This is a genomic window from Bacillus sp. AFS055030, from assembly GCF_002574545.1.
Taxonomy (GTDB): Bacteria; Bacillota; Bacilli; order Bacillales; family Bacillaceae_G; genus Gottfriedia.
This window is the reverse complement of record NZ_NUGT01000018.1, coordinates 1-84,102: the sequence shown is the minus strand read 5'-3', so window position 1 is coordinate 84,102 and position 84,102 is coordinate 1. Positions and strand designations below refer to the sequence as shown.

General features: G+C 32.9%; 81 protein-coding genes. 60 read left to right on the top strand and 21 right to left on the bottom strand.

The annotated features are described in order from the left end of the window. The first annotated feature begins 156 nt into the window (after window positions 1-156). On the top strand, window positions 157-915 hold the full coding sequence (locus CN925_RS08270) for a 2-phosphosulfolactate phosphatase (protein ID WP_098845780.1): 759 nt from the start codon (window positions 157-159) through the stop codon (window positions 913-915). Window positions 916-944: 29 nt separating this feature from the next. Here CN925_RS08270 and CN925_RS08265 read toward each other — a convergent pair whose 3' ends face one another. Then, complete coding sequence (locus CN925_RS08265) at window positions 945-2,207, bottom strand: TolB-like translocation protein (RefSeq protein WP_098845779.1); 1,263 nt, start codon at window positions 2,205-2,207, stop codon at window positions 945-947. A gap of 138 nt (window positions 2,208-2,345) precedes the next feature. On the opposite strand from CN925_RS08265, the gene CN925_RS08260 reads away from it, so the two are divergent. Continuing rightward, window positions 2,346-2,762, top strand: a complete 417-nt coding sequence (locus CN925_RS08260; protein ID WP_098845778.1) for an NUDIX hydrolase — start codon at window positions 2,346-2,348, stop codon at window positions 2,760-2,762. Between the two features lie 44 nt (window positions 2,763-2,806). Here CN925_RS08260 and hpt read toward each other — a convergent pair whose 3' ends face one another. Next, complete coding sequence (hpt, locus tag CN925_RS08255; protein ID WP_098845777.1) at window positions 2,807-3,334, bottom strand: hypoxanthine phosphoribosyltransferase; 528 nt, start codon at window positions 3,332-3,334, stop codon at window positions 2,807-2,809. A 173-nt stretch (window positions 3,335-3,507) separates the two neighbouring features. On the opposite strand from hpt, the gene CN925_RS08250 reads away from it, so the two are divergent. Beyond that, the gene (locus CN925_RS08250) at window positions 3,508-5,046 is read left to right on the top strand and encodes an FAD-dependent oxidoreductase (RefSeq protein WP_098845785.1); all 1,539 of its coding nucleotides are present in this window, start codon (window positions 3,508-3,510) and stop codon (window positions 5,044-5,046) included. A 106-nt stretch (window positions 5,047-5,152) separates the two neighbouring features. Here CN925_RS08250 and CN925_RS08245 read toward each other — a convergent pair whose 3' ends face one another. After that, window positions 5,153-6,031 (bottom strand): LysR family transcriptional regulator, encoded by an 879-nt coding sequence (locus tag CN925_RS08245; RefSeq protein ID WP_098845776.1) that lies wholly within the window; start codon window positions 6,029-6,031, stop codon window positions 5,153-5,155. 139 nt (window positions 6,032-6,170) lie between these two features. Between CN925_RS08245 and CN925_RS08240 the strand changes: the two genes are divergently transcribed. After that, window positions 6,171-6,920 carry an SDR family NAD(P)-dependent oxidoreductase gene (locus CN925_RS08240; protein ID WP_098845775.1) on the top strand — a complete coding sequence of 250 codons (750 nt, stop codon included), beginning with the start codon at window positions 6,171-6,173 and terminating at the stop codon, window positions 6,918-6,920. A 44-nt stretch (window positions 6,921-6,964) separates the two neighbouring features. On the opposite strand, the gene CN925_RS08235 is transcribed toward CN925_RS08240, so the two are convergent. Next, window positions 6,965-7,504 carry a GNAT family N-acetyltransferase gene (locus CN925_RS08235; protein ID WP_098845774.1) on the bottom strand — a complete coding sequence of 180 codons (540 nt, stop codon included), beginning with the start codon at window positions 7,502-7,504 and terminating at the stop codon, window positions 6,965-6,967. A gap of 165 nt (window positions 7,505-7,669) precedes the next feature. Here CN925_RS08235 and CN925_RS08230 point away from each other — a divergent pair, with 165 nt between their 5' ends. The 9 genes from CN925_RS08230 (at window position 7,670) to CN925_RS08190 (ending at window position 18,650) form a co-directional block, all read left to right on the top strand. Beyond that, window positions 7,670-8,122: a VOC family protein gene (locus CN925_RS08230; RefSeq protein ID WP_098845773.1), complete on the top strand. Its 453-nt coding sequence runs from the start codon at window positions 7,670-7,672 to the stop codon at window positions 8,120-8,122. A 235-nt stretch (window positions 8,123-8,357) separates the two neighbouring features. Next, complete coding sequence (locus tag CN925_RS08225) at window positions 8,358-8,702, top strand: SHOCT domain-containing protein (protein ID WP_098845772.1); 345 nt, start codon at window positions 8,358-8,360, stop codon at window positions 8,700-8,702. Window positions 8,703-8,744: 42 nt separating this feature from the next. Next, window positions 8,745-9,656, top strand: coding sequence for an AEC family transporter (locus CN925_RS08220; protein WP_098845771.1), 912 nt, complete (start codon window positions 8,745-8,747; stop codon window positions 9,654-9,656). Between the two features lie 124 nt (window positions 9,657-9,780). Next, window positions 9,781-10,284: a Gmad2 immunoglobulin-like domain-containing protein gene (locus tag CN925_RS08215; RefSeq protein WP_180232898.1), complete on the top strand. Its 504-nt coding sequence runs from the start codon at window positions 9,781-9,783 to the stop codon at window positions 10,282-10,284. Between the two features lie 331 nt (window positions 10,285-10,615). Next, entirely contained in the window at window positions 10,616-11,284 is a 669-nt protein-coding gene (locus CN925_RS08210) for a response regulator transcription factor (RefSeq protein ID WP_098845769.1), read from the top strand. Between the two features lie 17 nt (window positions 11,285-11,301). Further along, window positions 11,302-12,687 (top strand): HAMP domain-containing sensor histidine kinase, encoded by a 1,386-nt coding sequence (locus CN925_RS08205; protein ID WP_098845768.1) that lies wholly within the window; start codon window positions 11,302-11,304, stop codon window positions 12,685-12,687. Between the two features lie 176 nt (window positions 12,688-12,863). Beyond that, window positions 12,864-13,325, top strand: a complete 462-nt coding sequence (locus CN925_RS08200; protein ID WP_098845767.1) for a hypothetical protein — start codon at window positions 12,864-12,866, stop codon at window positions 13,323-13,325. Window positions 13,326-13,588: 263 nt separating this feature from the next. Continuing rightward, a complete protein-coding gene (locus CN925_RS08195; RefSeq protein ID WP_098845766.1) occupies window positions 13,589-14,230 on the top strand; it encodes an alanyl-tRNA editing protein in 642 nt (213 codons plus the stop codon). 328 nt (window positions 14,231-14,558) lie between these two features. Then, complete coding sequence (locus CN925_RS08190; protein WP_098845765.1) at window positions 14,559-18,650, top strand: S8 family serine peptidase; 4,092 nt, start codon at window positions 14,559-14,561, stop codon at window positions 18,648-18,650. A 65-nt stretch (window positions 18,651-18,715) separates the two neighbouring features. Here CN925_RS08190 and CN925_RS08185 read toward each other — a convergent pair whose 3' ends face one another. Next, window positions 18,716-19,540 carry an aldo/keto reductase gene (locus tag CN925_RS08185; RefSeq protein ID WP_098845764.1) on the bottom strand — a complete coding sequence of 275 codons (825 nt, stop codon included), beginning with the start codon at window positions 19,538-19,540 and terminating at the stop codon, window positions 18,716-18,718. Between the two features lie 262 nt (window positions 19,541-19,802). On the opposite strand from CN925_RS08185, the gene CN925_RS08180 reads away from it, so the two are divergent. Further along, a complete protein-coding gene (locus tag CN925_RS08180; RefSeq protein ID WP_098845763.1) occupies window positions 19,803-20,366 on the top strand; it encodes a beta-class carbonic anhydrase in 564 nt (187 codons plus the stop codon). Between the two features lie 94 nt (window positions 20,367-20,460). Here CN925_RS08180 and CN925_RS08175 read toward each other — a convergent pair whose 3' ends face one another. Continuing rightward, window positions 20,461-21,246, bottom strand: coding sequence for a carbonic anhydrase (locus CN925_RS08175; protein WP_180232897.1), 786 nt, complete (start codon window positions 21,244-21,246; stop codon window positions 20,461-20,463). A gap of 89 nt (window positions 21,247-21,335) precedes the next feature. On the opposite strand from CN925_RS08175, the gene CN925_RS08170 reads away from it, so the two are divergent. From CN925_RS08170 to CN925_RS08150, 5 genes are all read left to right on the top strand, one after another. Then, window positions 21,336-22,043, top strand: a complete 708-nt coding sequence (locus tag CN925_RS08170; RefSeq protein ID WP_098845761.1) for a DNA alkylation repair protein — start codon at window positions 21,336-21,338, stop codon at window positions 22,041-22,043. Window positions 22,044-22,240: 197 nt separating this feature from the next. Further along, the gene (locus CN925_RS08165; RefSeq protein ID WP_098845760.1) at window positions 22,241-22,618 is read left to right on the top strand and encodes a hypothetical protein; all 378 of its coding nucleotides are present in this window, start codon (window positions 22,241-22,243) and stop codon (window positions 22,616-22,618) included. A 119-nt stretch (window positions 22,619-22,737) separates the two neighbouring features. After that, window positions 22,738-23,211, top strand: a complete 474-nt coding sequence (locus CN925_RS08160; RefSeq protein ID WP_483295178.1) for a PCYCGC motif-containing (lipo)protein — start codon at window positions 22,738-22,740, stop codon at window positions 23,209-23,211. Window positions 23,212-23,436: 225 nt separating this feature from the next. Further along, a complete protein-coding gene (locus CN925_RS08155; protein ID WP_056471958.1) occupies window positions 23,437-23,820 on the top strand; it encodes an ArsR/SmtB family transcription factor in 384 nt (127 codons plus the stop codon). A gap of 100 nt (window positions 23,821-23,920) precedes the next feature. Beyond that, entirely contained in the window at window positions 23,921-25,975 is a 2,055-nt protein-coding gene (locus CN925_RS08150; protein ID WP_483295177.1) for a heavy metal translocating P-type ATPase, read from the top strand. Window positions 25,976-26,020: 45 nt separating this feature from the next. Here CN925_RS08150 and CN925_RS08145 read toward each other — a convergent pair whose 3' ends face one another. Further along, window positions 26,021-26,632, bottom strand: coding sequence for a DedA family protein (locus CN925_RS08145; RefSeq protein WP_098845757.1), 612 nt, complete (start codon window positions 26,630-26,632; stop codon window positions 26,021-26,023). Window positions 26,633-26,945: 313 nt separating this feature from the next. Between CN925_RS08145 and CN925_RS08140 the strand changes: the two genes are divergently transcribed. The 4 genes from CN925_RS08140 to CN925_RS08125 all read left to right on the top strand — a co-directional run bounded on the left by CN925_RS08140 (window position 26,946) and on the right by CN925_RS08125 (window position 30,507). After that, on the top strand, window positions 26,946-27,491 hold the full coding sequence (locus tag CN925_RS08140; RefSeq protein ID WP_180232896.1) for a GNAT family N-acetyltransferase: 546 nt from the start codon (window positions 26,946-26,948) through the stop codon (window positions 27,489-27,491). 72 nt (window positions 27,492-27,563) lie between these two features. Beyond that, window positions 27,564-28,232 carry an HAD family hydrolase gene (locus CN925_RS08135; protein WP_098845755.1) on the top strand — a complete coding sequence of 223 codons (669 nt, stop codon included), beginning with the start codon at window positions 27,564-27,566 and terminating at the stop codon, window positions 28,230-28,232. Between the two features lie 19 nt (window positions 28,233-28,251). Then, window positions 28,252-29,514: an MFS transporter gene (locus CN925_RS08130; RefSeq protein WP_353616066.1), complete on the top strand. Its 1,263-nt coding sequence runs from the start codon at window positions 28,252-28,254 to the stop codon at window positions 29,512-29,514. 45 nt (window positions 29,515-29,559) lie between these two features. Next, window positions 29,560-30,507, top strand: a complete 948-nt coding sequence (locus CN925_RS08125) for an aminoglycoside phosphotransferase family protein (RefSeq protein WP_098845754.1) — start codon at window positions 29,560-29,562, stop codon at window positions 30,505-30,507. A 62-nt stretch (window positions 30,508-30,569) separates the two neighbouring features. Here CN925_RS08125 and CN925_RS08120 read toward each other — a convergent pair whose 3' ends face one another. Then, window positions 30,570-30,854, bottom strand: a complete 285-nt coding sequence (locus CN925_RS08120) for a YciI family protein (protein ID WP_098845753.1) — start codon at window positions 30,852-30,854, stop codon at window positions 30,570-30,572. A gap of 70 nt (window positions 30,855-30,924) precedes the next feature. On the opposite strand from CN925_RS08120, the gene CN925_RS08115 reads away from it, so the two are divergent. The 6 genes from CN925_RS08115 to CN925_RS08090 all read left to right on the top strand — a co-directional run bounded on the left by CN925_RS08115 (window position 30,925) and on the right by CN925_RS08090 (window position 37,302). After that, window positions 30,925-31,698 carry a nucleotidyltransferase domain-containing protein gene (locus CN925_RS08115; RefSeq protein WP_098845752.1) on the top strand — a complete coding sequence of 258 codons (774 nt, stop codon included), beginning with the start codon at window positions 30,925-30,927 and terminating at the stop codon, window positions 31,696-31,698. A gap of 62 nt (window positions 31,699-31,760) precedes the next feature. Beyond that, entirely contained in the window at window positions 31,761-32,204 is a 444-nt protein-coding gene (locus CN925_RS08110; RefSeq protein ID WP_098845751.1) for a Dps family protein, read from the top strand. Between the two features lie 254 nt (window positions 32,205-32,458). Next, on the top strand, window positions 32,459-33,496 hold the full coding sequence (gene argF, locus CN925_RS08105; protein ID WP_098845750.1) for an ornithine carbamoyltransferase: 1,038 nt from the start codon (window positions 32,459-32,461) through the stop codon (window positions 33,494-33,496). 48 nt (window positions 33,497-33,544) lie between these two features. Then, the gene (locus CN925_RS08100; protein ID WP_098845749.1) at window positions 33,545-34,759 is read left to right on the top strand and encodes an argininosuccinate synthase; all 1,215 of its coding nucleotides are present in this window, start codon (window positions 33,545-33,547) and stop codon (window positions 34,757-34,759) included. Between the two features lie 27 nt (window positions 34,760-34,786). Beyond that, entirely contained in the window at window positions 34,787-36,178 is a 1,392-nt protein-coding gene (gene argH / locus CN925_RS08095; RefSeq protein WP_098845748.1) for an argininosuccinate lyase, read from the top strand. Between the two features lie 116 nt (window positions 36,179-36,294). Next, complete coding sequence (locus CN925_RS08090; RefSeq protein WP_098845747.1) at window positions 36,295-37,302, top strand: PTS sugar transporter subunit IIC; 1,008 nt, start codon at window positions 36,295-36,297, stop codon at window positions 37,300-37,302. Window positions 37,303-37,412: 110 nt separating this feature from the next. On the opposite strand, the gene CN925_RS08085 is transcribed toward CN925_RS08090, so the two are convergent. Beyond that, complete coding sequence (locus CN925_RS08085; protein WP_098845746.1) at window positions 37,413-38,036, bottom strand: LysE family translocator; 624 nt, start codon at window positions 38,034-38,036, stop codon at window positions 37,413-37,415. Between the two features lie 126 nt (window positions 38,037-38,162). Here CN925_RS08085 and CN925_RS08080 point away from each other — a divergent pair, with 126 nt between their 5' ends. The 10 genes from CN925_RS08080 (at window position 38,163) to CN925_RS08035 (ending at window position 52,836) form a co-directional block, all read left to right on the top strand. Then, complete coding sequence (locus tag CN925_RS08080) at window positions 38,163-38,702, top strand: maltose acetyltransferase domain-containing protein (RefSeq protein ID WP_098845783.1); 540 nt, start codon at window positions 38,163-38,165, stop codon at window positions 38,700-38,702. Window positions 38,703-38,749: 47 nt separating this feature from the next. Further along, window positions 38,750-39,511, top strand: coding sequence for a metallophosphoesterase (locus tag CN925_RS08075; protein ID WP_098845745.1), 762 nt, complete (start codon window positions 38,750-38,752; stop codon window positions 39,509-39,511). Between the two features lie 360 nt (window positions 39,512-39,871). Continuing rightward, window positions 39,872-45,034, top strand: coding sequence for a S8 family serine peptidase (locus CN925_RS08070; protein WP_180232895.1), 5,163 nt, complete (start codon window positions 39,872-39,874; stop codon window positions 45,032-45,034). Between the two features lie 160 nt (window positions 45,035-45,194). After that, the gene (locus tag CN925_RS08065; RefSeq protein WP_098845743.1) at window positions 45,195-46,070 is read left to right on the top strand and encodes an NAD-dependent epimerase/dehydratase family protein; all 876 of its coding nucleotides are present in this window, start codon (window positions 45,195-45,197) and stop codon (window positions 46,068-46,070) included. Window positions 46,071-46,439: 369 nt separating this feature from the next. Further along, window positions 46,440-47,870, top strand: coding sequence for a GntP family permease (locus CN925_RS08060; protein ID WP_098845742.1), 1,431 nt, complete (start codon window positions 46,440-46,442; stop codon window positions 47,868-47,870). A gap of 42 nt (window positions 47,871-47,912) precedes the next feature. Further along, window positions 47,913-48,614, top strand: a complete 702-nt coding sequence (locus CN925_RS08055; protein ID WP_025568519.1) for a CoA transferase subunit A — start codon at window positions 47,913-47,915, stop codon at window positions 48,612-48,614. A 12-nt stretch (window positions 48,615-48,626) separates the two neighbouring features. After that, on the top strand, window positions 48,627-49,283 hold the full coding sequence (locus CN925_RS08050; RefSeq protein ID WP_098845741.1) for a 3-oxoacid CoA-transferase subunit B: 657 nt from the start codon (window positions 48,627-48,629) through the stop codon (window positions 49,281-49,283). Between the two features lie 30 nt (window positions 49,284-49,313). Beyond that, complete coding sequence (locus CN925_RS08045) at window positions 49,314-50,090, top strand: 3-hydroxybutyrate dehydrogenase (RefSeq protein ID WP_098845782.1); 777 nt, start codon at window positions 49,314-49,316, stop codon at window positions 50,088-50,090. Window positions 50,091-50,175: 85 nt separating this feature from the next. Further along, window positions 50,176-51,594, top strand: a complete 1,419-nt coding sequence (locus tag CN925_RS08040; RefSeq protein ID WP_098845740.1) for a sigma-54 interaction domain-containing protein — start codon at window positions 50,176-50,178, stop codon at window positions 51,592-51,594. Between the two features lie 51 nt (window positions 51,595-51,645). After that, window positions 51,646-52,836, top strand: coding sequence for an acetyl-CoA C-acetyltransferase (locus CN925_RS08035; protein ID WP_098845739.1), 1,191 nt, complete (start codon window positions 51,646-51,648; stop codon window positions 52,834-52,836). A gap of 51 nt (window positions 52,837-52,887) precedes the next feature. On the opposite strand, the gene CN925_RS08030 is transcribed toward CN925_RS08035, so the two are convergent. Both CN925_RS08030 and serC read right to left on the bottom strand, forming a co-directional pair. Next, window positions 52,888-54,048: a phosphoglycerate dehydrogenase gene (locus CN925_RS08030; RefSeq protein WP_098845738.1), complete on the bottom strand. Its 1,161-nt coding sequence runs from the start codon at window positions 54,046-54,048 to the stop codon at window positions 52,888-52,890. Next, the gene (serC, locus tag CN925_RS08025) at window positions 54,045-55,139 is read right to left on the bottom strand and encodes a 3-phosphoserine/phosphohydroxythreonine transaminase (RefSeq protein WP_098845737.1); all 1,095 of its coding nucleotides are present in this window, start codon (window positions 55,137-55,139) and stop codon (window positions 54,045-54,047) included. Before serC ends, CN925_RS08030 begins: the two co-directional genes overlap by 4 nt. 267 nt (window positions 55,140-55,406) lie before the next feature. On the opposite strand from serC, the gene CN925_RS08020 reads away from it, so the two are divergent. The 9 genes from CN925_RS08020 (at window position 55,407) to CN925_RS07980 (ending at window position 62,916) form a co-directional block, all read left to right on the top strand. Further along, entirely contained in the window at window positions 55,407-56,285 is an 879-nt protein-coding gene (locus CN925_RS08020) for an HD-GYP domain-containing protein (protein ID WP_098845736.1), read from the top strand. Window positions 56,286-56,476: 191 nt separating this feature from the next. Beyond that, entirely contained in the window at window positions 56,477-56,893 is a 417-nt protein-coding gene (locus tag CN925_RS08015; RefSeq protein ID WP_098845735.1) for a MerR family transcriptional regulator, read from the top strand. A gap of 149 nt (window positions 56,894-57,042) precedes the next feature. Next, a complete protein-coding gene (locus tag CN925_RS08010) occupies window positions 57,043-58,359 on the top strand; it encodes a hemolysin family protein (RefSeq protein ID WP_098845734.1) in 1,317 nt (438 codons plus the stop codon). A gap of 464 nt (window positions 58,360-58,823) precedes the next feature. Next, window positions 58,824-59,624, top strand: coding sequence for a hemolysin family protein (locus CN925_RS08005; protein ID WP_180232894.1), 801 nt, complete (start codon window positions 58,824-58,826; stop codon window positions 59,622-59,624). 339 nt (window positions 59,625-59,963) lie between these two features. Then, complete coding sequence (locus tag CN925_RS08000; protein ID WP_483295176.1) at window positions 59,964-60,761, top strand: amino acid ABC transporter substrate-binding protein; 798 nt, start codon at window positions 59,964-59,966, stop codon at window positions 60,759-60,761. Next, window positions 60,748-61,443, top strand: a complete 696-nt coding sequence (locus CN925_RS07995) for an amino acid ABC transporter permease (RefSeq protein ID WP_098845731.1) — start codon at window positions 60,748-60,750, stop codon at window positions 61,441-61,443. The genes CN925_RS08000 and CN925_RS07995 overlap by 14 nt, the downstream gene beginning before the upstream one ends. Before the next feature lie 14 nt (window positions 61,444-61,457). Continuing rightward, entirely contained in the window at window positions 61,458-62,192 is a 735-nt protein-coding gene (locus CN925_RS07990; RefSeq protein WP_098845730.1) for an amino acid ABC transporter ATP-binding protein, read from the top strand. Between the two features lie 191 nt (window positions 62,193-62,383). Continuing rightward, entirely contained in the window at window positions 62,384-62,587 is a 204-nt protein-coding gene (locus CN925_RS07985; protein WP_098845729.1) for an alpha/beta-type small acid-soluble spore protein, read from the top strand. A 77-nt stretch (window positions 62,588-62,664) separates the two neighbouring features. Further along, on the top strand, window positions 62,665-62,916 hold the full coding sequence (locus CN925_RS07980; protein ID WP_098845728.1) for a hypothetical protein: 252 nt from the start codon (window positions 62,665-62,667) through the stop codon (window positions 62,914-62,916). 53 nt (window positions 62,917-62,969) lie between these two features. On the opposite strand, the gene CN925_RS07975 is transcribed toward CN925_RS07980, so the two are convergent. The 6 genes from CN925_RS07975 to CN925_RS07950 all read right to left on the bottom strand — a co-directional run bounded on the left by CN925_RS07975 (window position 62,970) and on the right by CN925_RS07950 (window position 69,926). Beyond that, window positions 62,970-64,067 carry an ABC transporter ATP-binding protein gene (locus CN925_RS07975; RefSeq protein WP_098845727.1) on the bottom strand — a complete coding sequence of 366 codons (1,098 nt, stop codon included), beginning with the start codon at window positions 64,065-64,067 and terminating at the stop codon, window positions 62,970-62,972. Window positions 64,068-64,195: 128 nt separating this feature from the next. Further along, window positions 64,196-65,122, bottom strand: coding sequence for a PucR family transcriptional regulator (locus CN925_RS07970; protein ID WP_180232893.1), 927 nt, complete (start codon window positions 65,120-65,122; stop codon window positions 64,196-64,198). 84 nt (window positions 65,123-65,206) lie between these two features. Next, window positions 65,207-66,376, bottom strand: coding sequence for a YheC/YheD family protein (locus CN925_RS07965; protein ID WP_098845725.1), 1,170 nt, complete (start codon window positions 66,374-66,376; stop codon window positions 65,207-65,209). Beyond that, window positions 66,373-67,728: a YheC/YheD family endospore coat-associated protein gene (locus tag CN925_RS07960; RefSeq protein WP_286138295.1), complete on the bottom strand. Its 1,356-nt coding sequence runs from the start codon at window positions 67,726-67,728 to the stop codon at window positions 66,373-66,375. Before CN925_RS07960 ends, CN925_RS07965 begins: the two co-directional genes overlap by 4 nt. Next, entirely contained in the window at window positions 67,728-68,813 is a 1,086-nt protein-coding gene (locus CN925_RS07955) for a YheC/YheD family endospore coat-associated protein (RefSeq protein ID WP_098845724.1), read from the bottom strand. The genes CN925_RS07960 and CN925_RS07955 overlap by 1 nt, the downstream gene beginning before the upstream one ends. A gap of 18 nt (window positions 68,814-68,831) precedes the next feature. Beyond that, window positions 68,832-69,926 (bottom strand): YheC/YheD family endospore coat-associated protein, encoded by a 1,095-nt coding sequence (locus CN925_RS07950; protein WP_180232892.1) that lies wholly within the window; start codon window positions 69,924-69,926, stop codon window positions 68,832-68,834. Between the two features lie 175 nt (window positions 69,927-70,101). Between CN925_RS07950 and CN925_RS07945 the strand changes: the two genes are divergently transcribed. The 5 genes from CN925_RS07945 to CN925_RS07925 all read left to right on the top strand — a co-directional run bounded on the left by CN925_RS07945 (window position 70,102) and on the right by CN925_RS07925 (window position 74,901). Next, window positions 70,102-70,458, top strand: coding sequence for a YlbF/YmcA family competence regulator (locus CN925_RS07945; RefSeq protein ID WP_098845722.1), 357 nt, complete (start codon window positions 70,102-70,104; stop codon window positions 70,456-70,458). 174 nt (window positions 70,459-70,632) lie between these two features. Then, the gene (locus CN925_RS07940) at window positions 70,633-71,502 is read left to right on the top strand and encodes a Cof-type HAD-IIB family hydrolase (RefSeq protein ID WP_098845721.1); all 870 of its coding nucleotides are present in this window, start codon (window positions 70,633-70,635) and stop codon (window positions 71,500-71,502) included. 124 nt (window positions 71,503-71,626) lie between these two features. Further along, window positions 71,627-73,102 (top strand): coproporphyrinogen III oxidase, encoded by a 1,476-nt coding sequence (locus CN925_RS07935; protein WP_098845720.1) that lies wholly within the window; start codon window positions 71,627-71,629, stop codon window positions 73,100-73,102. 85 nt (window positions 73,103-73,187) lie between these two features. After that, a complete protein-coding gene (locus CN925_RS07930) occupies window positions 73,188-73,976 on the top strand; it encodes an enoyl-CoA hydratase (protein WP_098845719.1) in 789 nt (262 codons plus the stop codon). 376 nt (window positions 73,977-74,352) lie between these two features. Then, entirely contained in the window at window positions 74,353-74,901 is a 549-nt protein-coding gene (locus CN925_RS07925) for a DUF1510 family protein (protein ID WP_180232891.1), read from the top strand. Window positions 74,902-74,970: 69 nt separating this feature from the next. Here CN925_RS07925 and CN925_RS07920 read toward each other — a convergent pair whose 3' ends face one another. Further along, window positions 74,971-75,156: a YhzD family protein gene (locus tag CN925_RS07920; protein WP_098845717.1), complete on the bottom strand. Its 186-nt coding sequence runs from the start codon at window positions 75,154-75,156 to the stop codon at window positions 74,971-74,973. Window positions 75,157-75,489: 333 nt separating this feature from the next. Between CN925_RS07920 and yhaM the strand changes: the two genes are divergently transcribed. Next, entirely contained in the window at window positions 75,490-76,428 is a 939-nt protein-coding gene (yhaM, locus tag CN925_RS07915; protein ID WP_098845716.1) for a 3'-5' exoribonuclease YhaM, read from the top strand. Window positions 76,429-76,498: 70 nt separating this feature from the next. After that, complete coding sequence (locus CN925_RS07910; RefSeq protein ID WP_098845715.1) at window positions 76,499-76,702, top strand: sporulation YhaL family protein; 204 nt, start codon at window positions 76,499-76,501, stop codon at window positions 76,700-76,702. Between the two features lie 28 nt (window positions 76,703-76,730). On the opposite strand, the gene CN925_RS07905 is transcribed toward CN925_RS07910, so the two are convergent. Further along, window positions 76,731-77,552, bottom strand: coding sequence for a peptidylprolyl isomerase (locus CN925_RS07905; RefSeq protein ID WP_098845714.1), 822 nt, complete (start codon window positions 77,550-77,552; stop codon window positions 76,731-76,733). 441 nt (window positions 77,553-77,993) lie between these two features. Between CN925_RS07905 and CN925_RS07900 the strand changes: the two genes are divergently transcribed. Continuing rightward, entirely contained in the window at window positions 77,994-78,077 is an 84-nt protein-coding gene (locus CN925_RS07900; protein ID WP_082459494.1) for a YjcZ family sporulation protein, read from the top strand. 98 nt (window positions 78,078-78,175) lie between these two features. Then, window positions 78,176-78,265: a YjcZ family sporulation protein gene (locus tag CN925_RS07895; RefSeq protein ID WP_097973758.1), complete on the top strand. Its 90-nt coding sequence runs from the start codon at window positions 78,176-78,178 to the stop codon at window positions 78,263-78,265. A gap of 278 nt (window positions 78,266-78,543) precedes the next feature. On the opposite strand, the gene CN925_RS07890 is transcribed toward CN925_RS07895, so the two are convergent. Next, window positions 78,544-79,104, bottom strand: coding sequence for an HTH-type transcriptional regulator Hpr (locus tag CN925_RS07890; protein ID WP_069033846.1), 561 nt, complete (start codon window positions 79,102-79,104; stop codon window positions 78,544-78,546). A 353-nt stretch (window positions 79,105-79,457) separates the two neighbouring features. Beyond that, window positions 79,458-79,895: an HIT family protein gene (locus CN925_RS07885; protein WP_098845713.1), complete on the bottom strand. Its 438-nt coding sequence runs from the start codon at window positions 79,893-79,895 to the stop codon at window positions 79,458-79,460. 1,255 nt (window positions 79,896-81,150) lie between these two features. On the opposite strand from CN925_RS07885, the gene CN925_RS07880 reads away from it, so the two are divergent. The 3 genes from CN925_RS07880 to CN925_RS07870 are packed head-to-tail and all read left to right on the top strand — an operon-like array spanning window position 81,151 to window position 83,843. Then, the gene (locus CN925_RS07880; RefSeq protein WP_098845712.1) at window positions 81,151-81,888 is read left to right on the top strand and encodes an ABC transporter ATP-binding protein; all 738 of its coding nucleotides are present in this window, start codon (window positions 81,151-81,153) and stop codon (window positions 81,886-81,888) included. Beyond that, the gene (locus CN925_RS07875) at window positions 81,885-83,105 is read left to right on the top strand and encodes an ABC transporter permease (RefSeq protein WP_098845711.1); all 1,221 of its coding nucleotides are present in this window, start codon (window positions 81,885-81,887) and stop codon (window positions 83,103-83,105) included. Before CN925_RS07880 ends, CN925_RS07875 begins: the two co-directional genes overlap by 4 nt. Window positions 83,106-83,117: 12 nt before the next feature. After that, the gene (locus tag CN925_RS07870; protein ID WP_098845710.1) at window positions 83,118-83,843 is read left to right on the top strand and encodes an EcsC family protein; all 726 of its coding nucleotides are present in this window, start codon (window positions 83,118-83,120) and stop codon (window positions 83,841-83,843) included. Window positions 83,844-84,102: the final 259 nt, after the last annotated feature.

Here is an 84,102-nt window from a genome sequence, read left to right as displayed (position 1 = left end):
TCATAACAGGTTCATGAGGAAGTAAACCAGCGGTATGTTCTTTTCCAGAATAAACTACACTGCAATCAGTCTGAAAAATTTACTTACATATTGATGCAATACTTTAAAAAGAGTCTTGCTTTTTCCATGTATAAGATTATCAAGGGGGCAAAAAAAATGTTTGATCAATCTAATTATGAATGCCGTGTAGAATGGGGAAAAAGGGGGGCAAGAGAAGCAGCTAAGCGCGGGGATATTACAATTATTGTTGATGTTCTTAGTTTTTCTTCGACTGTTGTTTCAGCAGTATTTCAAAACGCAATCGTCTATCCATATCCACCAAATTTAGATGGAAAAGCTTATGCTAAAAAGATAGGAGCGGAGTATATATTAGGAAGAAATGAAGCGGCCGTTTTAGGGAAGGCAACACTTTCACCGGTCTCATTTAATGAACGTCATGCCAATAATAAATATGTTTTATGTTCGCTAAATGGGGCATTTTGTTCATGGATTGCTTCAAAGGTGCCAGCGTTATTGATTGGTTCTTTATTAAATGCGTCTTCGGTAGCGAGATTTGCTAACCGTCTAAAAAACGAAAAAAGTGTTAATATTACAGTCATTCCGTGTGGTGAGGTTTGGAATGATTTACATGAAAATGAGGATGCACTACGACCTTCTATTGAAGATTATTTAGGAGCAGGAGCAATATTAGCAGAGTTAGAAGGAACAAAATCACCTGAAGCGGAAGTCTGTATTGGTGCATTTCTTCACTCGAAACATAAAATAAAAGAATTGATTTGGGAATGTGGAAGTGGAAGAGAGCTGAGAATGAAGGGCTTTGAAGATGATGTTATGCATTGTAGCCAATTAAATCATTTTAACGTAGTACCGGTTTTACACAATGATTGCTTCGTTAATAGCCTTGAAATGGAATAAGGATGAAACTAAATTCATCCTCATCTTTTTTACCGCTCAAAAATAGCGTATGAACTAACATTTTTTAATAAAATTTTAGGTTTACTACCATCTAGATTGGCGATCCATACGTTACCGACAACATCTAATTCCCCTTTTCTTGTCCACATTATTTTATTAGTGGTCTTAGAGTAGACTGGGTTATAATCCCCCTTTCCAACTGGTGGATTAGTTATTTTCAGTTGTTTATGAGTAGAAAGATTGATCACGTTTAATGACGGTTTTGGGCGTTTCTTTTCATCATTTGACCACTCACTTTCTTTTACTCTTAATACTACAATTGATGTGTCATCACACCATGTAAATCCTAATTCAGCATAGTGTGGTGGTGTTAAATTTGTAGATGTAAATGCTGGCATTTCAGTAATATTCATCTTTTTATTTTTGTATCCGAAAACTAATCTTCCTCCACCTGCAATGTATCCTAATATATTTTTATTTTGGGCCCATTTTGGATTATCTAAATGTAAAATAATTTCATCTTGAACTTCAAAAACCTTTCCATCTGAAGAAATGATACATAGCACGTCGCTATCCATAGACCAAGAAGCTGTTGGATTAACGATAAAAGAGATCCATTTTTGATCAGGTGAAAATTGAAATGTTGACGCATTTATAGACGGAATGGAGGTATTTCCTTTTGTTAATGTTTTCGGAACAACAAAAAATTGTTTTACATTGTTTGTTACACTAGTAATATTTTTTAAATCATTTGGTAAGTTGATTTTATATAAAACTGGATTTGTCCAACCGTCTGGATTTAGCGCTGCTGCTGATGAAGCTATAAAACCTTTACCGTTTGGAGTCCAATTATAATCATCCACACCTAGTGCAATATTGTAAAAATTATTAAAATCAGAAACATTTAATACACCGCTATCTAAAAAAGCAAAAATATTTTTAGTAGGAGACCATTTTGGATTCTCACCATCTGAAATGATTCTTTGTTCTTTTTTTGTTTTCATATTATAAATCCATATTTCTGACCGAGTAGGATAAGATGCGGTAGGACCAGTAGGTATTTCTTTTTGGTACATTAAATAATTTCCATCAAATGACCATTTTGGTTGATTCGTATAAACCCCTTTTGCTTTTGTTATTTTTTCCTCTTTATTATTTATTTTTATCCATACGAATCCATCGCGAACAAACGCAATTTTTAATGGGTTAGCACTTGTAGTATCGGCGTAACTAAAGTTCGGAAAAATCAAGCAAACAACGATCAAGAAAATAAGTAGTAATTTGCGATTCATAAATTCACCCCGTTTTACTAAATTTGCTTTATTTTTCCCAAGAAATTATCTAAATATCAAAAGGTGAATGTTCAACAGCCTAAAACATTAATGCTCGAGTAGATAAGGTATAAAAAGTAAAAAAAGAGGTGGCTTTTCATGGAGAAATGGATTGGAGCAGCTGGAATTTGTATCAATCTTAAAGGGCAAATCTTAATGGTTCTTCAAGGGAGGCCAGATGAAAAAAAGCGTTGGACTGTTCCATCAGGCGGTTTAGAAAAAAATGAATCGATTGAAGAGTGTTGTAAAAGAGAGGTACTCGAAGAAACAGGATATGAAGTTGAAGTAATTAAGCAATTGCTTATAAAAGAAGGTATCTCATATGGCTTTCAAGTAGAAGTACATTATTTTGAGGTTGAAATTATTGGTGGTGATGCCAAAATTCAGGATCCGGATCAACTAATATATGAAATTGCTTGGAAATCAGTTGATGAAATTTTTGAATTAGAACTTAGTTTTCCTGAGGATCGAAACTTATTAATCGACTTGATTAACAAAAAAGTTAATAAGCAATAAAAAAGCCGTTTGATAAAAATATCAACGGCATGTTTTTGATTAGTTTAATATTCTTCTACAGTTGCGATATACGGTAGGTTTCGATATTGCTGTGCATAATCAATTCCATAACCTACGATAAATTCATCTGGAATGACAAAACCTACATAATCAACTGGTAAATCGATTTTTCTTCTTTCGGGTTTATCTAATAAAGTACAAATCTTAATTGATTTTGGCTTGTGCATTTGAAGATGGTCACGTAAAAAGTGCAATGTTAAACCACTATCAATGATATCTTCAATTACAACAACGTTTTTATCAGTAATATTTTCATCTAAATCTTTTAATAGTCTTACTTTTCCAGTTGATTCCGTTTGGTTACTATAGCTGGAAACAGAAATAAAGTCTACGTTAATATTACTCTTCATTTCACGAACTAGATCAGCTGCAAATACAAATGATCCCTTTAAAACAACTACAAGGATTAGTGGTTCGTTATTAAAGTCTTGTTCAATTTGTTCTGCAAGTTCTTTTACCCTATTTTTTAAATCAGTTTCAGAAATTAAAGTGTCTTTAATTCGATAAGCCATGTATATTACCCTCTTTACTAATTATTAACTACTTTTTTACTTTGTTAGGTGAGCATTCATCATTATCTCCATTTTAACAATATTTACTAATTTGTAGTATTTAAAAGTTAGTTTAATGAACATTCATCAATTTGGTAATAATAACCACATAACATAAATGGAGGTATCCAATGATGAATGAAAAGATTGATTATAATGGCTTGCCGAAGCACTCAAAGCCAATATGGAGAAGTGGACTAAATATTCCTACTTTTGAACCATATAATGATGACGCAGAGTTTGATGCCGTAATCGTTGGTGCCGGAATAACGGGTATTTCAACCGCTTATTTTTTAACGCAAGCGGGTATGAAGGTGGCTTTACTTGAAGCGAATAAAATTATAAATGGAACAACTGGTCATACAACAGCAAAAGTAACGGCACAGCATGATTTAATATACGACGAGCTAATTCAACATTTTGGGTTGGAAAAAACAAAAATCTTTTATCATTCTACTAAAAATGCGATGGACTTTATTAGGAAATATACGAATGATAACCAAATAGATTGTAATTATGAGGTCCAAGATGCAACAATTTATACGACTTCAGATGATTATGTAAGAAATTTAGAAAATGAATTGAAAGCCTATCAAAAGATAGGAATTGACTCATTTGGAGCAGTAAAAACATTATTACCTTTTGATACAAAATATTCAATTACAATGAGGGATCAGGCTCAGTTTCACCCACTAAAATATTTGATTCATTTATTAAAAGCTTCCATTGAAAACGGATTAAAGGTTTATGAAGAAACTGTAGTCATTGATGTTGAAACAGGCAATAGTCCAGTTGTAGTCACTCAAAGTGGTAGAAAAATTAAATGTAAGCATGTTGTTAGTGCATCCCATTTTCCTTTCTACGATGGTAATCAATTGTTTTTTACGAAATTACATGCTGATCGTTCATATGCCCTAGCTGCAAAAGTAAAAACAGCATATCCAGGGGGCATGTACATAAGTGCGGAAAATCCAAAAAGGTCTCTAAGATCATTTAAATATAATAATGAAGAATTAGTACTAATAGGTGGGGAAAGTCATAAAACTGGTATAGAAACTCGTACAATGAGTTTTTATGAAAATTTAAAGCTATTTGGTGAAGAAACTTTCGGAATTGAAGATGTAAAATTTAGATGGTCTGCCCAAGATTTAATCACTTTAGATAAAATGCCTTATATCGGCAGACTATCATCAAAACATCATAATATTTACGTTGCAACAGGTTTCCGTAAATGGGGCATGACAAGTGGGACTGTCTCTGCCCAGTTAATTAGTAATTTAATTTTAGAAAAAGAAGAAGTTGATGCTGATGTGTTCACTCCTTCGAGATTTCAAGCAGATCCTAGTATCAAACATTTCTTAATGCAAAACCTAGATGTAGCAAAACATTTAATTGAAGGAAAATTAGAACCCGTTTCTAGAAAAATAGAAGAGTTATACAATGATGAGGGCTCAGTAGTAACACTAGATGGGAAAAGAGTTGGAGCATATAAAGATGTAAATGGGAAAGTTCATTGTGTAGACACAACATGTACTCATTTAGGTTGTGAGGTCGAATGGAATAATGGTGAAAAATCATGGGATTGTCCTTGCCACGGTTCAAGATTTTCAATTTATGGTGACGTTTTAGAAGGGCCAGCCGATCAACCTTTAAAACAAGTATTTGTTCAATAGCTTTAATCTTTAAGATGATGAGGGATTTCTCAGGTGAGTGAGAGATCCCTTTGCATTGTTTCGTATTCATCCCATGCAGTTTTAACCCAATAAAAAATTCAAACTTTTAAATTTCTAAAGCCAATCTATTCAAAAATGTCTTAGCAATTTGTGATGAAAACTTTCCATCGTGTCGAACCCAAACATAATGAATAGGTAAATAATTAGGCAATTTAATTTCAATCGGAACAAGGCCTTTATTTTTTAAAAATGAAAAGTCTAAACCGATTGTTATGCCTAAACCGCTCACTACCGCATTTTCAATAGCGAGCGTATTATTCGTTGTAAATAAAATATTTGTCTTTCCAAATATAGAAATATATTCTTCTACGAAATTTTTGATAATTGGATTGTCATAAAGAATTAGCGTTTCTTGTTGCAGTTTTTCAGGAGAGAGCGATTTTAAAGAAGATAAGGGAGAACTTGAGCTAACTCCAACAACCATTTTACCTTCTAGTAATCTTTCGTATAGTAATCCACTGTTTTTAGGAATGATCTCCTCGGACACAATTAAGCCTATATCAATTTTGTGGGACTGTAAATTTTCGATAATTTCATTAGGGCCCCTTTCAAAAATTTCTATTTTTACATTCGGAAAGTCTTGTTTAAAACGAGATACAGTATTAACAAGTAGGTGAGTTGGGCCAGGTATCGTTGCAATTCTAAGTTCACCAGATAAAGTATTTTTAAAATCATTTGCTTCTTCTTTTAACTCATTTACTTTCATTAAAATTTCAGTTGCTTTTGCAATAATTACTTTTCCTTCTCTAGTAGGTATAGCACTTTGCCCCCTTGAGCGCGTGAAAAGTGATACACCTAATTCGTTTTCTAACATTGAGATTGATTGGCTAATTGCAGATAAAGTGATGTGTGATTTTTGGGCTGCCAAAGTTAATGATCCCGATTTTGAAACCTCTATAATATATTGTAATTGTTCAAGATTCATTTTTTTCTCCTAATTAAGTTTTAGTAAATTATTAGTAAGTATAACTAAATTTTATTTAATATGAAAGGTTGTTAAAATGAAGTTGTAATAAAGATCTATGCTTAAAAAATCATTTATTAGATCTTAAGGGGGAAAAATAATGAAAACAAAAAGAGTAGCAGTAATTACAGGTGGAGCTAGTGGGATTGGGAAAGAAACCGCTTTAAAGTTTGCAAGAAAAGGTGATCAAGTTGTAGTTGCAGACTTTAATGAAGAACTAGGAAAAGAAGTAGTTGATTTAATTAAAGCTGAAGGTGGAGAAGCATTATTCGTAAAAACGGATGTTTCTAAATTTGAGGATATTGAGAGTTTAGTTGAAAAAACAGTTGAAACATTTGGCCGTATCGATGTGATGTTTAATAATGCAGGGATTGGTGCGAATTCACCATTAATTGATATGAATTTAGAAGTTTATAACAAAACAATTGGCGTTAATCAACACGGAGTTGCATATGGCATTATGGCTGCTTCACGTAAAATGAAAGAGTTAGGGATAAAAGGTGTCATTATAAACACAGCATCTGTATTCGGATTTTTAGCATCACATGGTACTTTTGCTTATCATGCAACGAAGGGGGCTGTCATTATGATGACGAAATCAGCAGCTCTTGAATTAGCTGGATATGGTATACGAGTTGTTGCAGTTGCACCTGGAGCAGTTGATACGCCAATCATCCAAGGATATAAAGACAGAGGGATTATTGATATGATGAAAGCAAAAGTAATGGGCAATAAATTGACTCAACCAGAGCAAATTGCAGACACAGTTTACTTGCTTTCTTTAGAAGAAGCAAGTGCTATTAACGGTAGTGTCGTAATGGCAGACGAAGGGTATGCATCATTCAAATAAATAAAATTAAGGCTGTCTAACAATAAAATTAGGCAGCCTTTTAGTTAAATTTGCTTATATTCCATCACATAACAATCTCTATATTCGCCTTCATGTAACTCATGTTTCGGAAGTAATCGAACTTTTTTAAATCCACATTTTTCATAGCATCTAATGGCACGTGCATTCCATGTTTGTGGATCTACTACCACTTTCATTGCGTTTTGATTATTTACTAAGAAATTCACCATTGATGAGACAAGTAAACTTCCAATCCCACGATTCCAAAAATTAATTTCGCCAATAAATTGATCCATTCCGTAAATAACCTCACTTGTATTATCATAACCATATTCAATTTTGGATTCATCGTCTAGTTTATAAAATTGTAAGTAGCCTATTTCAATATTTTCATAAACTACAATACACATTTGAATAGAAGGATCTTTAGTAAAAAAAATACGTTTAACTTTTGCAGCGTTGAATGGATTATCACGGCCTTCATAATATTGTAAAACTTTTGGGTTCGAAAGCCATTTTGCAAGAAGGGGAATATCACTTTCTTGTAATTGACTAATAGTAAGTTTATTTGATTGGAATATCATGTACAAACAAACCTCCTTACATGTTAAATGATTGTCATTAAATCATATCATCTTAGAGAAAATCTTGATAAGTTTAAAAGTCAGAATTTTTTTAAAAAATAAATAACTTAATGCTAAAATATAATTAATTATAAATTACATTAATCTGGTAGGAGGAGAAAAGCGGTGATTAAAAGTATATATGAAACTCATTTAGAAGTGAGAAATTTAGAAGAATCCATTAGGTTTTACGAAAAACTAGGTATTAAGCTTGCTCACAAAATTGAGAAAAGAAGAGTAGCTTTCTTTTTTATTGGTGAGGACAAACAAATGCTCGGAATATGGGAAGTAGAGAAAGGAAAGGAATTTCACAAAGGTCACTTCGCTTTTGGGGTAAGTCTACATGAACTAGAGAATAGTATTGAATGGTTAAAAGAGAGAGGTATTCAACCAACTGAAAACTTTTTTGGACTAGATCCAATTGAACCTGTTGTACATACTTGGATGCCAGCAGCAAGTGTATATTTCCAGGATCCTGATGGAAATAGTTTAGAATTTATTACGCTGCTTGATGGTGAATCTGTAAAAACAAGTGAAGTTCTCTATTTAAGTGAATGGAAAGAAAAATATTCAAAATAACTCTATTGATATTTTTTTCTTTAAATGGTGTGAAATCAATCTATACACCTGCCAGATAATAAGTGTAAATAAAAATCACTTAATTTGCTCGTTTTTTATTTTTACAATTGGTATTTAAACATAATTTGTCGAATATAGTTATTCCGAAAGCAAAATAATATTTTATCAAATTTACCGTCAAAGCTTCTATTTCATTCAGTCATTCATTAATTTTCAAATGAAAAGAGGGGGAAATTTGAGAAAGGTTCGAGTTAAACCAAGTAAAGGGCAGTCTTTTTTAGGTTTTTTGATTGGGGTAGTTTTTATTGTCCTCGGTTTTACCATTGTAATACCAAAAGCTGGATTGTTCGGATTGATATGGACCGGAGTTGCTCTAATGATTACGATTATTAATGGATATAACGTGTTTAGTGATCGTGGTATATCAAATGATAAAGTTAATGTTGAAGAGTATATCATGAGTGAGAAATTGGACTTTGAAGTGAAACTTCGTAAATTAAATAAATTAAAAAATGACGGGGTAATCACTGATATTGAATTTCAGAAACAAAAGGAAAAAATTTTTAACCGGGATATGTAGAGCAAATTATAAGCGGTTGATCATCTGAAAGAAGGAAAAGAGATGGTAATAAAATTACTACTAGAAGTTATGCTACCTCTATTTTTTTATGTTTTATTAGGTTATTTCTTTAATCGATTTTTTAAACTTAACTTGCGTACTTTAACAACCCTCTTAGTTTATTTATTTCTTCCAGTAGCAGTATTTATGAAAATATATGATAGTCCGTTATCTGGTAAAGTTGCAGGGATTGTTTTATTTTACTTAGTTATTCAATTTGTCCTCATGTCCATAATTTCGACATTAATATGTAGATGGAGAGGAATTGAAAAATCTATGCAAGGTAACTTTACTAATAGCATCGCATTAAATAATTCAGGAAATCTTGGATTACCAGTAAATGCGTTAGTATTTAAAAATGATCCTTTTGCATTGAGTATTGGCGTTTTAATCGTTTTGTTTCAAAATATCATGACATTTACTGTTGGGGTATATAATGCAGAGGCTTCAGTTAAAATGAAAGAAGCAATTATAAAAATGCTTAAGCTACCAATCATATATAGTGTAGCAATTGGCTTTATCCTGCAACTCTCTCATGTGAAATTAAATCATGAAGTGGTTACCATTTTAAATCCGATTACTGAATCATTCGCCCCATTTGCGCTACTTACACTTGGAGCTCAATTAGCTGAATCGGGGAAAGAAATTAGCTGGAACAATTTAGCGATTAGTAACTTCTTAAGATTAATTGGTGGTCCGATTATTGCATTTGCTCTCATAAAAATTTTCGGTTTTGAAGGCGTAGTTGCAAAAGCCCTCTTTATAGGTAGTGCTTTTCCAAGTTCAAGAAACAGTGCATTACTATCATTCAAAGGTCCGTACGCAAGTTTTGCAGCACAAACGGTTATTACTTCAACGATATTAAGTAGTCTAACTTTACCAATTGTAATCCAACTTGCTAATACGTTTTATTAATGTGTTTAAAAATTCATTCCAATTGCTAGAAGCACCTCGGTTTTCCTTAAATTAAAAATAAATGTTTGATTCAAAAATAATATTTACACTGCATCAATAAATTAATTTAGGGGTGATGAATAGAATGAAAAGATTATTATTTATTGGACTCATAATTTTAAGCATATTCTGTTTTACAAGCTGTCAGTCAAGTGACTACGGTAAAAAAGATGATCAGTCATCACATGTTGATACGGGAAAAACACCAGATAAAGGTAATCAAAATCCGCCTAAAAAGGATGAAACAAAGCCACCCGTTAAAGTTTTTACACCAGTTGAAAACGATGCATTTAAAGTAACTTCAGTCGCAAATGACTCAACTAGCGAAAATGTATTAATTGTTGAAGGGAAAGCTCGTGTTTTTGAAGCAACATTTTTATATCGAATAGAAGATGGTCATAATGTGTTAGCGGAAGGTCATACAATAGCTGACATGGGAGCTCCTGAATGGGGGAACTTTAAATTAGTCATTCATTACGATCAACCAACTAGTCCAAATGGAGTGCTTACACTATATGTAGCAAGTGCAAAAGACGGCCAATCAGAAAATATACTAAACATTCCGATTCAGTTTCCTAATTATAAATAAGTAAGGAAGATGAGGTAGTGAGAATCAAATTGCTTTTTAGTATGAAAATGACTTTAGCAAATGCTAAAGTCATTTTTTTTGAATTAATAAAAAGCTTTTACCAAATATATTCTTAAATAAATTTTAATCGTTTTCAAGTGGAATTATTAGAAAATGTACACAATAGGTAGTATTATCAAGATAATTAAGTTAAAGTATTAAAAAATTCTAATAAAACTCTAATTGAATTTTAAAATATTCATAAAGCCATTTTCATCTTAAACAGATATCCTTATACAATACAAATAATAATTTTATAGATGTTATTATAAAAAAAAGAGGGATAAAATATATGAAAAAAATATTAATTATAGAAGATGAGAAAGAATTAGCAAATTTTATACGATTAGAATTAGAATATGAAGGAAATGAAGTTCATATTTCAAATGATGGTAGAGACGGATTAAACCAAGCGATTGACCAAGAATTTGACTTAATCTTGCTTGATTTGATGCTTCCTAATTTAAGCGGAATTGAAGTTTGTAGACGAATTAGAGCGCATAAAGACACACCAATTATTATGATTACAGCAAGAGATAGTGTTTTTGATCGAATTTCTGGATTAGATAGTGGTGCAGATGATTATATCTCAAAACCATTTGTTATTGAAGAACTTTTAGCTCATATGCGAGCAATTTTTAGACGAATCGACCGTTCAACAAATTTACACTGCTTAAAATTCAAAGATTTGTCTCTAGATTCTGCAGCTCGAGTTGTGAAAAAAGATGAAACGATCATCGATTTAACTAAAAAAGAATTCGATTTATTGTATTTATTAATGAGTAATGTAAATCGTGTATTAACTAGAGAAATATTATTAGAAACTGTATGGGGCTATGGCTCTACAATTGAAACAAACGTAGTAGATGTTTATATTAGCTACTTAAGAACAAAACTAGATGATAAGAATAATACCTATATTCATACTGTAAGGGGTACAGGGTATGTAATGAGGATGTAGAGGTGAATTTTACCTTGATGAATAAGCTTTCGATTAGATGGAAAATAACAATTACAATCGCTGTGCTTATGTTTGTCATATTTACAGTATGTAATCTTATTCAATCTGCTTTAATTCAAATGTCTGTAATGAAACAGCAACAACTTCGAATTGAAAAAAGATTAAATGAAGCGTCAGCTTATTTAGATGAAGAGTACAAAACAAAGAAAGTAAATGCTAACTCATTAGTAGAAAACAAAGTGTATTTTGAAAAAATTATACAAAATAATGAAATGATTCGATTATTAGATAAAGATGGAAAAGTAATTTTTACAGTTTCTAGAAAAATGCCTAAAATTCATATTAATAAAAATGACTTCGGAGAAATCCAAAAATATAGGTTGCACAATCAAGAAATATTAATTAATAGTAAGTCGTTACATTATAAGAATTTTGACGGTGTTATAGAAGTTGCGATGAATGTAGAAATCTTTTCGAAATTAATTAAAGAAGCTTTCATGATTTTTATTCTGGGAACAACGATTTCGTTAATTTTAAGTATATTAAGTGGTTATTTCTTATCTAAAAAAATATTAAATCCTATTAAAAATTTAAACCAAACAATGATTAAAATAAAAAATAATCAATTAAAAGAGCGAGTTTTTGTAGGAGAAACAAAAGATGAGCTGGCTGAACTCGGTCTACTCTTTAACGAAATGATGGACGAGTTAGAGACATCAATAACAAGGCAAAAGCGATTTGTTGAAGATGCTTCTCATGAATTAAGAACACCACTAGCAATCATTCATGGTCATTTATCACTCGTTAATCGCTGGGGGAAAAAAGACGAATCTGTTTTAGAAAACTCATTAAATACTTGTATTAATGAAACAAACAGAATGATTATCTTAACGAATGAACTGCTACAGTTGACGAAGCTTGAGAAATATAGTGAAAAACTCGAACAATATGCGCCAACCAATATTAATGAAGTATTAAACGAAATCATAAGCAATTATCAGCTATTACATGAAGATTTGGAAATTCGCTTCCATACTCCTAATCAAATTGTCGATAAAGCCAATATCGCAAGAGAACATTTAATGCAAATATTAATTATATTGTTTGATAATGCAGTTAAATATAGTAAAGAACACACCATTATCGACATAGCTACAGCACAAGTTGCAAACAAAATTGAAATTCAAGTGAAAGACAACGGAATTGGTATTAAAGAAGAAGATATCAATCATATATTTGACCGATTTTATCGAGCAGATAAAGCAAGAAGTAGAGCGAATGGCGGTAATGGTTTAGGTTTATCAATTGCAAAAAACCTAATTGAAAATTATAGTGGAAATCTACAAATTACAAGTGAAATTGATGAAGGCACAACTGCCATTATTACAATAAATACGATTTAAATAAGATGGTGTATTTAAAAGAAGTAAAACCACAAGATTGCTACAGGATCTTGTGGTTTTTTATTTAGTAATTAGTGAAAGCATTCTCTATTCTCATCAATATAATAGTGAAGCAAGGTATTTTATGATAAAGTTGAATTAAAAGAAAATTCTTTTAATTTGGAGGGAGTACAAAGATGAGCTTTGTTAGTATTGCGATAAATAATGCAATTATGATTGAAAGTCTACGTAGTGCTGGTGTAGAAAACATTCAGTTAATAAACGCAATGAAAGAAGAGAATTTCGAGTTTTTAAATCAATATGGTAAAGGTTTTCCTGATTGGCAAACATTAATAAATCTGTACAAAAACAGTGAAGAAAATTTTAATAAAATAGTTAATGATGGCTATCAAATAAAATTTCTAACAAAAGGATCCTTAATGACTTTATTAAGATATAAATTTGGAATTGAAGTTGAAAAAGATTATGAAGATATTGGAACTGCCATACAAGGAGTTTATTTATCTGAAGAAGCAATTGATTTAATTAAGCATACGCTTTCTGCAAATTGGAAATTAAGTACATATGTTGATGGAAAAGATGGGCTTAAAAAAGTGCGTATTGAATTAGTCAAAGGTAGTGAAGTTATTACAAAGTAAGTTTAGAAGAGGAACAATCTGTATTGTTCCTTCAGACTGCCCGAAAACGCTCGCTTTCTTCGTTGCTTCGCCTGTCTGCGGTGCTNNGCTCCTCACCAGGCTTCGCGCCTCGAAAGACAAGCGCTTGCAATCAGTCTGAAAATCAGATTTTTTGTACTTTGTCGACACACTGGTGGGGCAATTTATATTGTTTCTTTTTTTACTCACTGGAAACCGTTTAATGGAAATGACATTCACAACAAAAAAGAATAAGGGGTAAAACGATGTGCGTAAAAAAACTTTTTTGGGAAGATCCTTATCTTGCTAAAACTTCTGCAATTGTTACGGAAGTGGAGGGTAGTGAAGTTACTTTAAATCAAACTATTATTTATGCTTTTTCGGGTGGCCAACAATCAGACGCTGGGAGAATTGGAAATTATGAGGTGATTGAAGCTAGGAAGAACGGATTAGATATTATCTACACTTTACCTGAAATTCATGATCTTCAAAAAGGACAAGAAGTAGTGGTTGAAATCGATTGGGAGAAACGATATCGAATAATGAAGCTACATTTTGCGGCAGAAATCATCTTGGAGCTAATGTATCAAAACTATAATAATCCAGAAAAAATTGGAGCAAATATTACTAGTGATAAAGCTAGAATTGATTTTTATTGGGATGGAAAAATCTCTGATACATTCCCATTTTTAGAGAAAAAAGCAAAGGAGCTCATTGATGCGGATTTGGAAATAATTAGTGAGTTTGATGATTTAAAAAATCAGAGAAGATATTGGGAAATCAAAGGCTTTGGTAAAGTTTCGTGCGGTGGGACACATATTAAAAGAACAGGAGAAATTAAAGATATAAAGCTAAAACGAAACAATATAGGTGGCGGGAAAGAACGGATCGAAATTTATTTAATTTGATTATATTAATATATTATTTAGAAAGACGATTTAAAAGGTTGAGGTAATGACTTTTTGAATCGTCTTTTTTATGTAATTTTTTATTAAATCTAGAACTTTATCAAATTGACACAATTTTACGGTGGAAATATGTCGAAAAAAAGTAAAAAATAGACAATTCCTTACTAAATATGGATAAAAATGTCCCAATTGACTGAAAAATATAAAAAAATATAATTGAATTTAATGAATCAGAGAAATAGAAAGTGATATTCTGTATTCCTTTAGTTTGCAAATGTGTTTTAGTAGTGTTCTTAAAATAATCATATCAATAGAAAAGAGGGATTAAGTGAGGAAATCAAAAAATAAAAAATTAAGTAGAGTAGTAAAGGGCTCTGCGGTGGCAGCCATTTTTTTATCGATGTTATTCCCAGCTAACCAAAAAGATTATGCTTCTGCAACAATTGTAAATAGTAAAACGTCTGAAAAAATCTTAGCTTCGTTGACCAAAGAACAAAGAGATGCTTTAACGAAGCTAAAATCGTTGGAGAGTGATGGACTACAAGGTTTTGATAAAAAGGACTTAAAGAGTAGTACTGACATATCTGTTATTGTCGAATTCAAATCTAAGCCAGAAAAGATTGCTATTTTAGAGTCTGCATTAGAAGGGAAATCTTTAACTCCTACTGAGGCGAAGAGGAGAGTAAAACACGATCACACTGCTTTTGAAGAGGATTTAACAAAAATTTTACCAACTTCTAAGGAGAAAAATGGCGGAAATAAATATAATATTACTCGTTCATTTGATACTGTCTACAATGGGGTTTCTATGAAACTACCAGCAAATGAAGTTGAATTTCTATTAAAGTCTGATTCAGTTAAAGCTGTTTATAAAAGTGTAGAATTTACAATCGATCCACCATCTGAAAGGGGTAATCCAGAGAACCAAGATTCAATTAAGAGAATAGAGAGTTTACCATTTTTAGGTGTAGATAAGCTCCATAAAGAAGGGATTACAGGCAAAGGGGTAAAAGTCGGTGTAATCGATACAGGAGTTGATTATCATCACCCTGATTTGAAGGATGCATTTAAAGGTGGATACGACTTAGTAGATAATGATCCAGATCCGATGGAAACTACATATGACGATTGGAAAAAATCTGGTCGTCCTGAGTTTGATCAAAATCTATCAACTTACTATACAAATCATGGGACACATGTATCGGGAACGATTGCAGGAAGAGCAAAAAATACTGGTGGTGTAGCTGTTAAGGGAATTGCACCTGATGCTGACCTGTATGTCTACCGTGTTTTAGGTCCATATGGAACTGGTGATATGGACGATATTTTAGCTGGTATTGAAAAAGCTGTTGAAGATAAAATGGATGTGATTAACCTTTCTCTTGGAGCTAACATAAATGATCCGATGTATCCGACAAGCACAGCTGTAAATTACGCTGTACTAAATGGTGTGACAGCATCAGTATCGGCGGGAAATAGTGGGCCGAATTCTTATACGCTAGGTTCACCTGGGGCAGCTGCACTTGCATTAACGGTAGGGGCAAGTAGTGCACCTATTTCAGTAACTAAATATTCTGGTGTTCTTAATGGAATCGAAACACCATTTCAGTTAAGTACGCTCTATAATGATTTTGTTTCAGATTTAAAAGTATTTAATGATCAAACGATAGATGTAGTAGATTTAGGTGTCGGTAATGACTCAGATTACTTAAATAAGGACGTTACTGGAAAAGTTGTTTTTGTAAGTACTGGTGTTATTGGGACACAGTCAAAAACTGTTTATGCAAAAAATCACGGTGCAAGAGCAATCATTGCATATAGTAATATTCCAAATGCAGGTCCAACACAATTCGTAAAAGAAGATCAAAACTTTATTCCTGCATTTTCGATGAGTTATGAACAAGGTTTAGATTTTAAAGCACAATTAGCAGCGGGCCATACTAAACTGACTTTTAAAGATTTGAAAGAAGTTAACACTGATGCAGACAAACTTGCTAGCTTCAGTTCACGTGGACCATCCAGAAGTAATTACGACATAAAGCCAGAAATTACAGCACCTGGCGTAAGTGTATTATCAAGCGTGCCTGCTTACTCTATTTACAATAATGATCAAACTAATTATCAATACGCATATTCCCGTATGTCAGGTACTTCTATGGCAGCACCACATGTTACAGGGATTTCAGCTTTATTACTTCAAGCAAATCCAATGCTTGAACCTAGTGATATAAAAACGATATTAATGAATACAGCAAAGCCTTTAACAGACAACTATAGTGTATTTCATGTGGGCGCTGGTCGTGTCGATCCTTATCGAGCAATACATACTGGGATGAAAATACAAGTTCAAGATGAAACAGCCTTCCCATTAAATGGGGAGAATGTAAAAGTAAAAGAATTAACAGGTGGACTTAGCTTTGGTAATCACTATGCAAATGAGGATATTTTAGTAGAAAAGAAATTGAACTTTGCAAATTTAGAATCTAAACTGAAGAAATTTAATGTAGATGTTAACTTTCAAACAAATGTGAATGGTTCGCTAAATGCTAGCAAAAACGGTGTAAGTGTAAATATTCCTTCAGAAATTAAAGTACAATCGTTAGATGCTAAGAAAATACCTGTTTCTATTAATGTTCCAGCGAGCGCTAAAGCAGGTATTTACGAAGGATATATTATTGCGACAAATAAAGATGACAAGAATGAACAATATCGAATTCCATTTAGTGTCCGAACAACAGAGGAAGGGTTTAATTCAACAACATTATCTAATCAATCAATGTCACCTTCATTTTTACATGTGAAACGTAGCTTTAGTGCGTATCAATTTATAGACTTAATTTTTAATTTTAAATCACCGATGAAACGAATGGATATCGTTTTACAAGATGGAAAAACAGGAAATGATTTAGGTGTAATTGGAACGATCGATCTAAGTTCGGCATACGATGGGACAAATTATTTACTAAATACTTTCTTTAATGGTACATACCATGCTTATACTGGTGATACAACACAGCCAATTTCACCGATATTAAGTTATGTAAAACCTGGACCATATCGAATTAAACTAATTGGTACGAGCACTAGAGATAAAGTGTTCGTAAACTACAATGATTTATATATCGATAATAATATCCCTACTATGACAACATCATTTGATGGAAATGAGTCTCCTGTAATGGAATATCAACCTGGTCAGAAAACAATTCCTGTTCAAGTAAGTGTAACTGATCAAGAAGTTGCAAATATGAATGATTTTGGAATGAAAGTCGATCAATCAATAAACAAAGTAAATTATTCAGTTAATGGTAACTTCAATCCTGTACTACCTGTCGGGGTAGATGGGAAAATTGATTTAAGTGTACCAATAAACGAAACAAGCACATTCATGACCTATACTTTGAATGGATTAGATGGTGCGAATAACACGACACAAAAGAAAAGTTACTACTTTGTTAAAGTTGGTACACCTTATGGATATATAAAAACAGATAATGTAAATGTGAAAATGGGCGATTCAGTTAACGCTACGTTTGTTTTAAATAACGTACAAAACATGAAATCAGCAGAATGGACACTTAATAATATAGGTCAAAACTTCGATATTATTGAGGCAAAGGCAAATGAAGCACTAAAGGATTTTGGTGCATCAGTAACTGTTGAAACGACTGGAAATAATTCAAAAGTAAAACTAGCTTTAGATGAAACAAAATCGTTTAGTGGAAAAATTCCTGCGATTAATTTGAAATTAAAGGTGAAGAGTACAACGTTTGCGGTAAATGCTCTTGTAAATCCAACAATTGCTTATACGAATGATCAAGGTAATCAAATTACGCTTTCTTCAGCTGGAATGGAGTGGTTAATCCAACCAATATTCTCTGAAGTATTTGGAACAGTAGGTGCTGAAGCTTCAGGATACAATCGAAATTGGAATTGGACGACTTCTGGTGCTACAATTCGAGTGATTGATCTAAATGGCAAAGTATATGATGGCTCATCATCTCTTGTAAGTTATGGAGATTACAAAATTTCTAATCTACCTTTAACGACTAAACCGTTTATTTGGGAATTAAAAGTGCCGGGTCATTTTACAGTGAAACGTGAAATTCCTATCGGATTAGATAAGAATGGTACAATTTGGGGACAAACATTACAATATTTTAGCGACAAAGCAACTGCAGGAGACGTTAATGGAGATGACGTAATCGATGTCTATGATGCGTTATATATTCAAACATATTGGGAAACGAATAAACGAAGTGCGGATATTAATAATGATGGAATCGTCAACATAACAGATTTCCAATTCGTAGAAAAAAATTACTTAAAACAAAATCCATCAAACCAAAATGCGCCTATTCCGAAAACGAAATACAAAAAGCAAACAATAGATACAATTAAAGCACAAATAGGAATCTAGTGGGATAAGAAAAAATGGCTACCTTTCAAAAGATTGGTAGCCATTTCTATTAAAAAACCGACCTCTTAAAAATCAAAATTATCAGGGTCTGGACCTACACGTTTATTTGCATCAAGTGTAGCGATTTGTTGCATATCATTTGATGAAAGCTCGAAGTTGAATACTTCAAAGTTTTCTTGAATTCGTGAAGGTGTTATTGATTTAGGAATAACGATTACATTGCGTTGTAAGTGCCAACGGATGATGACTTGGGCAGTTGTTTTACCATACTGATCGGCAATCTCTTTTATAACAGGATTTGTTAAAGCCTCGCCACCTTGCATTAATGGGCTCCATGCTTCTAATGCAATGCCGTTTTTATGACAATATTCATGTAATTCGTTTTGTTGGAACATTGGGTGCAATTCGACTTGATCGACCATTGGTTTAATATTTCGATTAGCTGCAATATCCTCTAAGTGATGGATATGAAAATTTGAAACACCAATTGCTGGCACAAGTTTTTCGTCGTAAAGTCTTTCTAATGCTTTATATGTATCTAAATATTTCTCTTTTACTGGCCAGTGAATTAAATAAAGATCAACATAATCCAGGCCTAACTTTTTAAGACTTTCTTCGTAAGCTTTTAAGGTTGAATCATACCCTTGATCAGCATTCCAAACTTTTGTTGTAATAAAAAGTTCATCTCGGGCAACACCAGATTGACGAATTGCTTCACCTACTTGTTCTTCATTTTGATAGACAGCTGCAGTATCAATGTGACGATAACCTACTTCAATTGCTGTTTTGACTGCATCTACACCATCTTCTGGTGACACACGCCACACACCTAAACCTAATTGAGGCATTTTAACTCCATTATGTAATGCAATCGAATGTTCAAACTTCATTTTAATTCCCTCCTTATCAAAGACTATATTTAGTGTACAATATAAACACAAAAAATAAAAAAAATTTGAAAGATATTAATAATAAAGTATTTCGTTTAATTGTGTATTAACAATCAAAAAAAATAAAAAAAAACGGTATAAATGAACTCATAATTTTAGAATAATACTATAAATGAATGCAAAATGTTTGTAAATTTTGAGCTTTTCATTCAATATAAGTGTAGGGAAATGCTCTTTATTTTTTGTTTGGAGGGGAAATTATATGTTAGATCAGATTTTAGATTTTAATAAGAAGTTTGTGGAGAATAAGGAATATGAGCAATACATAGCTTCAAAGTTCCCGAATAAAGAGGTTGTAGTTGTTACTTGTATGGACACACGTCTTGTTGAACTTTTACCAAAGGCTCTTGATATAAGAAACGGTGACGTGAAAATGATTAAAACAGCTGGTGCTGTTATTGCGCATCCGTTTGGTTCTGTTATGAGAAGTATTCTAGTTTCAATCTATGAACTTGGAGCGAAAGAAGTATTAGTAATCGGTCACCATGAGTGTGGTATGGGTAATACAAATCCTACACGAATGAAAGAAAGTATGGTTGAACGAGGAATAAAAGAAGAAAACTTAGAAATTTTAGGTTTTTCAGGTTTAGATTTAGATAAATGGTTAACTGGATTTACAAATGTATACGATAGTGTTAACCATAGTGTATCAATTATAAAAAACCACCCACTTGTTCCAAAAGAGGTTGAAGTTCATGGTTTAGTAATTGACCCACATACTGGAAAATTAGAATTAGTTAATCGAGATGAAAAAACTGTCAAATAACGATTTTTTTAAAAAAAGTTATCCGTTTATGAAGGATAACTTTTTTTATGGTGTTGAAATGAACATTTATTGTCCCTCGACCAACTAGTTACGTTTACCAAGATTCAAACAAATCTCTACCATTTAATGGCTGAACAGGGCGGCTATTTGGATTGAAATAATTTTGATAAGTTTGGATTTGTTCTTCGGAAAATTGTATCGGTTTATTATAGATGATCCATTTAATTCCTTCAGTACATGGAGGTGTTGTAAAAGAGCCAGTGTACGAAAATTTTTTACTAGTATACGGAATAAAGGATTGCAAATTTAGTTTAACAACTTTCCCCACGAAATCGTCATCTATAGGATTTGTATGAAGGATTTTTTGAAATTCTTTATTTAATCTACCACTTTCAACAAGTACTCCGATCGTAATTATCGATTTTTGTTTACTTTCATTTATAAAATGAATCTCTAAATCACTCCGTTTTCCATTTATCGTATGTTCACTTGGAGTATGGAAATGAAATTGTTGTAATGTATAGTTTATTCCATTTAAATTAATTGAGTTGGAGTGATTAATTGGAATAAAATTTAGCGTGTATTGTGATTTTTCTATTTTAAAAAGATCATTATGATAGTTTATTCCTAAAGGTAGTGATTTTTTCTTTGTTTGATCAATATTAACTGGAGATTGTTGCTTACCATTTGAACATAGTGCATATTCTTTATTGATTGAACCCCAATAATTAGGTCCAGTTTTACCTGTGTAAGACCAGTCTTCATTTCTTGCAGCTGTAACCGCTGATTTATTTAGGTGAAACTCATGTATAATCTGGTTTTTTGAACAAGCTGAGAGTGTAAAACTAAATAGTATAACGAACAGAAAAAAATAGTTCATTCTATACTTTCCTTCCTTAATATGTATGATACGATACATTTTAGACAACGATGTTAAGGAACAAACCTTTTATAAAGGGGGAGAAGATGATGACATTAGAAGAAGTTATGAAATCATTAGAGGAAATGGGTACGGAACAAACAAAAAAAACATTTATGCGTCATGGTGCCAAGGAACCTTTTTTTGGGGTCAGAATTGGTGATATGAAAAAGCTTGTTAAATATGTAAAAAAAGATCAAGATTTAGCTTTGGCACTTTATAGTACTGGAAATTCAGATGCGATGTATTTAGCCGGTTTATCAATTAATCCAAAATTAATGACAAAAGAACAGCTTCAAAATTGGGCAAAAGAAGCTCAGTGGTTTATGATTGCTGAAAGCATTGTAAGTGCAGTTGCCGCAGAGAGCCAGTATGCAATCGAGTTAGCTAAAGAGTGGATGAATTCAGATGAAGAATTAATTGAAACTTGTGGATGGAGTACTTATAGTCATTATTTATCAATTGCACCAGATGAAGAGATTGATAAAGAAGAAGTTCGTAAATTACTTAATTATATTGAAATGAATATACATACTTCAAAAAATAGAGTTCGCTATACGATGAATGGGTTTGTAATTGCTGTAGGAAGTTTTGTCCCAAGTCTAACTGTTGAGGCCACGATGGTCGCTCAAAAAGTCGGAAAGGTCCAAGTAAACGTTGGCAATACAGCATGTAAAGTACCTCTTGCTACAGATTATATTGAAAAGGTTGAAGCAAAAGGTAAACTTGGCGTTAAGAAAAAAACATGTATTTGTTAATTTGATAGATCACCTATTTGTAATAGGTGACTTTTTTATTGAGAAAAAAAACATCTATTCAGTAAAAATCCTCGAGAATATAGGATTCTATTTAATTTTAGATGCAATTGATGATGAAAATAGTAAATTAACCAAATATTATCGTTAAGACTGGCATAAATATTAGAAACCATTCAATGATCTAAAAGGAGAATCAAATGGACGTTAATATCCAATTTAACGAATTTCACTATGTTTCTGCTATTATTATTACGCTAGTAAATTATATTACTCTTGGAATTTTACTATTTTGGATCTATCGGACAAATGAATTGAAACCAGAAGTATGGAAGGCTATTCTTGCAATGCTTATCGGTTTATTTGTTTTTAGTATAAATCTAAACTTTAATCAATACCGAATTGAAATACCAATTTTACCACTTGGGGCCTGGATTTTAATGTGGATTTGCAAACGTAATGATAACCAAGAACGTTGGGGAAAATATAGACGTTTTGTGTGGGCTGGTTTTTTGATTAGATTTTTCTTTTTATTTACAAGCTTGCTACAAATGTTAATTGATTCAGTATTTAGTTGATGGTGTTATGCGTTGTTTTCCACTCCAATAATGATTAAAATAAGATTAACGTGTATATATTGGAGGAAATGATGAAACGAAAAACAATTTATAATGTCCTTTCAGCTTTAACAATTTCCATGTTATTTACAGGATGTAGTCATCAACAAGCTGAAAAGAATACTACTACGAATAACCACGAAAATCATGCTGAACATATTCAAACAAGTGATATTAGAGAACAAACAATTAATAATGAAACTTTGCCGAAGTTTTTAGGTGAAAAAGAACAACAAATTCAACAAATATATATGGTGGCAGCACGACATGCTGATCTACTTAAAAATATTCCATGTTATTGTGGATGCGGTGAAAGTGTAGGTCATAAAAGTAATTTAGACTGCTTTATTCATGAGGAAAGAGAAGACGGTTCAATCGTGTGGGATAGTCATGCAACTACATGTGTGAACTGTATGGAGATTGCAGTTGAATCAGCGAAATTACAGCAAGAAGGAAAAACGCCGTTAGAAATTCGAAAATACATTGATAATAAATATAAAGATGGATATGCCAAGCCAACAAATACTCCGTTGCCAAAAGGACAGGGTGTATAGGTTAATCAGGGGATATCAAATAAAAAGTCAGACAGTTACTTAAGAATTTCTAGTAACTGTCTGACTTTTTTAGTCTTCGATCATTCTTAAATAATTTATGTATTACTAATTCTTTCTTAATTAAATTTTACAAATATTATTTTGACACATATGAACATTCACTCATATAATAGATGTATAGAAAACGTATGAATGATTGTTCATGTATTCATAGGAGGACATTTAATGATCGAAGAAAAAAAGAAGGTCGATGAAGTTTGTGATGAAGCTTGTCAACAAACAGTTATGCATGAGGATATAATTCTTTCTGTAAAGGAAAGTATGTTAAATATTGAAACACTGACAGGAGTAGCAGAACTTTTTAAAGTTCTTGGAGATAAAACTAGAACGAGAATATTGCATGCACTCAGTCAATCTGAGATGTGTGTATGTGATTTAGCTTATTTATTAGAAATGACTCAATCATCTATATCACATCAGTTACGTGTATTAAAACAAGCGCATTTAGTAAAAAATCGTAAAGAAGGTAAAGTAGTTTATTATTCGTTAGCAGATGACCATGTTACGCAAATTTTCAATCAAGCATTAGAACATATTTTAGAGGATTAAATTAAGTGTTTCTTGAGAGGAGTTGAGTTTGTTGGGTAGGGGGCAGAGGCAAGTAAATAGTGAATTAAAATTAGAAGGTCTTGATTGTGCTAATTGTGCAATGAAGATTGAAAAAGGAGTTTCCACACTTGAAGGCGTTGATGCATGTTCAGTAAATTTTGCAACTTTAACAATGACAATTACGACGAGTGAGGAACAAAAAGAATCAGTTATCGAGAACGCTAAAGATAAAATTCGTGTATTAGAACCGCATATTAAACCTGTTTCAAAAATGGATACAAAACATGAACAAGAGAAACAGGGTATGAGTAATGAAACGAAGAAACTTATTGTCAAATTAGGGATCGGTACTGCTTTATTAATTTTAGCTCAATTTCTTAATGTACCGCCGTTCTATCAATTGCTTATTTTTATAGCTGCCTATTTAATAGCTGGTGCTGATGTTGTTATAAAAGCGATTCGAAATATTTTTAGAGGGCAAGTATTTGATGAGAATTTTCTAATGGGAGTAGCTACAATAGGTGCGTTTATTATTGGAGAGTACCCCGAAGCTGTTGCAGTCATGCTTTTTTATCAGCTAGGTGAATTGTTCCAAAGTATTGCAGTAAATCGATCACGGAATTCGATTTCGAAATTAATGGATATACGACCTGATTTTGCTAATTTAAAAAAGGGTGACAAAATAAAGCAAGTATCTCCTGAAAAGATTCAAATTGGTGATCTAATTATCGTGAAACCTGGGGAAAGGGTTCCGTTGGATGGGATTGTAAAAAGTGGATTTTCAAGTGTTGATACGTCTGCATTAACGGGTGAGTCATTACCAAGAGAAATCGTTGAAGGTGACGAAGTATTAAGTGGATTTATTAATGTTCAAGGTTTACTCGAAATTGAAGTCACAAAAGAATTTAACGAATCGACAGTCTCAAAAATATTAGAGCTTGTTCAAAATGCAACAAATAAAAAGGCACCTACTGAAAATTTTATCACAAAGTTTGCAAAGGTTTATACACCTATTGTTGTCATTACAGCAGCGATTATTGCGATCATCCCACCAATGATTATTCCAGGTGAGACATTATATGATTGGGTATATCGAGCATTAATTTTCCTAGTTATTTCTTGTCCATGTGCTCTAGTTGTTTCAATTCCTTTAGGATTTTTTGGAGGAATCGGAGCAGCATCAAAATCGGGAGTATTAGTAAAAGGAAGTAACTATTTAGAAGCATTAAATGATTTGAAATATATTGTGTTTGATAAAACTGGAACGTTGACGAAAGGGCAATTCCAAGTTAGCTCAATTATACCTACAAATGGTCATTCGAAAGAGGAGCTACTAGAATTAGCTGCGTACGGAGAGTTTTATTCTAACCACCCAATCGCATTATCAATTCGTCAAAAGTATGGTAAAGAAATTGTCGAAGCAAAACTATCTAACTATACGGAAATCGCAGGGCATGGTATTAGTGTTACGATTAATGGAGAAGTACTGTTAGTAGGCAATTCAAGATTAATGGAAAGTCAGTCTATTTTATATGAACCAACGAAAGAAGTGGGCACAACGGTTTATTTAGCAAAAAATAAGCAATTTATCGGATCAATTGTCATTGCAGATCAACTAAAAGATGATGCAAAAAAAGCTATACTTGAGCTTAAAAAAGTTGGAATTAAAAAGACGATTATGTTAACCGGTGATTCGAACTTAGTTGCGAAATCGATTGGTAAAGAATTAGGAATAGATAATATTTATTCAGAGCTTCTTCCACATCAGAAAGTAGAAAAGCTTGAATTGATCGAAAAAATAAAATCATCGAAGGAAAAAATTGCATTTGTTGGGGACGGTATGAATGATGCACCAGTTTTAGCACGAGCTGATATAGGGATTGCAATGGGAGGAATTGGTTCCGATGCAGCGATCGAAGCTGCTGATGTTGTATTAATGTCGGATGAACCTTCAAAAATTGTTGATGCAATTAAAATCGCTAAACGTACAAGACAAATTGTATGGCAAAACATCTTTTTTGCTTTAGCGGTGAAAGGATTTTTCCTATTACTAGGTGTAATCGGAATCGCTACAATGTGGGAAGCAGTAATTTCAGATGTTGGTGTTACTGTATTAGCAGTATTGAATTCGATGAGGGTACTAAGACTGAAATAAAGCTAAAAACTCAGACTAAACGTAATTAGTCTGAGTTTTTTTTGTTTAAGCAGAGCGTTTTCTTTTTTTGATAAAAAGGAAAATAAAAACGATCAATCCAATCGCTAAAATTCCATAAATAATACTTGAATACACATCCATATACTCAACGATCGTTTCCCATGATGAACCGACTGATGCACCTATTAAAACTAAAATTGTATTCCATATTAATGAGCCTAAAGTTGTAAATAACAAAAAGATCCAAAAATTCATTCGGGCCATTCCAGCTGGTATAGAAATTAAACTACGTATTAACGGAATTAGTCTACAGAAAAAGACTGTCCAAACACCGTATTTTGAAAACCATTCGTCCGCTTTATGGACATCCTTTTTAGTTAACCGTAAAAAATGCCCCCAGCGGTCTACGATTTTTTCTAACGTTTTAATATCTAGTAAAGTACCTATCCAAAAAAGTATGATTGCCCCAATTACTGATCCTGAAGTTGAAAAGAAAATAACGCCCATTTTAGATAGTGAAGTTTCTGTCGTCATGAACCCACCAAACGTCAAAATTACTTCGGAAGGAATTGGAGGAAATATGTTTTCTAATGCAATTAATAAAAAGATACCTAAATAACCATATGTATCCATTGTTTCAATAATCCAGTTTTGCATGAAATTACCTCAAGTTTGTTTTTTATTTTAAGAAGTTTTTACGTTTCCTTGTGAAAAAATATACTATGTAACTAGTGAATTAGGCAAGTAATTGGAAAACTTCTTCCCATAAAAAACAACTAATAAACAATGGATCAACATTGTAGGAGGAAATTTTTTTTAGAAAGTCAGAGGATTTAGTACAGTCGATAGAGAAATAAAGTAGATTAATATAAAAGCAGAAATTAGTACTGGTTACAATACTTCTCCTAAATCTGAAGAAATGTAATTAGCTATTTATGATTAATGTCTATGTAAAAAAAGGAGGATGGCTATGTTTAAGGTTCAATTAAGTGAGGATTTATCAATCAATTTATTAACACCGAACTATGCCCAAGCATTAGTAGAGGTGCTGAAGGAAAATCAAAACTCATTAAAAGAATGGTTGGTTTGGGCTGAAAATATTCCATTGATTGAGGATTATCAAAAATCAATTATACCTATGTGGTTACAAAAATTTGCAGATAATAATGGTTTTGAAACGGGCATTTTTTATAAAAATGAACTTGTAGGTATGTTAGGATTACATTATATAGACTGGTCGAATCAAACAACTGAAATAGGCTATTGGTTGAGTGAACACCAGCAAGGTAAAGGAATAATGACGCGTGCCGTAGAAGGGTTAGTATCATATTGTTATGATGAACTTAATCTTAATCGAATTGTGATTAGAGCAGCTGTTGAAAATCAGAAGAGTAGGGCAATTCCAGAACGTTTACATTTTAAACAAGAAGGTGTCCAAAGAGAGGCACAGCAAATTAGGGAAAAATTTTATGATATAGCTGTTTATAGTATGTTGAAAAAAGAATGGAAAAAGTAAATGAATCAATTTGCGTTAGCAAAAAAATGCTAACGCTTTTTTGTGGAGTCAGAATGATGGAGGGGTAAAATAATGACTTATCATACAATTTTGTTCGATTTAGATGGTACATTGACAGACCCAAAAGTAGGGATATTGAATTCGGTGAAGTATGCATTACAGAAAATGAATCTAGCTATTCCATTAGAAGCAGAGCTTTTAAAATTTATTGGGCCACCGATTCAGCAATCATTTTCTGAAATTTGCCAACTTAATGAAAAAGAAGTATTAAACGCAGTTCGTTTTTATCGCGAATACTTTTCGCAGGGTGGTATGATTGAAAATAATGTATATGTTGGGATACGTGAACTTCTAATCGATTTACAAAAAGGGAAAAAAAGATTATATGTAGCAACTTCTAAACCAACGAAATTCGCAATGGAAATATTGAGTCACTTCCAACTGGATGAGTTTTTTATTCAAATTGTTGGAAGTGAACTAAACGGTACAAGAATTAATAAAGGCGAGATCATCGAGTATATTTTTGAACTGAATAAGGATCTTTCTAAGGAAGATTCGGTAATGGTTGGGGATCGATTTCATGATGTAATTGGTGCAAAGGCCGCTAAAATTGACTCGATTGGAGTAACTTACGGTTATGGAAGTGAATTGGAATTAACTGATGCAGGAGTGAATGCAATTGTAAATAGTGTAGATCAGCTTAAAAAGATGTTAATAAATGAGAGAATAATAATGGTCTAATAATGAAGGAGGAGATTGATTGAAAAGTGGAAAAATGCACTATGCTTGGATTATTTTAATTGTTACGTTCTTATCCGTCATAATTGCTGCTGTAACAAATACGATGTCTGGAGTGATGATGATTCCTTTTGAAAAGGAATTCGGTTGGAGTAGGGCATCAATCTCTGGTGCGTTTGCGATTTGTATAACGCTTGTTGGATTCTCTGGTCCATTTATTGCAGGTCTATATCAAAAGTTTAGTGTTCGAAAAGTATTGCTAGTAGGTATGGGAACCTTATTAACAGCTATCTTACTAACAACAATCATGTCGCAAATTTGGCATTTATTTATCATTTGGGGAATTATTATTGGATTTAGTGCGGGGGCATTTTTGACGGTGTTAAATGCGTACGTAGCAACAACATGGTTTGAAAAAAAGCGTGGTTTAGCACTAGGCCTTTTAACTTCTAGTTCAGCAGCAGGTCAACTTGTTTTCTTGCCACTTATGGCATATATCGTTGATCATTATTCATGGAGAAATGCCGTTTTAACTATATTTTCTTTTGGTGTTTTCATTTATGTATTACTATGGATTTTCATGAAAAATGATCCAGCAGACGTTGGCGTTTTACCATTAGGAGCAGAAAAAAGTAATAAGAAGCACGCGAATAATGTTAATCCAGTGAAGGCGGCTTTTGATGGGTTAAAATTAGGTGCTAAATCGAAAGTTTTTTGGTTATTAGCTGGGAGTTTCTTCGTTTGCGGGTTTTCAACTAGTGGTTTAATCGGTACCCATTTTATTTCACTTTGTATCGATTATGGATATAAAGAGGTGACGGCTGCTAGTATTTTAGCGTTCATGGGAATATTTAATATGATTGGAACGACTTTATCCGGATATATTTCCGATCGCTTTGATAATCGTTGGTTATTATTTTGGTATTATGGTTTAAGAGGTTTATCATTACTTATTCTTCCTTTTGCTCTATCGACTAATTCACTAATTTATTTAAGTGCTTTTGCCATTTTCTATGGAATGGATTGGATTGCTACAGTTCCTCCAACTATTAAACTAGCAACAGATCATTTTGGAAAAGAGAAGGTAGGCGTAATTTATGGATGGATTTATACTGCCCATCAATTAGGTGCTGGCGCAGCAGCATATGGTGGCGGTTTAGTTTATTCTTTGTTAAATGCCTACCAATCAATATTTATTGCAGCAGGTATCTTTTGTATAGTCGCAACTTTATTTGTACTAAATATTAAAAGAAGAGTGGTATTAAATCAAAATCTTTCTGCGTAGAAGGAAAAATAATACAAAAAAAATGTAATAATTGAGGTAGAATGGATGACTTATCTTTATAAAATAACAAAAGAAAAATATAAAATAATGCGCGAGAAAAACTGTTTTTGGGAAGGTAAGATTCGTAAAATTTGTGAGTTAGAAAAGATCGATTATGAGAAGCTTACTCGATTTTCGTACGGTGGAAATATTGTTTTTAGTATAGATGGTGAAATTGTCATTAAATTATATCCTTCTTATGTGAATGAAGAGTTTATAAAGGAGAAGCAAGTTCTTGAGTTTTTAAATGGCAGAACTTATTCCGTTGATGTCCCTAAATTAATTTCAACTGGTCAATTTGAAGGCTGGAGCTATTTAATAATGAGTGAACTAAAGGGGACTCTTTTAATTGATCTATTTGATGAGCTGTCTTTTGAGGAAAAAAAGCAAATTGCGTTTGATTTAGGAAAATTAATAAGAGAAATCCATGACGCAACGATCTCAACGAAACAAACTGATTATGATCAATGGAATCAATTTATTACGAATCAATTCATGCAAGTAGAAAATCATCATAAAAACAACGGAATGAATGATGAAATATTTACCCAATTAACAAGCTATGTAGATGATGAAATATTGCAACGAAAAGAACAAATCGTGTTATTAACAGGAGAATATACACCATTTAATTTAATCATGAATAAAGTTGATGGCATGTGGAGGTTTACTGGTTTAATTGATTTTGCTGATTGCTTTGTAGGAAACGCAAAATATGATTTACTTGGGCCAATAGCGTTTATGTTTTATCCAATTGAAGGACTAAATAAAATTTTTCTAGAGAGCTATGGCTATACGAATAACGAATTAAATCAGGACTTACAAAAAGAATTAATGGCCTATTTATTACTACATCGTTTTAGTAATATTCGTTTCTATCAAGAAAAGTCTGAAGTAGCTAAGAAAGCTACTTCGTTAAAGGAATTAGAAAAGATATTTTTTAATTTCAAGTAAATAATAATAAAAAGTGCATCGAGAATGGATTGAATCAGTTAATTTCGATGCACTTTTTGTATTCAATCTAGTGCAATTAAAAATGGATATAATTCAGCCGTCATGACATTCTTTTTAACAGCTGGATCATTTTCCATGATTTCCTTTGCATGTTGTAAGCTCTCTGTTTTTAAGATGACAATACCAAATTCAGCTTGTTCGGTTCTTCCTGCTAAAGATACTTTCTTTTCTTTATTTAAGTTCTGTAAATAATGAAAATGCTCCGATACAATATTTCTTTCTTCTTGTGTTGAATCATGTAAAAAGGTTGATCGAACTGGTTTTAAAACATAAATAAAGTTTTCCAATTAAGCCACATCCTATCGAATAATATAATTATACTATAGCACGTGATCACTAATTGTAAGGGGGATTATTATGCAAGACGTCATTAAAGAAAAACTAAAGCAAATCGAAAATGAACATGACGTAAAAATACTATTTGCAGTTGAGTCCGGTAGTAGAGCATGGGGATTTCCATCTAAAGACAGCGATTATGATGTGCGTTTTGTCTATGTTCATCGCAAAGATTGGTATTTAAGCATTGACCAAAAACGTGATGTAATTGAATATCCAATCAATGATTTACTCGACTTAAGTGGGTGGGACTTAAAAAAGGCTCTTAATCTTTTTGCAAAATCAAACCCGGCCTTATTAGAATGGTTAAGATCTCCAATTGTTTATTATGATGATTTAACGATTTCAGTCGTTTTAAGAAAAATCGGTAATGAAATTCTTTCTAAAAAGGCGTGTATTTACCATTATCTCCATATGGCCAAAGGGAATTACCGTGATTATTTACAAGGGGAAGAAGTTAAGATTAAAAAGTATTTTTATGTATTAAGGCCAATTTTAGCTTGTATGTGGATCCAAAAATATAATGAAATCCCACCGGTTTTGTTTGATGAACTCTTAAAGATGGAAGGGTTAGAACAAGATTTTTTAGAAGAAGTAGAGAAGTTATTAATCCGAAAAAAACAAGGTGAAGAATTAGATTTAGAGCCTAGAAAAAAAGCATTAAATCAATTTATTGAAAATAATATTCAGATTTTCGAAGAGTATGTGAAGGGGATTAAAGAATCAAACAAGGTGAATATTGAGTACTTAAGCGAACTTTTTCGAACTACTATTGAACAATCATGGGAAAAATAGAATAGACCACACACTTTTTGGGAAAAATTTCTTTGTATGTTAACAAAGAAATTGGAGTGTGAATGAAGTTGGCAAATTTAGAAAGTCTATTAAATCAACAACTGGCAAATTGGAATGTGTTGTATGTAAAATTACATAATTATCACTGGTATGTAAAAGGACCTAATTTCTTTACTTTACATGAAAAATTTGAATTGTATTATGATGATGCAAAAGTAATGGTAGACGAATTAGGAGAACGTATTTTAACAATTGGTGCAAAACCAATTGCAACAATTCGTGAATACTTAGAAACGGCTACGATCAAAGAAGGTAATCATACGTTTTCTGCAGAAGAAATGGTATCTGATCTGATTAAAGATTATGAAAAAATTGTACAAGAATCGCGTGATGTAATCTCGGTAGCAGAAGAAAGTGATGACCAAGAAACAGCTGACTTATTTCTAGGTAAAATTGCTGAAATCGAAAAGATGCTTTGGATGTTAAAGTCATTTCTTGGTAAATGAATAAATATTAATACAGGTGTATTAACCAATCATTGGATAGGATTGGTTAGTTCACCTGTTTTTTATTGTACTTTATTTTTTTGTCTTGTTTTCTAGCGTGAATCAAGTGTTTGTAAGGGTTTTGATAACCCGTTAAAATTTTTTATAAAAATCTAACGAAAAAAACTAAAAAACCAATTGTATAATTATTTATATATGTGTATAATCATTCATTATATAAGAATCTGATGCTTCTAAAAAAAGGGGATGGATTTATGAGTAAAGTATTGAAAGAAAACCATGTAAAGAAAAATGGTTATATTCAAAAGACAAAAGGGAATGTTACAAAAGGAAATTTTAGCTCTGTAAAATGGTCAGATTTTAAAGGGAAAAATTTTCTTTCTATAAGTGAATTTTCATCAAGTGAATTATTATTTTTACTTGAAAAATCATTAGAGATGAAAAATATGCAAAAAGCGAATGAGGCACATCCTTATTTAAAAGACAAAGTATTAGGGATGATTTTTGAAAAGAATTCTACGAGAACGAGACTATCATTTGAAATTGCGATGATGCAATTAGGTGGTCATGCAATCTTTATGAGCAGTAAAGATTTACAGCTTGGTAGAGGTGAAACTGTTCATGATACATCGAAAGTATTTTCTCGTTATGTAGATGGGGTGATGATTCGAGCAAATACTCATGAGATGGTGACCGAGTTTGCTGAACACTCGTCAATTCCAGTTATTAATGGGCTAACAGATCTGCACCATCCTGCACAAATCATGGCTGATTTCTTAACAATCCTTGAACATAAAGGTAGATTAAAAGGTTTAAAGATTGCTTATGTAGGAGATGGAAATAATAACATCTGTCATTCTTTAATTGAAGGTGCAGCTAAACTAGGCGTTTATTTAACGATTGCATGTCCCGTTGGGTATGAGCCAAATAAAGTTGTACTTCAATCGATGAAGCATGTTGCAAAAACAACTGGTAGTGTTATTGAGGTAGTGAATAATCCTGTAGATGGTGTAAGTAGAGCTGATGTTGTAATAACGGATGTTTGGACCAGTATGGGGCAAGAGAAAGAAACTGAAATTCGTTTAAAAGATTTCAGCCCGTATCAAGTAAATGATCACTTATTAGAAAATGCAAAAGAAGATTATTTATTCTTGCACTGTTTACCTGCACATAGAGGGGAAGAAGTAACGGCTTCAGTTATTGATGGTAAGCATTCGGTAGTATTTGATGAAGCAGAAAATCGACTTCATGCTCAAAAAGCGATTCTAGTTGCATTAATGGGTAATTTATAATTCTAAAAATCTACTATTTTTTTTAATAATTTAATCGGGGGTAATGACATGGGAAATGAGAAAATTGTTTTAGCATATTCAGGTGGTTTAGATACATCCGTTTGTATTAAATGGTTACAGGAGAAATATAACTACGATGTGATTGCACTTTGTCTTGATCTAGGTGAAGGAAAAGATGTTGAAGCTGTTCGTCAAAAGGCGTTAAATTTAGGAGCAATTAAGTCATATATGATTAATGTAAAGGACTTATTTGCAAATGAATATATTGTTCCAGCACTAAAAGCAAATGCACTATATGAAGGAAAGTACCCACTATCATCTGCTTTATCAAGACCTTTAATCGCAAAATTATTAGTCGATGTAGCAAAACAAGAAGGTGCGGTTGCAGTTGCACATGGTTGTACTGGAAAAGGAAATGATCAAGTTCGTTTTGAAGTTTCAGTCATGGCCTTGAATCCAAATCTTAAAGTAGTTGCGCCTGTTCGTGAATGGGGCATGACTCGTGATGAGGAAATACAGTACGCAAATGATAATGGAGTTCCAATTCCGGTCGATCTAGATAATCCGTTTTCAATTGATGCAAATATTTGGGGAAGAGCTTGTGAAGCAGGTGTATTAGAGAATCCTTGGAATGAAGCACCTGAAGAAGCTTTTGATTGGACGAATGCAATTGAAAATACTCCAGATGTTCCTGAGTATATTGAAATAGAATTTTCAAAAGGTGTACCGATTAGCTTAAGCGGTCAGCCTATTGATCTAGTTCAACTAATTGAACAATTAAATGTTCTTGGTGGAAAGCACGGAGTTGGAAGAATTGATCATATTGAAAATAGATTAGTAGGTATCAAATCACGTGAAGTATATGAAAATCCGGCAGCGTTAATCTTAATTAATGCGCATAAAGAATTAGAGTTCCTTACATTACCTCGTGAGGTGACAAATTTTAAAGTAAGTATTGAACAACAATTTTCAAAAATGCTTTACGATGGATTGTGGTATTCACCTTTAATGAGTGCTTTAGATGCATTTGTAAATACAACACAAGAAACAGTAAGTGGGATTGTTCGTGTGAAATTATTCAAAGGCACTCATACAGTAGTAGGTAGAAAATCTGAAACTAGTCTATATAATGAAGAGCTTGCAACTTATTCAAAAGGTGATTTATTTGATCATAATGCAGCTGTAGGTTTTATTAAACTATGGGGATTACCAACAAAGGTATATAGCGAAGTTACACAGAAAAATGAAGTTTTAAGTAAATAAAATATAAGGTGGATTAAGGAGGCAACTATGTCAAAACTTTGGGGCGGACGTTTTACGAAGGAGACTAACCAATTAGTGGAAGAATTTACAGCATCTATTGAATTTGATCAAATAATGGCTAAGGAAGATATAGCTGGTAGTATTGCACATGCAACGATGCTTGGAGAATGTGGCATAATTGCAATCAATGAAGCTGAACTAATAATAGAAGGTTTAAATAAAATATTAAAAAAAGTCGAGAAAAATGAGGTTCAATTTAGTGTTGAAAATGAAGATATTCATATGAATATCGAAAGCTTGTTAATTGAAGAAATCGGTCCTGTAGGAGGAAAGCTACATACAGGGCGAAGTCGAAATGATCAAGTAGCAACGGATATGCACCTTTTCTTAAAAAATAATACGTCATCCATTATTGATTTAATTGAAGAAGTTCAAAATAAAATCGTTACGCAAGCAAAAAAGCATGTTGATACAATTATGCCAGGGTACACGCATTTACAAAGAGCGCAGCCTGTTTCTTTTGCACATCATTTACTTGCGTATTTTTGGATGCTTGAGCGTGACAAAAGCCGATTCAAAGATAGTTTAAAACGAGTGGATATTTCACCATTAGGTGCAGGTGCATTAGCTGGTACTACCTTTCCAATTAACCGTTACCGTACCGCTGAATTACTTGGTTTTAGCGATATTTATCATAATAGTTTAGATGCAGTAAGCGATCGTGATTTTATCGTAGAGTTCCTTGCTGATTCGTCATTACTGATGACACATATTTCTAGACTATCCGAGGAATTTGTCATTTGGTCTAGTCAAGAATTTCAGTTTATTGAATTAGACGATGCTTTTTGTACCGGCTCTAGTATTATGCCACAGAAAAAAAATCCAGATGTTCCAGAACTACTTCGAGGTAAAACAGGGAGAGTTTATGGCAGCTTAATCGGGTTATTAACAGTTTTAAAAGGGCTACCTTTAGCGTATAACAAGGACATGCAAGAAGATAAAGAAGGTATGTTTGATACTGTTTATACTGTTGTAGGTGCACTACAGTTACTTTCAGGAATAATCGATACAATGAAAGTAAACGAAAAACGTATGTATGAAGCTGTTAAAAATGATTATTCAAACGCTACTGACCTTGCAGATTACTTAGTTCGAAAAAATATCCCATTCCGACAAGCACATGAAATCGTTGGAAAAACGGTTCTATATGCTATAGAGAATCATAAATTTCTTGGGGAATTAAGCCTAGAAGAATTTAAGGGAATTAATGATGTGTTTGAAGAAGATATTTATCATACATTAAATCCAAAAACAGTTATGGAAGCAAGAATTAGTGAAGGTGGAACTTCCACAAATGAGGTTTGGAAACAAATTACAAAAGCAGAAGAGTGTTTAAGCTTTTCAATAAATATGGTATAATTTTCTAGTTGAAAACGTCCAATTCTTTGGACGTTTTTTTGTGCTTCTATTTATTAATAATTTTCTATTCATTATGCAAATACTAGAAGTAGTTACTAAAAAAAGGTAGGTATGATATGAGCACGCAAGAAAAAAGCAAAGTATTTAGAGCATCAGAAGGTATAGCACATGCTGTTTTCGTCATGATCGGTATCGGTTCTTTACTTGAGAGTATTGGGAAAATATTTCATTTTGAATCTTTAATAACGATCGGATTTTCAACTAAATTATTAATGACACCAGCAATTGGCGCAGGGATAGCTGTATTATTAGGTTCAAGTACGTTAATCATTTTTTCTGCAATGTCCGCTGCAATAATCGGTTCTGGTGCATTATTGATGGTAGATACGGTAATGACCATTAAAATGGGGGAACCAGTAGGAGCATTATTAGCAGCACTGGTTGCCATCCTGATTGGAAAAGCTGTTCAAGGTAAAACGAAACTAGATTTAATGCTTGTGCCTTTATGTGCCATTTTAATTTCAGGTTTAGTTGGATTGTATTTATCAAAATGGATTTCTCCAATCTTAATAGCGGTTGGGAATTTTATTAAAGGCTCGACGGAAGGTTCGCCTATTATTGCTTCTATTGTATTAGCAGTCGTTTGGGGAATTTTAATTGTTTCTCCAGCTTCTTCTGCTGCCTTAGCAATTGCTTTGAATTTAGATGGAATAGCGGGAGGAGCTGCATTAGCGGGATGTGCAGCGCAATTTGTTGGATTAGCTGTAATCTCTGCACGCGAGAATGATCCAGGAAGTATCCTTGGTTTATTAATTATCACACCAAAACTACAGCTACCAAATGTAACTAGGAATATTAGAATACTAATACCAACCATAGTTGCAAGTGCCGTGGCAGGGCCGGTATCAGCTTTCTTATTTCATATTCAAGCACCAAAAGAAATTGCAGGCTTAGGGTTATGCGCATTAGTTGCACCAATGAATTTATTAGCTACATACAAAAGTGCAGTTATTATACCGATGATTGTTACATATGTATTAGTACCTGGAATCGTTTCATATATCGTGTACATATTCTTAAAACAAGCGGGTATGATTAAATCAGGAGAGTTGAAAATCTTATAAAAACATTGGGTGCTGAAGAAACAGGAGTTTGATGGGGTACAAATAAAAAAATTCTAAAATGAGTACTAGTCACAGTACTCATTTTTCTGTTCAAGACCACTAAAAAAACTTTATCGATCCATAAAAAATAATTTTAATCCAATACCTGTAAAAATTACCCCTTGTGCTAGATTGATAATTTTAGAAGATTTCTTATTTTGTAACAATTTTTCACCCAAGCTGCCTGCAAAAATCGCTATAATTGAAAATACAATGAGCGTTAATACCATAAAAGTTAAACCTAAAACAATCATTTGTATGGGAACTGCTATACCGCCTTTGTCTATAAATTGAGGTAAAAATGCTAGGAAGAATAAAGACACCTTTGGATTTAATACATTCATTAAAAATCCGCGACGATATAAAGCGGGTAAAGTTTGTTTTTTAGGCCTTGTGAATGAACCTACTTCATTACTCGAACGAAATGCTTGGTAAGCTAAGTATAATAAATAAAAAGCACCTAAGTATTTTAAAATTGAAAAAGCAACATCTGATTTATATAGGATGGCAGATAATCCAATTGAAGCAGCAAGAGTATGAATTGTAACACCTGAACAAAGGCCACATGCGGTTGCAATGCCTTCTTTTTTACCATATGAAATACTTTGTGCCATAACAAAAATATTATCAGGTCCAGGTGCTATTATTAGTAATAAAGATACACCTATAAACGACAAGTAAATCGTTAAATCCAATGAAATACCTCCTATCAATTTTTTGTTTGTTTTTTAAATACTTTAACATGAAAAAGGCAGGAAAAGCCGGAAAAGATTAGGTAAATGAATTTTTAAAGGAGAGCTAATGTGAGCGAGAAGGAAAAAATGATAAATGGTGAGATGTATTTGGCAGGGGATGATCAATTAGTTGAGGAGAGAATGAATGCTCGACGTTTGACGCGTGAATTTAATTTAACGCTTGAAACTGAAAATAGTAAAAGAGTAAGTCTATTAAAACAATTATTTGGTTCGACGGGTGAAGTTTTGTATATAGAACCGACATTTCGTTGTGATTATGGATACAATATTCATGTTGGTGAAAATTTTTATGCTAATTTTGATTGTGTCATCTTGGATGTTTGTCCGGTTTATATTGGGGTAAATTGTTTTATGGCGCCCGGTGTACATATTTATACCGCTACACATCCACTTGATCCAATTGAGAGGGCAAGTGGAGCTGAATTCGGTAAACCAGTTACAATTGGAGATAATGTCTGGATTGGTGGAAGAGCGATTATAAATCCAGGAGTAAAGATTGGACATAATGTTGTGATCGCTTCTGGTGCTGTTGTAACAAAAGATGTTCCTGACAATGTAGTCGTTGGAGGTAATCCTGCGAGAATTATTAAGGACATTCTTTTATAGAAAAGCTAAGCAGCATTGCATTCCAAAGCTGGAAATGGGAGGGCAATATGGTTACTATTTTTTTCATTTTTATATTACTAGGTTTACTATTGTTGGTTTATATGTTTAGAGAGGCTCATTTAAATATAGTAAGAAAACATGAATTTTCTTTTTCAAATACGCCACTTGAAAAGCCAATTAGACTATTTTTTATTTCAGATATTCATAGAAGAAAAATACATTCTTCTATTATAAGTAGAATGACTAATCAAGTTGATCTTGTCATCATTGGCGGTGATTTATTAGAAAAGGGAGTGCCTCTTGAAAGAATCGAACAAAATATTCGTAAGCTAAGTTCTCTTGGCCCGGTCTACTTTGTGTGGGGAAATAATGATAATGAAATTGAAAAGAAGGATATTGAGGCTATTTTTACTAAATGGAATGTAGTTGTATTGAAAAACTCATCTGTAATGGTTAATCATTTACAAAAAGAATGGGCATTAATTGGAGTAGATGATTTGAAAACTGGAGAGGTAGACCTTGACCTTGCCTTTCAAGATGTAAAACAGAATGCATTTAAGTTGTTAGTTAGTCATAATCCGAGGATTTTGAAGTTATTAGAGATGGAACATGGGGTATCTCTTGTTTTAAGCGGTCATACGCATGGTGGACAGATTAGGATTTTCGGATATGGTCCTTATGAGAAAGGGAAAACGCATGTATATGAGGGGATTACTCAATTAATCAGTAATGGATATGGTACGACGTCTTTACCGCTTAGATTGAGTGCTAGGCCGGAAACACATTTTATTGAGATTAAGAGTATATAAGTTCATTAAAAAAGGAGATGCATTCGTATCTCTTTTTTTTATTACAAAAAGGTTTTTAATGTTTTTATTTGGTAAATATATATGAAAATTTAGTTAAATTAGAAGATTATAACAATTAATCAACGAGTATGTCATTCTCTAATTTTTATATAAAAAATTAAAAATTCCCCCAAATTAAAATTGTCTGAAAATAAAGTTTTATAAAGCTTCAAAGTAAAAAGTGCTATAAATATGACCTATTATCTGATTTTTTTTTAATTAATTTGGTGAAATTCCCCCAATTTACGATGTCATTTACTAACGTTAAAATAAAAAAAGAAAGAAAATTGTCAAAAAATTATAAAAATGGGGGAAAAAAGTGTGAGTAAAAAAAGCTTTAAAGCGAGTTTAGCTAAAACAACGATCAGTGCTCTGGTCGTGAGCTCGATGATTCCTTTTAACGTACTAGCAGCTACACCAAATGCGAGCACAAAAAACACGGTAATAGGTTCACTGGTACAAAACACAAGTACACCAGACTTAACAGCTGAGCAAATCGAGGCGTTAAAGAAAGTGTCTAAAGAAAGTGATGTAAAGATTTCGCCAAAAATTGACACAACAACAAGTAAGCCGGTTCGTGTCATTGTTGAATTTAAACAAGCACCAGCAAAAATCAGTGTGCTACAAAAATCAGTGGAAGGCGAAAAAACAACACTAATCGCTGAAAAGAGCGCCGTGAAGGAATCTCATGAAGAGTTTAAAACGTTTGTAAACGGGTTAAAAACTGGTGCGAAACCAAATGGTGTATCAGCGTTAAGCGTGACTCCTTCAGACGAAAAAGCTTCATCAGACGCAACTATTACAATTACGCGCGAATACACACATGCGTTAAACGGTGTGGCGATGACGTTACCAGGTAACATTGTCGAAAAACTACTTGACTCGGGTGTCGTAAACCGTGTGTTACATGATGATATCGTCAAAATCGATCCAGCTGAAGCGAAGATTTCAGCGAATGAAGCAACGGCTAATGATTACCCAGAGAACTACATTCCTTTACCAGGGATCGACGGGTTACGAACAGATGGTATCACAGGTCAAGGCGTGAACGTTGGGGTTATTGATACAGGGGTTGATTACAACCACCCGGATTTAACAACAGTCTATAAAGGCTACCGTGCAACACAAGGAGAAGATGCAAGCAAAGTGGACCCAACGAGTGTCAAAGGATGGGACTTTGTAGATAACGATGCTGATCCGATGGAAACAACGATTTCCGATTGGGAAAAAGCTGGTAAACCAGATGGAACGTATGAGCATTATATCACTTACCACGGAACACATGTTTCTGGAACAATCGCGGCACAAAGTAAAGCGAACGTGGAATTCCCGGCTCAAGGGGTTGCACCTGGTGTGAATTTATATGATTACCGCGTACTAGGACCTTATGGTTCAGGATACTCGGATGCAATTATAGGTGGGATTGACAAAGCGGTGGCTGATGGCATGAAAGTCATAAATTTATCACTTGGCGCAGCAAGTAACGATCCTTTATCAGCAGAAGCGATTGCGATCAACAATGCAACGCTTGCAGGTGTAACGTGCGTCATTTCAGCTGGTAATTCAGGTCCAAATGAAGGCACACTTGGAACACCAGGTGCATCAGCGTTTGCGATAACGGTTGGGGCAAGTGACTTCGCGATGAGTATTCCAACGGCATCAGCAAAAGTAGGAAACGAAACATTTACGAACTTTAAGTTACTTGGAAAAGGATATAACGACCATGTTGCTGATTTAGCAGGCAAAACATATGATTTTGTTGACGTAGGCTTAGCGCAAGCAGCGGATTTCAAAGATTCAAGTGGTAATCCGATTGATTTAACAGGTAAAGTGGCACTGATTGCACGTGGGACAAACGGATTAGCGGAAAAGATTACAAACGCAGCAAAAGCTGGTGCGGTGGCAGCGGTCATGACGAACAATATTGACGGTGATATCGATAATTACCTAGCAAGTGATGTGGGCTTTATTCCAACGTTCCGTATGACAAAAGCAGACGGTGAACGCTTACGTGCAACAGGAAGTCACTCTATTACGTTTACGAGTACGGGTTCAACAGTTTCAGAAGGAAATCACTTAGCAAGCTTTAGCTCAAGGGGACCGGTTGCGGCTACTTATGATATCAAACCAGATATCGTGGCACCAGGGGTGTCTGTGTACTCTACGTACCCATACTTTGTACATTCACCAGGAAAAGTCGATTACAGTAACGCGTATGCACGTATTTCAGGTACATCGATGGCATCACCACATATCACTGGGGTTGCAGCGCTGATTCTTCAAGCGCACCCGAATTATACACCAGCTGATGTAAAAGCAGCGATTACTAATAGTGCAGGCAAATTAAACGGTAACTACTCTGTGTATGAGCAAGGAGCAGGTCTTGTTGACGTTGCAAAAGCTGTGAAAAACGATGTTTCGTTTAAAGCACAAGATAAAACTGAACAGATTAATGCTTCAGGTAGTAGCGTGACACTAGATTACGAAAAAGGTTCGTTAACATTTGGTGCTGTGTACAAAAAAGACGGCGCTACCAACACGAGCAATCGTACGGTAAAAGTAACAAATCGCGGCAACAAAGACAAAACGTTTGATATCTCATCTGAGTTCATCAAACCAAGTGCAGCGGTGAATGATGCAAGTAAAAATGGCGTGACGTTCTCCGCAAGTTTATCATCTGTAACGGTAAAAGCTGGCGAAACAACGAATTTCACAGCGACGATCAACGTACCAGACACGGCTGCATATGGTCGTTACGAAGGATATGTGAATATCGTGAACCATGATGATCCAAGTGAAACGTATCGTATGCCACTGGCAGTTCGTATGGTAGAAAAAGGAGTTGGGAATTTACAAATGGATGTTCCAGCTGCTCCGACTCGAAAACCGTTAATTTTTTCGGACTTCAACGGAAATCCAGGGCGTTATCTAAGGTTCCGTTTCAACAGTCCAATGAAGTATTTCTGGATTGTGATTTATGACAAAGACGGCAATCCAATTGGTGCAGCAACTGATTCTCCATTACCTGTGAGCACAGTTCCGACTGATACCGATTTGACTGTGAGCTTTGATCCGAGTACGTACTATCCTTTTATTGGGGATCCAAAAGACGAAAAAACAAATATGTTCACGAAGGCAACACTAACAGAAGGCCAATATACGTTGAAAATTCGAACAACTGATACGACTGACATGAAAGCAAAAACGTATGAACAATCACAATTGTTTGTGGTGGACAACACGTTACCGACTTTAACGTATAAAGACCATGCACCAGGTGTGTACGAGTTAGAAGACAAAGATTTTACCGATGAAAAACAAGACGGCAACACGTACAACGCATTCTGGGTTCACGCTAATTTATCGGATGAAGGGACAGCAAAATTGGCTCCCCTTGGCATGACGCAATCAGATAATACGCTTTGGTACTATCACAATAGCATTTGGTACCCAGAAGGAGATTTCCCAGTTGATGCGAACGGTGATACAAAATTCGGTGTTGAAAAATCAGATATCGAAAATGGTCCAACAACGATTACCTTAATGCCAAGTGATACAGCACGTAACGTGGAGCTTATCAATGATTTCCATGAGTACGCGTTTATTAAAAAAGGGTCATCGTATATGGTACCTTCATATAACAAAGAAAAAGTTTCATTAAACGATACGATCACGATGACGTTAAACCTAAACAATGTGAAAGACATGATGTCAGGAACATATACTGGGATGTATTACCATGGTAACTTCGACCTACAAGGTGTAACGGTCAACCCAGCATTCCAAAAGTGGGCAGACCAAAATGGTGTCAAAGTAAATGTGGATACACCAGTAGCAACACCAAGTATTGATTACCCAGAAAACGCGAAAGACTTAAAGATTGGGGCTCATTTAACTGGTGGAGCAGACTTTAAAGGATTCAATGGTGATAGTCCATTCTTAGATGTGACATTTAAAGTGACAGATGACATGTGGGATATTATGGCAGCGAAATTGACACAAGATGATGACACAACAACGTTTAATATGACACAGTACGGTAGTGATGAAGAGAAAAAGATTCCAGCTTTTGGCCGATTAAATAAATTCCAAATCGTTCCGAAGCATTCACTAGTACAATCGTACGTGAAATTAGAAGGGTTAAAAAATAATTATTCACTGCAAATGGATAGTATTGGTGCTAAAGGGTACGCACAACTAAAGGACGGAACGAAAATACCAGGTACAATTGATAGTAAAGGCTACATCAATATCAAAGGCATTCCACTTTCAAAAGATCCAATCAATTTCATTGTGGAAGGACCAGGACACTTAAAGAGTATACAAACTGTTACACTTGGTAATAAATCACCATGGGGTGAGGATATTGCAGAGCGCAGATTCATCGCAGGAACTCAACCATACGGTTCAGCTGGAGATGTAACAGGCGACGGTGTAATTGACGTTCTTGATGCAAAGCAAGTATCTGATAAAATGGGTCAACAAAATAGTGTAAACTATCCAGTAGAAGATTTAAATAAAGACGGTATTGTTGATAGTAAGGATATGCAGTTTGTGGCAACTAATTTCGGCAAAACAAACCCAGATGCTACCATTACACCAAAAGTAGTCACAAAAGTTGATGGTAAAGATGTGTATGCAACAGATATCTTTAATAAGGCGAAAGTTTATAGTAATGTAAATACGTTTAAAGTTGATTCGAAACATGCAAACTCAGTTACACTGAATTGGTTAGCTGTAGATCCAGCTGGAGTATGGGGAGGATTGAAAATTCAGCAGCAATCAAGCAATGATGGTATCACGTGGCCAACTACTTGGACAGATGCAAACCTTGATACACCAATCACAGTTAGCTCAACTAGTGCGAAAGTTACAGGTTTAAGTGATAGTACTTTCTATCGTTTTAGATTAGTTGTTAATGGCGGTTTAAACGGTACACTTAACGGTGGAAATTCAAACGTAATTGAGATGAAGACATTACTGTTAACACCAACAATTGACGTAATAGATGATAATGATACAAAGATTACAGGTAAAGCAAATTCTAACGTTAATATTGTTGTAAAAAATAATAGTACTGTAATAGGTTCAGGAAAAACTGATGCAAATGGTAACTATAGTATTCAAATTAAACCCCAAGTTGCAGACAGTGTATTAACAGTTAGTGCTACTGATGCGTCTGAAAATCAAAGTGAACCAGCTTCGATTGTTGTATTAGATCGTACTGCACCAGACGCACCAATCGTTAATAAAGTAACAAAAAAAGATCAAACGATCACTGGAAAAACCGAAGCAAATGCAACAGTTGCTATTAAATTCAACGATGTAGTGACAGAAGTACAAGCAGACAAAAATGGGAATTTCAGTTTAGACATACCTCATAAATCATATGGAGAATACATTGGAAAGGTCATTTCTGTAACTGCCAAGGATGCTGCAGGAAATGTGAGTGTTGCAACTGAAACTGTTATTGTAAACAAATAGTAATAAAAATGGAGAGCCACTGACTTTTGGCTCTCTTTTTAATTAAGGGCATAACCAGTAATCTAGAATACGAACTTAGAAGTTTCCTATATAAAAAAGGTGATTTGTAGTTTTATGGCGAATTAGTAATATGGGTATTTTTTTGTTTGGAGGTTAAAAAATGAAAAAGGTTTTAGTATTAGGTGGAACAAGATTTTTTGGAAAACGACTTGTTCATAAACTAATCGATAGAGGCTATGATGTATCAATTGCAACAAGAGGATTAACAGAAGATCACTTCGGAGATCGGGTTAGTCGTTTTGTAATCGACCGTCGAAACCCTGAGACAATGGAAAAGTTAAGTAAACATAATTGGGACATTGTCTATGATAATATTTGTTATACTCCAAATGAAGCGAAGGAAATTATTAAACTAATAACGAATCATGTTGGAAGATATATTTTCACTTCATCTTTAGCGGTTTATGATACGGGATTAAATCATGTAGAAACTGACTTTGATCCTTACCATTATCCTATTAAGTATAACAATGATCATAAATATTCTTATGCGGAAGGGAAGCGTCTTTGTGAGGCTGTTTTGTATCAAGAAGCAGACTTTCCAGTGTTTGCGGCAAGATTTCCAATCGTATTAGGACCGGATGATTATACGAAGAGATTATTCTTCCATGTTGATAAAATTTCAAAAAATGAAGAAATCATTATATCTGATTTAAACAAAGAGATGACCTTTATCGATTCTGATGAAACCGCGGAGTTTTTACTTTGGTTAGGTGAAAATGAATCGATTAAAAGTGGTCCTTTTAATGCGTGCTCTAATGGTGAGATCACTTTTCAGGAAATAATAAACATTTGTGAAAAGGAAACTGGAAAAAAGGCTATGATTAACTCTCATGGAGCAGTCGAACATCAATCACCATTTGATGCTTATAGCGATCAATCATTGAGTAATGAGAAAGCTAAAATAGAAGGGTTCCAATTTTTAGAAGTACATGATTGGATGAAAAAATTAATTCATCATTATTCTTCATTATAAAAAGTTCATAAAATGTTCAAAAAATAAAATTCCGAATTTCTGGAATTTCCAGGTTTTCGGAATTTTGTTGAAGAGAAATTCCGAAATTTCGGAAAAACCTCGTTAAAAAATAATTGAAAATTATAAATTAACTTAATATTATTAGAATTATAAAATAAATATACAGTGTGAGGGCACAGTCTTAAAAATTTATCCAACAGTCTATGCACGTTCTATAATAACTTGGCACACTATTTGCTAGTTTAATTAGCAGAAGGACAATCCGTTGAAAGGAGCTAAAAACAGTAAATAGTGGAATTCAAATCGAAAAAAAGTATTTGAAAGCGTTATCAATAAGTGCCAATACGTAAAGATAACAAGGAGGTTATTATGGAAATCTTAATTATTTTATTAGCATTAGGACTTTTAATGTTTGTTGCTTATCGAGGGTTTTCTGTTATTTTATTTGCACCCATTTGTGCATTATTTGCAGTACTTTTAACTGAACCAAGTTATATTCTTCCATTCTTTAGTAATATTTTTATGGAAAAAATGGTTGGTTTCATCAAGCTATATTTTCCAGTATTTTTACTTGGTGCAATTTTTGGTAAAGTCGTCGAAATGTCTGGAATTGCTGAATCGATTGCAAAAACGATTATTCAATTAGTTGGAGCAAAAAGAGCGATTTTAGCGATTGTATTAATGGGAGCAGTTTTAACATATAGTGGAGTAAGCTTGTTTGTTGTCGTATTTGCTATTTATCCATTTGCTGCAAACTTATTCCGTGAAGGTAATATTCCAAAACGTTTGATTCCTGGAACAATTGCACTTGGTGCGTTTACATTTACGATGGATGCATTGCCAGGAACACCGCAAATTCAAAATGTTATCCCAACTACATTTTTCAAAACAGATATTTATGCGGCACCATTTTTAGGTATTTTAGCTGCTGTTTTTGTACTTGCTGTTGGTCTTTGGTACTTAGAATCAAGACGTAAAAAAGCAGAAAAAGCAGGTGAAGGTTATTTAGGATTTAATGGAGAACTAGCTGCTGCAAATGAAACTCAAACAGAAGTTCCTTCATTAACGACCAATACTCCTACACCAGTTTTAAAACAGATTTTAGCATTTGTTCCACTATTATTAGTTGGATTTTCAAATAAATTTTTTGTTGTTTCATTCCCAAAATGGTATCCAAATGGGTTCGACTTTAAATCAATCGGGCTAGAAGCTTTTGGGGTTGTTCAAATTCCTGCAGTTGTTGGTATTTGGTCAGTTGAATGTGCGCTAATTATTGGGATTCTTTCAGCGATGATTTATGGCTATAAGAATATCCGCACAAATCTAAAGACAGGTATGAATGCAAGCATTGGTGGAGCACTACTTGCTTCGATGAATACTGGTGCTGAATATGGTTTTGGTGGAGTAATCGCTGCTTTACCTGGCTTTGGAATGGTAAGTAAAGGGATCTCTCATACATTTACCGATCCTTTAGTAAATGGAGCTGTGACAACGACAACATTAGCAGGTATTACGGGATCTGCATCGGGTGGTATGGGGATTGCACTTAGTGCAATGTCTGATAAATATATCGAGGCAATTAATAAATACAATATCCCACCAGAAGTAATGCATCGTGTCATTTCAATGGCATCAGGTGGTATGGATACTTTGCCTCATAATGGTGCAGTCATCACATTATTAGCTGTAACTGGTTTAACACATCGCCAGTCATATAAAGATATTTTTGCAATAACAATCATTAAAACAGTTGCAGTATTCTTAATCATTGCAGTATTTAAACTTACAGGACTTGTTTAAGAATGTTAAACTACTAATCTTACTTTTGAAGGGAGCAAAATAATGGGCAAGAATAAGGTAATTACTTCAGTTGAAGAGGTTGTTTCACAAATTCATGATGGAGCTACGATTATTGTCGGTGGCTTTGGTCTTTGCGGTATTCCTGAAAAAATGATTTTAGCATTACGAGATAAAGGGACAAAGGATTTAACAATTGTAAGTAATAACTGTGGAGTAGACGATTGGGGTCTTGGTCTTCTACTTGCAAATAAACAAATTAAAAAGATGGTTTCTTCATATGTTGGAGAAAATAAAATTTTTGAAAAGCAGTTCTTAAGTGGAGAACTTGAAGTAGAGCTTGTTCCTCAAGGAACTCTAGCTGAACGTATTCGTGCAGGCGGTGCTGGAATCCCAGGATTCTATACAGCAACAGGTGTAGGTACACCAATTGCAGAAGGAAAAGAACATAAAGTATTCAATGGAAGAACTTATTTATTAGAAGAGGGAATCGTAGGGGACTTTGCATTTGTTAAAGCGTGGAAAGCTGATAAGCAAGGGAATCTAATTTTTAGAAAAACTGCTCGTAACTTTAATCCACTTGCAGCGATGGCTGGAAAAATCACAATTGCAGAAGTTGAAGAAGTAGTAGAAGTTGGAGAACTTGACGCTGATGCAATTCATACACCGAGCATTTATGTACAACACGTATTCCACGGTGAAACATACGAAAAACGAATTGAACGTAGAATGACTACAGGAGTATAGGAGGCAAATAACATGAAAGATATTCGTCAATTAATTATTCAAACTGCGGTTAAAGAAATTCAAGATGGTATGTATGTAAACCTAGGAATTGGACTACCTACTTTATTAGCAAACTATCTTCCAGAAGGCATTGAAGTAATGCTTCAATCTGAAAATGGTTTACTAGGCATCGGGCCATACCCAACAGAAGCTGAACTAGACGCTGACTTAATCAACGCGGGGAAAGAAACAGTAACTGCAGCTAAGGGAGCTTCTTATTTTGATAGTGCTGAATCTTTTGCAATGATTAGAGGAGGTCATATCGATTTAGCTATTTTAGGTGGTATGGAAGTCTCTGAAACTGGTGATCTTGCTAACTGGATGATCCCAGGGAAAATGGTAAAAGGTATGGGTGGTGCGATGGACTTAGTAAATGGAGCTAAGAAAATTGTCGTTGTGATGGAACATGTCAATAAATATGGTGAAAGTAAAGTTAAAAAGGCATGTACTTTACCTTTAACTGGAAAAGGCGTAGTTCATAGACTGATTACTGAATTAGCTGTATTTGATTTTACAGAAAAAGGTATGGTTCTAGTAGAATGCGTTGGAGAAGCAACAATTCAGGAAATTACTGAAAAGACAGAAGCTACATTTACAATTAGTCCGAAGTTATTAAATAATGTGAACTAATCTCTAAAAGGAGGCATACAAATGCAGCAAATGCTTTCTGAGAAGGTTGCACTGATCACTGGTGCTGGTAGTGGAATTGGTTTTGAAATAGCCAAAACCTTTGCAGAGCAAGGAGCAACAGTTATCTTAACCGACTTAAATGAGGAAAATGTTCAAAAGTCAGCTACTTCATTACAAGAGCTAGGGTTTAATGCAATCGGTTATGCATGTGATGTAACAAATGAAGAACAAGTAGTAGACACGTTTCATAAAGTAATCGATCAATTTGGTGAATTACATATTTTAATAAACAATGCTGGTTTACAATACGTTTCATCAATCGAAGATTTTCCTACTGAAAAATTTGAATTACTAATTAAGGTCATGTTAACTGCACCTTTTATTAGTATTAAACATGCATTTCCTATTATGAAAAAGCAAAAATATGGTCGCATTATTAATATGGCCTCAATCAATGGATTAATAGGATTCGCTGGTAAAGCAGCTTATAATTCTGCGAAGCATGGCGTTATTGGTTTAACAAAGGTTGCTGCATTAGAAGGGGCAAGTGACGGTATTACAGTCAATGCAATTTGCCCAGGCTATGTTGATACACCTCTAGTTCAAAATCAGTTGGCTGACTTAGCAAAAACAAGAAATGTACCAATTGAAAGTGTAATTGAAGAAGTAATTTATCCATTAGTACCTCAAAAAAGATTACTAACAGTAAAAGAAATTGCAAATTATACAGTATTTCTTGCTAGTGAATATACTGGCGGGATTACAGGTCAAGCGAATGTGATAGATGCAGGATATACAGTCCAGTAGGGCAGGATAAGATTGAAAGGCTAGAGCAGGGGATATTCCTGCTCTTATCCTTTCTAGTTCCTTACTACTTTAAGTGAGGTATAGTATGAATAGTATGTTAGAGAGCCTTCCTTCTGATTGGATTTCCGAGATTATTAATCTTGCAACTGAGTGGATTGTTGTTGTGAACCGTGAAGGAAAAATTTTGTATATGAATGAATCATATTGTGAGTTTGTTGGGCGTACTTCTGATGAAGTGATTGGTATGCCTGTAGAAGATGTAATTGAAAATTCAAGAATGCATATCGTCGCTAAAACAGGTCAGGCTGAGGTGGCAGAGATCCATCCAATAAAAAATACTGAAATGCTAGCAAATCGTTATCCGCTATATGTAGGTGATGAATTAGTAGGCGCTGTCGGGACCGTAATGTTCCGAAATGCCCAAGAGTGGCTTGAGTATTCTAAAAAAGTGGAACCTTTAGTAGAAGAATTAAACTATTATAAAAGAAAATATGAGAAAGAATTGAGTAGTAAATATAACTTCAATCAAATAATTGGTGATACCCCAGTCTTTAATGCTGCAAAAAATTTGGCAGAGCAAGTATCTGCAAGTTCATCTGCAATCTTACTATTTGGGGAATCTGGTACTGGTAAGGAATTATTTGCACATGCCATTCATGATGCTAGTCCAAGAAGAAACTTTCCGTTTGTACGAGTAAATTGTGCTTCGATTCCAGAACATTTACTAGAATCAGAACTTTTTGGTTATGAAGAAGGTGCTTTTACAGGTGCAAAAAGAGGCGGGAAAAAAGGAAAATTCGAGATTGCGAACCGAGGAACAATTTTCCTAGACGAAATTGGTGATATGTCTTTGCATATGCAAAGTAAATTACTGCGTGTACTTCAAGAAAGAGAGATTGAAAGAGTTGGTGGAAGTTCTCCTATTTCAATTGATGTAAGAGTCATTGCCGCTACACATCGAAATCTTGAAAAGATGGTCGTATTAAAAGAATTCCGCCAAGATTTGTATTACCGCTTAAATGTAATTAAAATAGACATTCCTCCACTTAGATCAAGGATAAATGATTTACCTCTCATAGCAGATTCGTTAATAAAAAAACTCGAAAGGAAATTTCATCGAAACGGAATTCAAATTTCAAATGAAGTTTTTCAAATTCTTAAGTCACATCATTGGCCAGGAAATATTCGAGAACTAGAAAACGTACTTGAGAGATGCATAAATGTCCTAAATGGTAAAGTGATTACACCGAAGCAATTGCCTCTTTATTTATATGAAAATCCAACCAATCCAAAAAACACAGTCGAATTCGAAAAAAATGCATCTCAATTAACTAATCAAAACTCATTAAAATCGTTAAAAGAAATGATTGAAGAGACCGAAATGGAAGCAATTAAGAGAGCTTTAATTGAATCCAAAGGAAATAAAATTGAAGCTGCAAAATTATTAGAAATAAGCAAGTCAACTTTTTATGAAAAATGTAAAGCTTATAACATAAAAAGTTAAAAGATTGCATGTTGTTTGGTTAATACGGATGAAAAAAAAGGAGGAAATTAAATGAGTGAGAACGTTGTCATTGTTAGTGCCGTTAGAACTGCGATCGGAAGTTTCAGTGGTACTTTGAAAGATGTAAGTGCAGTTGAATTAGGTGCTAAAGTTATTAAAGAAGCGATTAATAGAGCCGGTATTCAAGAAAGCCAGGTTGATGAAGTCATAATGGGGAATGTACTTCAAGCAGGTTTAGGTCAAAATCCAGCTAGACAATCAGCATTAAAGGCAGGCCTTCCAAATACGATCTCTGCAATGACAATAAATAAAGTTTGTGGCTCTGGATTAAAATCAATCCATTTGGCCACTCAAGCAATATTAACAGGAGATGCAGATATAATCGTTGCTGGCGGTATGGAAAATATGAGTCAAGCTCCTTATTTACTTAAAGGTGCAAGAGATGGGTATAGAATGGGCGATCAAAAGATTGTTGATAGTATGATTGCAGACGGACTATGGTGTGCGTTTAATGATTATCATATGGGAAACACAGCTGAAAACTTAGCAGTTCGTTATGAAGTTTCTAGAGAAAAACAAGATGAGTTTGCGGTAAATAGCCAACAAAAAGCTGAAAGTGCAATTAAGGCTGGTAAATTTGAAGATGAAATTGTTGCGATTGAAATTCCGCAACGAAAGAAGGAGCCAGTCATTTTTAAAGAGGATGAGTATCCGAAATTCGGTGCTACAGTAGAGAAGATTTCCAAACTAAGACCTGCCTTCGAAAAAAATGGAACAGTTACAGCAGCAAATGCCTCGGGTATAAATGATGGTGCAGCAGCAGTTGTATTAATGAGTGAAAGTAAAGCAAGAGAACTGGGGATCAAACCATTAGTTAAAATTACTGCAAATAGTAGTGCAGGCGTTGATCCAAGCATAATGGGAATTGGAGCGGCATTTGCAGCTAAAAAAGCACTGGAAAAATCATCAATTGAATTAAATGAAATAGGATTAATAGAAGCTAACGAAGCATTTGCTGTGCAATCGCTTTCTGTTATGAAGGAATGTGGTTTTGACGAAAATATTGTCAATGTAAATGGAGGATCGATTGCAATTGGACATCCAATTGGTGCGAGTGGAACTAGAATACTAGTTACATTGATTCATGAAATGAAGAGAAGAGAGACACAGTACGGTCTTGCAACACTATGTATTGGCGGAGGAGAAGGCGTTGCAACAATTATTGAAAATTGTTTTGAATAAATAAGTAATAGCGGTAGGACTCCTACAATGAGACCTACCGCTTTCATTTGATTAAATAATTCTTACTGAAATAACACCTTCAATTTCTTTTAACATCTGTTCGACTGGTCCGTTAATCGTTTCATCCAGATCAATCATTGTATAAGCAAAAGCACCTTTACTTCGGTTAAGCATATCTGCAATATTTACTTGATAGTTTGCTAGTAATCCTGTTATTTGACCGACCATATTTGGAATGTTTTTATGTGCAATTGTAATTCGTTTTTTCCCTGTGTATGGTAATTCTACATTTGGAAAATTAACAGAGTTCTTTATATTACCTGTTTCCAAATAGTTTTTTAATTGTTTTGCAGCCATACGGGCACAGTTTTCCTCTGATTCAGTTGTTGATGCTCCTAAATGAGGAATTGGTATGACATTCTTCATTCCAATCACTTTTTCATTTGGAAAATCAGTCACATAAGCTCCTACAGTTCCGTTATTGAGCGCATATTCTAGCGCAGTATCATCTACTAATTCAGAGCGTGAAAAATTAAGTAATTTTGAACCTTTTTTCATTACTGATAAAAGCTTTTCATTCACAAATGCTTTTGTTTCAGGAGTTAAAGGCACATGGATTGTAATATAATCGCATATTGAAAAAATCTGCTCTAAATTATCAATTCTTTGCACATTCCTAGATAATCGCCATGCAGTTTCAACTGAAATATAAGGATCATAACCATATACTTCCATATCTAACGCAAGCGCGTCATTTGCTACAAGTGCACCAATTGCACCTAAACCAATAATACCTAATTTTTTTCCTGCAATCTCTGTTCCTGCAAACTCTTTTTTACCAGCTTCTACAATTTTTGAAACATTTTCTTCACCAAATAAAGAACGAGTCCACTCAATTCCTTCAATAATTCGTCTTGAAGAAAGGAATAAACTTGTGAGAACTAGTTCTTTAACTGCATTTGCATTTGCACCAGGCGTATTAAATACAACAATTCCTCTTGAAGTACATTCATCAATTGGAATATTATTCACACCAGCGCCAGCCCTTGCGATTGCTTTGACACTGCTTGGTATGCTCATTTCATGCATGCTATGGCTTCTTAAAAGAATTCCATCTGGTTCATTTAATTGATTGTTAACGTAATAGTTTTCCAAAGAAAATTCTTTGATTCCATGCTCAGAAATATTATTTAATGTTTGAATTTTTATCATCTTACAATCTCCTCTAATATTTTCTTTTCAAAATTACTCATAAAATCAACTAATTTTTCAACGCCTTCTAATGGCATCGCATTATAAATACTAGCTCTCATTCCCCCAACTGATCGATGACCCTCAAGATTCACTAAGCCAGCTGAATTTGCCTGAGCAAGAAATTGTTTATTTAATTCATCAGAAGTTGATGTAAATGGAATATTCATTAGTGATCTGTTCTCTTTTCTAACTGGTGAAGAGAACAAGTCAGATTGATCGATAAAATCATATAATAATCGAGCTTTTAAAAGATTTTTTTGATAAATACTATTTAAACCACCTGATTCTTTAATCCATTCTAAAACTAGCATCGCTACATAAATGCTAAATGTAGGAGGTGTATTATAAAGTGAAGAGGCTTCTACATGTGTTTTATAGTCGAGCATTGTTGGGCAATTTTTACTAGCACTTCCAATCAAATCGTCTCTAACGATGACAATTGTTAAACCTGCTGGACCGATGTTTTTTTGTGCTCCAGCATAAATTAAACCGAATTGTGAAACATCAATCGGTTCAGAAAGAATATTTGAAGAAAAGTCTGCAACTAATGGAGAATTTGTTTTAGGGTAAGCAGAGTATTTTGTCCCTTCAATTGTGTTATTCGTTGTAATATGTAAATAATCATAAGGATCAAAAAGGGATAAATCTTCTAAATTAGGAATATAGGAAAAATTTTCATCCTCAGACGAAGCAATAACATCAACATCTCCATATTTTTTCGCTTCAGAGATTGCTTTTTTTGACCAAGTTCCTGTATTAATATAAGCAGCTTTTTTATACTTACTTAATAAATTTAGTGGAATCATGGAAAATTGAGTTGATGCTCCACCTTGTAAAAATAACACTTTATAGTTTGATGGGATTTCTAAAAGTTCACGTAATAAGCTTTCACATTTCTTAATTATTCCTTCAAATTCAGCCGAACGATGACTCATTTCCATAACTGACATACCAGAAGTACCGTAAGAAACAAGCTCCTTTTGTACTTTTTCCAATACAGGAACAGGTAAGACAGATGGGCCAGCGGAAAAATTAAAGACGCGTTCCATAATAATCATCCTCACTAGTTATTTTTTTAATATTCTAACTTTAAACCACCGATATACGTTGGTCAATAAAAGATGAAATAAAATAATAAAAATTTCACAAAAAATTTTTATTTTCGGACTAATGGCATGGAATGTTATAGATGCAGTATCTAGGTTGAGTGAATTTTCAAAAAATAAAACGCTTAATTATTCGGTTGACAAATAATTTGCATAGTTATAGAAGATAATGGAAAATTTAATGGATATATTGTATTTAAGGGAGTTTAAATGTTTTATAAATGGTTTAACAATCCAGCTTACTTTCGTTATGTTTTTTACATTACTTTTGTACTTAGTATAGTATTAAATCTAATTTGTTCTGAAAAAAGTGATAGTTTTTATTTTTTGTACATGTTGGATACAGTCATATTTGGTCTAGGTTTCTACAACTACCCTATTTGTTTTATCATTTTAGTTTCTACAATAATAATGCTTTCTAGATATTATTTAGTTCCTCAATCAGGGTATATTATAAGTTACTTAATTACATATTACTTAATCACGTACATATCAGTCGGCTTAATGAAACACTACCAAAGAGTTAAAACTGGCTCAATCGAGTTAATATTAGCTCTTTCAAACGCGTTGGATTCCAGAGACAATTACACTGCACATCACTCAGAGTGTGTTGCTAATATGGCTTATAAAATTGCAAAAAAAATGAAATTATCGAATAGTTTATGTGGAGTAATCCATCAGGGAGGGCTACTACATGATATTGGTAAAATTGGCATTCCAGAGCATATTTTACTGAAGGATGATAAATTGACAGAGGATGAATATAATACAATAAAAAAACATCCTGTGATTGGATATGACATCATTAAACATATTGATATTTTTAATGAAAATGGGATCCTTGATATCGTTTTATACCATCATGAACGATACGATGGAAAAGGATATCCAGAAGGACTAAAGGGTAATCAAATACCTTTAACTGCTAGAATCGTTGCAATTGCTGATAGCTATGATGCAATGATCTCAAATCGATTATATCGTAAGGGGATGTCTTTAGAAGACTGCTTAAAGGAAATTGAAAATAACAAAGGAATCCAATTTGATCCTGAAATTACCGATGTTTTCCTTAGCTTATTTGAAGATTGAATGAATAAAATAAATAGAGGATGTCCCATGAGTGTACCATTAATCGGGATCCTCTTTTTGTATTTGAAAAACTAGGGGACTTAAGTGGTTTATAAACGAACATACCTAAAATGAGAATTATGTAGAACTGTAACGTTTGACTGTATAGTTTCTAAATTATATAATAGTAATATTACTTAAAATGGGGAGGGTTGTCACTTGGGATCGAGTATCGCATTGGTGAGTTAGCTGAAATAGCTCAAGTTTCAAAAAGAACAATTGATTATTATACAAAATTAGGGTTACTAGAAGCAAAACGATCTGAATCAAACTATCGATATTATTCCAAAGAGGCAATTGAGAACCTTAGATTTATTGAACATTGTAAAAAAATGAGAATATCCTTAGAAGAGATAAAAGATTTATTGCATGCTAATTATAATCAAAAAAATTCTGTTTTTGAGCAAATTCAACAAATATCAAATCAAATTATTGAGCTTGAAGCTAAATTAGCTCAATTAGTACCAGTTATTTCGGGTATGAATGATTGTGAAAAAAATGCTTTAGTAGATTCATTGTCACATCATACATTTCCGTTATTTGAAACATTGAAACATTTTATAAAATAATGAAAACTTAACAATTTATTAAAGCTATAAAATATGTGTGTTTTACTAAATTATGGTAATCTATTAAGTAAGTAAAATAATAATTTTATATTTTTGTAGATTGAAATTCTCAGGAGGTGAATACTCGAGTAATATACTCGAGTTCGTCATTGGACATAGTTAACTTGTTTATGATTGCAGTTTTAATCGCACTTACAGGCTTTTTCGTAGCAGCAGAATTTGCGATAGTGAAAGTTAGATCAAGTAGAATTGATCAACTAGTAGCCGAAAAAAAGCGAGGTGCAGTAGCTGCTAAAAAGGTTACGACGAGTTTAGATGAATATTTATCAGCTTGTCAATTAGGTATTACGGTTACAGCTTTAGGATTAGGTTATTTAGGTGAACCAACATTTGAGCATCTTATACACCCAGTCGTAGAATTTCTTGGATTAAACGGAACAATCGCTACAACTATTTCGTTTATTTTAGCTTTCTCATTTATGACATTTATTCACGTTGTAATTGGTGAGCTAGCACCTAAAACGGTTGCTATCCAAAAAGCTGAATCGATCACACTAATACTTTCTACGCCACTTATTGTCTTTTATAAAATAGCTTACCCATTTATTTGGGCATTAAATAGTTCTGCAAGATTTTTTACAGGATTATTTGGAGTTAAGCCAGCATCAGAATCAGAAGAGGTTCATACTGAGGAAGAATTGAGAATTATTTTATCTGAAAGCTTTGAAAGTGGAGAGATTAATCAGGCAGAGTATAAATATTTAAATAATATTTTTGAATTCGATAACCGACTTGCAAAAGAAATTATGGTCCCTCGTACTGAAATTATCGGTTTATATGCAGAAGACCCAATCGAAGAACAAATCGAAATCATTAAAAATGAAAAATATACACGTTACCCAGTTTTTGGCGAAGATAAAGATGATATTTTAGGTATGGTAAATGTAAAAGACTTTTTTATTCGCTATCTTGATGGAAAAGTTGAAAAAACATACGATTTCGCAAATTATACTCGCCCAGTTATCCAAGTAATTGAAACAATCGCAATCCATGATTTATTATTGTTAATGCAAAAAAAACGTATTCCACTTGCAATACTGTATGATGAATATGGTGGAACAGCGGGTTTATTAACAATGGAAGATATTCTTGAGGAGATTGTTGGGGAAATACGTGACGAATATGATGATGATGAAAAACCAGCCGTTCAACATATTTCAGAATCGCATAAAATTGTAGATGGTAAAGTATTAATTACTGAAATTAATGATTTATTCGGTCTATATGTTGAGGAAGACGATGTTGATACAATTGGTGGGTGGATTTTAACCCAAAATCACGACATCCAACAAGGTGAATCTGTCGTATTTGAGGACTTTGAATTCAAAGTTGTTGAATTAGATTCACATCAAGTTAAATTAGTTGAAATAAAAAAAAATGAGTTTATTCAGGCAGTTCAATCATAAAGATAAGATCAAAGAGAAGGTATAATATTATACCTTCTTTTTTGGTTACTTAACGCTTTTACACCACCATGTTAAACTTTGTACAATAATTCACAAAAAGTTAACAACTTCCATCGCCATTTGAATTTCTTTTATTATAAAATAAGGTTGTAAGGTTGATTTGAGCAGAGGTTCCATATCTTCTATTAGTTGTATGAATAACTATTTAAATCAGCTTATTTTTTAATCGTTTCGTACAATACCTCATTTTTCCCCCCTCTACTTTCTAAAGTTGGAGGCTTTTTTTTTGCATAATTTTACCTGTAATGAATACATATAGATTAAATATTTGTAAAGGATTGTCGATAGTTAATATTTTAAAAATTTGTTATAAGGGTGTGAAGTGCTTGTCAGATGCTCCCTCGGGAAATGGTATAAAAAATTTTTTAAACTATATTAACCGACTTTTTTTTAGGAAATCAAAGGTGGAATTAACAAATGTTCATTTTAAAGAAAAACATTTATTAACTCATAATGATCTATTTGATGTTGAAGAAGAATTTAAATTGTACGAAGATGAATTATTTTTAAGAACGATCACTTTTAAAGAAAAAAAGGTAAATGACATTTTGACACCACGAACAAATGTTGTAGCAGTTGATATAAATGAATCCACTGATTTTATTTGTAATTTATTTTTACAAGAACGCTATTCTAGAATTCCAGTTTATGAGCAGGATATAGATCATATAATAGGTGTAATTTCTGAAAGGGAATTTTTAACGCAATTAATACAAAAACAATCTGTTAATATTCATGAACTGATTAGAGAGCCGATTTTTGTGATTGAAACAATGAAGATTTCTACCGTGCTAAAAATTCTTCAAAAACAAAATGCACATTTAGCTATTGTAATGGATGAATTTGGAGGAACATCCGGTATTGTTACACTTGAAGACATAATAGAAGAACTCGTTGGAGAAATTAGAGATGAATTTGACGAGTTAGAGGATGATTTTTTCCAAATAAATGAAAATGAATACCAATTCCAAGCCTCAATTGACTTATCTAGTTTTTTTAATCGGTTTAACATAAAAAAACCGAATAGTAGATATTTAACATTAGGCGGATGGTTATTTGAAAGTTTTAAACATATACCGAAAAATGGAGAATTACTTCAATATAAAAATTTAACCTTCATCGTTAAAGAAGTTCAAAATAGAAGAATACAAAGTGTAATTGTAAAAATAAACCACCAAAATTTGCAAAGTAAACTCGGTTCTTAGGAGCCGAGTTTTTTGGTTTTTGTTCTGGAACATATATTTCTTGACTCCTTTGGAAAATGCAGGAGGTTTTGCTCATGCCCTATGGAAAGCGAGGACTTGTAGTGGAAATCATTCATATATACTTTTTTCAGCAAATGATCAAGGAGTTAAAGTAAGGTGGAATACTCGGTTTTTAGATATTTGTTTTTCAATCATAAAAATAGAATTAAAATGACAAAAAGAAAAATAATAAAAATATAAGATTTTTTTGTTGTAATTTTTTAATACATGCAATATATTTAAGACACACAATCCAAAACAAACAATTCCGATAAGGTTAAGGGAGATTAAAGAATGAATATTAAGAAAATTGGTTTAACATTAGGTTCGTTATTTTTAGCAGCAGGTGTTATGGCAGGCTGCAATACAAATAAAAAAGAAGAAACTGCAAAAGGAAAAGATTTATTAACTCAAGTTAAGGATAGCGGAGAGTTAAAAATTGGGACTGAAGGTACATATGCACCTTTCACGTTCCATGATAAATCTGGTAAATTAACAGGTTTCGATGTAGATTTATCAAATGAAGTTGCAAAACGTTTAGGTGTAAAACCAAAATATTTTGAAACTCAATGGGATGCAATGTTTGCAGGTTTAGATGCAAAACGCTTTGACATGATTGCAAATGAAGTTGGTATAAGACCTGATCGTGAGAAAAAATATTATTTCTCTGAGCCATATATTACTTCATCTGGTGCATTAGTTGTCAAATCTGATTCGAAAATTAACTCATTTGATGAAATTAAAGGCTTAAAAGCTGCTCAATCATTAACAAGTAATTATGGTGATCTAGCTAAAAAATATGGAGCTAAATTAGTTGGTGTAGAAGGGTTTAGCCAAGCAATTCAATTAATTGAATCTGGTCGTGCAGATGTTACAATCAACGATAAATTATCAATTCAAAACTATTTAAAAGAAACTGGCGACAAGAAAGTTAAAATTGCAGCTTTAGAAAATGATGCTTCTAACAGTGGATTTATGTTCCGTAAAGATGATGATTCATTAGTAAAAGCAGTGGACAAAGCACTTGCAGATATGAAAAAAGACGGGAAGTATGATGAAATAGTACAAAAATGGTTCGGTAAAGATGGACTTAAATAATTTACTTTCCCCAGAGTGGGCAGACAATTTAACCATTGCGAAGGATTCTTTCCTTCCAATGGTTAAAACTGCTTTAATAGGTACTATTCCATTAACAATCATTACATTTGTAGTAGGTCTTGTATTAGCATTTATTACGGCACTTTTCCGTCTGTCAGGTAATAAATTCTTAAATGGTGTAGCAAAATTTTATGTTTCAATCATTAGAGGGACACCTCTTTTAGTACAATTATTTATTATTTTTTATGGTTTACCTTCAATAAATGTAACAATATCACCTTATATTTCTGCTATTATTGGTTTTTCATTAAGCGTTGGTGCATATGCATCTGAAATTATTAGAGGATCTATTCAGTCGATTGATAAAGGCCAATGGGAAGCTGCTTATTCGATTGGTATGACATATAATCAAACATTAAAACGAATTATTATTCCTCAAGCGGCTAGAGTTTCATTACCGCCGTTATCAAATACTTTTATTAGTTTAGTAAAAGATACTTCTTTAGCTTCATTAATTTTAGTAACTGAGATGTTTAGAACAGCTCAGGAAATAGCTGCAACAAACTATAAATTTTTAGTTGTTTATACAGAGGCTGCAATCATCTATTGGATAATTTGCTTCTTCCTTTCAGTCATTCAAGGTCGATTAGAAGCTCGAGTTGAACGCTATGTTGCTAAGTAATGGAGGAAGAACTTATGATAAAACTGGAAAATATAAAAAAAAGTTTTGGTGAATTAGAAGTTTTAAAAGATGTTAGCTTAAACGTAAAAAAAGGTACTGTTACTGCTATTATCGGCCCTTCTGGTTCTGGGAAAACGACATTTTTAAGATGTATTAATGTACTGGAGCATCCAACAGATGGAAAAATCACAATAGATGATCAGACATTAGATTTTTCTAATAAAGTTACGAAAAAAGAAATTATTTCGTTAAGAAGTAAAACAGGTATGGTTTTTCAACAACATCATTTATTTCCTCACTTAACAGCGTTAGAAAATGTAATGGAAGGTTTAGTAACTGTACAAAAAATAAAAAAAGATGTTGCCAAAAAGAAAGCAATTGACTTACTTACTAAAGTAGGATTAGAAGATAAAATAAATTTATTACCACATCAACTTTCAGGTGGTCAGCAACAGCGTGTAGGGATTGCTAGAGCGTTAGCATTAGAACCAACAGTCATTTTATTTGATGAACCAACTTCAGCATTAGATCCAGAGCTTGTACAAGAAGTTTTAAAGGTAATGAAGGAGTTAGCAGAAGAGGGAATGACAATGATTGTCGTTACACATGAAATGAAGTTTGCTCGTGATGTAGCGGACGAAGTCATTTTTATGGACGGTGGTTATATCGTTGAACAAGGTCATCCTAGAGATGTTTTAGAGCATCCTAAACATGCAAGGACAAAACAATTTTTACAATTAATACAGTAACTTTAAGATGAAATATTTTACAAAGTAGTGTAGAAAACTAGTACTAGATGTTGATCTAGTGCTTTTTTTTTATGTCTAAAATGATGGGAAACAGTAAATTTGCTATTTCCAAAATTTACATTCGCTAAACATACATATGTTAATCGATTAGAGTCATACTATCATTACACTACTTAAGGAGGTGAGACAACATGGCAAACAACAATAGCAGCAACAACTTAGTAGTAGCTGGTGCTCAATCAGCATTAGATGCAATGAAGTATGAAATCGCTTCTGAGTTTGGAGTAAACTTAGGTCCTGATACTACAGCTCGTGCTAACGGTTCTGTAGGTGGGGAAATCACTAAACGTTTAGTTCAAATGGCTGAACAAAGCTTAGGTGGTTATTCAAAATAATATCTATGGCTAATAAGGGATGGAGATTAATCTCCATCCTTTCTTAATGAAATAACTGAAATTGGAGTGAGATTTTTATGGATGGTATTTGTCCATTGTGCAATGGGATTGAGCATTATAAATTAAAATGTCCTATTTGTGAAAATCATTGTGAAGATAAAGGAAGAGCAGTTGATTACGAAGATAAATATAGTCCATATTTAGATTATGACATTTCAGCAAAAGCTGATGGATTAACTGAACATAATTCAAATCAGTATTGTACTCATATGTTTAATTGTCCAGATTGTAACGAAGGATTTCTAAAAATTATTGAGAAAATAAGATAACGCAGTACCAATTAAAATGGTACCGCGTTATTTTATGCCTTATTCGTTATAAATTATCGAATACGAGATTCAGTTTCTTTATCAAAGAAATGAACTTTGTTCATATCTACTGCTAATTTAATTACTTGACCATGTGTAAATGTTGAACGTGCGTCTAATCTAGCTACTAATGTATTACCTTCAAAGTTAGTGTAAAGCATTGATTCTGCTCCTAAAAGCTCAGCTACTTCAATTTTTAAATCAAGTACTGTACCTTGAGATGCTTCAATAAATACAGGTTCGTCATGTAAATCTTCAGGACGTACACCTAAAATAACTTCTTTTCCAACATATCCATTCTCACGTAATGTTTTCATTTTTCCTTCAGGGATCGCAACTTTTTTGCTGCCTAAGTTAAAGTGACCATCTTCAACTTTACCAGAAACAAAGTTCATTGCAGGTGATCCAATAAATCCACCAACGAATACGTTTTCAGGGCGATCATAAACTTCCTTAGGTGTACCTACTTGTTGAATAATACCATCTTTCATTACGACTAAACGTGTAGCCATTGTCATTGCTTCAGTTTGATCGTGAGTTACATAAATAGTTGTTGTTTGAAGACGTTGATGTAATTTTGAAATCTCAGAACGCATTGCAACACGTAATTTAGCATCTAAGTTTGATAATGGCTCGTCCATTAAGAATACTTTTGCATCACGTACAATCGCACGACCAAGTGCTACACGTTGACGTTGTCCACCAGATAAAGCCTTTGGTTTACGATTTAAATATTCTTCAAGACCTAAAATACGTGCAGCATCTTTTACACGACGATCGATTTCTGCTTTGTCAAACTTACGTAATTTTAACCCAAAAGCCATATTATCATATACAGTCATATGTGGGTATAGTGCGTAGTTTTGGAATACCATTGCGATGTCACGATCTTTTGGCTGAACATCATTTACACGCTTGCCGTCAATAAAGAAATCACCTTTTGAAATATCTTCTAATCCAGCGATCATTCGAAGAGTTGTTGATTTACCGCATCCAGAAGGACCAACGAATACGATAAATTCTTTGTCTTCAATATGAAGATTAAAATCTTTTACAGCTGTTACGTTATTATCATAAATTTTATAAATGTGATCTAATTTTAATTCTGCCATTATTAAACCCTCCAACTATTTGTAATCGGTTTCATTGATTAAATTGTATACATTTAAACTTTTATTAACAATGGCAAAGGTTCACAAAAAAAATAGCCTACTTTGTACAAGGTGCACAAAAGAGGCTTTTATTTCGTTTCATTCGTGATCTCAAGTAGATGAATTGCTAAAAATATTACTAGTCCATCCTCAAAATGCTTCAAATCTATACCAGTTTGTTCGGAAAATTTATCAAGACGATATTGAACGGTATTTCGATGTAAAAAAGCTTTTTTTGAAGTAGCGGTAACATTTAAATTATGTTGAAGAAAGATTTTTACCGTTGAAAGAATTGGGTCATCGATATTCATATCATTCAAGAATAAATTAGGTAGAACCTTTTGTAGATCATCTGGTAAAAAGGAAAGGATATAATAAAGCATTTCTTTTGAAAACCAAAGAATATTTTTTTGTTTTTTTACGGATAATGCTTTTTTAAAGCATTGATGTTCGATCTCAAAATAAAGGCTTAGATTTGCTAAAGGGTTATAGCGTTTTCCTACAAAAAAGGTAACATCATGGTACAAGTCAGCGGCAATGATTTCCTGCATATGCTCAAGAAATTCTTTATTAAATGGATGATCAATTATTTTTTCAATAATGACACCTTCCTTAGCAGAATGCCAGACCACTATTACTTCTTTATGAAAGAATGCATTGATTGCTTCTTCAAACTCATTTTTATTAGAAAATAACTGATTGCTATAAAAATGAATAAAGCGAACTGAAGTAGGGAGGGAATCTTCGCTTTCGAACGAAAAAGGATTATGTCCTTTACTGGAAAATAAATAGTGAAACCATTCACTTTGTGCAGATGGCATCAAAAGTGCATCTGATTCTAATTTTGTAAAAAGACATTCCAGTAGATTACTCTGTTCCTCTGATATTGTATTTTTTTTTATCCCGAAAATTTCTTGATTCTCAGTAGAAAACCAAGAATAATCCATATATGTATTTTCATCAGGTGAGACTGAAACAGACTCTCTCCCAAATAATGTCTTAATTTTATCAATCATATTCCTTACCATCCGATTCATTATTTCATTTTAGTTTATCACTGTTTTTTAAAATAAAAAAGAACAGTAGCTGATTAACTACTGTTAAAAATTCGAAAGTTCATAAAATAGACGTATTAAGTTTTCGAGTCCTTGTTCTTTAATTGCAATCTCGTCAAAGACCATTGGTTTAGAGTTGATTTCAAAAATATAATAATGATTGTTCTGAATTCCGATATCCATTGAGAATTCATAAAAATGTGCATCGTCCTTATTTAACGCAATTCCCGTTTGTTTGACTAATTCGTGTATTAGAGAATAATTTAATTCAATCGGCAGATCTTCAATCGCGATAATGCTACCGCCTCTAGGTACATGGGTTGTAATTGCATTAAATGTTCCTACTCTTACACCAATTCCAGAAAGAATATAATTATTTTCATGTTTATGAGCTAGAATTCGTAAATCAAACTTTCTACCATCTGGTAATTCGCTAACTATACCTTGTTGACAAATAAAATCCTCGCTTAATGTACTAAGGAATTTCCAACAATCACTGATTGATTTCACTAATTCTACATGAAATGCATTACGGATTATTACTTCTTTGTCATTTTTCAAGGTGAGCTTAAACACGCCAAATCCTCTTGAAGAATTATGTTTTTTTACATATAGAAATTTCCATCTTTTTAAATAGTAATATAACTCTTTTTCGCTAGCTAAATCGATTGACTTCGGTATATAGCTTTTTAAAAAGTCGTTTGAAGATAAAATTGTCGTTGTTTGTATTTTTGAGAGATATGATTCATTAAAAAAAGGAATGTTTAGTTCTGAGATTTTTTCTCTGAAATTTTTATAATCATTGTTAGACTCGTACTGTACAGATGGGATCCGATTATAAATTACGTCAGGTAAAGGGGAGAATAGTTTCAGCCATTTTTTTGTTTTAAAACAATAGGTATAACATTTTACCGAATTACCAGAGAAGGCGGTAGGGGTTAATATGATTGGTATACCGCCCTCAGTTAATACTTTCTTACAAATTCTTTTAAAGGTCTTAATATTTCCACTAAATGGTAGTCGATCTTCGTTTGTTAATATACCGATAATTGGGCCTAAATGTGTTCCGTTTTTTTTTACCTGAAATTGTATGGATTTTGAACGGTCTTCTTGGGATGGTAATATAGGTAGTCGATTATGACCTATGGAAAATTTTGATTCGCTATGATCATGTGACCAAGTATTTTTATCAAGATGATAAAAAACAGAGATCATTTCATTGAAACCTCGAGTTCATTACCCTTTTTGGATAAATGAGTAGCGTATTCCAAAAATAGCTTTTTAATCTGTTTGTCGTTTTCTTGGAAACTAGGATTAGAAAAGATAGATCTTCCAGGTTTAGAATTTGCTTCGAATAGCCAAACTTTTTCATCCTTATCAACACCTAAATCAAATCCAATTTCTCCGATATGACCATCTACTTGACGCTCTAGAGATTCACTTATTTTTAATGCTGCTGTAGATAATTTATCGTGTATTCTTTTTGCTTTTTCCTTATCAAATAATTCTTCGAGCGTTTTCACTCGACCACCGTTATTTATATGAGTAGTTGTGCTACCTTTTCCTGCTATTTTTGCGGCAATTACTGTTACATGCCACTTTCCTAAAGCATCCTTGTTTGTATGAACTCGAAAGTCGACAGGTTGATGCTCATAACGAATTAGTGAAATACCTTGTTGAACAATGAAATCGTGTAACTTCATACTACGAAAAACATGATTAATTAATGATTGGAGTGATGAGAATTTTTGAAGTTTATTTGTTTCAAATTCCCGATATCTACAATAATAAATTCCTTCTTCTCGATTGTACCGAATTAATATGACTTTTGAACCGAGGCTACCATTTTCAGGTTTAACATATACAAATTGGTATTGTGATAATAATTCTTCAATCGTGTCAAAATTATTGAATTTTACTGTTTTCGGGAGATAATGAGTAACGGATTTCTCATTTTTTAATTTTACATATAAGTCCCATTTATTGAAAAATCCAGGATTGAACCATGGGATTTTGTATTCTTTTTCTAGTTTATGGCGGACGCGTTTAATTGATTTATGAACCTCTACTTTTCGATTTGGTAGCCTATTATAAATAACCGTAGGAAACGGAACGACCTCTTTAGTCCATCTTTTATCCGTAAAGAAATAACCTTGAATTGTTTCAGATTCCCAATCGATACCGTGAGTACCAAATACAAATATAAAGCTATTTTTATGATTATTTTCAGCTATTAAGTTTGCAAACATAAAGCTACGATCACCGATAGGGCGAAGTAGTGACTCGGTAAAACCGGCAGTGAATATCCCAACTAGTGGTCCAAGTTGTAAAGTATCTCCGATAATGATTGGCTCGATCGAACCTTCAAAAGGTATACAGAGCATTTCAACTAAATGCTCTGATATCGAAATAATATTGTGAAGTGTATTCATCGTAACTAGTTGACAAGGGTATTTTTTTTGACCAAAAGCAATATATTCAATATCTCTAGAAGTAGTAAGTTCTTCAGGTATACATACTAGATTCTTACTCTGTCGATGAGTAACGATTTGATAAACTTCATTCATTATTTAATTTCACTTCTTTCACTTTTAGATTTCGATTGTAAATGTAAACAATACTGAATCGGTGCTGAGTAAAGCTTTTGTTGGATAGAAGGGTCGGTTTGAAGTAGGACTTTTCTACCGGGTTTTGAATTAACATCTAAAATCCAAATGGCATGATTTGAGTCGATCCCTAAATCTAAACCAATTTCAAATAAAGGAAGAAAATTCTTTTCAAGGGTGATTGGTAATTGTTTGCAAATTGTCTCAATATCTTGCTGCAATATTAAAGCAGTTCTTTGATTAAATTGGGTAATCCATTCCTCAAATGGAACTGCATTACTTCCTGCACTTAAATTTGCAACAATTGAATTAGGCTGACCAATACGAACACCTTTTCCTACTGCTTGCCATTCACCATTTTCATTTTTTTGTAAAAGGATTCGTATATCAAATGCTTCACGTGATTTTGTTTGAAGGTCTAAATAATTTTGATAAACATATCCTTTCGATTCAACTAACGGTTGAAGCCACTCAAAAAATTCATCCCTTGTTTCAAAAATGGTTTCAATTACTTCTTTTTGTTTTTGTGTTGAAACACAAATTGAATATGCACTTAACGTAATAAAATAAATATTGATTCCTCTTGAACCATGGATTGGTTTAATGACGAGCTTACGCGTTTTTCTAAGTTCTTCAAAAAATACAGCTAGGTGTAATAGTTTCTTTGTTTTAGGGGTATATGGATTTAAATTTTCATCAGTTGCTAAGGCTTGATAAGTTTCCCATTTTCCTGGTAGTCCATATCCTAAAAAAGTGATGTCTTTTCGTTTTTTTAGCCAGTCAACAATCGGTTTTGCCTGCTTACTTTTAATGCTTGGAGAATAGAAACAGCGATCATAAATATAATTCGGTATTTCAAATGTTGTTTTCTCCCATTGCTCTGTTTCTGCTATATACTTCCAGCCCATTATTTCTTCAGTAGCTGGTTGGATATTAAAAGGGGTAAATTGAACGAATTCGTAACCAAGCTTACTTGCTTCTTTCGCCATATGCTGAACGTATTCACCTTCTTGTCTTTCTTTAAGAGATAAATAACCTATTCTCATTCTTTTCACTCCTTGTACTTATAAATATGATTGAACAAGAGAAAAAATAGCTTTTGTTGAAGGTCTAATTTTTTGATTCGGGTCAAAAACTTGTAAATCCTTAGATGGTTTTGAATTTATTTCGATAACCCAAGGGTTCATTTGATTGTCTATAGCGAGATCCACACCAAACTCAGCGAATAATCCATCAAAGGAGGAATCTATACATTTACAGCATTCAATGGCTAACTCAACCAATAATTTTTTAAAGTGAATTCTCTCTTTCTTTGGTAAGTATTGCCCTAAAAATTCATCAATTTTTAGAAGGTCTCCCCCGCGAGCTAAATTGCTTACAAACTGCGTAGGGTGACCGATCCTTGCGACAGTTGAAGTTACTTCCCATTTATTAAATTTGTTTTTGTGACATAAAAATCTAAAATCAACAAGTCGATTATCCTTGCTGATTAAAGGTAAGCCTTCTTGGATGATAAAAGTCCGCTTATTTAATTGCTGTTTAATTGGATGAAATAGTTGAGAAATTGATTTATATTCAACTTCCACTTCAGAATTTTGACTATATTTTAAACGATACGAATCATGATCTTTTGTAACCTTAAAAATGTTTCTCCCTTGGCTACCGTGAATGGGTTTAATAAAAACCGTTTCATATTTTTGAATAAAATTTTCCAATTGTTCAACAGAGCAGCATTCCTCAGTGTATGGAACGTATGGCTTTATATAGGCTGAATCAATTAAAGCTTTAAAAACTTCAAGCTTATTTAAGAATCGAGCATTAAAAAAAGGTATTTGTTGACTGAATAACGAAGAATTAAGTAATTTAAACTCTTTCGTTCGTTCAAGTCTTCTCGAATGAATTCGGTTATGAATGATTGAAGGAGCAGTTACATTCATTAAAGTCCAGCCATTTTCTGAACGCTTATATCCTGTTAATTCATTCGTTAGTAGTTTTTTTAAAGTAGTTACATAGAAATCAATATTGGAATCTCCGCATAACTGTGATAGTTCCTCACAAAGTGTTGTGATTGAACCGAGCGGATTTAATGACTCTTCATTGATTGAATCAGTTACTACAACAAATGATGGGGGTTCTTGATTTTTAGGAAAAGATTGCAATGATTCTCCTCCTTTCCAAAATAATTGTCGTTGTATACTATGTGATATTCGCCTAGTTGGTGAATGTCTCTTAATGAAATTTTTAGGGAAGAAAGTTTGATTTGTTTTAGAAAGACTGACATATAATAGAATGTTTGCTATAGTGGAGATACAAAAGTTTATAGGAGGTAGTAACATGGCAGTAAATATTTATGATATCGCATACTCACTACAAAACGCTTTTAAGGAGCAACCAGAATTTAAAGACTTACAATCTCTATACTCACAAGTATTAGCTGATCCAAATGCGAAACCGTTATTTATGGAATTTCAAAATTTCCAAAAAGCGATGCAACAAAAAATCTATCAAGGTGAAGCAGTTACACCTGAAGAAAATGCAAAAGGACAAGAACTTGTTGCTAGAGTGTCTCAAAATCCTTTAATTGCAAACTTAATGCAAGTGGAACAAAGATTAAATTTAGTCATCCAAGATGTAAATAAAATTGTCATGAGTCCATTAGAAGAATTTTATAAATCTTTACTTGAACTATAATATTTAAGAGGCAGGATTAAGAAGAGGATCTTTTCATTCTTTTACTTTTTCCTGCCTTTCTTTCAATCATTTTTAGTATAAGAGTGGATATACTAATAGCCTACATTGTTCTAATTAAACGAAGCATGTCATATAGTCTAGTAAGGTATTTCTTCGCGAAATGGGGGAGATTAAGTGATTTATAAGTTACTTGCAATTAATATAGATGGTACTTTATTGCAATCCAATGGAAAACTCTCAAAAGAATCGAAAGAAGCTGTTGAATACGTTCAAGATAAAGGGATTTATGTAACCTTATATACAAGCAGAAATTTCCAAGCAACAAAAAAAATCGCAAAAGCTCTTAAGGTTAATAACCTTTTGGTCTCTCACTCAGGTGCCTTTATCTCTTCAAAACTTGATGAGCCATTATTTGAAAAGAGAATTGAAGAGGAAGAAGCCTATGACATCGTTAAAAAACTAGAAAAATATGATTGTAATATTCGATTGTCACATGAATATTTTTCAATTGGAAATCGAAAAAAATTACAATCTAACCTAGTGGCAAAAGCAGTTTTATCAAATGCTGATCCTGTCTTTTATCCAATCCAATTTGTTGAATCACTTTCAGATAACATTTTGGAAAATTCAATATCGCCGTTAAAAATCGAATGTTATTTCTCTGATGAAGTAGAGAAAAATAAAGTGAAAAAAGAATTGAATGCAAAATATCCACATCTAGATTGTTTATGTGATGAAGATCGTAAAATTGAAATCGTCCGAAAAGGAATTTCAAAATATTCAGGCTTAAAACGTCTAGGTGAACATCTAGGAATTTCGTATCACGAAATGGTTGTAATTGGAGATAACTATAGTGATTTACCATTAATCGAACATGCAGGTTTAGGAGTTGCTATGTCAAATGCTCCAGTAGAGATTAAAAAAGTTGCAGATTGGATTACAAGATCTAATGATCAAAATGGTGTGCCATATATGATCAAAGAGCATTTCAGGAAACAATTCCCACTGCCATTCTTAAAAACACATTTAAAAATTGAAAAATAAATAAAGGCCTGGCTTTCAAGAGAATGCTCTTCGAAAACCGGGCTTTTTTGAGTGAATTTTAATAATTGACCTCGTAACTCTTTAATTTTATACTAAAGTGATAACTTAAAAAGGTGATAATAAAATGAAAATATATATTAAAGGTTTAGAGGATATTCGTTTTCAAAGACCGTTGGAGCTTTTAGCTCAACTCTTTTTTGAAGACTGTGATGTATCGTTAGAAAAAATAGATGCAGATATAGAAGTTCGTTTTGTTCTAGATGAAGTGAATAAACAAGTATCAGGTAAGTTAGGTACGAAGTTTGAAGCATCTACAAACTATATAGATGGTAAAGATGATCGAGAATCATTTAAATTTAAAAAGAAAGCTGTTAACTTTGTGTTTTTGTCATTGCTACAAGAGTATACTGGAATTCAGCAAAAGTGGGGAATCTTAACTGGTATTCGACCAACGAAGCTCCTACATTCAAAACTTAAAGCTGGTATGTCGAAGGAAATGGCGCATGAAGAGCTCCGAAATGACTATTTAATCCACGACGAAAAAATTGAATTAATGCAATCAATCGTCGATCGTCAATTAAAAGTAATTCCAGATTTATATAACTTGCAGAATGAAGTAAGTCTTTATATTGGCATCCCTTATTGTCCTACTAAGTGTGCATATTGCACATTCCCAGCTTATGCAATTCAAGGCAAACAAGGTGCTGTCGATTCATTCTTATATGGATTACATTATGAAATGGAAAAAGTCGGCGAATTTCTAAAAGAACGTGGAATTAACATTACTACGATTTACTATGGCGGAGGGACTCCTACTAGCATTACAGCAGAAGAAATGGATTTACTGTATGCTAAGATGTACGAATCATTTCCAAATATGAAACAGGTTCGTGAAATTACGGTAGAGGCTGGTAGACCTGATACGATTACACCTGAAAAATTAAATGTTTTAAATAAATGGAATATTGATCGAATTAGTATTAATCCACAGTCTTATATTCAAGAAACTTTAAAAGCGATTGGAAGACATCACACTGTAGATGAAACAATAACAAAATACCATTTAGCCCGTGAAATGGGAATGAATAATATAAATATGGATTTGATTATTGGTTTACCTGGAGAAGGTTTAAAAGAATTCAAATATACATTAGATGAAACTGAAAAGTTAATGCCTGAATCATTGACTGTTCATACACTTTCATTTAAAAGAGCTTCAGAAATGACTCAAAACAAACAAAAATATAAAGTTGCAGATCGAGATGAAGTGCAGCAAATGATGAATGAAGCTACAGTCTGGACAAAAAATCATCATTATCATCCATATTATTTATATCGTCAAAAAAATATATTAGGCAATCTTGAAAACATTGGATACTCTGTTGATGGTCAAGAAAGCTTGTATAATATTTTAATTATGGAAGAAGAACAAACAATTATTGGTTTAGGTTGTGGTGCATCTAGTAAGTTTGTAAATCCAAAAACGCGTCAAATAACTCGTTTTGCTAATGCGAAAGATCCTAAATCATATAATGAAGGTTATGAGCATTATACTAATGCCAAAATTAAAATTTTAGATGAATTATTTTCAGAAAAGTAATGAATCAAATTCATAAAAAATAAAGGAAATTCCCCTTGTTATGTTTAATGTTTAAATTATCCATGAAATTAAGGGGGATTTTTTTATGTCTATTTCGAACACGGCAGAACATGTTTTATTAAGAAAAGAAGGACGAGTTGCAACTGTTGTTTTTAATCGACCAGAAGTATTGAATGCAATGAATGAAGATACATTCAGACAATTTCGAGATGTACTTGATGAAATTGCTAGTTCAGATGTTGATGTAGTCGTTTTATGTGGAAATGGCAAAGGTTTCTCTTCAGGTGGAGATTTAAAATCAATGTTAAGTAACCCAGATGAGTCTGCTTTTGGTCCAGTAATGGATTTAATTACAGATGTAGTAGTTAAATTATATACTTTACCTAAAATCGTTATTAGTGCCATTCATGGGCCAGCTGCAGGTATAGGATTAAGTTTTGCGCTTGGTAGTGATTTCGTACTTGCTCATGAATCAGGTGTACTTGCTATGAATTTTATTGGAATTGGCTTAATTCCTGATGGTGGTGCACATTATTTCTTAGAAAAAAGACTAGGTGAAGCAAAGGCTAAACAACTAATCTGGGAAGGTAAAAAACTAAATGCAACACAAGCGCTAGAAATCGGCTTAATTGATGAGGTAATTAGTGGGGACTTTGAACAAAAAATTAACGAACGTGTGAAGTCTATACTTCAAAAACCTGTAAGTGCTATGATTCAAACAAAACAAATCTACTGTAACAATAACTTAGCATCTTTAAAAAATGTACTTTTATTTGAAAAAGAAGGACAAAGTGCAATGAGGAGAACAACAGATCACCATGAAGGTGTACAGGCGTTCTTACAAAAGAGAATGCCGGTATTTACTGGTAAATAATGATTGTGAAATCGACTGGATTCGGTCGATTTTTTTGATTAGAAGAAAAGAAATGATGTACAAATAAAATTATCAAAAGTACAATTAAATAACCTGTAATAGTATTTGATTTGATATAATCTATTTATTGCTATTGCCGAACACTATTATTTTCTTCCTGTAATCCTATATTTTTACTATAAATAAGAAAAGATCATTAAAAATTAGAATGTCTATATTCTATTATGCCCTAGTCTTGGTTAGAACAATTATGTCTGACAATGAAAAAAACTTAACAGTTGTTTTACGAAAAGGTTAATTTTAAAATACAAGACTATAAGTTTTCCTCCACTCATGGTAGAATGTTGACATTCTCAGTTTTGGGAGAGTGGTTAGATTGAAACAAAATCAGAGTAATTCACGTAGAACATCAAGAGCGAAAAGAAAAAAAACAAAACTCATTTTATTTGGATCAATTGGAATCGTGGTAATATTAATAGCATTTGTTACGTATTCCATTTTTTCGCACGATGATAATAAGGCAGGATCTAAAAACAGTGCTTATGCATCAGCTAAAAACGGCAAAAAGAATGATGATAATGGTGTAAAAGAGACATCGACAACGGTTCAAACAATTGATGATGATCCTTCAGATGATGCGACACCGGAAACACCAGAACAAACGGGTGCACAAACCGGTTCGAAACATGTAACAAGCTATGATCGAAATTCTCAAGACTGGCAGGCGATGTTACAGACAATCTCTTCTGCTATTGGAATAGATTCAAGCAATATGACTGTATGGTTTTTAGGAAGTGACAAAAGCAACCCAGGCGGCTCAGTCGGAACTGTATCAGCAAAGACAAATGGCTCGCAAAAATATCGAGTATATCTCATCTGGGATGGGTCTGGCTATAAAGCTACAAAAGTTGAACCTGCTTCATAAAATGAAACTGGGATGGACTTAAGTGAAATCATAACAAAAAAGCTGCGATAAATTTTCGCAGCTTTTTTATTATGGATGAAATAAAAGCAGTTTACCAGTTTGACTAATGCAACGGTGAGTTTTATCAAGTGCACCAAGAGCCGAAAGTTTTTCAGTACCAATTTTTTTGGCTTCTAAGTCAGAATTTGCTTCAAATTGTTCATCGACAATTGATTCGCCACTTTTTTCAAAAGCAGTAATTCGATATGTTGCCATGGATTAGACCTCCCTAAAGTAGTTGCGATATTACTATTTTGGCATAGATTGAAAAGCTGTGTAAAGTAATAATTTGAATTATAAAAAAATTCTGTGTGAATTTAAAATTTTGACATTTAGAGATTTTAACGGATATTAAGAAATGTTAGATTATGTCTGATTTTTTGTATGAACATTGTTGGGCTAAGTATCTTTTTTAACGTATAATAGGATAAGTAAAACGACTAATACATAATTAGATTTTCCTTTTTTTATTTTGTGAAATTGATTTTCCAAAATATTTTAAGCTATTTAAGTAGGGCTAGAGGAAGCATATACAAAATGGAGGTACTTATGGATAAAAAAGTATACGATCATGAAGTTGGCGAACGTTTTGTAACATATTTATTTATCAAAGCTGTTACGAAAGGTGTAGCAAGTAATCAAAAAACATTTTTATCATTAACTTTACAAGACCAAAGTGGAGATATTGAGGCAAAGCTTTGGGATATTTCATCAGAGCAAGAAGAAGCATATAAAGAGGGTACAGTAGTAAAAGTTGAAGGGGAGCTACATGACTATAGAGGAAAACTTCAACTTAAATTACGCCAAATTCGTCCAACTAAAGAAACAGACGAAGTAAATCCAGAAGATTTTTTCGCAAAAGCACCAGTTTCAAAAGAAGTATTATATGAGAAAATTACTTCTTACATTAATAATATGACTAATGAAAAACTTAAAAAGATTACTGAATATCTTGTGTTAAAAAATCAAGAGGATTTTCTTGATTTTCCAGCGGCAACTAAGAATCATCATGAATTTGTTTCTGGTTTAGCATACCATGTTTTTTGTATGTTGAAATTAGGTGAATCAATTGCGAATTTATATCCTTCGATCAATAAGGATTTACTTTATGCTGGAATCATACTACATGATTTAGGAAAAGTAAGAGAATTATCTGGTCCAGTTTCAACAAAGTATACTGTCGAAGGTAATTTGTTAGGCCACATCTCGCTTATGGCTATTGAAATTGGAAATGCCTCAATTGAACTAGGGATTGAAGGGGAAGAGGTTACTGTTTTACAGCATCTTATTTTAAGCCATCATGGAAAGTATGAGTACGGTAGTCCAAAATTACCTTTAATTAAAGAAGCGGAAATTTTACATTATATTGATAATATTGATGCAAAAATGAATATGTTAGACCGCGCACTTGAGAGAGTTGAACCGGGCGAATATACAGAGCGTATTTTCCCGTTAGAAAATCGTAATTTTTACAAACCAAAATTTTAATTTAATCATACTTCCTCCTTATTAGCCATATAATGAAGCAAATGCTTGTCTACTAAGGAGGAAAAAAATAATGCTAACATTACCATTCTGGATGTATATCGTCATCCTAGGAATTTTTGTAAGTGGATTTATGGTGCTTTACACCTCTAAACAAGAAAGAGATGCAGATGAAGCTTTCATTGAAAAAGAGGGAGAAATTTACTTACAAAGAATTAAAGAGGAAAGAGAACGAAGAGAGCAATTATTGATTAACTCTGAGATTTCTTCCAACTAAAAAACCTGCCAATTAGGCAGGTTTTTTTTTATGATTTTTTCTCTTGGCTTTTTAAATCTTTATCTTCTACTTTAAATTTAGCTTTTTTCAGAAGTTCCTCAGTGAATGCTGCGAAGTTTTCTTGACTTAGTTTAGACTCAGCAAGTTTTTTGCGAGCTTCTTTTTCATTAGCAGTCTTTTTATCAGTAACTTTAATAATATGGTAACCGAATTGTGATTTAACTGGTTGGCTAATTTCTCCAACTTTTAATTTATAAGCAGCTGCTTCGAATTCAGGTACCATTGCACCTTCACCAAAATAGCCTAAATCTCCACCTTTATCTTTTGAACCAGTGTCTGTAGAATATTTTTTTGCTTCTGCAGCAAAATCTGCACCTTTATCTAGTTCTGCTTTAACTTTTTTAGCTGTCGCTTCATCTTTTACTAGAATATGACTAGCTTTAATTTCTGGTTTGTATTTTGCTAGGTCAGCTTTTGTTACTGAAGCTTCAGCAGCTTTTTCAGTTAATAAATCAATTTTAACACGATCTTTAAATGCTGCTTCATCTTTAAATCCGTACTGAGCTAAGAAAGCTTTAAATTGGTCACCATTTTGTGTTTTGTACTCATTGAACTTAGCGTCAACTTCTTTATCACTAACTTTGAAGTTTTTCTTTAAATAATCTTCAATAACCATTTGCTTAACCATTGCTAAGCCTGCTGTATCCTTCATTTTATTATATAAATCTTTAGATGTGATATCTCCCGCATTAGATGTAGCAACAACATCGTTACTAACACCAGCAGATCCACATGCTGCTAGTCCGAATACTGAGGTAGCTAAAACTGCAGATACGATTAACTTTTTCATTTAAACATCTCCTAATAAAAATTTAAATTGATTTCTTAAAAAGAAAAATTTTACTTATTAAAGTATAGAGCTTAAATCTTAATTTCTCCTGTATTTAGACATACCTTTTACTGGAAATTACTTCACTTAATATAACATATTTTTATTCAATGTGACAAAGTTTATCCAAAAAAAGAATAATTTGGTATGTTTTTCAAATTATAAATTGATTAATTTAAAGGAAACTTGAACTAGTTTTAAATGTAATGTAGGTACTATGAGAGTACGGGAATAAATGAAAGCAAATTACTATTTTACCTGGATCTAATTTTATTTGTTAATGGTTTGTCTAAAAATCATGCTTATCCTGCAAATTAAAAACTTGTCAACCGTGACATTCGCCCAATCAATAAAGGCATTCGTCTATATATTATTATGGATTACTGTTAGGAGGGTGGATAAATGGAGGGGAAAGCATCGAATGAATTTGTATTAATCGTGATTCTGTTTATTTTATTAATCATTATTGGGTGTTCATTTTTATAAGTAGTATGAATCTTCAAAAATGAAGGTTATTTATACATTTGCCCAGACCATTTTTTACTACACGCATAAGATAAGATATGTAGCAAAAGGAGGTGTGAATGATGGGCGTAGGATTCCATGGTGGAGGATTTGCGTTAATCGTTGTATTGTTCATCTTATTAATTATCGTAGGAGCAGCTTGCATCTAATTTGTAAATAAGACAAATATTCGACCGGGGGTATTGTACCTCCGGTTGAGTTTTTATTTCAGATTAAAAATAGCTTATGAGGTACATATTTTTTGAAATTTATAAATTGAAATGAAATTAAGTTAGGAGGGCAAAGAGGACAAAAGATATTTATGTGAAATTGTGAACAAAGGTGTTCGAAATAAAAAGCGGAAGGATTTAATTAATCTTACCCCGCTTCTATTTGATTGTACAATTTCAATAACAGTTGAGCTGAAATTGTAACTTTAAAGAAGATATTAAGGTTTCTTAATTAAACGATTATCTTCTTCAATAAATTCTTTATCTATGTTACCTAACGTTGTTTCAAATATATCCATAAAATCTTTTCCATAAATATTACGTAAGATAGCCATAATTTCCATATTTTCTGGAAATTTACCATAAAATTCTTTTAATGGTAAAGTACCTTGAAAAACTGAATTTGTCTCTGGATCAAATTCACCTAGGATTTCTAATAGCATTTCTTTACCTTTTTCTGTTAATTCAATATACGTATTACGTTTATCTTCTACTTTTTTAGAAAACACTAATAAACCACGTTCTTCTAGCTTTTTAGAGAAGTTAAAAGCAGTCGAAACGTGCATTACACCAAATTTAGCAATTTCAGAAATAGACGCACCCTTTAAGTGGAAGGCGATCATTAAAATATGATGTTCATTGATATTTAAATCATAGGGCTTAATCCATTGCTGCCAGTCCTTTTCAACTGACTTCCATAAAGCTTTAGAAATTTGGGCAATTCTTTGACTAAAAATCAAAGCTTCTTTCATTGTATATAATTTTTGTTCAGTTTTCATCAATTCACCTTCTTTTCTATTTAACTATCTATTTATTATTATGCCAATAATATGTGAAGAAATAAAGAACTTTTAGTTAGAATTTTTAAAAATTTTCACAAAGTAGTTGATAAAATTCTACATTTTTATATTATAATTAAATGTTATGGGATATAAAAATTATGTTTATATAATAATTTTAGCGAAACTATAGAGTGATTGTCTATAAAATATTATTGGTAATATAGTAAATATATAATATAACTCTATAAAAATATAGTATTAAATACTGGAATTAGATGGGGTTCACATAAAAAAAACAAAAACAGGAGATATTAACTCTCCTGTTTTTGTTTTTAAATGGGATCATTTTATTATTTCTTAATAATGTTATTTTCGATAGATTTTGCAATTTCTTGAAGCATTTCATTTGTGTATTGATTTTGGTTTGAAAGCCATTTTACATCAAAGCCATCATTATTTCCGTATCGTGGTAAAATATGCATATGATAATGGAATACAGTTTGACCTGAAACTTCACCACTATTATTTAAAATATTTACACCTTGAACATTGAAAGTTTCTTTTATTGCATTAGCAATGAGAGGTACTTTTCGGAAGTATGTACTAGCTGTCTCTTCACTCATTTCGAATATGTTTTCAACATGATCCTTTGGAATGACTAAAGTGTGACCTTTTGTAACTTGACTTAAATCTAATAAAGCTAAAACATCATCATCCTCGTATACTTTTGAAGCTGGAATGCTACCTTCAACAATTTTGCAGAAAATACAATTAGCGTCATGTGCCATTTTTTATACTTCCTTTCACTTTTTTCCTTATTTTAACATAGGCAAAGGTTAAAGTGGAAATAGGGTCCGGGAAAAATAAACAAGAAGCAACCTATGTTGCTTCTTGATGAAGGAGAAAGATTTAAAAATGTAATTATAAATTGTCTTTGATAGACACCTCATTTGCTTAAATGTTCAATGAATTGGTACACCTTTTAAGAAATTTATATGCTCTGGTCGAGACACCTCATTTACAAATTGGTATACTAAAACCTTTGTTTTTAAGTAATCATGTTCAAGATAACCATCCCCTTTGATGTTTTCACTGCTGTTTATACAACGATGTTTTATCTATGGAGATATTTAACTTCAACGAATTACCTTACATAGGTTTGAACGCAAATTAAATTACCTTTAACAGACACCTCATTTCAAATTTAGAACTCAAAAAGTGGTGTTGCTTTCCCTTCAAGAATTATGATGCCCTGTATGTAAGAAAGTATGCAAAAACAATAAGAAATTTTAAAAAGCAATGGAGAACGACCAAGAGATTAAATAGGAAGAGAGTTAAGATCTAACCATAGGAAGTAATAAATAAACTCAATATTATGGTCAGAGGAGATAAGGGGAGGGAAAACATGTGTCACTTAACAAACAAATCAAGGATAATCTTAAAAATTAGTTGAAATTAACATCATCTTACTGCGTATTTGGTAATTTAATTACTTCTCAACAACATAAACAAGGAGCAACCAGTAGTTGCTCCTTGATGAAGGGGAAAGATTTTAGAAATGATATTAGGTTAATAAGTTAAATTGTCTTTAACAGACACCTCATTTGCTTAATTGTTCAATAAATTGGTACACCTATAAATAAATTATATGTTCTGCTCGAGACACCTCATTTACAAATTGGTATACTAATGACCTTTGTTTTTATAGAACCTGTTCAAGCGCACCATCTCCTAAGATTTTTACATTGCTGTATATGACAACGATGTTAATCTTTGAAGATACCTCATTTCACTTAAACAATGATCTGACTTAGGTTTGAACGCAAATTAAATTTCCTTTAACACACACCTCATTTCAAATTTTGAATTAAGAAAGTGTGTTGCTTTCCCTTCAAGAATTATAATACCCTTAACCTAAAATAGTATTCAAAAAAAGAAGGATTTTTTTTTAGTATTCGATAAATATGATAATAAGGCAGTTAAGATTATTATTTGATACAATAAAATATAAAAGAAAAGTACATTTGAAAGGATTTGTAGAGAATGACTTTATTGCATGTAAAAGATGTCACAGGTGGATACACAAGACAGCCTGTTATTAAAGATGTCTCATTTACGATAAATAGGAATGAGCTAGTTGGGTTAATCGGGTTAAATGGTGCTGGTAAGAGTACGACAATAAAACATATTTTAGGACTTTTGAAGCCATCAAAAGGTGACATATTAATTAATGGTGAATCATTTGATAAAGATCCAACTGCATATCGTGCTAGCATATCGTATGTTCCTGAAACACCGATGATTTATGATGAATTAACTCTACAGGAACATCTTGAAATTACAGCATTGGCATATAATATTCCTGATAAAGATTTAAAAAAACGTAGTGAAGAACTATTAAAAACATTTAGATTATATGATAAAAAGAACTATTTCCCTTCGACATTCTCAAAAGGGATGAAACAAAAAGTCATGATCATTTGTTCCCTTATCGTCCAACCACAGTTATACATAATAGATGAACCTTTTTTAGGGCTTGATCCAATTGCGATAAATGATTTACTTGAGATTTTGAACAATGAAAAGCAAAAGGGAGCAGGCATCTTAATGTCTACTCATATTTTATCGACTGCTCAAATTTATTGTGATTCATTTATTATTTTGCATGAAGGAGTCATTATTGCAAAAGGTACATTAAACGAATTACAAACACAATATAATATGCCAAATGCTTCATTGGATGAAATTTATATTTTTGCGACGAAGGAAAAAGAAATATGAGTACGATAAAAGAATTATGGTTAGCACGGTTTAGGAGTTTTATAAAAGAAATGAGTAAATATGGTCGTTATATTTTTAATGATCATATAAAATTTGTGATTGTTTTTGGATTTGGAGGAGGAGCATATTATTATCAACAAATGCTAAAAACAATTTCTCCAGATTTTCCTGTTATTTTACTAATCGCTATTCTTTTTAGTTTTCTTGTTGTAACAGGTCAAGTAACTACTTTTTTTAAAGAACCTGATTTACATTATTTATTACCTTTAGAAAAAAAGATGAAAAGTTACTTTGTCCGCTCCTTTTTCATTACGTACATCGTTCAAGTTTATTTAATGGTAATGATGTTAGGTGTGATTTATCCAATTTATAAGAAATTTACACTAGGACAAACAACAAGTTTTATTGTCTTTATGGTAATAATTTTCTTATTAAAAGGATACAATCTCTTTGTTTCATTTTTACATCTTACAAATAATGGTGTATTAAACCGAGTTTTTGATTATTCTTTAAGGTTTTTAGGTACATTCTTATTTATTTATGGTTTATTAAGTATATGGAGCAGTTTTTTCCTTGTAATGATGATCGTAATTTTAGCTGTTTATGCATTATCTATTCAAATAGGTAGTAAAAATAAAAGAGTGCAATGGGAAAGAAATGTTAAACTTGATACTTCAAGATTAGCTACTTATTATCGATTTGCGAATATGTTTACTGATGTACCGTCTATTCAACAACAAGTTAAGAGAAGAAAATGGGCAGATCCAATCATACATCAATTTAAAATGAGAAATGCTGCGAATTATTTACTAGTTCGTACATTTATCAGGAATGGTAACTATTTAAGTATGTTTTTAAGACAACTTTTCGTAGGTGGGTTCGTAGTTTACTTAGTGCCAACTACAATCGGGAAAATATTGATCGGCATTTTATTTCTTTACGTAATTTCTCTTCAGAATATGTCAATTTTAAAACAGTATAATTATCATTTGTTGTGGAAAATTTATCCTTATACAAATGAAGAAAATAAAAAATCTATTTCGACACTTTTGTATATACTACTGATAATGTGTAGTTTAGTTTTTAGTATTATTTGTCTAATAAAGGGCTTATCAATTTTAAACTTTATTATTGCAATCGTTGTGTATACTTTATTTTCAATGTGGTTAATTAAATTTTATGTGCATAAGAGGTTAAGTAAGCCACAAAAATTGTAAAGGGTGGACAAAATGGATTCTTATGAACTTCGTATTCAGTACGAACTATCTAGATGGAAACAAAAAGTAATGTCCGATTCAAATATTTTTCAAGCATCTGCAAAAAAAGTTCAATTAAAGCTTCAATCGTTGTTACCAGAACAAATTAAAGAACTGCTTACAAAAACCGTTAAAAATATGATGGTTTTATTTATGGGAGGTTCTACTGTTTTTAACGGTAGTGGTGAAGAGTACGAAACATTAACACTTAGAGAAAGAGATTTAATCTTAGATAAAAAATTAAACGAGTACAAGAAGATTTCAGCTGTAGAAGGTGCTGGTACAGGAGCGGGTGGAATATTACTCGGCCTTGCCGATTTTCCGTTACTACTAGGAATAAAAATTAGGTTTTTAGTTGAGGCAGCAAAAATATATGGTTACTCGCCTAAAGATGAACTAGAACGTCAATTCATGCTGTATATTTTTCAGTTGGCTTTTTCAAGTGATAGTCATCGGAAAAAAGTATTTCAAGTAATTGAAAAGTGGGAAGAGAAAGTAGATGAAAATCCCCAAGTCAATTGGGAGCAATTACAACTGGAATATCGAGATCATATTGATTTAGCAAAACTACTACAATTAGTACCCATCATTGGAGCACCGGTTGGAGCTTATGTAAATTATCAACTTCTTGAACAATTAGGTGAAACGGCTAAAAATGCCTATCGAATGAGGTATATGAAGAAGAAGGATCTTTTCTAATGAGTTACATACTAAAAGAGGCTGTCTCATTTCAGCTTTGAAATTAAAAAACATAACGCAAGAATGTTGATTTAACAGCATTCTTGCGTTTTTAATTTGACGGTCTTTTAATTTAGTAGGGCTACGGTTCATGAGGAAGTAAACTAGCCAAAAATAGAAGATACTTCCTCATAACAGGTTCATGAGGAAGTGAACCAGTGGAAAATAGAAAGATACTTCCTCATAACAGGTTCATGAGGAAGAAAACCAGCGAAAATTA

What these genes read in the sequence shown, in the direction of transcription:
- CN925_RS07945 (WP_098845722.1), top strand. Translation starts at nt 70,102, where the DNA reads ATGGCAGTAAATATTTATGATATCGCATACTCACTACAAAACGCTTTT.
- CN925_RS08140 (WP_180232896.1), top strand. Translation starts at nt 26,946, where the DNA reads ATGTTTAAGGTTCAATTAAGTGAGGATTTATCAATCAATTTATTAACA.
- CN925_RS08060 (WP_098845742.1), top strand. Translation starts at nt 46,440, where the DNA reads ATGGAAATCTTAATTATTTTATTAGCATTAGGACTTTTAATGTTTGTT.
- argF (WP_098845750.1), top strand. Translation starts at nt 32,459, where the DNA reads ATGAGTAAAGTATTGAAAGAAAACCATGTAAAGAAAAATGGTTATATT.
- CN925_RS07895 (WP_097973758.1), top strand. Translation starts at nt 78,176, where the DNA reads ATGATGGGCGTAGGATTCCATGGTGGAGGATTTGCGTTAATCGTTGTA.
- CN925_RS07960 (WP_286138295.1), bottom strand. Translation starts at nt 67,728, where the DNA reads ATGAATGAAGTTTATCAAATCGTTACTCATCGACAGAGTAAGAATCTA.
- CN925_RS08110 (WP_098845751.1), top strand. Translation starts at nt 31,761, where the DNA reads ATGAAGTTGGCAAATTTAGAAAGTCTATTAAATCAACAACTGGCAAAT.
- CN925_RS07965 (WP_098845725.1), bottom strand. Translation starts at nt 66,376, where the DNA reads ATGATCTCTGTTTTTTATCATCTTGATAAAAATACTTGGTCACATGAT.
- CN925_RS07885 (WP_098845713.1), bottom strand. Translation starts at nt 79,895, where the DNA reads ATGGCACATGACGCTAATTGTATTTTCTGCAAAATTGTTGAAGGTAGC.
- CN925_RS08220 (WP_098845771.1), top strand. Translation starts at nt 8,745, where the DNA reads ATGGTAATAAAATTACTACTAGAAGTTATGCTACCTCTATTTTTTTAT.
- CN925_RS08180 (WP_098845763.1), top strand. Translation starts at nt 19,803, where the DNA reads ATGTTAGATCAGATTTTAGATTTTAATAAGAAGTTTGTGGAGAATAAG.
- CN925_RS08075 (WP_098845745.1), top strand. Translation starts at nt 38,750, where the DNA reads ATGGTTACTATTTTTTTCATTTTTATATTACTAGGTTTACTATTGTTG.
- CN925_RS08100 (WP_098845749.1), top strand. Translation starts at nt 33,545, where the DNA reads ATGGGAAATGAGAAAATTGTTTTAGCATATTCAGGTGGTTTAGATACA.
- CN925_RS08175 (WP_180232897.1), bottom strand. Translation starts at nt 21,246, where the DNA reads ATGAACTATTTTTTTCTGTTCGTTATACTATTTAGTTTTACACTCTCA.
- CN925_RS08260 (WP_098845778.1), top strand. Translation starts at nt 2,346, where the DNA reads ATGGAGAAATGGATTGGAGCAGCTGGAATTTGTATCAATCTTAAAGGG.
- CN925_RS07880 (WP_098845712.1), top strand. Translation starts at nt 81,151, where the DNA reads ATGACTTTATTGCATGTAAAAGATGTCACAGGTGGATACACAAGACAG.
- CN925_RS07955 (WP_098845724.1), bottom strand. Translation starts at nt 68,813, where the DNA reads ATGAGAATAGGTTATTTATCTCTTAAAGAAAGACAAGAAGGTGAATAC.
- CN925_RS08055 (WP_025568519.1), top strand. Translation starts at nt 47,913, where the DNA reads ATGGGCAAGAATAAGGTAATTACTTCAGTTGAAGAGGTTGTTTCACAA.
- CN925_RS08210 (WP_098845769.1), top strand. Translation starts at nt 10,616, where the DNA reads ATGAAAAAAATATTAATTATAGAAGATGAGAAAGAATTAGCAAATTTT.
- CN925_RS08090 (WP_098845747.1), top strand. Translation starts at nt 36,295, where the DNA reads ATGAGCACGCAAGAAAAAAGCAAAGTATTTAGAGCATCAGAAGGTATA.
- CN925_RS08245 (WP_098845776.1), bottom strand. Translation starts at nt 6,031, where the DNA reads ATGAATCTTGAACAATTACAATATATTATAGAGGTTTCAAAATCGGGA.
- argH (WP_098845748.1), top strand. Translation starts at nt 34,787, where the DNA reads ATGTCAAAACTTTGGGGCGGACGTTTTACGAAGGAGACTAACCAATTA.
- CN925_RS07935 (WP_098845720.1), top strand. Translation starts at nt 71,627, where the DNA reads ATGAAAATATATATTAAAGGTTTAGAGGATATTCGTTTTCAAAGACCG.
- CN925_RS08065 (WP_098845743.1), top strand. Translation starts at nt 45,195, where the DNA reads ATGAAAAAGGTTTTAGTATTAGGTGGAACAAGATTTTTTGGAAAACGA.
- serC (WP_098845737.1), bottom strand. Translation starts at nt 55,139, where the DNA reads ATGGAACGCGTCTTTAATTTTTCCGCTGGCCCATCTGTCTTACCTGTT.
- CN925_RS08240 (WP_098845775.1), top strand. Translation starts at nt 6,171, where the DNA reads ATGAAAACAAAAAGAGTAGCAGTAATTACAGGTGGAGCTAGTGGGATT.
- CN925_RS08125 (WP_098845754.1), top strand. Translation starts at nt 29,560, where the DNA reads ATGACTTATCTTTATAAAATAACAAAAGAAAAATATAAAATAATGCGC.
- CN925_RS07980 (WP_098845728.1), top strand. Translation starts at nt 62,665, where the DNA reads ATGGATGGTATTTGTCCATTGTGCAATGGGATTGAGCATTATAAATTA.
- CN925_RS08250 (WP_098845785.1), top strand. Translation starts at nt 3,508, where the DNA reads ATGAATGAAAAGATTGATTATAATGGCTTGCCGAAGCACTCAAAGCCA.
- CN925_RS08185 (WP_098845764.1), bottom strand. Translation starts at nt 19,540, where the DNA reads ATGAAGTTTGAACATTCGATTGCATTACATAATGGAGTTAAAATGCCT.
- CN925_RS07905 (WP_098845714.1), bottom strand. Translation starts at nt 77,552, where the DNA reads ATGAAAAAGTTAATCGTATCTGCAGTTTTAGCTACCTCAGTATTCGGA.
- CN925_RS08165 (WP_098845760.1), top strand. Translation starts at nt 22,241, where the DNA reads ATGGACGTTAATATCCAATTTAACGAATTTCACTATGTTTCTGCTATT.
- CN925_RS08160 (WP_483295178.1), top strand. Translation starts at nt 22,738, where the DNA reads ATGTTATTTACAGGATGTAGTCATCAACAAGCTGAAAAGAATACTACT.
- CN925_RS08045 (WP_098845782.1), top strand. Translation starts at nt 49,314, where the DNA reads ATGCTTTCTGAGAAGGTTGCACTGATCACTGGTGCTGGTAGTGGAATT.
- CN925_RS08035 (WP_098845739.1), top strand. Translation starts at nt 51,646, where the DNA reads ATGAGTGAGAACGTTGTCATTGTTAGTGCCGTTAGAACTGCGATCGGA.
- CN925_RS07870 (WP_098845710.1), top strand. Translation starts at nt 83,118, where the DNA reads ATGGATTCTTATGAACTTCGTATTCAGTACGAACTATCTAGATGGAAA.
- CN925_RS08115 (WP_098845752.1), top strand. Translation starts at nt 30,925, where the DNA reads ATGCAAGACGTCATTAAAGAAAAACTAAAGCAAATCGAAAATGAACAT.
- CN925_RS07970 (WP_180232893.1), bottom strand. Translation starts at nt 65,122, where the DNA reads ATGATTGATAAAATTAAGACATTATTTGGGAGAGAGTCTGTTTCAGTC.
- CN925_RS08200 (WP_098845767.1), top strand. Translation starts at nt 12,864, where the DNA reads ATGAGCTTTGTTAGTATTGCGATAAATAATGCAATTATGATTGAAAGT.
- yhaM (WP_098845716.1), top strand. Translation starts at nt 75,490, where the DNA reads ATGGATAAAAAAGTATACGATCATGAAGTTGGCGAACGTTTTGTAACA.
- CN925_RS07975 (WP_098845727.1), bottom strand. Translation starts at nt 64,067, where the DNA reads ATGGCAGAATTAAAATTAGATCACATTTATAAAATTTATGATAATAAC.
- CN925_RS08050 (WP_098845741.1), top strand. Translation starts at nt 48,627, where the DNA reads ATGAAAGATATTCGTCAATTAATTATTCAAACTGCGGTTAAAGAAATT.
- CN925_RS08030 (WP_098845738.1), bottom strand. Translation starts at nt 54,048, where the DNA reads ATGATAAAAATTCAAACATTAAATAATATTTCTGAGCATGGAATCAAA.
- CN925_RS08170 (WP_098845761.1), top strand. Translation starts at nt 21,336, where the DNA reads ATGACATTAGAAGAAGTTATGAAATCATTAGAGGAAATGGGTACGGAA.
- CN925_RS08040 (WP_098845740.1), top strand. Translation starts at nt 50,176, where the DNA reads ATGAATAGTATGTTAGAGAGCCTTCCTTCTGATTGGATTTCCGAGATT.
- CN925_RS07890 (WP_069033846.1), bottom strand. Translation starts at nt 79,104, where the DNA reads ATGAAAACTGAACAAAAATTATATACAATGAAAGAAGCTTTGATTTTT.
- CN925_RS08270 (WP_098845780.1), top strand. Translation starts at nt 157, where the DNA reads ATGTTTGATCAATCTAATTATGAATGCCGTGTAGAATGGGGAAAAAGG.
- CN925_RS08135 (WP_098845755.1), top strand. Translation starts at nt 27,564, where the DNA reads ATGACTTATCATACAATTTTGTTCGATTTAGATGGTACATTGACAGAC.
- CN925_RS08020 (WP_098845736.1), top strand. Translation starts at nt 55,407, where the DNA reads ATGTTTTATAAATGGTTTAACAATCCAGCTTACTTTCGTTATGTTTTT.
- CN925_RS08215 (WP_180232898.1), top strand. Translation starts at nt 9,781, where the DNA reads ATGAAAAGATTATTATTTATTGGACTCATAATTTTAAGCATATTCTGT.
- CN925_RS07930 (WP_098845719.1), top strand. Translation starts at nt 73,188, where the DNA reads ATGTCTATTTCGAACACGGCAGAACATGTTTTATTAAGAAAAGAAGGA.
- CN925_RS08205 (WP_098845768.1), top strand. Translation starts at nt 11,302, where the DNA reads ATGAATAAGCTTTCGATTAGATGGAAAATAACAATTACAATCGCTGTG.
- CN925_RS08080 (WP_098845783.1), top strand. Translation starts at nt 38,163, where the DNA reads ATGATAAATGGTGAGATGTATTTGGCAGGGGATGATCAATTAGTTGAG.
- CN925_RS07920 (WP_098845717.1), bottom strand. Translation starts at nt 75,156, where the DNA reads ATGGCAACATATCGAATTACTGCTTTTGAAAAAAGTGGCGAATCAATT.
- CN925_RS08235 (WP_098845774.1), bottom strand. Translation starts at nt 7,504, where the DNA reads ATGATATTCCAATCAAATAAACTTACTATTAGTCAATTACAAGAAAGT.
- CN925_RS07900 (WP_082459494.1), top strand. Translation starts at nt 77,994, where the DNA reads ATGGAGGGGAAAGCATCGAATGAATTTGTATTAATCGTGATTCTGTTT.
- CN925_RS07995 (WP_098845731.1), top strand. Translation starts at nt 60,748, where the DNA reads ATGGACTTAAATAATTTACTTTCCCCAGAGTGGGCAGACAATTTAACC.
- hpt (WP_098845777.1), bottom strand. Translation starts at nt 3,334, where the DNA reads ATGGCTTATCGAATTAAAGACACTTTAATTTCTGAAACTGATTTAAAA.
- CN925_RS08195 (WP_098845766.1), top strand. Translation starts at nt 13,589, where the DNA reads ATGTGCGTAAAAAAACTTTTTTGGGAAGATCCTTATCTTGCTAAAACT.
- CN925_RS07985 (WP_098845729.1), top strand. Translation starts at nt 62,384, where the DNA reads ATGGCAAACAACAATAGCAGCAACAACTTAGTAGTAGCTGGTGCTCAA.
- CN925_RS07875 (WP_098845711.1), top strand. Translation starts at nt 81,885, where the DNA reads ATGAGTACGATAAAAGAATTATGGTTAGCACGGTTTAGGAGTTTTATA.
- CN925_RS07990 (WP_098845730.1), top strand. Translation starts at nt 61,458, where the DNA reads ATGATAAAACTGGAAAATATAAAAAAAAGTTTTGGTGAATTAGAAGTT.
- CN925_RS07910 (WP_098845715.1), top strand. Translation starts at nt 76,499, where the DNA reads ATGCTAACATTACCATTCTGGATGTATATCGTCATCCTAGGAATTTTT.
- CN925_RS08265 (WP_098845779.1), bottom strand. Translation starts at nt 2,207, where the DNA reads ATGAATCGCAAATTACTACTTATTTTCTTGATCGTTGTTTGCTTGATT.
- CN925_RS08150 (WP_483295177.1), top strand. Translation starts at nt 23,921, where the DNA reads ATGAAGATTGAAAAAGGAGTTTCCACACTTGAAGGCGTTGATGCATGT.
- CN925_RS08155 (WP_056471958.1), top strand. Translation starts at nt 23,437, where the DNA reads ATGATCGAAGAAAAAAAGAAGGTCGATGAAGTTTGTGATGAAGCTTGT.
- CN925_RS08145 (WP_098845757.1), bottom strand. Translation starts at nt 26,632, where the DNA reads ATGCAAAACTGGATTATTGAAACAATGGATACATATGGTTATTTAGGT.